The organism is Microbacterium sp. HM-570, from assembly GCF_054165885.1.
This window is the reverse complement of record NZ_CM135111.1, coordinates 57672-173014: the sequence shown is the minus strand read 5'-3', so window position 1 is coordinate 173014 and position 115343 is coordinate 57672. Positions and strand designations below refer to the sequence as shown.

Sequence of the window (115343 nt, the reverse complement as noted above, 5' to 3'; positions counted from 1 at the left end):
AAGACGTCGCCCGTGATGTCGTCTCGGTCATGGCGAGCTGCGGCATGTACGACTACTCGGGCGAGTGGCTGCTGCGCGTCGGACTCCCGGCCAAGAGCGGCGTCAGCGGGGCACTGCTCGCCATCGCGCCCTCGCAGTTCGGGGTCGCAACGTTCAGCCCGCGGCTGGATCGGCATGGCAACAGCGTCCGAGGCATCCAGATCCTCGAACGGATGTCGGGCGAGTTCGGGATGCATGTCTTCGAGCCGCACGAGGCGATCGCGGCGCCCGGCATCCGCGTCGACCGGAGCGAAGGACGCGTCGTCGTGCACCTCGGCGGTGAGCTCGCTTTCAGCGGCGCGGAACGGATGATCGGGGTGCTGAGCGATCTCGCCGACAGCGCGATGACCGACGACACGATCCTGGTCGATGGCAGTGAACTCGCGCGCGCTCACCCCGCCGCGCTGGAGCTATTGCGTCGCCAGCTCGAGGTGCACGGCGGGCGCCTGCACTTCCTCGACTGAGGCTGCCCTCGGTGCCGGTGCCCGTCGCCCGCTGCCCGTTGGATTCCGCTCGCCTGGCAGTAGATGTCGCGCGCATCCGCCGGAACCCTCATCTACTGCCAGGCGAGCGGCCCTGGGAGCGCATGCGAGGGCGTGCGAGGGCGTGCCGTGGGGCGAGGCGAGGGCGTGCGAGGGCGTGCCGCGGGGCGAGGCGAGCGGAACGAGGTCAGGCGTTGCGCTCGAAGAGGGCGATGAACATACCGTCGGTGCCGTGCCGGTGGGGCCAGAGCTGAACGTGCAGGGTGTCCTCGGAAGCCTCGGGCAGGTCGATCGGTGCGCGCGAGACGTCTCTCACCACCGCGCGGGCGTCGATCTGTGTGATCTCACCCTCCCAGCGCCGTGCGCCCTCGCGGGTCACCCCGACTGTCTCGGCGAGGTGGGGCGAACACGTCACGTAGGCGAGGATGCCGCCCGGACGGAGTGCTCGAACACCCGCATCGAAGAGTTCACCCTGCAGCGTCGTGAGCTGAGGGACGTCTTCGGGTCCCTTCCGCCAACGCGCCTCCGGTCGGCGCCGCAGCGCGCCCAGGCCCGTGCAGGGGGCGTCGACCAGAACCCGGTCGTACCCGCCGGCGTCCCGATCGACGCGCGTGCGGCCGTCTTCCTCGCTGACCTCGACGGTCGCGGGAATGCCCTCGAGCGCGCGCCGCACGAGTCCCGCTCGCGCCGGTGAGACCTCGTTCGCGTCGACGGATGCCTCGCCCCGCGCCTCAGCGGCGAGCACCGCGGTCTTGCCGCCGGGTCCGGCGCACAGATCGAGCCACCGCTCCCCCGTGCGAATCTCTCGCGCTCGGGTCAGCGCGAGCGCCGCGAGTTGCGAACCCTCGTCCTGAACGCGGAGGCGTCCGCCAGAACCGATGACGAGAGGTTCGGGGTCGCCGCTCCCGGCGCGGAAGCCCAGCGGCGAGTACAGCGTGCGTACGGCGTCTTGCGGCACGTCGGCCAGACCCGTCAGTGCTGCCATGGTGACGGACGGCGAAGCGTTGTCGGCCGCGAGGAGCGCCTCGAGTTCGTCTCCGCGGCCTTCGGCGGCGAGGGCGCGACGGAAGGCGCGGACAATCCAGGTCGGATGCGCGTGTTCGAGCGAAAGGCGTTCGTCGGTGTTGCGCGCCGTGGCCAGCACGCGTTCGCGCCAGGTTCCGGGATCTTCACGGGCGATGGAACGCAGCACGCCGTTGGCGAAGCCCGTCGCGCCGCTACCGCCGTAGACCCGCACGAGTTCGACGCCCTCGTGCACGGCCGCGTGTGAGGCGACGCGCGTCGAGAGCAGCTGGTGCACCGTCATCCGGAGCGCATCGAGCACGGGGGCATCGATCGCGGCGACCTTGCGCCGAGACGCGAGCTCGATGACGGCGTCGTAGTAGCCGCGGCGGCGGAGCGTCCCGTAGGTCAACTCGGTGGCAAGGCCCGCGTCGGCGGGACCGAGGCCCGCACGACCGATTCCGACGGGCAGAAGTAGGTTGGCGTAGGCATCCGACTCCGAGACGGCACTCAGGACTTCGTACGCGACGCGGCGCGCGGGTTGGATCGTCATTCGCCCGCTCTCAGTTCGGGGGTGCGCAGGCCGCGCCACCAGTCGCCTGCGGTCATTGCCGGTCGTCCCGCCGGCTGCACGCGATCGATGTGAATCGCGTCCGTGCCGGTGCCGATCAGGATGTCTCGGCCCGCGGCCGCGATTTCGCCCGGTCGCAACGCGATGTGCGCATCGTCGGAACGTGCCGTGAGCACCTTCAGACGCTGGCCGTTCACCGTCGTGAAAGCGCCCGGCTCGGGGGTCGTGCCATGGATGCGCCCGAGGACGCGCTCGGCGGGCTCGTCCCAGCGAATCCGGCCATCATCCAGCGTGAGTTTGGGAGCGAACGTAGGCTCGCCCACCTGCGGTGCGGCCGTCATCCGTCCGCTTTCGATGCCGGCGACGACGTCGCGCAGGAGCTCGGCACCGAGCCCAGCGAGGTCAACCAAGACCTCGCCGGCCGTCGCATCCCGCGGCACACGGTAGCTGCGCTCGGCGAACACATCCCCCGCGTCGAGTTCGGCCACGAGCTGGAAGACACTCGCACCGGTGAGTTCATCCCCCGCGATGAGAGCGTGTTGCACGGGTGCCGCACCACGCCAGCGCGGCAGCAGCGAGAAGTGCAGGTTGATCCAGCCGAACGTGGGCGCGGTGAGAAGCGGCTCGCACACCAGGCCGCCGTACGCGACGATGACGCCCAGCTCGGGTTCGAGCGCGGTGATCGCGTCCGTTGCCGCGTCGTCGAGGCGTGCCGCGCGGATAACCCGCAGACCGTGCTTTTCGGCGGCCACGGCCACGGGCGAGGGCGTCAGCACGCGCTTCCGCCCGAGCGGAGCATCGGGTCGGGTGACGACGCCGACGATATCGTGCCCCTCCGCCGCAAGCACCCCGAGCGAGGGAACCGCGGGTTCGGGCGTCCCGGCAAAGACCAGCCGCATGACGCCTCCTAGAGCTCCGGGTCGGCCAGATCGACCCGCACTCTGAGTGTATTCCGCGGCGCAGTGCTGCTTGATCCACTCTTGCGCGGTCCGCGTCGACCGCGCAGGGCGGCTGCGACGACCGCTGCCCGCAAACTGGTGGCTACGACCGCGCCGTGCGCGTAGTCGAAGCGCACCAGCACGCGAGCGGCTGGGCCGGGCCGCGTCGCCAGCGGGTCGGCCGGTATCTCGACAGGGCCGATGATGGCATCCGGACCGAGGGCGACCGCCGCGCGCAGTTCGGCCACGGCATGCTCGACGGCGTCGAAGTCGCCCTCGACGGATGCGACCCGGTATGTCGGCGGCATACGCAGCGGAGTCCGGTCCTCGAGTTCCGCCCGTGCATACGCCGCTTGGGTCCACGTCGCGAGAGCGCGCCCGACCGCGCCCGCCACCCCGACCAGATGGACGGGCGCACCGGGGGTAGCCAGTGCCGCCGCATCCGACCACCATCGCAGGCATGCCTCTCCGATGCGCAACGCATCGGACATCAGCATCCGGTCGCCGTCGAGCAACACGACGGCGCGGTACCCGCCCGCGGCGAACGGCTCGGCGCCACGGGTCGCGATGACCAGCGCCGGACGATCGTCGACCTCCATGACGGGGTGCGAGCCGTCCGAGATGATGACGCGCGTGTCGGGGAACGCACGTCCGAGTTCGTCAGCCGTGCGGATGCTCCCCGCCGAGGCGAGGCGGAACTTCGTCTGCTCGCAGTGCGGACACTGCCATCCCGTTGCGACCCGCCCACACCACCGGCAGGTGGGGATCGCACCGCGGCGTTCGGCCTGCAGCGGGCCTCCGCAGTGCGCGCAGCGGGCCGCGCGGCGGCAGCCGTCGCAGATGAGCACCGGTGCGTACCCCGGGCGCGACACCTGCACGAGCACCGGACCGTTGGCGAGGGCCTCGCGAGCCGCCGCGAAGGCCGCCGACGGTACGCGCATCCCGGGCCGCTCGCCCTCGCGGGTCGCGCTCAGAACAACGCGCGGTGCGGTGCGGCGGGTCGCCGGGAGATCTCGTACCCAGCCGATCGAGACCAGGCGCTCGACATCCGTCGTACGGGTATGCCCGGCGAAGACCAGCGCGCCGCCGTCGAGCCCCTGCCGCACGAGTGCCGCGTCTCGGGCGTGGACATAGGGCGCGAGCGGTTCTTCGAGAAGGGGATCGCCGTCGTTCCAGATTGCGACGAGCCCGAGGTTCGCCACGGGGGCATATACAGCCGAGCGGTTTCCGATGACGATGACGGGCGCTTCCGCCAACAGTCGCAGGTACCCGCGATACCGCTCGGCGGCACTGCGAGACGAGTCGTCGCGCACGATGGCTTCGGCCGGCACCGCGTCCGCCAGAGCGCGAGCGAGTTGGTCGAGGTCCCGGTGATCGGGCGCGACGATGATCGCGCTCCGTCCGGCGGCCAGGGTGCGGGTCGCCGACGCGACGAGCAACAGAGCCCACTCGCCAACGGGTTCGCCCCCCGCCGTCTGAGTCGGACGCGGTGGCGCGTCCACAGCGACGCGACCACCGCCATCTATCGTTTCCCACAACCCCGGATAGAAGCCCAGGGTTCGCTCGGCCGCCGCCGCCCTGTGCTCTGAGATCTCGGGCACGGTGGGCTGTTCGCCCGCCACCCACGCCTTCTCGACACGGACCTGACGCTTGGGAATCACCAGGCGCAGGATGTCTGAGGCCGAACCGGCCGCTCGATCGGCCACGCGTCGGGCAAGCGTATAGAGGCGGTCGGGCAGCAGCCGCACATCCGAGACGACGGCGTCGATCTCGGACAGTGGTCGGTCCGGATCCACGGCCTCGCCACGCTCGACGACGTAGGCGTCGACGAGTCGACCGACCGTGCGCAGGGGTACGCGAACTCGCACACCGGGCACGACCGAGTCATCCATCGCCGGCGGGACCGCGTAATCGAGCAGGCGGTCAAGTTGCGGCAGCGGCGAATCCAGCAGCACGCGCGCCACCGGTCGTCCTGCCACGGTCAGAATCCGGCTGCGGCGCGCAGCTCCTCGACGCGGTCGAGGCGCTCCCACGTGAAGTCCGGCAGCTCACGTCCGAAGTGGCCGTAGGCGGCCGTCTGCGCATAAATCGGACGCAGCAGGTCGAGCTGCTCGATGATCGCTGCCGGCCGCAGGTCGAACACCTGCGTGATCGCGCGGGTGATCTCGGCGTCGTCGACGCGTCCGGTTCCGAACGACTCGACGTAGATGCCGACGGGGCGCGCCTTGCCGATCGCGTACGCGACCTGCACTTCGAGGCGGTCCGCGAGACCCGCGGCGACCACATTCTTCGCGACCCAACGCATGGCGTAGGCACCGGAGCGGTCCACCTTGGACGGGTCCTTGCCGCTGAAGGCACCGCCGCCGTGCCGCGAGGCTCCGCCGTAGGTGTCGATGATGATCTTGCGCCCCGTGAGGCCCGCGTCACCCTTCGGCCCGCCGACGAGGAAGGGACCGGCCGGGTTGATGTAGTACTTCACGTCGGGCATGTCGAGGCCCGTGCTCTCGAGCACCGGGTCGATGACCTCGGCCTGCACCAGGGCACGCAGTTCGTCCTGCGAAATGTCGGGGTGGTGCTGCGTCGAGAGCACGACCGAGTCGACCGTCTTGGGGGTCGGCCCGTCGTAGCCGAGCGTCACCTGCGTCTTGCCGTCGGGCCGCAGGAACGGCAGACGCCCCTCCCGGCGGACATCGGCAAGACGCTCCGCCATCCGGTGCGCGGTCCAACTGGCCATCGGCATGAGCTGCGGCGTCTCGGTCGTGGCGTAACCGAACATGATGCCCTGGTCGCCCGCGCCCTGCTCGTCGTGCGGATCGAGGGAGCGCTGCTCGCGCTGCTCGAACGCCTTGTTGACGCCGGCCGCGATGTCGGACGACTGCGCGCCGATCGAGACGCTCACGCCGCACGAGTCGCCATCGAAGCCGGTCTCGCTCGAGGTGTAGCCGATGCGGTTGACGACCTGCCGAACGATCGCCGGGATCTCGACATACGCCGAGGTCGAGACCTCGCCGGCGACGTGCACCAAGCCCGTCGTCACGAGGGTTTCGACCGCGACGCGACCCCGCGGATCCTCCGTCAGAATCGCGTCCAGGATGCTGTCGCTGATCTGGTCGCAGATCTTGTCGGGGTGGCCCTCGGTCACGGACTCGGAGGTGAACAGACGCAGATCGCTCATCGGTACTCCAGTCGGGTGCTCACGCACCAGTGTGCCGGTCAGTATGACGCGGCCCGCCGACATCGCTCGGCGGCGTTCGCCCGGTACGACGTATCGTCGGGCGGTCGGGGATACTCCGAGTCTTTACGCCTCGGTGCCGCGCAGGCGCAGCTTATCCTCGTTGATTTCGTGCATCGCGATGGTGAGCGGCTTGTCTTCGACGGAGGAGTCCACGAGCGGGCCCACGTTGTCGAACAGGTTGCCCTCGTGCAGGTCCGAGTAGTAGTCGTTGATCTGACGCGCGCGCTTGGCTGCGTAGATCACGAGCTGGTACTTCGAGATCGCGTCGCCGTTGGCGTCCTTCTTCTGCAGCAGCGCGTCCAAGGACGGGTCGATGATGCCTTCGCTCGTTCCAGCCATGGCGGATCCTCTCGATCGGGGCCCGGAGGCTAGCGCTTCCGGAAGCTTGTGAGCGCACGCCTGAGCGCACGCATCCGTTCATTCTACGCGAGTGGCGTGCCCGCGAGCTTCAGCGCGACCGGAGTTGCCGTTTCGAGCTGATCACGCCGGTGTCGAAACCGGCGAGGTGCAGCCCACCGTGGAAGCGCGCGTGCTCGATTTTGATGCAGCGATCCATCACGACCGACAGGCCCGCGGTCTCGGCGATCGCCGCAGCATACTCGTTCCACGAACCGAGCTGGAGCCAGAGCGCCGCCGCACCGACGTCAACCGCTTCTTGCGCGACACCCGGCAGGTCGTCGTGTCGGCGAAACACATCGACGATGTCCGGAACGACGGGCAGGTCGCCCAGCGAGGCGTACACGGGACGACCCAGGATGCTCGTCGCCCGCGGATTGACGAAATACACGTCGTAGGGCGAGCTGCCGAGCAGGTACGTGGCGACGAAGAAGCTCGCGCGCGCCGGGTTCTCCGAAGCGCCGACGATGGCGACCGACTTCGCCGTGCGCAGGATCTCGTACCGGTCCTGCGCCCCGGGTGCGGTCCACGTCCGCTCGGGTGCGTGGGGGTGCGGGACCGCGGCACCGGGGAGCGCGCAGGCGGCCCCGGCATCCGTGACGATCGGCTGCTGCGGCACTTCACAGGAAGAACTCATCGCTGCACTCCCGTCGCGGCCGTGAGTGCCTGATCGAGGTCCCACAGGATGTCTTCGGGATCCTCGAGGCCCACCGAGATGCGGATCAGATCGGCGGGCACGCCCGCGTCGATCAGCTGAGCCGCGCTCAGCTGCTGGTGCGTCGTCGATGCCGGGTGGATGACGAGGGTGCGGGCATCGCCGATGTTCGCCAGGTGCGACGCCAGGCGCAGTGCCTCGATGACGGACTCCCCCGCGGCTCGGGCAGCGACGAGACGTTCCTCATCCGTGACGAAGTCTCCGGCGGGCCGGACGCCGAAGGCGAACACCGATCCGGGACCGAGCGGCAGGTACTTCGCCGCCCGCTCGCGATGCGGGTGCTCGTCGAGCCCCGCCCACGTGACGAATGACACGCGCGGGTCGCTGTCGAGCCATTCGGCGACGATGTGCGCGTTCGCGAGGTGCGCATCGATGCGCTGCGGCAGGGTTTCGACGCCCTGTAGGAGCAGGAACGCGGAGTGCGGGCTGAGCGCCGGACCGATGTCGCGGAGCTGTTCCGAGCGGAGCTTGGTGAGGAATCCGTACTCGCCGAAGTTGTCCCACCAGCTGATGCCGCCGTACGAGGCGACGGGCTCGGTCATCTGCGGGAACTTGCCGTTGCCCCAGTCGAAGGTGCCCTTCTCGATCACCACGCCGCCGAGTGTCGTGCCGTGCCCGCCGAGGAACTTCGTGACCGAATGGATGACGATGTCCGCGCCGTGTTCGAGCGGTCGCGCGAGGTAGGGCGTGGCGAGCGTCGAATCGACGACGAGCGGAATGCCGGCCGCGTGCGCGACCTCGGCAAGTCCATCGATATCGGCGATCTCGCCCGACGGATTGCCGATCGTCTCGACGTACAGCACCTTGGTCTCGGGGCGGATGGCGGCGGCGTAGTCGGCCGGGTCGCTCGAGGGCACGAAGGTCGTCTCGACCCCGAAGCGACGAAGCGTCACGTCGAGCTGCGTGACCGTGCCGCCGTACAGCTGCCCCGATGCCACGACGTGGTCGCCCTGGCCGACGAGCGCGGCGAACGTGATGAACTCCGCGCTCATGCCGGATGCCGTGGCCACCGCGCCGATACCGCCCTCGAGCGACGCCAGCCGCTCCTCGAGCGCCGCGACCGTGGGATTGCCGATGCGCGAGTAGATGTTTCCGTACTTCTGCAGGGCGAACAGGTTCGCCGCATCCGTCGCGTCGTCGAAGACGAACGACGACGTCTGGTAGATCGGCACCGCGCGGGCGCCCGTGGAAGCGTCGGGCGTTGCACCGGCGTGCAGGGCACGCGTGCGGAATCCGAACCGGTGATCTTCGGTCATGATCTCTCTCTGATGGTGGCGGCGATGTCTGCGACAGCCCAGGGATTCTGTAGGGAAGTCGTGTCGCCGAGAGGCGCGGGCTCACGGCCGGCGCGGCGCTCGTCTTCAGCCTCCCACAGCTGGGCGAGCAGGCGGCGCAGGATCTTGCCCGACCGGGTCTTGGGCAGCTCGGGCACGACGATGAGGTGCTTGGGTTTCGCAATGGGGCCGATCTCACGTGCGACGTGAGCTCGGAGTTCGTCGATCGATATTTCGGCGGATCCGGATGCCACGACGTAGGCCGTGATGGCGTGCCCGGTGATGGCGTCCGCGACCGCGGTGACCCCGGCCTCCCCCACCGCCGGGTGCGAGACGAGGGCGGACTCGATCTCGATGGTCGACAGTCGGTGGCCCGATACGTTCAGGACGTCGTCGAGGCGCCCGAGAATCCAGACATAGCCGTCGGCGTCGACTGTCGCACCGTCGCCCGCGACGTAGTAGCCGCCGTGCTCTCCGTGGCCGGCAAACGGTGCCCAGTACGAGTCCCGGTAGCGCTGCGGGTTGCCCCAGACGGTGCGAGCCATGCCGGGCCAGGGGCGCTTGACCACGAGCGTCCCCGAACGGCCGGGTGAGACATCCCGTCCCTCGTCGTCGACGACCGCGACGTCGATACCCGGCAGCGCGACGGATGCCGAGCCCGGCTTCAGCGTCGTGACGCCGGGCAGGGGCGCGATCATCGCGGCACCGGTCTCGGACTGCCACCACGTATCGACGATCGGCAGGTCATCGCGCCCGAAATTCTCGCGAAACCACACCCACGCCGCCGGGTTGATCGCCTCGCCGACGGTACCGAGCAGGCGCAGGGTCGACAGGTCGTGGCCCCCGGGCAGGGCGTCACCGAACCAGGTCATGAACGTGCGGATGAGGGTCGGCGACGTGTAGTACACGGTGACGCCGTATCGCTCGATGATCTCGAGATGACGCTCGCGATGCGGGGCATCCGGAGTCCCCTCGTAGATCACCTGGGTCAGGCCGTTCGTAAGGGGCCCGTAGATCTCGTAGGTGTGTGCCGTGACCCAGGCGAGGTCTGCGGTGCACCAGTGCACGTCGTCGGGTTTGGCGTCGAAATGCGCCCAGTGGGCCCAGCTCGCGTGCGTCAGGTAGCCGCCGCTCGTGTGCACGAGACCCTTCGGCTTACCGGTCGTGCCCGACGTGTAGATGATGAAGAGCGGATGCTCCGCGTCGAACGGCTGCGGATCGTGCTGGTGCGAGGCGGTGTCGACGACGTCGTGCCACCACACGTCGCGACCTTCGGTCCAAGGAACGTCCTGCCCCGTGCGGCGTACGACGAGCACGTGCTCGACGTGATCGAGGCCCGCGACCGATTCGTCCGCCGCCTGCTTCACCGCGACGGCCGAACCACGACGATACTGTCCGTCACTCGTGACGAGCAGCTTGGCCCCGGTGTCCTGAACGCGGAAACGCACGGCCTCCGCCGAGAACCCGCCGAAAACGAGGGAGTGCACGGCGCCGATCCGCGCGCAGGCCAGGGTGATCACGACGGTCTCCACGAGCACGGGCAGGTAGATCACAACGCGGTCGCCGGGCCCGATGCCGAGCGCGAGCAAGGCGTTAGCCGCCTGCGACACGCGCCGCTGCAGGTCGGCATAGCTCACGGTGGTGCGGTCGCCCTGCTCGCCCTCGAAGTGCAGCGCAACCTTCTCGCCTCGGCCGGCGGCGACATGGCGGTCGACGCAATTGGCGGCGACGTTCAGGCGCCCGCCGACGAACCAGCGAGCCGCGGGCACGGAGAGTTCGCCCGATGCGTCCGGCACCGGTGGCTCCCACTCGTGCGCGGTCTGCCACGGTGTTTCCCACTCGAGCCGCGCGGCGGCGCGCTCCCAGAACGCGACCGGGTCGGCCGACGCCTCGGCGTACACATCGGCCGTCACGTTCGCCTGCGCGGCGAACTCCGCGGGTGCGGGATATTCGCGCGTCTCGATGAGCCGTGCCTCAGGCAGGCGCGCTTCCGCGAGGGTCCCGTCCGCGACGGGTGTTGTCGCGCTCACGTCAGATCCACCGGCGCAGCAGGTACTTCTGCACGAGACTCAGGATGCCGTTCGTCAGCGTTCCGAGCAGCGCGAGCAGCACGATGGCGAGCAGGATTCGGTCGACCCGGCCGGTCGACTGCGAGTCCGTGAGAAGCCAGCCAAGACCCATGGATGCTGCGATCAGTTCGGCCGCAACGAGGAACAGCCACGACTGCGCGAGTGCGAGGCGGAGCCCGGACATAATCGAGGGAACCACGGACGGCAGCTGAACGGTGCGGAAGAGGGCGAATCCGCGCAAGCTGAACGACCGCGCCATCTCGACGTCGTGAGGGTCCACCTGACGCAACGCCACGCTCACCGTCGTGAAGACGGGGAAGAACGCGCCGATGGCGATCAGGGCGACCTTGGAGTCCTCGCCAATGCCCATCCACAGCAGCAAGAGCGGCACGAGCGCGAGCGACGGGATCGCGCGAAAGGCGGCGAGTGTCGGGCTGAGCAGGACGTCGCCGGCCCGCGTCAGTCCCACGAGCGCCGCCCCTGCCAGTCCAACCACGGACCCGATGACGAACCCGAGCAGCACACGCTGCACCGAGATCGCGATATGGATCCAGAGATCGCCGCTGTCAGCGAGTTGCACCGCAGCCTGGACGACGGTGGCGGGTGGCGGCAGACGATAGACCGGGACCAAACCCGAGCTCGTGACCGACTGCCAGACCCCGAGGATCGCGAGCGGGACGAGCAGCCCACCGACGATCCGCACAACACGGCGGTCCCAGAATGAGCGCGCGCGGGCGCCTGGACGCGCCGTGGAGCCCGAACGCACCGAGGCGTTCGGGCTCGCGGTCGTGCTGGTCGTTGACGAGGTCATCAACCCTTGGTGGCCTTCTCGGCGAACGTCGCGTTGATGATGCTGTCGAGAGCCTTCTGAACGTCGGGCTCGCCGCCCTGCACCGAGCCGGACGCAACGAGAACGGGCGCGATGACCTCGAGCACGGCGAGCTGGTCGTCACCCGGCACGCCGCTCACATCGAGGTTGGAGCGTTCCTGGATCACGGTGTTCGCCACCTCGACGTCGATGCCCGCAACCTCGGCAAGAAGCGCCGCCGTCTCTTCGGGGTTCGCGAGCGCCCAGGCGCGGGCCTCTTCATACGCGTCGACGACGACCTGCGCGACGTCGGCGTGCTCGGTGATGAACTCCTCGGTGGCGTTGAGGAAGCCGTACGAGTTGAAGTCGACATTGCGATAGATCAATTTGTCGCCCGCCTCGACCTCGGCGGCGGCCATGATGGGGTCGAGGCCCGCCCAGGCGTCCACCGACCCGCCATCGAGAGCCGCGCGACCATCGGCGTGCTGCAGGTTCTGCACCTCGATGTCGTCGACCGTCAGACCCTCGGTCTCGAGCGCCTGCAACAGGAAGAAGTACGGGTCGGTGCCCGCGGTCGCGGCCACCGACTTGCCCTTCAGGTCCGCGACCGAGGTGATGTCACTTTCCGGCCCGACGACGATCGCCGACCACTCGGGCTGCGAGTAAATGTCGATGACCTGAATAGGCGATCCGTTGGCGCGCGCCAGCAACGCGGCGGAGCCGGCGGTCGATCCGACGTCGATCGAACCCGCGCGCAAGAACTCGTTCGCCGTATTCGACCCGGCGGACTGCACCCAATCGACGGTGACGCTCTCGCCCAGCGCCTCTTCGAGCAGACCCTGGTCCTTGATGATCAGGCTGAGCGGGTTGTAGGTGGCGAAGTCGATCGACAGCGTGTCGGTCGACCATTCCTGCGCCTCACCGGAAGCGCCCGTGTCGGATGCGGCGGCATTCTCGCCCGCGACGCAGCCCGCGGCGAGCATCATCATCGCGCCGGCCACGAGAATCGCGGGAACGGTGCGGCGGATGGTGGTACTCATCGGATCTCCTCGGAGGGGTTGTTGTGGTGATGGGTGTCGACGCCGAGTCCGTTCAGGAGCTCGGCGCGCAACTCGGTGAGCGCACGGTCAGCGCGGTCGCGGGGGCGGTCGCCCGGAACGACGATCGTGCGGGCGATGGATCCGACGGAAGCATCGGAGTCCGCGGCCGTGTCGAGCGAGCGCAGCAGCAGGACGCGGTCGGCCAGGAACAGCGCCTCTTCAACGTCATGGGTGACGAGGATGACCGTCGTCGGCTGCGCGGCGTGGATATCGAGCAGCAGGTCCTGCATGCGCAGGCGCGTGAGTGCGTCGAGTGCTCCGAACGGCTCATCCAGGAGCAGAACCTCGGGGTTGCGTGCCAGTGCGCGAGCGAGCGATGCGCGCTGCGCCATGCCGCCGGAGACCTCGCGCGGCTTCTGATCGGCGGCCTGCGACAACCCGACGAGCTCGAGCAGCTGCCGTACCGGCTCGCCGCCCTCGCGCTTAGTTCCGCCTCGAGGCCCGCGCGGCAGCCCGAGCTGGACGTTCTGGGCGAGGGTACGCCAGGCCAGCAGGCGAGGTTCTTGGAAAGCGACCGCGGTCCGAGCATCCGTGTCGGTCACGGGGGCGCCACCGACGCGGATCGAACCGCTCGTGGGGGCGTCCAGTCCTCCGAGCATCCGCAACAGGGTGGACTTGCCGCATCCGGACGGACCGACGATGGCCACGATCTCGCCGTGTCGAACGTCGAGGTCTACGCCACGGAGAACCGCTCGCGGCCCACGCGCCGTCGGGAACGTACGCGAAACACCTTCGAGCAGCACGCCCTCCGTCCGCGAGGCGGTTTCGGGAAGGCGTGCGTCAGCGAAGTCGAGAACGGTTGCGGGCACGTCATCATCGTGGACGACCGTGCAACAAAGAGCACATCGGGTCGTAACTTTCCGAAATCGAAAGCGAATGCGTGCTATACCGCGGCCCGGTCACTGAGCCTGTCGAAGTGACTCGTCGTGCCCCGCACCCTGGCTGCTCCCTTCGACAAGCTCAGGGAGCGTCGGTCGACGTGACCACCGCTCAACTCTGGGCGAGGGCCGCGACCTCGTCGGCCGCCGCCGCGACGTTCTCGTTGACCACGAGGTAGTCGAACTCGGGCTGCGCGGCCAACTCGCGCTTCGCCGTCTTCAGGCGACGGGCACGCTCTTCGGAGTTCTCCGTGCCACGACCCACCAGGCGGTTGACCAGCTCGTCCCAGCTGGGGGGCAAGAGGAATACCAACATGGCGTCGGGCATGCTGCGCCTCACCTGACGCGCGCCCTGCAGGTCGATCTCGAGCAACACGGTGCGACCGTCATTGAGAGCACGCTCGATCGGCTCGCGGGGCGTGCCGTACCGGTACTGGTTGTGCACGGTCGCGTGCTCGAGAAGCTCGTCGGCCTCGACCATCCGGTCGAACTCGGCGTCGTCCACGAAGAAGTAATGCGTGCCATCCTCTTCGCCGGGACGCGGCGGACGTGTCGTCGCCGACACCGAGAGCAGGATGTCGGGGTGATGTTCCTGGATATGCGCGGCGACCGTGCCCTTGCCCACTGCCGTCGGGCCTGCCAGGACAATGAGCCGGCTGCGTCCGGGACGCGGCACGGGTTCGGGAAGTCGCTCATCGAGGAAGGCGCTGAGGTCCTTGCGCTGGCGGGTACCCAGTCCCCCGAGTCGCTTGACCGGCGAGATGCTCAGCTGCGCCAGGATGCGATCGCGTTTCCCTTCACCGATAGCGGGGATCGACGTCAGAAAGTCGGGTGCACGCATGGCCGCCGCAGCGGACTCCGGTGCAGCCCATGCCCGTCGAAGCAGCTCTTGGGGTGTGATGACGCGGGTCGTGACGTCGCGTTTGAGCGCCGCGCGTTCGCGCCGTGCCGCGATGGCGCGTCGGGATGCAGCGGCGCGGTCCACCTCGGGTGGGGTGCCTCCGCGTCGTTCAACGACCCGTTGTTCCTCCGGGCGTCGCTCGTCCCCTGCCGGCGCGTCAGTCACCGATGATCTCCTCCGTGCGTCGTCTGTCATCCATCGCCCGCGCCAAATCGGTGCGTACCGGTCCCGCAGCAAGGATGCTGCGGCTCTCGGCCACGATCACCACGGGTGCGAGGCGTCCGAAGATCGTCTCACGATCCTCCGACCGTGCGCCCTGATGTCCGAAGCCGGGCGCCAGGATCGGCGCGACCGGCTCGAGATCAACGGGAACTCCCCGCTCGGCGAGGTTCACGGTCGCACCGATCACCAGACCGATGCTTCCCCACGAACCCACCTGCGTCGTGACGGCATTGAAGGCCGCCACCTCCGCCGCGATCGCGCCGGCCACGGTCCGAGAAGGCTCCGCGGTGTCGTCGGCCTCCGGCATCATCCGAGCGCTCTGCAGACCGGATGCCTCGGGGTTGCTCGTCGCCGCCAGCACGAACGCGCCCTTGCCGTGCGCGACGGCGTAGCGCAGCGTGTCCTCGAGGGAGCCGCCGCCCAGGTACGGGCTGAGGGTCACGGCGTCGGCCTCGAGCGGCGAGCCGGGGGTCAGCCAGGCGCGGGCGTACGCGTCCATGGTCGATCCGATGTCGCCGCGCTTGGCGTCTGCGATTACCAGCAGGCCCGCTGCGCGGGCCGCCGCGAGCACGTCCTCGAGCGCCGCGAACCCGGCCGAGCCGAACCGCTCGAAGAACGACACCTGAGGCTTGACGATCCCGCAGTGCCCCTCGGCGGCTTCGACGACACGCAGCCCGAACGTCCGTACGCCGTCGGCCGAGACATCCAGCCCCCAGTCCGCGAGCAGCTGCTCGTGCGGATCGATACCGACGCACAGGCGTCCGTGCTCGCCGAACGCCGCGCGCACGCGATCGCCGAACGCCGGGCCTGCGCTCACCCGCGTGCCGCCCGGTCCGCCGCGTACTCCTGCAGGCTCCTGACGTCGAAGCCCTGACGCACGGCGTCCATGGCGCTCACCGCGGCACCCAGAACGGCGATCGTCGTGAAGAGGGCCTTGTCGGCCGCCACGGCCGCGGCGCGGATCTCGTAGCCGTCGGCGCGGGCGGACCGTCCGCTCGGCGTGTTCACGATGATGTCGATCTCGCCGCCATTGATCAGGTCGACGATGTTGCGCGCGCCGGAGGCTTGCGTCTCGCTGTACTTGTTCACGATGCGGACGTTGATGCCGTTACGGGCCAGGATCTCGGCCGTGCCCTCGGTCGCGACGAGCGAGAAGCCGAGCTCCTGCAGCCGGTGCGCGGGCAGGATGACCGCACGTTTGTCGGAGTCGGCGACCGAGATGAAGACGGTGCCCGACAGCGGCATCCCGCCGTACGCGGCCGCCTGGCTCTTGGCGAACGCGGTCGGGAAGTCCTTGTCGATGCCCATGACCTCGCCGGTCGAACGCATCTCGGGCCCGAGCACGGAATCGACCGTCTGCCCGTCCTTCGTGCGGAACCGCTTGAAGGGCAGCACGGCCTCCTTGACCGAAACTGGGGAGTCGAGCGGCACGCGCGAACCATCGATCGGGGGCAGCATCCCCTCGGACTTCAACTCGTCGATCGTCGTCCCGGTCATGATGCGCGCGGCGGCCTTCGCAAGCGGGATGCCCAGGGCCTTCGAAACGAAAGGTACGGTCCGGCTCGCGCGCGGGTTCGCTTCGATGACGTAGAGGATGCCGGCGCTGATCGCGAACTGCACGTTCAGAAGGCCGCGCACCCCGACGCCCTCGGCGATTGCGAGCGTCGCGGTGCGCACTCGGTCGATTTCGGATCGGCCGAGAGAGATCGGCGGCAGGGTGCACGCCGAGTCACCGGAGTGGATACCGGCCTCTTCGATGTGCTCCATGACGCCGCCGATGTACAGCTCGGTGCCGTCGTAAAGGGCGTCGACATCGATCTCGACCGCGTCGTCCAGGAAGCGGTCGACCAGCAGCGGCATGCCGGGGCCGATGATGACCTCTCCCGCGGTCCGCACGAAGTAGTCGTACAGGCTCGGGGTGTCGTAAACGATCTCCATGCCGCGACCGCCGAGCACGAAGCTCGGACGGACGAGAACGGGATATCCGATGTCTTCCGCGACCGCGACAGCACCCTCGGCATCCGTCGCCGTGCCGTGGCGGGGCGCCACGAGGCCTGCGGTGTCGAGGATCTCGCTGAACAGCTGGCGCTCTTCGGCGAGGTCGATGGCCGCGGGGCTCGTGCCGAGGATGCGGTAGCCGGCCTCTTCGATGCCCTTCGCGAGTCCGAGTGGCGTCTGCCCGCCGAGCTGGCACACGACGCCGAAGATCTCACCCGACGCGGCTTCGGCGTACAGCACCTCGAGCACATCCTCGAGCGTGAGCGGCTCGAAGTAGAGGCGGTCCGACGTGTCGTAGTCGGTCGAGACCGTCTCCGGGTTGCAGTTGACCATGATCGTCTCGTAGCCCGCGTCCGACAGTGCGAACGACGCGTGCACGCAGGAGTAGTCGAACTCGACGCCCTGACCGATGCGGTTGGGGCCCGATCCGATGATCACGATCTTCTGGCGGTCGGACGGCGTGACCTCGGTCTCGAAGTCGTAGCTCGAGTAGTGGTAGGGCGTCAGCGCCGGGAACTCCCCGGCGCAGGTGTCGACCGTCTTGTAGACCGGGCGGATCGAGAGGGCGTGACGGATGCCGCGAACCTCGACCTCGGGAATGCCACGCAACTGACCGATCTGGACGTCGGAGAATCCGTGGTCCTTCGCGAGCAGAAGCGTTTCCGCGTCCAGCTCCGCGGCGTCGCGGACGAAGTCGGCGACCTCGTTGATGAGGACGATCTGGTCGAGGAACCACGGGTCGATGCCCGTCGCCTCGAACATCTCGGGGACGCTGGCGCCGGCGCGCAGCGCCTGCTGGACGACGACGATCCGACCATCCGTCGGCGTCTTCGACACCTCGACGAGCTCGTCCTTCGTCCGCGGTTCGTCGCCCCAGTGGAAGCTCGACCCGCGCTTCTCGAGCGAACGCAGCGCCTTCTGCAGGGCTGTCGCGTAGTTGCGGCCGATCGCCATCGCCTCGCCGACCGACTTCATGGTGGTTGTCAGCGTGGTGTCGGCCGCGGGGAACTTCTCGAAGTTGAAGCGCGGGACCTTCACGACGACGTAGTCGAGCGTCGGCTCGAAGCTCGCGGGCGTGACCTTGGTGATGTCGTTCGGGATCTCATCCAGCCGGTACCCGAGAGCGAGCTTCGCGGCGATCTTCGCGATCGGGAAGCCCGTCGCCTTCGATGCCAGCGCCGACGAGCGCGAGACACGCGGGTTCATCTCGATGACGATGATGCGGCCGTTCGAGGGATCGACCGCGAACTGGATGTTGCAGCCACCGGTGTCGACGCCGACCGCGCGAATGATGTCGATGCCGATGTCGCGCATCTTCTGGTACTCGCGGTCGGTCAGCGTGAGTGCCGGCGCGACCGTGATCGAGTCGCCTGTGTGCACGCCGACCGGGTCGACGTTCTCGATCGAGCAGACGACGACCGTGTTGTCGGCGGTGTCACGCATGAGCTCGAGCTCGTATTCCTTCCACCCGAGGATCGACTCCTCGAGCAGCACCTCGGTCGTCGGCGAGTCGCGGAGGCCGGCGCCGGCGATACGACGCAGGTCGCGCTCGTCGTAGGCGAAACCTGAACCGAGTCCGCCCATCGTGAAGCTCGGCCGCACGACCAGCGGGTATCCGAGCTCCGCTGCGCCCGCGAGCACCTCGTCCATGGTGTGGCAGATGCGGCTGTCGGCGACATCGGCGCCGGAGTCCAACACCAGCTGTTTGAAGATCTGGCGATCCTCGCCCTTGTTGATCGCCTCGAGATTCGCACCGATCAACTCGACGTCGTACTTCTCGAGGATGCCGTGCTTGTCGAGCTCGATCGCGGCGTTCAGGGCCGTCTGTCCACCAAGTGTGGGCAGGATCGCATCCGGCCGTTCCTTCGCGATGATCGTCTCGATGACCTGCCAGGTGATCGGTTCGATGTAGGTCGCGTCGGCGAAGTCGGGATCGGTCATGATCGTCGCGGGGTTGGAGTTGACGAGGATGACGCGGACGCCCTCCTCGCGCAGCACACGGCAGGCTTGGGTGCCCGAGTAGTCGAATTCGCAGGCCTGGCCGATCACGATCGGGCCGGACCCGATGACCAGGACGCTCTTGATGTCGTCGCGCTTAGGCATCAGTTGTTGTCCTTGCTCTGCTCCGCGAGCACCATGTCGCGGAACCTGTCGAAGAGGTAGTTGGAGTCGTGCGGGCCCGCGGCAGCCTCGGGGTGGTACTGCACGCTGAAGGCCGGGATGTCCAGGGCACGCAGACCCTCGACCACCTGATCGTTCAGCCCGATGTGGCTGACCTCGACACGCCCGTACCCCTGAGGGCTGTCGAAGACGCTGTCAACCGGCGCCTCGACCGCGAAGCCGTGGTTCTGCGAGGTGATCTCGACGCGGCCCGTTGACTTGTCGAGCACCGGCTGGTTGATGCCGCGGTGGCCGAACGGCAGCTTGTACGTGCCGAGTCCGAGGGCCCGCCCGAGCAGCTGGTTGCCGAAACAGATTCCGAAGAACGGCGTGCGGTCATCGAGCACGGCGCGGAGCAGTTCGACGTGCTGATCTGATGCTGCGGGGTCGCCGGGGCCGTTGGAGTAGAACACCGCGACCGGGTCGAGGGCGCGGAGCTCATCGATCGTGACGTGCTGGGGCAGCACGTGGACGTCGAACCCGCGGGCGGCGAGGTTGTGGATCGTCGCGCTCTTGACACCAAGGTCGAGCACCGCGAGGTTTCCGATGCGCTCCGCTGTGGCGGGGTAGACCTCGACGGCCGTCACCGAAACCTCGGCGGAGAGGTTTCGACCCGACATCGCGGGAGCCTCGCGCACGATGCGCAGCTGCTCGTCGGCGTCGAGCGCCGCCTCCGCGCCAGAGAAGATCCCGCCGCGCATGCTGCCGGCGGAGCGGATGTGGCGGGTCACCGAGCGCGTGTCGATTCCGCTGATGCCGACGATGCCGTCGTTCACAAGAGCGTCGTCGAGCGACTCATCCGCTCGCCAGTTCGAGACGACACGCGAGGGGTCCCGCACGATGTAGCCCGACACCCAGATGCGGCGGGATTCGGGATCTTCGTCGTTCATGCCGGTGTTCCCGATGTGCGGCGCCGTCTGCAAGACGATCTGCCCGGCGTATGAGGGGTCGGTGAGCGTCTCCTGGTAGCCGGTCATGCCGGTGGCGAAGACGACTTCGCCGAGGGTCGTGCCGCGGGCGCCATAGGCCCGTCCGGCGTGGCGGGTGCCGTCTTCGAGAACGAGAACGGCGGGGTCTTTCGTGAGATGCGAGATCATTCGGCTTTCCCTGTCGGGGTGGGCTGGGGAAGGATGCGGGTGACCGCGGCGAGCAACTCACCGGAGGTGTTGCCGGGCGCGTCACCCGTCATTCGGACATAAGAGTCGGCGATCGTTTCGGTATCGACCCGCCAGGCGAGGCGGACGAGCCCGTCGCGCTCGACGACCCGGTCGATGGTCCAGGTCGCGCGATCGACACCGACGATTCGGGATGCCGCGACAAAAACGGGAGCCTCGCCCGTGATCGCGAGCAGAACGCCCGCCGACGAGACCTCGATCCCGACGCGTCCCCGGTATCGGAGGTGGCGGATTGCCAGGCGATCCAGCGGCTTCTCGTGGCGCGTCGTGGCGACATAGAAGCCGGAGAAGGATGCCTCGGCGACGAAATGCTCGGGCACGTCTGTCGGCGCGACGAGACCGCGGTCGCGTCGGACCCGGCGCGACCAGCCCCACGCGATGCCCGCGAGCACCAGAACGCCGAAGCCGATGATGATGGCCATTGCTGCGCCGAGGGTCATGCGCGAACCTCCTGTGCGAGATCGGCGACGAGCTTTCCGTCGGCGAATGTGGGGCGACCGCGGTGGATCGTCCAGAGCACCCGCCCCGGCAACGGCTGGCCGAGGTAGGGCGAGTTCGAGCTCAGACCGTGCAGATCGGATGCACCGAACACTTCGCGCACGTTGGGGTCGTACAGCGTCAGCTCGGCAGGCTGTCCGGCCGCGAGTGGCGTGCCGTGCGCGGCGAGCATCCCGATGCGTGCGGGGGCGTAGGACAAGACCCGGGCGACGTCGGCCCAGCCGAGCAGCCCGGTTTCGACCATCGACGCGTGCACGACCCGCAAAGCGCTCTCGAGGCCCACCATGCCGTTCGCGGCGGCTGCCCACTCGCAGCTCTTGTTCTCGGCGGGGTGCGGGGCGTGGTCGGTCGCGACGATGTCGATCGTGCCGTCCGCGAGGCCCTCGCGCACCGCGAGCACGTCCTCTTCGCGGCGGAGCGGCGGATTGACCTTGTACCGGGCGTCGTAGCCGCGGACGAGCTCATCCGTCAGCAGCAGGTGATGCGGCGTGACCTCGGCCGTGACGTTGATGCCCCGCTTCTTCGCCCAGCGGATGATGTCGACCGACCCCGCGGTGGAGAGGTGGCAGACGTGCAGGCGAGAACCGACGTGTTCGGCCAGGAGAACGTCGCGCGCGATGATCGATTCCTCGGCAACGGCGGGCCATCCGGTCAGCCCGAGCTCGGCAGAGACCCTCCCCTCGTTCATCTGGGCGCCCTCGGTGAGGCGAGGGTCCTGCGCGTGCTGCGCGATCACTCCCCCGAATGCCTTGACGTATTCGAGGGCGCGCCGCATGATCAGCGGGTCCCACACGCAGAAGCCGTCGTCGCTGAAGACGCGGACGCGGGCGCGAGAGTCTGCCATGGCGCCGAGCTCGGCGAGTCGCTCACCCTTCTGCCCCACGGTGACGGCGCCGATCGGCTGCACCGTCGCGTAGCCCGCTGCCTCGCCGAGCGCGAGTTCCTGCTCGACGACGCCGGCGGTGTCGGCCACGGGCGACGTGTTCGGCATCGCGAATACGGCCGTGAAGCCACCCGAAGCCGCGGCACGCGTTCCCGTGAGGATCGTTTCGGATGCCTCGTATCCGGGTTCACGCAGGTGTGTGTGGAGGTCGACGAGGCCCGGCAAAGCAACCAGCCCGTCCGCGTCGATCCGTGTCGCGCCCGCGCGGCTCAGCCCGGTGCCGACCTCGGCGATGCGACCGTCTTCGACGATCAGGTCGACGGCGGATCCGCCCTCGATGTGGGCACCGGCGATGAGGAGAACTTCGCTCATCTCTCCTCCTCGTTTGTCACGCCGGCAGACATGATGCCGGCTTTCGTGCCGCCGTTCGTTATCTGCTCGTCCAGGCCGGGACGCTCGCCCGCGAGCAGCAGGTACAGCACCGCCATCCGCACGGACACACCGTTCGACACCTGCTCGAGAACGGTCGAGCGGGGCGAATCGGCGGCGGCCGCCGAGATTTCGAGACCGCGATTCATGGGTCCGGGATGCATCACCATCGTATCGGCGGGCAGGGACGCCAGGCGCCGCGGGTCGAGACCCCAGCGTCGGGAATACTCCCGCTCAGTGGGAAAAAATGCCGCACCCATCCGCTCGAGCTGAATCCGCAACATCATGAGTGCGTCGGGACCCTCGGCAATCGCCTCGTCGAGGTCGTACACGATGCGGGCGGGCCAGGCAGAGACATCCTGCGGCACGAGTGTCGGCGGGGCGACAAGTGTGACGTCGGCGCCGAGCCTCGAGAGCAGCCACACGTTCGAGCGGGCGACCCGCGAGTGCAGGACGTCCCCTACGATCGTGACCTTCACACCAGCGAGATCACGCCCGCGGCTGTCGGCGCCGAAGGTGCGCTTGCGAATCGTGAAGGCGTCGAGAAGAGCCTGCGTGGGGTGCTCGTGCGTGCCGTCGCCGGCGTTGACGACGCCCGCGGTGATCCAGCCGCTCGAGGCGAGCGTGCGCGGAGCCCCGGATGCACCGTGCCGGATGACGACCGCGTCGGCGCCCATCGCCTGCAGGGTCTGGGCCGTGTCCTGCAGGCTCTCGCCCTTCGACACGCTCGAACCCTTCGCGGCGAAGTTGATGACGTCGGCGCTCAGACGCTTGGCGGCCGCCTCGAACGAGATGCGCGTGCGGGTCGAGTCCTCGAAGAAGAGGTTGACGATCGTCTTACCGCGGAGCGTCGGCAGCTTCTTGATCTCGCGGCGCTGCGTGTCGGCCATGTCCTCGGCGACGTCGAGGATCTCGAGAGCCAACGCGCGATCGAGTGTCTGGGTGTCGAGCAGGTGCCTCATGATCCGACCGTCACCTCTTCGATGCCGTCGGTTTCGGCCAGACGCACGTTGACGCGTTCCTCCCGCGAGCTCGGCAGGTTCTTGCCGACGAAGTCGGGCCGGATCGGCAGCTCGCGGTGGCCGCGATCGATCAGGGTCGCGAGGCGAACCGCGGCGGGCCGTCCGATGTCCTGCAGCGCGTCGAGGGCGGCCCGGATGCTCCGGCCCGAGAACAGCACATCGTCCACCAGCACCACGGTCTTGCCGTCTACCCCGCCGGCGGGGATCGACGTGGGCTGCGGCGTGCGCGTGGGATTGCGGGCGAGGTCGTCGCGGTACATCGTGACGTCCAGCGCACCGACCGGGACGGTCGTGCCGCTGAACTCCGAGACCAGGGTCCCGATGCGATGAGCGAGGGTCACACCGCGTGTGGGGATCCCCAGAAGCATCAACCCATCGGCACCCTTGTTGGACTCGAGGATCTCGTGAGAAATCCGGGTCAGGGCTCGTGCGATGTCGGCCTCGTGCAGCACGGTTCTCGTGCTCATGTGCCGCTCCCTTCTCCGCCTCACAGGACGGTGTTAAAGGTTGCTGTGCTCTCTCACCTTACCGGACCCTGTACATCCGTTTGTCCCTCGCGCCCGTCCCAGGACACCGAAACACCCCTGGTGTGCCGAGACACCCCCCGCCACAGGGTTTTTCGCTGCGGCAGGGGTGTTTCGCTGTCTTTGGGTGCTGGCGGGATCAGACGGTGGCGGGGTCAGACGGTGGCGGGATCAGACAGTGGCGGGATCAGACGGTGGCGGGATCAGACAGTGGCGGGATCAGACAGTGGCGGGAGCGGATGCGTCCGCGTCGATCGGGTCCGTCGCGTCGGGGGTCGCGTGCGCCCGGATCGGGTGACCCTGCGACGTCAGGCACCTGCCCGACGTGAGATCCCACTTCCAGTCGTGCAGACTGCAGGTCAGCACGCCGTCCTCGATCTTGCCCGTCTTGGTCAGGTCGGCCCGCAGGTGCGGGCAGCGGCGCTGCACAACCCAGTCGCCGAGCTGGACGTCCTCGGTCTGGTCGGACTGCTCGGCGTACCAGTTCTCCACGTACTCGATGCGATCACGCGAGAGGCACTTGAGGAACGTGGTCAGGAACTCGTTGAACTTGCCGCTGCGTCCCACCTCGAACTGCATGGACAGGAAGATCGAGTTCGACCAATCGATTTCATGGTCGCGAATATTGGTCGACACGAGGTCGGCGGGGATCGTGTACCAGTAGATGCACTCCTCGCCCGCGTATTCGCGGACCTTCGCCTTCGGGAAGTCCACCACCATGTCGAGGTCGCCGATGCGGAAGCGGACATTGCCGCCGACACCGTCGCGGATCGTGCGGGCGCGGCGCAGCAGCGGCTCCCACCACCCCTTGATCTCGGCGAGCATCTCGTCGGGCGGCAGAACCGGGGCACGGGATGCCTCCTCCGCGCGCACCTCGTCTTGCCGCGAGTCTCGCTGCTCGGCAAGGTAAGCCCACTTGTCGCCGAAGATGTGCTCGATCTCGGCTTCGCTGTAGAGCGTCTGGGTGACCTCGAGTTCGCCGTTGTTCAGATCGACCTGGGTGCCCGGGACGAACAGGTACCCCTTCTGCTCGGGGCGCACCTCGGCCATGTGCTCGAGAAACTGGCGCTGATCCGTGAAGATCGAGTCGTTCTGCTCGCCGAGACCGTTGTAACGGAACAGCTCTTCCCGCAAGAACATCGGCGGACCCGCCATCGGGAACACGTGCTCCGCGTCGACCTTCTCGATGTAGTACATGGCGCGCTTGTTCTGCGCGTCGCGCTTGAGCTGCGCGAAGTGCACTTTCGAGTCCTGAGGCAGGTCGTAGACCATCGGCCACCAAATCGCACCCGACACCTGCGTGAAGTAGGCCTCGGGCTTCGAAAACGACAGCAGCTTGTCGAGGTCGAGCGGGTGAGAGTCGTTCTGGTTCAGGACGCTGGCGGTGCCATCATCCACGCTCAACGATGAATCGCCGATGGGCCCGTCGCTCGGGGCACGCAAAGGGGTCACCATGACCTTCAGTTCGCCGAACTTCAGCGTCTCGCCGTTCGGGGTGTAGACGATGTTGTCGTAGCCGAGCGCCCGCAGGTCGTTTTCGAGATCGTCGGTCGGATAGTCCGGCAGCAGCACGGTGATGTCTTTGCGGACGTAGCGCTCGAGCATCCGCGGGTCGAAGTGATCCCGATGCCGGTGCGAGATGTACAGGAAGTCCGCGGCACCGAAACGCTCCCAGTCGAGCGCCCGATTGTCGGGGAACGGGAACCACGACCCGAAGAAGCTCGGGCCGATCACCGGGTCGCAGAGGATGGATCCCCCGAGCGTTTCGATGAACATTCCCGCGTGGCCGAGGCCCGTGATGCGCATGTCTGCCCTTCCCTCTCCAACAGCCCTCGAGTCTACGCGCGGGCTCCTATGACCCGGGTGAACAGCGCCGTGAGAAACGAGGGCCGTGAGAAAGAACGGCCCGCTCACCCGTCCAGAAGCGAGCGGATGTCGTCTGCCGTGAGGTCCTGCGCGAACAGAGCGTCGTCGTCGACAACCGCCTCGAAGAGGCGAGCCTTGCGTCTTTGCAGAGCGAGCACCTTCTCCTCGATGGAGTCCGCCGCGATCAGCCGGTAGACGATCACGTGCCGATCCTGGCCGATCCGATGGACACGATCCACCGCCTGCGCTTCGGCCGCCGGATTCCACCACGGGTCGAGGACGAACACGTAATCCGCCTCCGTGAGGGTGAGCCCGAAGCCCCCGGCCTTCAGGCTGATGAGGAACGCGGGAGCATCGCCCTTCCGGAAGCCGTCGACCACCTCGCTGCGGTTGCGTGTCGATCCATCCAGATAGGCGTGGGCGATTCCGGCCGCGTCCAGGCGCTCCGCCGCGAGTCGCAGGAACGAGGTGAACTGGCTGAAAACGAGCGCCCGGTGGCCTTCCGCGGCGACCTCGACGAGGCGATCGAGAAGCGCATCCAGCTTGCTCGCCGGGATGTGCGCGTTCTGCGGGCTGATGAGCGCGGGTGACAGGCTGAGCATCCGCAACAGTGTGAGAGAGCGGAACACGATGAATCGGTTCCGGTCCAGATCCTGCAGGAGCCCCATGACCTTCTGCCGTTCCCGCTGCAGGGTGAGGTCGTAGAGCTCGCGATGCTCAGGGTCGAGCGCGACGCGTAGCTCGAGTTCCTGCTTCTCGGGCAGTTCGGGTGCGACGAGCGCTTTGGTGCGACGGAGGAGCAGTGGACGGATGCGGCGACGCAGCCGCGCGAGACGCGCCGCGCGAAACGGGCCACCTTCGGCGTTCTCCGGCACCTTGCCCTGCTCGATGGGCTTCACATACGTCTCGCTGAACCGCGGAGCCGACGGGAACAGGCCCGGTGCCGTCAGCGAAAGCAGAGACCAGAGGTCGGTCAGGCCGTTCTCGAGCGGCGTTCCCGTCGCCGCGAAGACCGCATCCGATCGCAACGCTCCCACCGCTCGGTGAAGTTGTGTGCGCGGGTTCTTCACGAACTGCGCCTCGTCGAGGATGACGACCGACCAGTCGACACGCTCGAACTCTTCGCGGTCCAGCCGGACGAGCGCGTACGAGGTCACGACGATATCGGCATCCGTCGTCGCCTCGTCGAGTGACGAACCGCGCTTGGTGCTGGTTTCCTCGATCAACCGCACCCGCAGGCCGGGGGTGAACCGCGCCGCCTCGGCCGACCATGCCCCGACCACCGACGTGGGTGCCACGACCAGAAGCGGTCGCCTCTCGCCCTGCTCGCGGACGTGGGCGGCCAAGGCTAAGAGCTGCACGGTCTTGCCGAGTCCCATGTCGTCGCCGAGGATCCCGCCGAGGCGATTGCGCCAGAGGAACGCCAGCCACTCGAATCCGGCCTGCTGGTACGACCGCAGCGTCGCCTCGAGTCCGATCGGTGGCGGCGTGTGCGGCACGGTTTCGGTTCCGCGCAGCCCCGCGGCGAGTTCTCGCCACGCGGTGGCCGGTTCGGACTGATCAGCGAGGTCTTCGAACTCGCTCCACAGGTCGGTCTGGTGCCGGTTGATGCGGGGCGCGGTCTCCCACTCCGCCAACTCTCCTGCTTCGTCGATCAGATCGCGCAGGCGCTGAAGCGCGGGATGCGCGAGCGAGAAGTACGCCCCGTCCGAGAGGAGCATCTTCTTGCGACCTCGCGCGAGAGCGCGAAACAGGGGACCGAACGGCACCGCGCGACCGTCGATCGAGACGAGCACACCGAGCTCGAACCAGTCGGGATCATCGGTCTCGAGTGTGCTCACGCTGATCGCCGGCTCGCCGGTCAGCTCGGTGTAGACACGCCGGGGAGCATTGCCCTCCACCCGAACCCGCGCGAGAGCGCCCCAACCGGGCAGGATGCGCGTGGCGAAATCGGCAGCATCCGTGTCGCTCAGTCGCCCCGTGGGTGCAAACGGCGCATCGGATGTCTCTTGCCACACGGCCTCGAGGCCCGTGCCGATCTCGGCTTCCGCCGCCGGGTCCCGATCGGGGTGCGCTCCCGACTCGTAGGGCAGTCGGGTGAGGCCCGGATAGGACCATTCGACGCGGTACTCCACATCGTCGTCGCCGAAGGTCGCCGTGACGACCGCCGTCGGCTGCGGCGGAGCGGGAAGTGTGATGCCTCGCGCAGCGGTGACGCGAGCGCGGCGCACGAGCCGGGGTAGGCCGTCGGCGAGAAACTCCTCGCGTTCTTCCGCGGGAATCAGAAGCCCGTCGTCGTGCGCGAGGAGGGAGCGGACGGCGCCGGGAAGCTTGCAGGGAGCGAGCACGATCGGAAGGGGGTCGCGGTCAAGCGTGGCGACATAGACCCCGATGTGACCGATGGGCCGGATGACCGCGTCGACGATCGGCACACCGTCGACCGCGACGTGCGCCCGCAGACGAAGCGCCTCACCGGCATCCGTCACGTCGATCGCGGCGGTCGCCTCGTAGGCCAACACGACGTTCTGCTGCTCGCTCGTCGCGATGAGTGGGATCCCGGCGGCGCGCGCCGACCGCAGGTGCGGCCACAGCAGGCTGGATTCGACCGCGTCGAGGTTCAGCCACTCCCCCGGGTCGGCGAAGGGTCCTACGGTTCGCACACCCAGCAGCAGAGTCGTGAGGTCGGAAAACCATCGGGCGTGGGCGGGGTCGAAGCCGAAACCGGGCCGTCGCACCGAGTCCCACGAGACTTGACCCTTGATCCACGCGCCGGTGCTCTCGCTCCGCATGAGGGGGCGGACGCCGAGCGTCAGATCGTCGCGACGCCCCATGAGTGCCCGCGGATGAACCGTCTCAATTCGGCGCGGAGCCCAGTCATCCGGTCGGTACGGCGTGCGCTGGCGCAACTCGACGCCCAACGCGAGGGGAATGCCCGCCTCCCCGTCCGCCGTCTCGATGAGACTGCGCCACGAGGAATCCACGTGTCCATCCTCGCAGCCGTCTGCCACACACGTTTCGTCTCGCTTCGCTCGCTCAACGAGCGAGAGGTGCCCCGGTCATTGAGCGAGGCCCGCAGGGCCGAGACGAAATGACGTATCGCGTCAGGCGGAGCGGGAGACGCGAGCGAGCACACCGTGCACGAACGAGCCGGAGTCGTCGGTCGAGAACTCCTTCGCCAGCTCCACGGCTTCGTCGATCACGACGGCGGTAGGCACCTCGTCGTTGTGCAGCAACTCCCACACGCCCATGCGCAAGAGGGCCCGGTCGACCGCGGGCATCCGATCGATCTTCCAGTCCTTGCTGTGCGTCGCGATCAGCTCGTCGATCTCTTCGTGGTGATCGATCACACCGTCGACGATCTCGCGCGCATAGAGCCAGGATGCCTCGCGGGCCGGCTCGCTCGCGGCGCGCTGGGCTTCGGCCGCCAGAATCACACCGGGTTCATCGCCACGCACATCCGCCTGAAACAGGATGTCGAGGGCGCGCTTGCGCGCCTTACTCCGAGCACTCACCCGGTCAGCTCACGCGGCCGAGGTAGTCACCCGTGCGGGTGTCGACCTTGACCTTGGTGCCCTGCTCGAGGAACAGGGGCACCTGGATCTCGTAGCCGGTCTCGACCGTGGCGGACTTGGTGCCGGCCGACGAGCGATCGCCCTGCAGGCCGGGCTCGGTGTACGTGATCTCGAGGATGACGGATGCGGGCAGCTCGACGTAAAGCGGGTTGCCGTTGTTGAGCGCGATCTGCACCTGCTGGTTCTCGAGCAGGAAGTTCTTCGCGTCGCCGACCGTTGCGGCCGCGACCGTGAGCTGGTCGTAGTCGGCCGTGTCCATGAAGACGAAGTTGTCGCCGTCGTTGTACAGGTACGTGAAGTCGCGGCGATCGACGTTCTCGATCTCGATCTTCGCGCCCGCGTTGTACGTGCGGTCGACGGTCTTGCCCGAGACGACGTTCTTCAGCTTGGTGCGGACGAATGCGCCGCCCTTGCCCGGCTTGACGTGCTGGAACTCGATGACGTTCCACAGCTGTCCGTCGATGCTGAGGACGACGCCGTTCTTGATGTCTGCGGTGGATGCCATGTTCGAAGAATTCCGTTCGTGTGTGGGGCGCGGCTCGTGCTCGCGAAGCGAAGAATGAGCGGTCGCTCTGCCTATCGAAGCGAGCCGACGTTCGATTCTACGGGATGAGGGCGCTCAGCCGTCCGCCGCGCCCGTGATCACGGGGATCAGCAGGCGCACGGCCTTCGCGTATCCTTCAACGCCCTCACCGATCACGTGAACCACGGCGACGTCGCGGACGTACGAGTGGTGGCGGAACTCCTCACGCTCGTACACGTTCGAGACGTGCACCTCGGCGACGGGCAGCGAAACACCGGAGAGCGCGTCCCGCAGCACCACCGACGTGTGTGTGAGCCCACCGGGGTTGATCACGATGCCGGCGCAGTCTGCGCGCGCCGCATGAATCGCGTCGATCAAAACGCCCTCGTGGTTGCTCTGGACGGCGCGGACTTCGAGACCGTGCGCCGCGGCGGCGTCGGACGTGATGCGCTCGACATCGGCGAGCGTCGAGCTGCCGTAGATCTCCGGCTCTCGCGTGCCGAGCAGGTTCAGGTTCGGTCCGTTGACGAGCAGGATGCGGCGGGGCACGGTCATGCTCACCAAACTAGCGGGCTGGTCGCTTCGACAGGCTCAGTGACCGACGGGTGGCTCAGCGACCAACCGGTGCGCACAGCGACCGGGTCAGGATCCCGCGACCTCTTGATACGCGGCGAACAGGAGCGAGTCATCCGGCGCCTGCAGCACCGTGGGACGTGCGATGTCGTCCAACACGATGAATCGCAACAGGCCGCCGCGGGTCTTCTTGTCGCGCTGCATCGATGCGAGCAGCGTGGGCCATGCGCCGGCGCGGTAGGTGGTGGGAAGCCCGAGGAGTTCCAGGATGTCGCGATGACGCGCGGCCGCCGCATCCGGCAGTCGCCCCGCGAGGCGTGACAGTTCGGCGGCGAACACCATGCCAACGGAGATCGCCGCTCCGTGGCGCCAGCGATAGCGCTCGGCGTGCTCGATCGCGTGGCCCAGGGTGTGCCCGTAGTTCAGGACCTCACGCAGCCCCGACTCGTGAAAGTCCTCGCTCACGACGCGGGCCTTCATCCCGATCGCGAGTTCGACGCATTCACGGAAGACGAGGCTCGTGACATCCGTTGCCGCGGCGGGGTCCGCCTCGATCGCGTCGAGGATCTGCGGGTGCGAGATGAAACCGGCCTTGACGACCTCGGCGAATCCGGCGACGGCCTCATTCTTCGGCAGCGACTCGAGCAGGTCCAGGTCGCAGATCACGGCTCTCGGCGCCCAGAAAGCCCCGACGAGGTTCTTGCCCTCGGCCGTGTTGATCCCGGTCTTGCCGCCGACGGCCGCGTCGACCATCCCCAGCACGGTGGTCGGCACCTGCACCAGGTCGACGCCGCGCAACCAGGTGGCCGCGACGAAGCCCGCCAGGTCGGTGACGGCTCCGCCGCCGAAGCCGACGACCGCATCGGTGCGGGTGAAGTCGGCCTGGCCCATGATCTGCCAGCAGAACGCGGCGACCTCGATTCGCTTACCCTGCTCGGCGTCCGGAATCTCCGCCAGCAGTACCTCGCGCGCGCCCTCGTCCATCAGCCGCTCACGCATCTCGGCCGCGCGTGCGCCCAGCGTCGGCGGGTGCACGACCAGCACTTTGCGCACGGTCGGGGCAAGCGCGGCGCCGACGCGATCCAGGATGCCTCGACCCACCGTGATGTCATAGCCGGGCTCACCCGTGACGGTGATGGTGGTGACGTCGTTCATTCGTCTGCTTTCAGCCAGTCCAGAACGGCCGTCGCGACATTCGCGATCGGACCGCAGGATGTATCGAAGGTCACGTCCGCGACCTCCTCGTAGAGTGATCGCCGCTCGGCGAAAATGCGCTCCCAGGCGCCCACGGGGTCGTCGCCCGCCACCAAGGGCCGGTTGGCGTCACGGATGCGCGAGGCCACCGTTCCGGGTGAGACCGTCAGGTAGATCACGCGGTGTGTTGCGAGGGCAGACCGCGTGGTCGGGTCCAAGACCGCTCCCCCGCCGAGCGAGACGACGCCGCCGGTGGCCAGCGCATCCGCGACGGCCATGCGCTCGAGTTCACGGAAGTGCGCCTCACCGTGTTCGGCGAAGATGTCCGGGATCGGACCGTGGTCGACCACGATCACGCGGTCGGTGTCGACGAGCGGAAGCTGCAGCGCGCGGGCGACCCGGCGACCGATGCTCGTCTTGCCCGCACCCATCGGGCCGATGAAGACGATGGCCCCGGAGTCAGCCGAAGAGTTCATGCTCGACGAGGGCCGCCTCGGACGCGGGCGTCGTGCGCAGCGTCTCGGGGATAGCAGCGAGATAGCTGTCGAGGTTGCGGCGCGTCTCGCCGACACTATCGCCGCCGAACTTCTCGAGTGCGGCGTCGGCAAGCACGATGGCGACCATCGCCTCTGCCACCACCCCTGCAGCAGGGACGGCACAGACGTCCGAACGCTGGTGGTGAGCGGAAGCCGTGTCGCCCGTCGCGACGTCGACGGTGCGAAGCGCGTGGGGCACGGTCGCGATGGGCTTCATGCCGGCGCTGACGCGCAGCACGGTGCCGGTCGACATGCCGCCCTCGGTTCCGCCCGCCCGATCGGTCGAGCGCGAGATGCCGTCGGTTGTGGCGAACAACTCGTCGTGGGCGGCCGAGCCTCGGCGCGTCGTGGTGAGGAAGCCGTCGCCGACCTCGACTCCCTTGATCGCCTGGATGCTCATGAGCGCCTGGGCGAGCTTGCCATCGAGGCGTCGATCCCAGTGCACGTGCGACCCGAGTCCCGGCGGCAGACCGTAGGCGAGCACCTCGACGATCCCGCCCAGCGTGTCGCCGTCCTTACGCGCCGCGTCCACCTCGGCGACCATGCGCGTCGAGGTCTCGGCGTCGAAGCAACGCAGGTCGTCGGCGTCCAGCGCGTCGACGTCGTCCGGCGTCGGCAGCGCGGCACCGTCCGGAACATGCACGGTACCGATCGAGAGGGTGTGGCTGACCAGACGGATGCCGAGCTCGGCCAGGAATGCGCGCGCGACCGCGCCGAGGGCGACGCGGGCTGCCGTCTCACGGGCACTTGCGCGCTCGAGGATCGGACGTGCCTCGTCGAAGTCGTACTTCTGCATGCCGACGAGATCGGCGTGGCCCGGTCGCGGACGCGTGAGGGCCGCGCTTCGTCCACGAGACTTCTCGGTCAGTTCGACCGGTTCGGCGCTCATGACCTCGACCCACTTGGGCCACTCGGTGTTGCCGACGCGTAGCGCGATCGGGCTGCCCAGGCTCAGTCCGTGTCGCACACCGGCCGAGATCGTGAGCTCGTCCTGCTCGAACTTCATGCGCGAGCCACGGCCGTAGCCGAGCTTGCGGCGTTGCAGGTCGGCCTGGATCGCGTCCGACGAGATGGGCACGCCGGAGGGCAGACCCTCCATGATGGCGATCAGTTCGGGGCCGTGCGATTCGCCGGCGGTGAGGACGCGGAGCATCCTCCTAGTCTCCCATGAGCGCGGAGCGCATCGCGGCGAACACCGCGTGCTCGTCCGGCAGCGGGGCCTCGACATCGCCCGAGACGAAGAAACGCACCTGCAAAAGCGCCTGGTGCAGCAACATGGGAAGCCCCGACATCACGCGAGCCCCGCCCGTCGACCACGCGTCGGCCAGAGCCGATGGCCAGGGGCTGTAGGCGACATCGAGCAGTGAGCCACCCGCATCCGCCACCGACGCGACGAGTTCGGGAGCGAGCACCGTGCCCCCGGGCAGTGTGCTGATGGTGACGTCGGCGGTGTCCGGCGGGGTCGTCCCGAGCGGGTACGGATGCACGTCAACACCGATGCGATACCCGAGGCTGACGAGCGGCGCGATCGAGACGAGCCTGCGGGCGCAGACATCCACACGTCGCGTGCCGAGCTCGCCGAGCGCGACGATCGCGGAGGATGCGGTGGCCCCGGCGCCGATCAGGCGTGCGACATCCGGCGCCGAAACGCCGAGCTCACGTAAAGCACCCACCAGCCCCCCGACGTCCGTGTTGACGCCGTGTGGTCCGGCATCGGGGCTCAGCCGCAGAGTGTTGACGGCACCGGTGAGTTCGGCGCGACGGTCGCGACGGGCCGCGGCCGCGAAGGCTCGCTCTTTGAGGGGCATCGTCAGCGACAGGCCCCGCCACTCCGGCCCGAGGTCCGCCAGGGCGTCGTCGAGCCCCTCCGCGTCGACCTCGCGTCGGGTATAGCTCCAGGGCAGACCCAGCACGGCGTATGCGGCGGTGTGCAACTCGGGCGAGAGGCTGTGCGCGACGGGGCTGCCCCACACGGCGAGAGCCGCGGGTCCCGAGACATCCGTCACATCAACAACCCGAGTCGGGATTATCGGCACACCAGTTCTGCCACTGCGAAACGGCTCTCTGGTGCTCCGCATAGGTGTCGGTGAAGACGGTCTCACCGGTCTCGAGATTGACCGTCACGAAATAGAGCCATGTGCCCTCGGCCGGACGCATCGCCGCGTCGATCGCGACATCCCCCGGATTGGCGATCGGACCGATCGGCAGGCCAGGCACCTTGTAGGTATTCCAGGGGTTGTCGTCCTCCAGGGCCTCGGCCGACGAGCTGACCGTGCCGTCGCGCATTTCGCCGTAGCCGTACTGAGCCGTCGAGTCCATCTGGAGGTAGCCGTTGGTCTCTTGGTTCTCGGGCTGCATGCGGTTGACGATCACGCGCGACACCTTGTAGAAGTCATCGCTCTCCCGCGCCTCGCGCTGGATGATCGACGCGATCGTGAGGATCCTTTCGCGGTCATCGACGGGCACGCCGGCCGCGTCGAGCGACGTCACCGTGCGGTCGACCATCGTCTGGATCACCTGAGCCGCCGTCACACCCGGATCGAACTCGTACAGAGCGGGGAACAGCCAGCCCTCGAGGCTCGACGCCGAGACGCCGTATGCGGCAGGGTCGGCGACCGCGGCCTGGAAGTCTTCGATCGGCAGCCCGATACCCTCGGCGAGCCGCGGCAATGTCTGTTCCACGGTCAATCCCTCGCGCAGGAGGGCCGAGTTCTCGAGCTTGTTCTCGGGGTTCTCCAGCGCCGCGAGCGCCGCTGCAGACGTCATCTTCTGTTGCAGCTGATAGACGCCCGGATAAAAGACGGGCACGGCATCGAGTTCGAGCAACCACGAGTAAAACGCGCCGGGGGTTTTCGTCACGCCGGCGTTGAAGAGGCTCTGCGAGATCGTCTGTCCCCCGTCGCCCGAGGCGATCGTGACAAGGGCCTCGCCCTCCGCGATGCCGTCTTCGTAGTCGCGCGGCTCTTCCCAGCCCATGAGGGCGCGGATGGGCCCCTCGTAGTTGCTCCACGCCCACGCGACCCCGAGACCGATGCCCCCGAACAACAGGACGACGACACCGAGCGCGATCCACCCGCCGATGCGGCGGTTGCGACGCTTTTCCTTCTTGGACGGGACGATACGTTTCTCCTCGGCGAACAGTTCGTCGAGCGTCGGGGTCGACGTCGCGCGGCCCTCGGGCGAGACATCCTCGAGCGTGGGCGTCGCAGAACGACGCAGTTGCGGCTGCGACCCCGACACGGCGCCCGTGGCGACTCGGCCCGGCATACCTTCCGCCGAGCTCGGGGCACGGGGGGTTGCACGTGGTTCGGGCGCGGGCTCGGCCGGAGTGGAGGCCGTCGCCGATGTGGACGGCGCAGGTTCTGGCGCCGGAACATCCGCTTCCCGACTGGCAGAAGACGCGATCGTGGGGCTCTCACCCGTTGCGCGCTGGCGCAACTCACGGCGCGAAAGCGGAATCTGACGCGCCGCGGCGTCCTCGGCTGAGGACGCCGGCAAGGGCGGCTGAGCGGCGGACGGGGCTACGTCTTCGGATGCCGGGATGGGCGGCTCGTCGACCGCGCGCCTACGCGGATCGGGCAGGCGCCCGAACAGGTCGGCGAGCCGGTCATCGCCGGAATTCTCGTCGGGACGCTTGTCGTCGGACATCAACTACTCCTCGGGCAGGACGGGTTGGCCGGCCGGAAGCCCCGTCCGCTTCTCGACATCGAGAGCTTGCTGCAGGAGCACGACCGCGGCGACCTGGTCCACAATGCTACGGGAACCCCGCTGGGAGCGGCCGGAACGTCGCAGAGCATCGTTCGCTGTCACAGTCGTCAGCCGTTCGTCGAGCATCCGAACGGGCAGAGCGGATGCTTCGGCCACAGCCCCGGCGAACGAGCGAGCATCCGCGGTCGACGCCGTCTCGCGGCCCGCGAGGCTGATCGGCAGCCCCACCACGATCTCGACCGCGTCGAGCTCTCGGGCAATCTCGATCACCCGGGCGATCGGGTCGCCGCTCGCGCGCGGAATCGTCTCGACCGGAGTCGCGAGCAGACCGTCGCGATCGCAACGTGCAACACCGACACGAGCCATGCCGACATCGATGCCGAGTCGCACGCCCGGTCGGAAGCCGCTCACGCGGTGAGTGCCTCGAGAGCGGAGCGGACCGCGGCAAGACCCGCCGGAATGGCCGAGGGGTCCGTGCCGCCGCCCTGGGCGACATCGTCTCGTCCACCGCCGCCCCCGCCGAGAGCGGCCGCGGCACCCTTCGCCAGCGCGCCCGCCTTGGCTCCCGCGGTTCGTGCGGCTTCGTTCGTGGCGACGATCACGACGGCACGACCGTCGACACTGCCGCCGAGCGCGACAACCGCGGGCTCCGTGCCCAGGCGATCACGCACGGCCGTCACCAGTTGACGCAGGTCATCCTGTGACGCGACGGCGCCGACGGACTCAGCCACCAGAGCCGTACCCGAGACCGCCGAAGCTGTCTGCGCGAGAGCCGGAACGCGATCCCGGAGGGCGCGGGTCTCGAAAGCCGCGACCTTCTTCTCGGCCGCTTTCAGGCTTGCGGTCAGCTCGGCGATGCGGGCGGGCAACTGGTCGCGCGGGGTCTTGAGTGTCGAGGTCAGCTGCGAGACGATCGCGCGCTCGGCCGCGAGTTCACGGAAGGCGTCGAGGCCGACGAGGGCCTCCACGCGACGATTGGATGCTCCGACCGACTGTTCGCCGACGAGGTTGATGAGCCCGATCTGTGCGCTCGTGGTCACGTGAGTGCCACCACACAGCTCGCGGGACCAGGGCCCCCCGATGTCGACCATGCGCACGACGTCGCCGTACTTCTCGCCGAAGAGCGCCTGAGCTCCAGCCGCCTTGGCCTCGTCGAGCGACAGCACGCGGGTTGTCACCTCGAGGTTGTCGCGCACCGCATTGTTGGCGATCTCTTCGATCTCGGACTTGGTCGCATCCGAGAGCGACTGCCCCCACGCGAAGTCGAAGCGGAGGTATCCGGCGCGGTTGAGTGATCCGGTCTGCGTCGCCGACGAGCCGAGGGTGTCGCGCAGGGCCGCGTGGATCAGGTGCGTCGCGGAGTGCGCCTGCTGCGCCGCGCGCCGGTTGAGGGCGTCCACGACGGTCGTCGCGGGCTGGCCGACGCCGACCTCGCCCGTCGTCACCTCGACCGTGTGGCTGATGAGACCGGGCACGGGGCGTTGCACGTCGAGAACCTCGAGCTCGTATCCGGGGCCGACGATCACGCCCTTGTCGGCGACTTGTCCACCCGACTCGGCGTAGAGAGCGGTCTCGGCGAGGAAGATCTCCGCGATCTGGCCCGCGCTGGCGCGATCGGCGGGCATACCGTCGACCAGCAGCCCGAGCACGCGAGACTCCGTCTCGAGATCCGTGTAGCCCGTGAACGCGGTCTCTCCGAGCGCGCGCATCTCGCGATAGATGCTGGTGTCGGCGAGCTGACGCTTGCGCGACTTCGCGTCTGCCTTGGCACGGGTGCGCTGCTCGAGCATGAGCGTGTCGAAGGCTTCGCGATCGACCGACAGACCCGCTTCCTGGGCGATCTCGAGAGTGAGGTCGATCGGGAAGCCGTAGGTGTCGTGCAGCAGGAAAGCCTGGGATCCGGAGATCGTCGTGCCCCCGGCATCCTTCATCTGAACGACCGAGTCGTCGAGCAGACTCGATCCGGCCGCCAGGGTCCGCAAGAACGTCGCCTCTTCGGCGAGGGCGTACTGCTCGATCCGCGGGTAGTCGGTCGCGACGATCGGGTACGACTCCTTCATGGCGTCGCGAGAAGCGGCGAACAGCTCCCCGAAGGTCGGGCCGTCCACCCCGAGCAGCCGCATGGAACGGATCGCGCGACGCATGAGACGGCGGAGGATGTACCCGCGGCCCTCGTTCGAGGGTGTGACGCCGTCCGAGAGCAGCATGAGCGATGAGCGGACGTGATCGGCCACGACACGGAAGCGGATGTCGTCCTGATGATCCGCCCCGTAGGTGCGGCCCGAGAGCGCGACGGCCCGGTCGAGGACGGGACGCACCTGGTCCGTCTCGTACATGTTGTCGACACCCTGCTTGATGAACGCGACGCGCTCGAGGCCCATGCCGGTGTCGATGTTCTTGTTCGGCAGTTCGCCGACGATGTCGAAGACGTACTTCGACTGCACGTTGGTGATCTCGTACTGCATGAACACGAGGTTCCAGATCTCGACGTAGCGGTCGTCGTCCGTGGCCGGCCCGCCGTCGATCCCGTAGGCGGGACCGCGGTCGAAGAAGATCTCGGAACACGGACCGGCGGGGCCCGGCAGACCCGTCGACCAGTAGTTGGTGTCCTTACCGAGACGCTGGATGCGCTCCTCCGGCAGGTCGGTCAGCGAGCGCCAGAGGTCGTGGGCCTCGTCGTCTTCTTCGTAGACCGTGACCCACAGGTCCTTCGGGTCAAAGCCCAGGCCACCATCCGCGTCGGGGGTCGTGAGAAGCTCCCAGGCGAAGCGGATGGCGCCTTCCTTGAAGTAGTCGCCGAACGACCAGTTGCCGAGCATCTGGAAAAAGGTGCCGTGCCGCGGAGTGTGCCCGACCTCTTCGATATCGAGCGTGCGGATGCACTTCTGTACGTCCGCGGCGCGCTTGTACGGCGCCGGGACGTCACCGCTCAGGTACGGGATGAACGGCACCATGCCCGCGACAGTGAACAACAGGGCCGGGTCATCGGTGACGAGCGAGGCGCTCGGGACGATCACGTGACCGTTCTTCTCGAAATAGTCGAGGTAACGCTGAGCGATCTCGGCGGTCTTCATGAGCGGGATTCCTCGCAGGGGTCAGCGCGTGAGTAACCGGCCGCCCGGCGAGGGCGGCCGCACAACGGGATGGGATCAGTCCTTGGCCGACTCGGCGGCGTCGGTCACGGCGTCGGAGACGGTCTCGGCAGCATCCGAAACGGCGTCCGACGCGGCGGCCTTCGCGGAAGACGCAGCGTCCGAGGCGGAGGAGGCGACATTGGATGCGACATCCTGCGCCCCGCTGACGAACTCGTCCAGCTTCGCCTCTTGACCCCGGTACGCCTCGCCGATGCGTTCCGTGAACTCGCCGATGCGAGCGTCGACCTCGGCGAGGAGCTCGTGGCCGGTCGGATTCTTGTTGATCACGTGCGCGGCGGCGAAACCGCCGACGATACCGATCAGGAACCAGAGCAGGCTCTTCATGTCACCACTTCCTCGCACTCGTGAGCCGCACGCGCAGCATCCGTCCATCGTAGTGGTCGACGACGAAGGGCGCCCGGATCCTTGCGGATCGGACGCCCTTCGATGGATCGCACTGCTTAGCGCGCCGCGTAACCGTGCCTTCTGCCGCCTACGGCGGTGTACTACGCGGTGCTTAGCGCGCCGCGTAGTACTCGACCACGAGCTGAACCTCGCACGTGACGGGCACCTCGGCCCGCTTCGGGCGCCGAACCAGGCGGGCCTGGAGGGTCGACAGGTCGACCTCGAGGTAACCGGGAACCGGGGGCAGAACGTCGGCGTGACCACCGGCGGCGGCGACCTGGAACGGCTCGGTGCCCTCGCTCTTGGGCTTGACGTGGATCATCTGACCCGGCTTCACGCGGAAGGACGGGCGGTCGACGAGCTGGCCGTCGACGAGGATGTGACGGTGCACGACGAGCTGACGGGCTTGCGCCGTGGTGCGGGCGAAGCCCGAACGCACGACGAGCGCGTCGAGACGCTGCTCGAGCAGCTCGACCAGGTTCTCACCGGTCAGGCCGGACTGGCGGCGCGCCTCGTTGAACGTGTTGCGCATCTGCGCCTCGCGGATGCCGTACTGGGCGCGAAGACGCTGCTTCTCGCGAAGGCGAACGGCGTAGTCGCTGTCCTGCTTGCGCTTGGAGCGGCCGTGCTCGCCCGGTGCGTAGGGGCGCTTCTCGAGGAACTTGGCGGCCTTCGGGGTGAGGGCGATGCCGAGCGCGCGCGAGAGACGGGTTTTGCTGCGGGTCCGTGACTTAGTGGACACGTTTACCTTTCGAGACGTACGAACGTGGAGTACCTCGGCTCGCGCGCAGCGGACCGAGGGAAGTGAAGAGGGGTGTGCCAGGGGCGTCCGGCTACAGGACGACACCCGTCGTTTCTTCTCGCGCAGCCGCACGCTCGACAGAAACTAGGCCAGGGAAGATCCTAGCACGTCAGTCTTCTGACCCCAGGATGCGGCGGATCTTGTCGAGGCGCGTCCGGATGTCGCGTTCCGCACCCCGCGGCGTCGGCTCGTAGTAGCGGACCCCGCGCAGGGGGTCGGGCAGGTACTGCTGCCGGGCCACGCCCACCTCGGTGTCGTGCGGATAGATGTATCCCTTGCCGTGACCGAGCCTTTTCGCCCCCGCGTAGTGCGCGTCGCGCAGGTGCAGAGGCACGGGGCCGGCACGTCCGCCGCGAACATCGGCGATGGCCTTGTCGATCGCCACGTAGGCAGCGTTGGACTTCGCCGCGGTGGCGAGATACGCGGTCGCCTCGGCGAGCGGGATGCGCCCCTCGGGCATCCCGATGAACTGCACCGCGTCCGCCGCCGCCACCGCCATCGGCAGCGCCTGGGGGTCGGCGAGACCGATATCCTCCGCGGCGGAGATGATCAGGCGGCGCGCGATGAACCGCGGGTCCTCCCCCGCTTCGATCATCCGAGCGAGGTAGTGCAGCGACGCATCCACATCCGACCCGCGGATCGATTTGATGAAGGCGCTGATCACGTCATAGTGCTCGTCGCCCTGGCGGTCGTAGCGCAGCAGGGCACGGTCGACGGCCTGTGCCACGACATCGTCCGTTATGACGGGAAGTTCGTCGTCTTCTTCGTTCTCCCCATCGACATCGAGCTCGTCGTCCGCCCGCACTTCGCGGGCCGCGCCGACCATCGACGCCGCGGCCTCGAGCGCGGTCAGTGCACGTCGCGCATCGCCGGACGACAACCTGATCAGCGCGGCACGGGCAGATGAGTCGATCGTCACGCCACCGGCCAAGCCCCGAGCATCTGTCACGGCACGATCCAGGAGCTGGCCGAGCTCTTCGTCCGACAGCGGGCGAAGAGTGAGCAGAAGCGACCGAGAGAGCAGGGGCGACACGACCGAGAACGACGGGTTCTCCGTGGTCGCGGCGATCAGGACGACCCAGCCGTTCTCGACGCCGGGCAACAGCGCATCTTGCTGCGCCTTGGTGAAGCGGTGGATCTCATCCAGGAACAGGATGGTCGAGGCTCCGTACAGATCGCGCTGCGTGAGCGCCTCTTGCATGACCTCGCGGACATCCTTCACACCGGCCGTCACGGCCGACAGCTCAACGAAGCGACGACCCGACGAACGAGCGATCGCCTGCGCGAGCGTCGTCTTGCCGGTGCCCGGCGGGCCCCACAGGATCACCGAGACGGCACCGGTCGACGCCCGATTCGGGTCGGCCAGGGCGACGAGAGGCGAACCCGGCCGCAGCAGGTGCTCCTGACCCGCGATCTCGTCGAGGGATGACGGACGCATGCGGACGGCCAGGGGTGTCGACCCCTGGAACAACGCCTGCGTACCCGTCACCGTCCCAGGCTAGTCGGGGCCGCCTACACACCGGCTCACTCGTCATCCCCCACGACAATCGGCCCATCGCCGGGCGCCAGCACCGGTGCGCGCAATCTCATCCTCGAACGGTCGCGACTCGCCGTTGGGTCGCGCGACATGCGGCGAGTCGCGACCGTTCGCGGGGGTTCCGGGCGCGGGTTTGGTCCGGCTCGGGGCGGCTGCGTAGAGTTCAGGCGATCGATCTCAGGAGCAGACGAATGGCAAAGCCCGACAAAGACCGCGCCGAGCGCGAGCGAGCACGCGTGTATCAGGCACGCCTGCAGCTGCGCGAGTCACAGTTGCGACGCCGGCGGCGCGACACGATCGTGGCTTCGGTGGTCGGCGGCATCGTCATCCTCTCCGCCATCGGCGGTCAGTTCGCCTACTACGGTGCGGGTCCCGGCGCCCCGGTCCCCGCGGTCTCGCCCTCCCCGTCGTCGTCGCCATTACCGAGCATCTCGTCTGATCCGGTACCTGGGCCAACCACGACCCCCTGAGCCTCACGGAGCGTCGTACTAGGCTGGGGGAGTTTCCGCCCCCCACAGCAAGAGGTGCACCGTGTCCCCCGAGCCTGCTTCCGCCCCTGACCTGGCGTGGGGCCGCGTCGACGACGACGGCACCGTCTCCGTCCGCGAGGTCTCCGCCGTAGACGGCACCGACACCTGGCGCGTCGTCGGTCAGTACCCCGATGGAACCCCCGACGAGGCGCTCGCCTACTTCGCGCGCAAATTCAGCGACCTGGCCGACAAGGTCCGCCTGCTCGAGCAGCGCCAGCGTGGCGGCGGAGCGTCGGCATCCGATCTGACCACCGCCGCCAAGCACCTGCGCGCCGAGATCGACGGCGCTTCGGCGGTCGGCAATCTCGCGAATCTCATGGGTCGCGTCGAGGCGATCCTCGAGACGCTGAGCGCCGCCACCGCTACCGAAGCCGCCGCCGCGAAGGAGGCGGTCAACGCCGCCGTCGTCGAGCGCACCGAGCTGGTCGTGAAGGCCGAGGCCCTTGCCGCGCGCGATCCCGAATCCGTGCAGTGGAAGCAGGCGACGCAGGAGCTGAACGACCTCTTCGAGGCCTGGCAGGCGCACCAGCAGAACGGGCCGCGACTGCCCAAGCGCGAATCGCAGGAGCTGTGGAAGCGATTCCGCGACGCCCGCGGCACGGTCGAGAAGCACCGGCGGGAGTTCTTCGCGGAGCTGGACGAGACCCACAAGGGCGCTCGCGATCGCAAAGCGCGCCTGGTCGAGCGCGCCGAGGCCCTTCTCCCCCAGGGTGAGGACGGCATTCCGCGGTACCGCGCTCTGCTGGATGAGTGGAAGGCCGCCGGCCGTGCCGGCAAGAAGGTCGATGACTCCCTCTGGGCGAAGTTCAAGGCCGCGGGTGACGCGCTGTACGCCACGCGCGCCGAAAAAGAGGCCGAAGAGATCGCCGAGTCGGAGCCCAAGATCGAGGCCAAACAGGCGCTCCTCGTCGAGGCAGCCGCGGTCGCCGATGAGCGCAACCTGACGGCGGCCCGATCGCTGCTCGCGTCGATTCAGAGGCGCTGGGACGAGATCGGACGCGTATCGCCGCGTGAGCGCGACCGTTCTCTGGACGATGCGATGCGCAAGATCGAGCAAGCGCTCAAGGCGCGCGAAGAGGTCGATTGGAAGCGCAATAACCCCGAGACGAAGGCCCGTGCCGGCGACATGGCACGTCAGCTCGCCGACGCGATCGACAAGCTCGAGGCCGACCTCGCGGCCGCGACAGCGAAGGGCGATGCCTCGGCCGTGAAGCGAATCACCGCCGACCTCGACACGCGCCGCGCATGGCTCAAGGTCGTCGACGGGTAGAACCGGGTAGAACTCGGTAGAGCTTGTCCACAGATGTGCCCGCGTCACGCGTGAGCACTCGGGGCGTGCGATTCAATCGATCGCATGCCCTGGCCACTGATCTACCTTCCCGGTGAGCGGCTTTCGGTAGCCGAGCTCTCGGCAGCACGCCTTGACGGGGACGTCGTCGAGATCGGCGAGGGGTACATGCCCGCGGACGCTGTCGAAAGCACCGCGACCCGAGCGGCATCGCTCCGATCGATTTGCGGAACCCGCCTCGTGGTCGGTTCGTGGAGTGCCGCGTGGATATACGGCGCGCTGCATGAACCACCATCGCGGCACAGCGTCATGCGAGGCTCTGCGCATCGGGTCGGAAATCTCATCGACCGCCGCGCGATCTTTCACGACATCGGCATCGACGATCAGGACGTGTCGGATGTCGGGGGTGTGCTCGTCACGTCACCGCTGCGTACGCTGATCGACGTCGCCCGACGCATCCGCGATCCCGAAAATCGCGAGCGGGCTAACTCCGTCGTCGGCGCAATGATCGGCGCGGGGCTGGTCGATCCCCGGGAAGCCATCTCGCGAATCGACTCCGCAACGCGGCTTCCAGGTTCCCACGCCGCCCGACGCGAGCTCGAACGTCACCTCGATAAGGCGCTCGATGGGCCGCTCGATCCGGAGGCAACCCGGCTCGTCGTCAGCCTGTCGTGACGCGGTACACGTCGTAGACGGCGTCGATCCGGCGCACGGCGTTCAGCACACGGTCGAGATGCACGATGTCGCCCATCTCGAAAACGAACTTGCTGAGCGCGAGTCGCTCGTGCGTGGTCGCGACCGTCGCCGACAGGATGTTGACATGGTGCTCGGTCAGCACGCGCGTCACATCTGAGAGCAGGCCCGAGCGATCCAGCGCCTCGACCTGGATCTGCACCAGGAAGATGCCCTTGGTCGTCGGCGCCCATGAGACCTCGATCATGCGGTCGGGATCCGCGGTCAACGCGTCGACGTTGGGGCAGTCGGTGCGGTGCACCGAGACCCCGCTGCCCCGTGTGACGAAGCCGATGATGTCGTCCCCGGGCACCGGCGTGCAGCACTTGGCCAGTTTGACGAGGATGTCGGCAGCACCGCGCACGAGCACGCCCGTGTCGTTTGACCGCGGCGTGCGAGGCCGACCGAGGTGCGGCAGTTCGACGGGACCGGTCGAGGTGTCTTCCTCGGTCGCGACGAGGGCCGTGACCTTCTCGATAACGGACTGCGTCGAGACGTGCCCCTCGCCGACCGCCGCATACAGCGCCGAGACATCCTCATAACGCAGCTGGTGCGCGACTTCGCCGAACGAGCCCTGGTTCATCAGGCGCTGGAGGGGCAGGTTCTGTCGTCGCATCGCGCGTGCGATGGCTTCCTTGCCCTGCTCGACCGCTTCTTCGCGGCGCTCCTTCGTGAACCATCCACGGATCTTGTTGCGGGCGCGGGTGCTCTTGACGAAGCTCAGCCAGTCCTGGCTGGGCCCGGCATCGGGGTTCTTCGAGGTGAAGACCTCGACGACATCGCCGGACGACAGGGAAGAATCGAGGGGCACGAGGCGCCCGTTCACCTTGGCACCCATGGTGCGGTGACCGACCTCGGTGTGCACGGCGTAGGCGAAGTCGACCGGGGTCGCTTCGGCCGGCAGCCCGATGACGCGCCCCTTCGGCGTGAAGACGTAGACCTCTTTTGCGCCGATCTCGTAGCGCAGCGAGTCGAGGAACTCGCCCGGATCGGCGGTCTCGGCCTGCCAGTCCGAGATGTGCGCCAGCCACGCCATATCGGCGTCCTGGGCCTTCGGGTCGGGCTTACCGCCGTTGACCCGCTCCTTGTACTTCCAGTGCGCCGCAACACCGTATTCGGCCTGCTGGTGCATCTCGTTCGTGCGGATCTGGATCTCGACCGTGCGCCCACCTGGACCGATCACGGTCGTGTGGAGCGACTGGTACAGATTGAATTTCGGGGTCGCGATGTAATCCTTGAACCGCCCCGGGATAGGCGTCCAACGGGCGTGGATGGCACCGAGCACGGCGTAGCAATCCCGCACCGTCGAGACGAGGACGCGGATGCCGATCAGGTCGTAGATGTCGTCGAACTCGCGTCCACGCACGACCATCTTCTGGTAGACCGAATAGAGCTGCTTGGGACGTCCCGCGACACGTCCGCGGATCCGCAGTTCTCGCAGGTCTTCCTCGACCGAGCCGATGACGTTGTCGACGTATTCTTCGCGCTGCGGTGTGCGCTGTTTGACGAGGCTCTCGATCTCGGCGTAGAGCTTCGGATGAAGCACCGCGAACGACAGGTCCTCGAGCTCGGCCTTGATCGCCTGGATACCGAGGCGATTCGCGAGAGGGGCGTAGATCTCGAGGGTCTCGGTGGCCTTCTTCTGCGCCTTCGCGGGCGGCACGAAACCCCAGGTGCGCGCATTGTGGAGACGGTCGGCGAGCTTGATGACGAGCACCCGGATGTCCTTGGACATCGCGACGATCATCTTGCGGACGGTCTCGGCCTGAGCCGCGTCGCCGTACTTGACCTTGTCGAGTTTCGTGACTCCGTCGACGAGCATCGAGACCTCGTCACCGAAGTCGGCCGAGAGCTGATCGAGGCTGTACGCGGTGTCTTCGACGGTGTCGTGCAGGAGTGCGGCCGCGATCGCCTTCGGCCCGAGACCGAGCTCGGCGAGGATCTGCGAAACCGCGACGGGATGCGTGATGTAGGGCTCGCCGCTCTGGCGTAGCTGACCCTGATGCGCGCGCTCGGCAACGACGTAGGCGCGCTCGATCAGGGCGAAGTCACCCTTGGGGTGATTGGCGCGCACGGTGCGAATGAGGTGCTCGACCCCGCCGCGCCGCGTCGAACGCGAGAAGATGCGGGGAACCAGCCGGCGAAGGCTCGAAGCTTGGGGTGCCGGGGGCAGCGTTTCGGTCATGCTGCGCCCTTCCCCGCCTCGATAACGCGGTGTGGCACCACCCCGCCGGATCGGACCATCCTACGCCCGCCCGCGGGACTGACCGGCGGCACGCACGTTCCGCTCAGCTGTCCACCGCGGCGAGATCTCGGGCTGCGCGGACGCGGTCGTCGCGCTCACGCAACTGCGGCTCCCCCTCGCGGAACAGTGAGTACAAAGGTGCGGCGACGAACAGCGTCGAGTAGGCCGCGACGATGATGCCGACCGTGATCGCAAGCGAGATGTCACTCAGCGTGTCGGCGCCGAGCCACAGAGCACCGATGAAGAGGATCGCCGCGACGGGCAGTACCGCGACGACGGAGGTGTTGATCGAGCGCACGAGCGTCTGGTTGACGGCCAGGTTGACGGACTCGCCGAAGGTACGGCCGGTGGTGAGTCCGTCCTCGGTCGTGTTCTCTCGAATCTTGTCGAAGACAACCGTCGTGTCATAGAGCGAATAGCCCAGAATCGTGAGGAATCCGATCACCGCGGCGGGAGAAATCTCGAATCCCGCGAAAGCGTAGACACCGACCGTGATCACGAGCACGTCGACCAGACCGAGAATCGCTGCCGCCGACATTTTCCACGTTCGGAAGTAGATCGCGAGGATCAGGAAGGTCAGTGCGAGGAAGATCGCCAATCCCCAGAGTGACTGTCGCGTGACATCCTGGCCCCAGGTCGGGCCGATGAACGAGGTCGTGACCTCTTCGGCCGGCACCTCGTAGGCCGTCGCGAGGGCGGCGCTGACAGCGAGCGTGTCGTCCGCGCTCATCTGGTCGGTCTGGACCCGGATGGCGGTGCCACCGATCGTCGTGACCTTGGTGGTCGCGTCCGGCACGACCGTGCGCACGGCATCGGTCGCGACGAGCTGGTCTGGCTGCTCGAGCCCCGAAACGGTGAACTGCGACCCACCGGTGAACTCGATGGAGAACTGCGGCGGCTTGGCCAGCAGACCCACCGCGGAACCGATGATCAGCACGATGGCGACGATGAACCACAGCCGACGCCGCGGGACGAAAGGTACGGACAGCTTGCCCGTGTAGAGGTCGTTGCCGAATTGGCTCATGGAGCGCATCAGTCGTTTCCTCCGGGGTTCTTCGGTGCGGGTTTCGTCGAGCTGGCGATCTCTGCCTGCTTGCGTTCCGCGATCGTCTGGCGGCGCTCCGCCTCACCGCGCGACCGAGCGAGCCGTTTCGCCTTGGTGCCCTCGATTGCGACGGGTGCCCGGAATTCTGAGCGGCTGTGGTAAACCGCCCCGAGCGCCGTCGGATCGAGGCCGGAAAGCGGATGTCCCTGGCCGAAGAACCGCGTCCGGGCGAGCAGCTGCATGACCGGGTGCGTGAAGATCACGAAGATCAGGATGTCGATCAACGTCGTGAGCCCGAGCGTGAAAGCAAAACCCTTCACCGTGGCATCCGCCAGGATGTAGAGCACGACGGCGGCCAGGATGTTGACCGATTTGGAGATGTAGATCGTGCGCTTGGCTCGCGCCCAACCGTCCTCGACGGCTCCGGTGATGCTCTTGCCGTCGCGCAACTCGTCGCGTATTCGCTCGAAGTACACGATGAACGAGTCCGCCGTGAATCCGATGGTCACGATCAATCCCGCGACACCGGCGAGCGAGAGGCGGAAGCCCATGCGCCACGACAGGATGCAGAGCATCACGTAGGTCAGCACGCCCATCACGATGAGCGAGGCGATGATGACGAAGCCGAGTGCTCGATACGAGATCAGGGAGTACAGGGCGACGAGTGCGAGGCCGATGAGACCCGCGATCAGACCGATCTGGAGTTGCTGCGAACCCAGGGTCGCCGAGATCGTGTCGGAGCTCACGACCGTGAAGCTCAGCGGCAGAGCACCGTACTTCAACTGATCAGCGAGAGCCTTCGAGCTCTCCTGGTTGAAGTTTCCGCTGATGCTCGGCCGACCGTCGAGAATCAGACCTTCCATCGACGGGGCCGAAATGACGTTGCCGTCGAGCACGAAGGCGAACTGGTTCAACGGTGGGGTGGCACCCAAGAGTCGCTGACTGACCTCACCGAAGACCGTTGTGCCCTCGGCATCGAGAGTGAGCTGCACCGTCCACTGGTTGCTGGTCGTGTCGAGCCCGAAGGTGGCATCATCGATCGCCGTGCCGTCGATCTCGACAGGGCCGAGGATGTACTTGACGCTGCCGTCCGTCTCGCACGTGATGAGCGGCTGGTCGGCCGGGGCGTTCGCCGGGTCGTTGTCTTCGTTGGCGCAGTCGTAGGCCAGGAACTCAGCTTGCAAGGCCTCTGTGACCCACGCAGGGTCGCTCGCGTTCGACGGCTCGGTGGACGGGGTGGACGGCAGCGCCGGATCCGGAGTCGGATACGGCGTGGCCTCGCCGTCTTCGCCGACGAACTCGGTGGCCGGGCTGCCCGTGAAGATCACCGGACGCAACTGAAGCTGAGCGCTCGCCTGGATCCGCTCGCGCGTCTCTTCGTCCGCGTTGCCCGGAATCTGCACGACGATGTTGCGGCCACCCTCGGTCGCCACATCCGCCTCACCGACACCAGAGGCATCCACGCGCTGGCGCATGATCGTGACAGCCTGCTCGAGCTGCTCCGTGGTCGGCGCCGCGCCGTCCTCGGTCTGCGCCGCCAAGATGATCTGGGTACCGCCTTGCAGGTCCAGCGCAAGCTCGGGCGCCCATGTGCTCTGTTGGAACACGTACACGCCGAGCGCGTTGATGCCGAAGAGGATACCGATGATCGCCAGCAGGCCGATCAGTGCCCGCCAGGCATGGCGGACAGGTGAAGAAGTCGCCACCAGGGCTCAGCTTTCTCGAAGAAAAAAGGGGGCCACGCGGGGCAGGTCAGGCCTCGGGGTTGTTCTTACGCTCGGCCGCGCGCTGATCGGACTCGGCCTGGGCTCGCAGCTCGGCCTTGTGGTCGTCGCTCAGTGACGAGATCTCGCCATCTGCAACGCCCGCGATGTACTCGGCCTCGGATGCCTCGGCATCGATGAACTCGTCCTCGCTGACGACGCCTTCATCGGGATCGACCACGCGCAGGATCGCCTGGCTGTGCACCTTGATCTCGACGCCGGGGGCGATCTCGATCAGAGCAGGCTGGTCGAGGTTTTCGGGATCGAACTCGACGATCGTGCCGTACAGGCCACCCTGCAGCAGGACCTCGGCGCCGGGGACCGTCTGACGGGCCTTCTCGGCCTGCTCGACCTTGGCCCGCTGCATCCGTCGACGCGAGTTCCAGAACATGAAGCCGAGCAAGCCGACCAGGACGACGATGAGCAGGATGTCCATGAAGAAAGGTGCCTTTCGGGGGCGCACGGCGCGATTGAGGGCATACGACAAGAGAGGCGCGTAAGCCTTCAGCGATTATAGGTCATCGAGTCTGAGCGCGCCCTGCGCCTGGGGAGCGCCCAGATGGGCGTATGCCGCGGGCGTCGCCACACGGCCCCGTGGCGTTCTGCCCAGAAAGCCGATGCGCACGAGATAGGGCTCGACGACACTCTCGACGGTCTCGGATTCTTCGCCCACCGCGATTGCGAGAGTGCTGAGCCCGACGGGCCCGCCGCCGAAGCGGAACACGAGCGCATCGAGCACGGCGCGGTCGAGGCGGTCGAGACCGATCGAGTCGACGTCGTACAACTCGAGCGCGGACCGTACCGCGGCGAGGTCGCCCTCTTCCGAGTGCACCAGCATGAAGTCCCGCACACGCCGCAACAATCGGTTGGCGATTCGCGGTGTCCCGCGCGAGCGCAGCGCGATCTCTGCCCGGGCCTCCGGGCTGAGATCGACCCCGAGCATTTTCGATGACCGCCCGATGACGCGCTCGAGGTCCGATGCCTCGTAGAACTCGAGATGCCCGGTGAAGCCGAATCGGTCCCGCAAGGGGTTCGGCAGCAGACCCGACCGCGTCGTGGCACCTACCAGCGTGAAAGGTGCAAGATCCAGCGGGATGCTCGTGGCTCCGGCACCCTTTCCGACCATGATGTCGATGCGGAAATCCTCCATCGCGAGATAGAGCATCTCTTCTGCGGACCGAGCCATCCGATGGATCTCGTCGATGAAGAGGACCTCTCCGGGCGTCAGGCTCGACAGCAGAGCGGCCAGGTCGCCGGCGTGTTGGATCGCGGGACCGCTCGAGAGACGGAGGGGCCGCTGGCTCTCGTGCGCAACGATCATCGCCAGGGTCGTCTTGCCGAGGCCCGGCGGGCCCGAAAGCAGAATGTGATCGGCCGGACGCTGCTGGATACGCGCGGCATCGAGCAAGAGCTGGAGCTGCCCGCGCACCTTCGGCTGGCCGACAAAATCGGCGAGCGACCCGGGCCGCAGGGCGCCCTCAATGGCCAATTCCGATTCTTCGGCCACCGGGTCGACCTCGCGGAACGCGTCGTCGCCCGAAGGAGAGTCAGCCACGGGTACTTCCCTGTCGTGCGGGGCCGAGCGCCGCAAGCGTCACGCGCAGGAGGGCCGACACGCTGGCACGGTCGGCGTCCGTTGCCTCTTCGGCCGCCGTCGTGACAGCTTCGGTGGCGATGCGTTCCTGCCAGCCGAGTCCGACGAGCGCCTGTGCGACCTGCGTCAATACGTCCGAACTGGGCGCGGAGAACGAGGGCGAGCGCGATGCGACCGGCGCGATCTTGCCCGAGAGCTGCAGGACGATGAGCTTGGCGGTCTTGGGTCCGATACCCGAGACCTTGCGGAAGGGGGCGTCGTCTTCCGCGTGCACGGCTTCGGCAATGCGCTCTGCGGTCAGCTGCGACAGGACACCGAGCGCGGATTTCGGTCCGACGCCTGTGACCTGCAAGAGCAGCGAGAACAGCTCGAGCTCTTCACGCGTTTCGAAGCCGAAGAGCGACAGAGAATCCTCACGGACGATCAGGCTCGTGTGCAGCGCCAGGGTCTGGCCCGCGTGAGCCGAGCGTGCGACATCGACGGGAACGGCGACACTCAGGCCCACACCGCCGACTTCGATCACAACGGAGTCCACACCGGCATGCAGCACGACACCGCGCAGTGACGAGATCATGTGGCGATCCTAGCTCGAATCATCGTAGGTATGTTCGAGCGACACGCGGCGTCCCAGCGACGGATGTGGTCGATCAACGACTAACGGGATGTGCGGACCAGACGTTCGGCGTCGGCCCACGCACGCTGAGCCGGTGTCAACGGCGTCGCCCCCCGCCCGGCGACCGCGTCGCCGGAACGCCACGCGTGGCAGAGAGCGAGAGCCAACGCATCCGCTGCGTCCGCCGGTTGTGGAAGGGCGTCCAACCGCAGCACGCGCGCAACCATGGTCTGGACCTGACGCTTGTCGGCCGAGCCGTACCCCGTGATCGCCGCCTTGACCTCGCTCGGTGTATGGGTCTCGGCGGGCAGTCCATGCTCGGCCGCCAGCAACAGCGCGACCCCACTCGCCTGAGCCGTGCCCATCACGGTCTGCACATTGTGCTGTGCAAAAACACGCTCGACCGCGACGACATCCGGGCTGTGCTCGTCGAGTACCGCACGAATACCCGCGGCGATCACCGCGAGACGCTCAGGCAGCGGCATGTCCGGCGATGATCGGATGACGCCGACGTGGACGAGCCGACCGGACCGGTCCGGCGCGACATCCACGACCCCCATGCCGCAACGCGTCAGCCCGGGGTCGATACCGAGCACGCGGAGGGATCGGGTGCGCACTCCCCCACGCTATGCGTGCGGGCCGGCCCAGACGTCCAGGCGCGCCCTACTCGTCGTTCTCGAGCTCGGCCTGAACCTCGGAGGTCAGGTCGAAGTTCGAGTAGACGTTCTGCACATCGTCACTGTCTTCGAGCGCATCGATCAAACGGAAGACCTTACGTGCAGTCTCGGCGTCGACCTCGACCTTGAGGCTCGGCACGAACTCGACGTCGGCGGACTCGTAGTCGATTCCGGCATCCTGCAGCGCCGACCGGACCTTCACGAGATCGGTCGCCTCGGTGATCACTCCGAACCCGTCACCGTGCGGCTCGATCTCCTCGGCGCCCGCGTCGAGCACCGCGAGCATCACGTCGTCTTCGCTCGCACTGTCGGAGGACACGACGATGACGCCCTTGCGATGGAAGTTGTACGCGACGCTGCCCGGATCGGCCATCGTGCCGCCGTTGCGCGTCATCGCTGTGCGCACCTCGGCCGCAGCCCGGTTCTTGTTGTCGGTCAGGCACTCGATCAGCAGAGCGACACCGTTCGGGGCGTAACCCTCGTACATGATCGTCGTGTACTCGATCGACTCACCGGTGAGACCTGCGCCACGTTTGATAGCGCGGTCGATGTTGTCGTTCGGAACAGAAGTCTTCTTCGCCTTCTGGACCGCGTCGACCAGTGTCGGGTTGCCCGACATGTCGGCGCCGCCCATCTTGGCGGCGACTTCGATGTTCTTGATGAGTTTGGCGAACGACTTGGCACGGCGCGAATCGATGATCGCCTTCTTGTGCTTGGTCGTGGCCCACTTGGAATGGCCGGACATCCCCCCAGTTTACGGTGCCGCCGCATCCCGAACCGAACTCCCTACGCGATGATCTTCTGCAACGTCCGAAGGTTGCGGTTGGTCGTGCGCGCTCGATATGACTTGCGTGCAATCGCCCTGGCGAATGTCGTGTCGGTGGAGGAGCCCGCCGCGGGTGACCAATAGATGAGTCCGGACCCTCCCGCTACCGGGTCAGTCGTTGCATCCAGGGATGCCGCGTCGGCAAGGAGCTCTTCGCGGGTGGCCCCATCGAGGCAGAAGATCGCGTACGGCTGCCGATCGGGCGTGATCTCGAACGGGAACTCATCTATCACCCGCCCGATCTCGGCAGGTGTGCGCAACAAAATCCAGGCGTCGTAGCCGAACCGCTCTTCGAGAGCTGATTCTATGCGTGCCTTGAGCTCCGTCTCGGGGTTCGCCGAGTCGAACAGGACGTTGCCGCTGGCGAGAATCGTCCGCACATTCGTGAGCCCGAGGCCGCGAAACACGTCGACGAGGTCGGCGCTGCGGATCGTGATCCCGCCCACGTTCACTCCGCGCAGCAGCGCCACCCAATCCGACATTCCGCCAGGCTATCCCGCGGGTCAGGCGTGCGCTCGGACCGAGTCCAGAAAGAGCTGGTGGAAGCGATGCTCCCCCGACACCTCGGGGTGAAAAGCCGTGCCGAGCAGGTTGTCCTGCCGAACGGCGACCACTCCACCGTCCGCGAGGGACGCGAGAGGCTCGACGCCGGGCCCGTACTGCACCACGAGCGGAGCCCGGATGAACACGGTGTGCACGGGCGGATCTCCGAGCACCGCGACATCCAGATCCGTCTCGAATGATTCGGACTGGCCGCCGAATGCATTCCGCTGCACGGTCACATCGAGTCCGCCGAACGTCTCTTGCCCGACGATCCCGTCGGTGATGCGATCCGCCAGCAGGATGAGTCCCGCGCAGGTGCCATACATCGGCATGCCATCGGCTATCGCGTCGCGGATCGGCTGCTGCATCCCGAACGCACGCGAAAGCTTGTCGATCGCGCTCGACTCGCCGCCCGGCAGGACGAGACCGTCGACCGCCGCAAGTTCTGCGGGTCTACGCACGAGCGTGACGTGTGCGCCGAGTTGCGTGAGAACGTGAGCGTGTTCGCGAACATCACCTTGGATCGCGAGCACTCCGACACGGGGTGTGCTCTGCATACGACGTCTGGCTACCAGCCGCGCTCGGCGAGGCGGTGCGGGGCCGGCAGGTCAGACACGTTGATCCCGACCATGGCTTCACCCAGCCCGCGCGAGACATCCGCGATGACCTGGGCGTCGTCGTAGAACGTCGTCGCCTTCACGATCGCTGCGGCGCGCTCGGCCGGGTTGCCCGATTTGAAGATGCCTGAGCCGACGAACACGCCGTCGGCACCGAGCTGCATCATCATGGCCGCGTCCGCGGGTGTTGCGACACCACCGGCGACGAACAGCACTACCGGAAGCTTGCCGGTCTCGGCGACCTCGGCCACGAGGTCGTAAGGCGCCTGCAGCTCCTTGGCGGCGACGTAGAGCTCGTCCTTCGTCAGCGACTTCAGGCGATTGATCTCGCCCGAGATGGTGCGGATGTGCTTGGTGGCTTCCGAGACATCCCCGGTTCCGGCCTCTCCCTTGGAGCGAATCATGGCCGCACCCTCGGTGATGCGACGGAGTGCCTCACCCAGGTTCGTCGCACCGCAGACGAAGGGCACCGTGTAGCCCCACTTGTCGATGTGGTTGACGTAGTCGGCCGGGGACAACACCTCGGATTCGTCGATGTAGTCGACGCCCAGCTGCTGCAGGACCTGCGCCTCGACGAAGTGCCCGATGCGCGCCTTCGCCATGACGGGAATCGAGACGGCGGCGATGATGCTGTCGATCATGTCGGGGTCGCTCATGCGCGAAACACCACCCTGAGCGCGAATGTCGGCCGGTACGCGCTCCAGCGCCATGACGGCGACGGCGCCCGCGTCCTCGGCGATCTTCGCCTGCTCGACGTTGACGACGTCCATGATGACGCCACCCTTGAGCATCTCGGCGAGGCCGCGCTTGACGCGTGACGAACCGGTGGTGGGAGAGGTCACGGGTGGGATCCTTTCGCTGTGCAACGGGACGGATCGGGTGCCGCCCGGTTTGGCATAGGCCAAAAGATAGCATGAGCTTGATACGGTCGAGGCTCGAACAGAGGATGCAGGTGGCACAACGGATCAGTGGCGGCTCCGCGACCGAGATCGCCGAGAGTGTGCGCGCCCTGCTCGAGCGCTCAGACCTCGCACCGGGCGACCTGCTCCCGCCCGTACGAACACTCGCCGATGAGCTCGGCGTCAATCGCAACACGGTCATGGCCGCCTACCGACAGCTCGCCGGCGCCGGCTTGATCATCACGCGCGGACGCGCGGGTACCCGCGTCGTCGAACGAGCGCCCGTCGCTCAGGAGGGGTTTGCTGAGCGCGGCTCGCTCCGCGACGTCGGCACGGGCAATCCCGATCCGCGCTTCATCCCCGATCCGTCCGCAGCGCTCTCCGCAATGGCCGGGCGTCCGATCCTGTACGGCGAACCCGTGATCGATCCCGGTCTCGCGGCATGGGCCGGGACCTGGATGCGTGGCGACCTCGGTGATCGGCCGCACCGGTTGACGGTCACGAGCGGTGCGGTCGATGCGGTGGAGCGCATCCTGGCGCAGGCGCTCACCCGCGACGATCCCGTGGCTCTCGAAGACCCGTGTTTTCTCGCGAGCATCCATACGGTGCGCCTCGGCGGGTACCGCGCCGTGCCGGTGCCGATCGATGACGAGGGGATGACGGTCGAGGGCCTTCGCGCCGCGCTCGAGCAGGGCGTGCGCGCTGTGGTCTGCACACCCCGCGCGCAGAACCCGACCGGCGCGAGCCTCAGCGCGGAGCGAGCGGAACAGCTGCGCGGGGTGCTTGCCGAGCATCCGTACGTCCTGATCATCGAGGACGATCACTTCTCCCTGCTCTCCAGCGAGCCCTTCCATTCGTTGGTCGGACCGGAGCATCAACGGTTCGCGCTCGTCCGCTCGGTGTCGAAGTTTCTCGGACCCGACATGTGCCTCGCGATCGTCGCGTCAGACCCGCACACCGCCGAGCGTCTCGCACTGCGGTTGAGTCCCGGCACGACATGGGTCAGTCATCTGCTGCAGCGTCTGGTGCTGTCGCTCGTGACGGATGAGCAAGCACGCGAGACGATCTCTGCTGCTGCGTCGCACTATGCGGAGCGGAACGCCGCATTCACGGACCGGCTCAGGGCCGTCGGCATCTCCTGCGCCCATGCGGATGGTCTCAACCTGTGGGTGCCGTTGCCGATACCGGCGGCACGCATCGCGGCGAGAATGCAGGAGCGGGGCTGGCTCGTCCGCACCGGCGACGAGTTCGTGCTGGGCGATCCCGCGGCCGCACACCACCTCCGACTCACCGTGCACGCCCTCCCGGATGCCGACGCTGAGCGACTGGCCGCCGACCTCGGCGCGGCCGTGCAGGAACTCTCCACCAACGACGGGATGGGATGATCGTCCGATGAAGGTGCTCTCCATCCAGTCCGCCGTCGCCTACGGCCACGTCGGCAATTCCGCCGCGGTGTTTCCCCTCCAACGCATCGGAGTGGAGGTGCTGCCCGTCTACACCGTGAACTTCTCCAACCACACCGGCTACGGCGCGTGGCGCGGGCCACTCATCAGCCCGGACGACGTGCGCGACGTGATCCTCGGCATCGAAGAACGCGGCGTCTTTCCGCAGATCGACGCCGTGCTGTCGGGCTACCAGGGTGGCGAGGGCATCGGCGACGTGATCCTCGACGCCGTGGCGCGCGTGAAGGCGGCGAATCCCGACGCGATCTATGCGTGCGATCCCGTGATGGGAAACGCGAAGTCCGGATGTTTCGTCGCCCCGGCGATTCCCGTCCTGCTGCGCGAGCGTGTCGTTCCGGCTGCCGATCTGGTCACACCGAACCAGTTCGAGCTGGGATTCTTGACCGGCACCGAACCGGACACGCTCGAATCGACTCTCGTCTCGGCTGACCTGGCCCGCGGAATGGGACCACGCACCGTCCTCGTGACGAGCGTCGAGCGTCCCGATCGTGAGCCCGGCACGATCGAGATGCTCGTCGTGAACGACGTCGGCGCCTGGATCGTGCAGACGCCGCTGCTCCCGATGAAGGCGAACGGCTCGGGCGATGTGACGGCCGCGCTGTTCACCGCGCACTACCTCCGCACCGGCGACGCGGCGGACGCGCTCGCGCGAACGGTGTCGAGCGTCTTCGACCTGCTGCAGCGCACGCACGAGTCGGGCGAGCGTGAGCTGCAGCTCGTGGAGTCGCAGGAGTTCTACGCGAACCCGCGCCTGCAGTTCGAGGTCACCCGCGTCCGCTGATGCGTTTCGACTCGCTGTGCTCGCTCAACGGCCGGGCCGCCGTCGCGAGGTAAGTGCCTCGATCTCACAACGCGGGCCGGGAGCGAGCGCCAGTCGGTGATCCCCGGTGAGCAACGGGCAACCGAGCATCTCGGCGAGGGCGACGTAGACGGCGTCGTACGGCGTCACGTTGCGTCTCAGATCGATCACGCGGTTTATGAGATGCCGCATCGGCATCCGTTGGAGTCCCACGATGGCAAGATCGTCGATCGCTTCAGCGAGGCGTTCGTCGTCGAGATCGCCCGCGAGCCACCTCCGGCGAAAGACCGACGCCACTTCCACATCGATGAGTTCCGGCGCGACGAGTCGGTCTTCGGCGAGGAGACGGGCGCGCGCCCGTTCCCCGTCATCCGAATCGTCGGCGAGTGCATTGGCCAGCACACTCGCATCCACGACGATCAATCTGCGCGTCCGGCCTTGAGATCCTCTACCGCCTGCTCCAGCCCGACCTTGCCGGTCGTCCGCGCGGATATTCGAGTGAAGACCGATTCCAGCGTTGGCGTTTGCGCGAGGCGCGTCAGTTCGCTCGTTAGGAACTGTTGGAGCGACTGCCCCCGTTCCGAAGCGCGAAGGGTCAGTTCGCGATGAACGGACTCGGGCAGATCTCGGATCAACACGTTGGCCATGCTTGCATTATGCATGCAACGCACTCGTTCCGGGCGAGGTGGTCGCCGCCTCCACCACGACAGTTGGATATTGCTCGGCTCCAACGTACGTAGCGAATGTCTTCATAGGGCCCGTGGCTGACCAGTACTCGTTGCCAATGAAATAGCAGCCCATGTGATGGATCCCGCGTTCAGCCGCTTTGGTGTGAAGTAACCGATCGAAGGGGTACGCATCGAGCGAATAGTCGAGCGATGTGTTCACCGACTCGAGAACGACGGCGATGTAGCGCACCAGGTCCGAGTCGACAGTGCTCAATACCTCGTCGACCCACTCGCCGGGGTTAGCCCATCGATCAGCAAACACATCGGCCACCCCGCAGAACCACCAATGGTGATCGCCGAACACCACAAACTGACGATCACCTCTTCCGATATCTTCCGGCCAGCGCAGCTGAGCGAGCGAAAGGAAGTCCCAACCCGAGTCGATGATCATCTGCACACGCTAGGGCGCGACACCCCGCCTTCGGTCCTACGAGGGTCAAGGCGTGGAAACAGGACTGCGCGGTACTCCTGTGGAGGAGTCAAACACTCCAGGCATCCGCGATCGCGCGACGAACGTCGCCCAGCAACTGCGGGAGTGCCTTGGTGCGCGCGATGATCGGGAAGAAGTTCGCATCCGTCGCCCACCGCGGCACGATGTGCTGGTGCAAGTGCCCTTCGACCCCGGCACCCGCAACGCGGCCCTGATTCATGCCGATGTTGAAGCCGTCGCACTTCGACACCTCACGCAGCACGCGCATGCCGGTCTGCGTGAGCGCGGCGATCTCGTCGACCTCTTCACGCGTCGCCTCGTCGTAAAGGCCGACGTGACGGTACGGGCACACCAGGAGGTGGCCCGAGTTGTACGGGAACAGGTTGAGGAGCACGTAGGCGGTCTTCCCGCGCGCGACGATCAAGCCCTCTTCGTCGCTCATCTGGGGCGCGGCATCGAACGGGCAATCGAGGCGCAGCGGCTCGGGCCCCGCCTGGATGTAGGCCATCCGGTGCGGGGTCCAGAGACGCTGGAACTCGTCCGGCACACCCGCGAGGTGGGATGCCGCGATCAGGTCGGACTCGTCCGCGGACGCTTCGACAGGCTCAGCGAGCGTGCTGTCGTCGCGCCCGGAGCCTGACGAAGGGCGGTGCCCGGAGCCTGACGAAGGGCGGTGCCCGGAGCCTGACGAAGGGCGGTGCCCGGAGCCTGACGAAGGGTCCGTCACGCGAGGTCCTCGGCGGTCGACAACTGCGCGTGCGATGCGATGGCCGCGGCGATCCGCTCGATGGCCTCGTCGACCGGCACACCGTTGGTCTGGGTTCCGTCGCGGAACCGGAACGAGACCGTGCCACCCGCGCGATCCGCCTCGCCGACGATCAACTGCACCGGAACCTTGGCGGTCGTGTGCGTGCGGATCTTTTTCTGCATCCGGTCGTCCGAGTTGTCGACCTCGGCGCGAACGTCGCGGTCGCGCAGGCGCGCAATCACGTCGTCGAGGTACGGCGCGTAGTCCTCGGCGACGGGGATACCAACCACCTGCACGGGCGACAGCCAGAGCGGGAACGCGCCCGCGTAGTGCTCGAGCAAAATCGCGAAGAAGCGCTCGATCGATCCGAACAGTGCCCGGTGGATCATGATCGGGCGGTGCTTCTCGCCATCGGGTCCGGTGTACTCGAGATCGAAGCGATCGGGAAGGTTCGGGTCGACCTGAACGGTCGAGAGCTGCCACGTGCGGCCGATCGCATCCTTCGTCTTCAGGTCGATCTTCGGGCCGTAGAACGCGGCCTCCCCGGGAACCTCGGTGAGCTTCAGACCACTAGCCAGCGCGACGTTACGCAGCGCGTTCGTGGAGTACTCCCAGAACTCGTCGGTGCCGATCCACTTGGACTTCTCTTCGTCGCGCATGGAGAGTTCAAGCTCGAAGTCTTCGAGGCCGAAGTCGCGCAGCATCGAGATGACGAAATCCAGCACGCGGGTCACTTCGGACTCGAGTTGCTCGGGAGTCACGAAGAGGTGCGAGTCGTCCTGCGTGAACCCGCGCACGCGGGTCAGACCGTGCAGGGCGCCGGAGAGTTCGTTCCGGTAGACCGTACCGTTCTCGGCAAGACGCATGGGCAGGTCGCGATAGCTCCGCGCACGCTCCTTGTAGATCAGGATGTGCATCGGGCAGTTCATCGGCTTGAGGTAGTAGTCGGTGCCCTGCTTCGTGACCGCGCCCTCGTCGTCGCGCTCTTCGTCCATCCGGATGGGCGGGAACATTCCCTCGCGATAGGTCACGAGGTGGTTCGACGTGAGAAACAGGTCTTCCTTGGAGATGTGCGGGGTGTAGACGTAGGTGTAACCGCCCGCGATGTGGCGACGGCGCGCGTGCTGCTCCATCTCGCCGCGGATGATGCCACCCTTCGGGTGCCATACCGACAGGCCGGAGCCGATCTCATCGGGGAACGAGAACAGGTCGAGCTCTTTGCCGAGCTTGCGGTGATCGCGCTTGGCGGCCTCGGCGAGACGCTCCTGGTAGGCGCGGAGCTCATCCTTGGTGGGCCAGGCGGTTCCGTAGATCCGCTGCAGCTGCGGGTTCTTCTCGCTCCCCCGCCAGTACGCCGCGGCGATGCGGGTGAGCTCCCACCCGTTGCCGACCATGCGGGTGCCGGGCACGTGGGGACCCCGGCAGAGGTCCTTCCAGACCGTCACGCCGTCGCGGTCGACGTTGTCGTAGATCGTCAACTCACCGGCGCCGACCTCGACGCTCGCGCCGTCGGCGGCGGTCGACGCACTCTTCAGGTCGATGAGCTCGAGCTTGAACGGTTCGGATGCCAACTCCGCCCGGGCTTCGTCATCCGTCACCACGCGACGCACGAAACGCTGGCCCTCGCGAACGATGCGCTGCATCTCTTTCGTGATGGCCTTGATCTTCTCCGGAGTGAACGGCTCGGAGACACCGAAGTCGTAGTAGAAGCCGTCCTCGATCGGCGGGCCGATGCCGAGGTTCGCCTGCGGGTCGATGCGCTGTACCGCCTGGGCGAGAACATGGGCGGACGAGTGACGCAGGATGGACAGACCGTCGGGGCTGTCGATGGTGACGGGCTCGACGGTATCCGTCTGCGTGACCTCCGTTGCCAGGTCTTTCAGCTCGCCGTTGACGCGCAGCGCCACAACGGAACGATCGGGGAACAGCGCAAAGCCGTCGGCGGGGTACGACACGTCGGATGACGGGGTGACGTCGGTCACGGGGACTCTCCAGGGTGGCTCGGATTCCAGGCTACTCAGCTTCGGACGCCGCGCGTCCCGCCCGCTCAGGCGTTCCGCGTTCGCCCGTCGCTGCGCTCAGGCAGCCATGCAGCGACGTGGGAATCCATGGGTCGATTCTACCGGGCGTCTCCGCCAACCGAACCGCGGTCCGCTCCCATCACGCGAAGCACGGGAATGCGAGCTCGATCGGATGCGTGCTCGCGCACAGCGGCGCTGACGGGAGTCTTCTCATAGACAGCGGAGCCTGCTCCGCGAGGCCGCAAGAGGGACCATGTGAAGCTCGCGATCACCGGCGCCATCCTGCTCGGGGTCGGTGCTGTGGCACTCGCGAGCGGGGTTCTTCCGCCCGCCGAAGCGTTCGAGCTCTTCGACCGCGTGTGGCCGATCCTGCTGTTCGTCGTCGCCGTGACGGTCGTTGCGGAACTGGCGTCGATTGCCGGAGTCTTCGACATCGCGGCATCCGTCCTTGCGCGCCTCGGACGGGGACGGACGTGGGTGCTCTGGATCCTCGTCGTTTTGCTCGCGGTGATCGCGACCGCATTCCTGTCCCTCGATACGACGGCCGTCTTGCTGACTCCTGTCGTCATCGCGCTCGCTCGTGCGCGTCGTCTCGATCCACTGCCGTTCGCCTTCGCGACGGTGTGGCTGGCGAATACCGCGTCGCTCGTCCTGCCGGTCTCGAATCTCACGAACCTCCTGGCCGTCCACAGGCTCGGCGACCTCGACACGATCGCCTTCCTCGCGCTTCTCGGACCTTCCGCGCTGGTGGCGATCGTCGCATCCGTCGTCCTGCTCGGTCTGTTCTTCCGCCAGGGGCTCCGTGGACGGTACGGCACCGCTCCCCTGCCCCGAGTTCACGATCATCCGCTGTTGATCACGGCGGGGATCTTCGTCGCCGTGCTGCTTCCGCTCCTCGTGTCGGGGATCGCACCCTGGATCCCGGCCGTCGCTGCGGCCGTCGTTCTCGGCGCCGTCTTCGTCTGGCGTTCGCCACGAACGATGCGGGTGGGACTCGTGCCCTGGCAGCTCGTACTGTTCGCCTCGGGCTTGTTCCTGACGGTCGGCGCTGTCGAGGCGCTTGGCTCCGGCGCTCTCTTCGCTGTGCTGACGGGCACCGGCGAGGACTTGTTCTCGCTCTGGCGGGTCGCGGGCGCCGGGATGCTCGGGGCGAATGTCATCAACAACCTGCCCGCGTATCTCGCGCTCGAGTCGACCGCCGGCTCCCCGGTGCGACTTGCCGCACTGCTGATCGGTGTCAACGCAGGCCCCTTGATCACGCCGTGGGCATCACTCGCGACCTTGCTCTGGCACCAGCGACTGCACGCGCTCGGGGTGGACGTGCCGTGGCGCCGCTACGTCCTGCTCGGCCTCGTGGGCGCGCCGATCATCGTGGGCCTCGCGGTAGTCCCGCTCGCCCTCCTCTAACCCCGCGCGGCGCTCATGCCTCGCGAACCGGTACTTCTGTCGCGAACCGGCACGTAGTCCGCTGCGGCTCGCGACAGATATGCCGGTTCGGCGTGTCCGTCGGTGCGGAAACGCAAAAACCCCCGGAAATCCGGGGGTTTCTCTGTGCGCGATACTGGGATCGAACCAGTGACCTCTTCCGTGTCAGGGAAGCGCGCTACCGCTGCGCCAATCGCGCCTGTGCAAGGCAATTCAGTTGTGAGACATTCTGGAGGTGGCGACGGGATTCGAACCCGTGTAAACGGCTTTGCAGGCCGGTGCCTAGCCGCTCGGCCACGCCACCGTGTGGTTTGACCCCACGTGCCGTGCACTCCCCCGAATTTCTTCGGGACAGAACACTGCACTCGAGCGGATGACGAGACTCGAACTCGCGACCCCAACCTTGGCAAGGTTGTGCGCTACCAACTGCGCTACATCCGCGTGGGCCCCCATCGTGCGGGGCGCCTCAATGACTTTAGCTGATCGTCGACGCGTCGACAAACCAGCGCCATGCCAAGCGTGTCGCCGCGCTATTCGCACCGCATGGGCCCCTGTGCTCACAGCTCAGCCGCGAGTGGACGACCTCGGCTCGAGCGCACGGCCCACGGGCGGTGTGGAGGTCGTGCATTCGGGATGAGGTCGCGCACCCCCACCGCGTCGGCGGGGGTGCGCGTGCCGTTGCGACCGCCGCGATCCGGTATCATCATGAACCGACCCTCATGGTCTTGGGCGATTGGCGCAGTTGGTAGCGCGCTTCCTTCACACGGAAGAGGTCGTCGGTTCGAGTCCGGCATCGCCCACAGAAGCTACCGTTACCGCGGGGGCTTTTGTCGTTCCGTGTGATCTCAGGCTCTCCCGCTCCAGCGGCTTCACTTCGCGACTATCCACCCGTATCGCGTCCGGAGCGCGCTCGCGACCTTCGCGAAACGGGCGCGGTCCAGCGCCGCCGCCTCACGACGCATGCCGAGTGCATGCACGGCGTAAACCTTGCTCAGATCGAGCCATGAGGGCCGTCCGCGTGAATCCCAGGGACCGGGCCCCATCGCCAGGTAGTCCGGGTCGCCACTGCGCGCCGTGCCCGTCAACCGAACGGCGTAGAACCAGTGCCCCGGCGCCTGGGAAAGCACCAGCACCGGTCGGTCCTTGCCGCGGCCGTCGTTCTCGACGTACGGCACCCAGGTCCAGACGATCTCACCGGTGTCGGGCGCACCGTCCGCGTCCGGCGCATACTGCAGCACCAGATTGCGTGGCGGCGCCACCGCCCGCGTCGCATAGGGACCCGCGCTTCCCGGGGTCGCGTCTGCCGCGCGCGCGCGACCCGAACCGGTCTGTGCGAGGGGACGACGGAAGAGTCGCCCCAGCGCGCCAAGGAAGCCTCTGCGCACAGTCATCCGGAAACTCTACCGACCGCGGGCACGCAGAAGCGGGGCACCGCGATTGCTCGCGATGCCCCGCTTCGTCAGAAGGGATGTGCCCGTCGACTAGTCGACGAGTGCGTAGCCCTCTTCACCGTGAACGGCGGTGTCGACACCGGCGATCTCATCCTCGTTCTTGACGCGGAAGCCGATCGTCTTCTCGATTGCGAAGCCGATGATGAAGGCGACGACGAACGAGTAGATCATCACACCGAGCGCGGCAACGACCTGCAGGATCAGCTGCTCGGCCCCACCACCGAGGAACAGGCCGGTCTCGGTCGCGAAGAAGCCGAGGTAGACAGTTCCGACAACACCACCGACGAGGTGGATGCCCACGACGTCCAGCGAGTCGTCGTAGCCGAGCTTCCACTTCAGCTCGACCGCGAGTGCACAGATGACACCTGCAACGAGACCCAGCAGGAGCGCCCAGCCCGGCGTCAGGTTGGCGCAGGCCGGCGTGATCGCGACGAGACCGGTGACAGCACCGGATGCGGCGCCAACCGACGTGGCCTTACCGTCCTTGATCTTCTCGATGATGAGCCAACCGATGATGGCCGCTGCCGTCGCACCCAGGGTGTTGACGATGATCAAACCGACCGTCGAGTCCTCGGTCCCGAGAAGCGCGAAGGTGCCCTCGGCGCCGGCGTTGAAGCCGAACCAGCCGAACCACAGGATCGCCGCGCCGAGCATGACGAGCGGCACGTTGTGCGGCTTGTGGATGCCTTTCTGGAATCCGATGCGCTTGCCGAGCACGAGCGCCAGCGCGAGAGCCGCAGCGCCCGCGTTGATGTGTACCGCGGTACCACCGGCGTAGTCGATGACGCTCGCGTCGAAGCCGAAGGTCTCACCGAGACCCATGATCCAGCCGCCACCCCAGACCCAAGCAGAGACCGGGAAGTAGACGACCGTGGCCCAGATGCCCGCGAAGATCATCCACGCGCCGAACTTGGCACGGTCGGCGATGGCACCCGAGATGAGAGCCACCGTGATGATCGCGAACGTCGCGCCGAAGGTTGCGCCGACGAGCGTGTCGCTGCCCGCCGAGCCGAGACCGAAGTCTGAGAACGGGTTGCCTGCGAACTCCCACGTGCTGCCAACCGCGCTCATGTTGAATCCGTAGAGGATCCAGAGAACGCTGACGAGGCCGAGCGCGCCGAAGCTCATCATCATCATGCTGACGACGCTCTTGGCTTTGACGAGGCCACCGTAGAAGAACGCCACACCCGGCGTCATAAAGAGCACCAGCGCCGTCGCTGTGACGGACCAGGCGAGATTGCCGCTATCCATGAAGTACCTCATCCATGTGTTGTGTAACAGGGGGTCCGAGACGCTCGGGTACAGAATGCGCCGCGGTGGCCCCAGTCTGTCGATGGATGGTTACGGCAGCGGTGGGATCGATGTTTCGAGGAGGTTACGGAGGGGCCTCCCCGGTAAACATCGCGTTTCGCAGATCTTCCAGAAAACGGTGAATAGGCCAATAGGGCCCCGTATTTACGCCGCTGTGGAGGCGATGAGGCGCGAAACGGCCCTCAGATACTTCTTTCGGTACCCGCCCGCGAGCATCTCATCTGGAAAGACCGTGTCGAGAGCGGCGCCTGTGGCGCGGATCGGCACCTGTGCGTCGTACACGCGGTCGATGAACGCCACGAACCGCAGAGCGGCCGATTGGTCGGTGAACGGGGCGACATCACGGAGGCCGACGACGTTGACGTTTTCGATCAGGCGGATATAGCGCGAGGGGTGGACGCGAGCCAGATGAGCCACCAGCGCCTCGAAATCATCGTTAGAGACCACGCCGGTGCGCGAAGCATCCGCGATCGCCGACTCGTAGGCCGCTTCGGTGAGAACTTCGGCGTGCCCGTCCAGTTTGCGCTGGCGGTAGTCGACTCCGTCGATGCGGATCGTTTGGAAGCTCGCCGCCATCGCATGGATCTCGCGCAGGAAGTCCTGCGCCGCGAAGCGCCCCTCCCCCAGGGCGTTCGGCGGGGTGTTGCTGGTCGCGGCGAGTTTGGTGCCGGATGCCACGAGCTCACCGAGTAGCCGTGTCATGACCATGGTGTCGCCCGGATCGTCGAGTTCGAACTCGTCGATGCACAGCAGGTCCGCCCCGCGGAACAGCTCGACCGTGTTCTTGTACCCCATCGCACCGACGAGCGCCGTGTACTCGATGAACGAGCCGAAATACTTCCGGCGTGCGCGCATCCCGTGATAGATCGCGGCCAGAAGGTGAGTCTTGCCGACGCCGAAGCCGCCATCGAGGTAGACGCCGGGTTTCACCTCGGGGAGCTTCTTCGCACGAGAGAAGAATCCGCCGCGCTTCGGCGCCTCGGAAAGTCCCGCGAAGGCGATCAACGTTTCTTTGGCTTCTTGCTGGGAGGGGTAGTCCGGATCGACCCGGTAGGTGTCGAATGTCGCTTCATTGAACTGCGGCGGCGGAACGAGGTGCGAGACCATCTCAGCCCCGGAAAGCGCAGGTTCACGGTCGGAAAGATGGACGATGCCCGTGGCGGTCGAAGCAGACATCCGGTCCTTGGGGTGTGTGAGAAGAGGCGTCCGCGACGGCATCTGTCACATACGGAGACGTGTCATATACGGACGTTGAGAATGCGCGCCCCCGGGAGCCGATCTAGGGTTCTTGAGGACGGATTCAACCCTATCCCCGTCATAGCGGCCGCCCGCCCCCGAGAAGCGGTGGACGCACCGAGACACAGGAGACATCAGATGGCTAGCGAGACCGACGCGTCGAACCCGAAGTTCTTGGAGTACGCGAACCCCGGACGCCTGGTGACCGGCGACTGGCTCGAGCAGCACCTCGGTCAACCCGGACTCGTCGTGGTGGAGTCGGACGAAGACGTGCTTCTCTACGAGACCGGCCACATCCCGGGCGCGGTCAAGGTCGACTGGCACACCGAACTGAACGACCCGGTCGTGCGCGACTACCTCGATGGCGCGGGCTTCGCCGAGCTGCTCAGCCGGAAGGGCATCAGCCGTGACGACACGATCGTGATCTACGGCGACAAGAACAACTGGTGGGCCGCCTACGCGCTCTGGGTGTTCTCGTTGTTCGGTCACGAAGACGTGCGCCTGCTCGACGGCGGTCGTGATCGCTGGATCGCCGAGGGACGCCCGATCACGACGGATGCCCCGGCCATCACACTCACGGACTACCCGGTCGTCGAGCGCGACGACTCGACGCTGCGCGCCTACAAGGAGGACGTCCTCACTCACCTCGGCAACCCGCTCATCGACGTGCGATCGCCGGAGGAGTACTCGGGCGAGCGCACCTCGGCGCCCGCGTATCCCGAGGAGGGCGCGCTGCGGGCCGGCCACATCCCGTCGGCGCAGAGCGTGCCGTGGGCGAAGGCCGTCGCCGAGGACGGCACGTTCAAGACGCGCGCCGAACTCGACGATGTCTACCTCGCCGGTGCCGGGCTGACCCCCGGCGACTCGGTCGTCGCCTACTGCCGCATCGGCGAGCGTTCGAGCCACACCTGGTTCGTTCTCAAGCACCTGCTGGGATTCGAGGACGTACGCAACTACGACGGTTCGTGGACCGAGTGGGGCAGCGCGGTGCGCGTGCCGATCGTGACGGGCGCCGAGCCCGGAGAGGTTCCCGCGCGCTCCTGATCGGCTGTCTCCGACACACGCGTGGCAGACTTTCGGGATGGGCGATGACAACCTTCCCGACACCCTCGCCGAGATCCGCGAGGACTTTCTCGGACTTCCCGAATCCGAGCGACTGCAGTTGCTGCTGGAGTTCTCGAACGAGTTGCCCGCGGTGCCGGAGAAGTACGAGGGACATCCCGAGCTTGCCGAGCGCGTCGCGGAGTGCCAGTCGCCGGTCTACATCATTCTCGACGTCGACGACACCGGACGTGTCGCGATGCATGCGACAGCGCCACGCGAGGCCCCGACGACGCGCGGCTTCGCCAGCATCCTCGTGCAGGGCATCACAGGCCTCACGCCCGAAGAGATGCTGGCCATCCCCGACGACTTCCCGCAGAGCATCGGGCTCACGCGGGCGGTCTCGCCGCTGCGCATCGCCGGGATGACGGGCATGCTGATCCGCGCGAAACGCCAGGTACGCGCCCGACTCGCGGCATGAGCACGCCCGTGCTGGTGACCGAGCTGCTTCCCGGCACTCTCACGGAAGCGGATGTCTCGACCGCCGACGGGCGCGCGTGGTTGGAGAACATCTACGCGCCCGCCGCAGGCAACCGCGTACGTCTGAACATGATCACGAACCTCACGGGCTCTGCCGTGGGGTCGGACGGGACCAGCGAAACCCTCACGAGCCAAGTGGATCGCTCGATCCTCGGCATCATCCGGGCGGCGGCGGACGTCGTGGTGGTCGGCGCATCGACCGTCCGGGCCGAAGGGTACCTCGCACCTCGCTCGGCCGCGCTGGCGATCGTCACCGCGACAGGTCGCCTCGACGGACATCGCCTGGATGGCGAGGGCGGTCGCACGGGACGCATCCTGCTGGTGTGCCCGGAGGCGCGTGCATCTGCCGTCGCGGCAGAACGAGACGCCCAGAGAATTGATGCCGAGATCGTGCCCGTGTCCGGCGGCGACGACCTCGATCCGCGAGCCATTCTCGACGCCCTGAGCGCCCACGATCTCGATCGTGCGGTCTGCGAAGGCGGGCCCACACTCGCCTCACGATTCGTCGAGGCAGGCGTGATCGACGAGCTCTGCGTGACGGTGACGCCCGTCGTCGGGCCCGCACCGAGCCCGTTCATCCGTGTCAATGAAAGCCCCCAGACATCCGTCGCGGGGATGCTTGTGGACGAAGCCGGTTTCAGCTACCTGCGCCTGCGGCGGCCTTGAGGTCCAACGCCTCGACCCAATCGGTGATGGCACGTGACCACCGCTCTTGGTCGTAATTCCAGAGCTTGGTATGCCGGGCCGTGTTGAACACCTCGAGCGTGACGAGGTCGGGCCTGGCGAGGGCGAGCGCATGGGAGCCGCCCGAGGGAACGAACCCATCCTCGTCGCTGTGGAGGACGAGGATCGGATGCTTCAGCTCATCCGCTCTGCTGACGATGTCGAGCCGATCCAGCGGGATGCGCTCTCCCGGTCCCCGGACGGGTGCTCCCCAGTCGGACGAGAGCGCGCCGAGGGCGAACGAGATGACGGGCTTGGGAACGTGCAAGAGGCCGGCCTGGTAGCGCAAGACCTCTGACCAGTCGATAGCGGGCGACTCGAGGATGAGCCCCACGATCTTCTCGCGATGAGCGGAATTGAGATCGAGTTGGAGCGCGATCTGGCCCCCCATCGACCAGCCCATCAGGATGATCTCTCGTGCGCCCCGACGGATGGCGAACGAAACCGCCGCGTCGACGTCCCGCCATTCCGTCGCGCCGAGCGTGTAGGTGCCCTGCTTGCTGCGCGGCGCTTCGCCATCGTTGCGATAGGACACCGCGAGGGACGTGTAGCCGAGTTCGTGGAAAACGGGAACCGCGCGCAGCGCCTCGGACCGTGCAGAACCGCGTCCGTGGATCTGCACGACCCAGCGGCCCGTGTCTTCGGCGGCGGGGAAGAGCCAGGCAGGACAGGGCCCGATCGCGGTTCCGACGACCTCGTTCGTGAACGGGATCTGGAGTTGTTCGGGACGATCGAAGTACCAGCCGCTGAAGGCGGCGTCGGCGTCGAGTCGCGCTTCGCCGTCGATATGCGTGAGGAGTTTGCGGGTGACGGCTGTGTCCGTCTCCGCCAGCACGGTGCCGAGCTTGAGGTAGCTCTCGGTTCCGGAGGTGAAGAGGCCGTACCTGCCCGGCAACGACGTGTCGGGGTTGCGCGACAGGGTGATCGTCTGCGCAGCCGTGTCGAGCGCGAGGATGCGGGTGTCCGCCAGCCGTGCGGCGGGAGTCACCACTCGACGAGCCAGCCGAGCGGCGACGAAAGTCGAGGCGACGCCCAGCGTGACGAGAGATCCCGTCAGGATCGCGGACACGATCCGGAGGGCCACGGCTATGCGTCCGTTCGCGCGCGCGGCGCGCCTGGGGGTGATCATCGAGGCCCCACTCTAGTCTGTCGACGTGATCGCCGATCCCCCTGACTCCGGCGTCCCGCCGCTATCGCCACTCTTCGAACGCGCTGTGGCGGACGTGCGCGGAACGCTGTTCCGTGACGACCTGACGGTGCGCGAGATACCGGCGCCGCAGGGTCTCGCGCCCGAGGCGATCGCCTTATCCGGAGATGTGCGTCAGCAGGATCACGCCGCTGACTCCCCGTACGGCACGGGCAGGCTGATCCTGCTGCACGATCCTGCTGAACCCGCCGCGTGGGTCGGCCCACTCCGGATCGTGTGTTTCGCACAGGCCCCCCTCGAGACCGATATCGGCATAGACCCGATGTTGGCGGATGTGACGTGGTCGTGGCTGGTCGATGCACTCGACTCTCGCGACGCACGTTACGCTGCGGCATCCGGCACCGCCACGAAGATCCTGTCCAAGGGCTTCGGCGGGTTGGAAGACGAGGGCGACGGGGCTCAGATCGAGTTGCGCGCGTCGTGGTCACCCGAACCCGGGGACCTCACCGCACACATCGAGGCGTGGGCTGAGCTACTCTGCATGCTTGCGGGCCTACCTCCGGGCTCGGAGAACATCGAACTCCTCGCGGCACACAGATTCGCCGCGAACGACAGGGCGGCACGTGACTGAACCGGTGAGTGAAAGCACCCCCACACCCTCCGTTCATCGCGTGATCGATACTCCCGAGGATCTCGCCGACGCATCCGCGATGCTCGCGCAGGGCCATGGTCCCGTGGCCGTCGATGTCGAACGGGCATCGGGGTTCCGATACTCGCAGCGCGCCTACCTGATCCAGGTTTACCGGCGGGATGGCGGGCTGCACCTGATCGATCCGCCCGCCGTCGGCGATCTCTCACCTTTGCAGGACGCGATCGGTTCCGAGGAATGGGTGCTGCACGCCGCCAGCCAAGACCTCCCGTCTCTCCGCGAGGCAGAGCTGGTACCGCCTCGCATCTTCGACACCGAGCTGGCATCGCGTCTGCTCGGGCGTGAACGTGTCGGACTCGGCGCGGTCGTCGAGGATGTGCTCGGCATCACCCTCGCGAAGGCGCACTCGGCGGCCGACTGGTCGACACGGCCGCTCCCGGAGTCGTGGCTGGAGTACGCGGCCCTCGATGTGCTGCACCTGATCGATGTTCGCGACGCGCTCGTGGCGGAGCTCGCTGAGCAGGGCAAGACGCAGATCGCGGAAGAAGAGTTCCAGGCCGTCCTCGATCGTCCCGCGCGACCGCCCCGCGAAGACCCGTGGCGCCGCCTCAGCGGGCTGCACACCGTGCGCGGTCGGCGCTCGCTCGCCGTGGCCCGCGAACTCTGGCAGGCACGAGAAGAGTACGCGCAAGAGGTCGACACCTCCCCCGGACGCCTCCTTCCTGATCGCTCGATCGTGGCCGCCGTCATCGCCGATCCGCCCAGCAAACAGGCGCTGGCGGCGCTGAAGGAGTTCAACGGTCGCGCGAGCCGCAATCAGCTGGATCGTTGGTGGGCGGCCTTCGAACGGGGCCGGGCCGAGTCGGTCCTTCCTGTGGAGCGGGTGCCCGGCGAGGGGCCTCCTCCCCCGCGTGCGTGGGCCGATCGGAACCCCGACGCCGACGCTCGCCTGAAGGCCGCCCGTCCCGCGGTCGAGGCGATCGCGACCGACCTCGGGATGCCCGTCGAGAACCTGCTGACGCCCGATTTGCTGCGCCGTGTCGCCTGGACACCTCCGGAGCCCGCCGATGCCGAGAGCATCGGTTCGGCGCTCCGGGCGTTGGGAGCACGCGCGTGGCAAGTTGAAGAGACTGCACAGGCGATCGCCGAAGCCTTTGTTGCTGCGGCACAACCGCCCACGGAGCCTGCGGAAGACGCTTCGTAGATTCGGACCAACCGATTCGGGTCGCCTCGCGCACCTTCGTAGGCTGAAGAAAACCCCAAATCTGGAGGCAGTGTGGCCGTGAACTCGGACGTCTATTTCGTCGATGGTGTGCGTACCCCGTTCGGGCGCGCCGGCGAAAAGGGCATGTACTGGAATACCCGTGCCGACGACCTCATCGTGAAGGCGATGATCGGTTTGATGGAGCGCAACCCCGACGTACCGGGTGAGCGCATCGACGACGTGGCTATCGCCGCCACCACCCAGCAGGGCGACCAGGGCCTCACGCTCGGTCGTTCCGCAGCGATCCTTGCGGGTCTGCCGCAGTCCGTACCCGGGTTCGCGATCGACCGGATGTGTGCGGGTGCGATGACGAGCGTCACGACACTCGCCGGCGGCATCGGCATGGGCATGTACGACCTCGCGATAGCCGGTGGCGTCGAACACATGGGGCGTCACCCCCTCGGCATCGGAGCCGACCCGAATCCGCGATTCCTCACCGAGAAGCTCGTCTCGGCCGACGCCCTCAACATGGGTGTGACCGCCGAGCGCATCCACGACCGCTTCCCGCACCTCACCAAGGAGCGCGCGGACCGCTTCGGGATGCTGAGTCAGCACAAGGTACAGGCGGCATACGACGCCGGCGTCATTCAGCCCGACCTCGTTCCCGTCGCCATCAAGGACGCGGACGGAGCATGGGGACTCGCCAGCGAGGATGAGGGACGTCGTCCTCAGACCACGATGGAGGGCCTCGCCGCCCTCAAGACCCCCTTCCGTTCCCACGGCCGCGTCACGGCCGGGACGTCGTCACCCCTGACGGATGGCGCGACCGTGAGCCTGCTCGCAGGCGGCGCGGCCGCGAAGGAGCTCGGCCTCGAGCCCAAGATGAAGCTCGTATCGTTCGCTTTCGCGGGCGTGCAGCCCGAGATCATGGGCATCGGACCGGTTCCCTCGACCGAGAAGGCGCTCAAGAAGGCCGGACTGACGATCGACGACATCGGCTTGTTCGAGTTGAATGAGGCCTTCGCCATCCAGGTCCTGTCGCTCCTCGATCACTTCGGAGTTGCCGACGACGACCCGCGCGTGAACCCCTGGGGTGGCGCGATTGCGGTCGGGCACCCGCTCGCCGCATCCGGTGTCCGCCTCATGATCCAGCTCGCCGCGCAGTTCAAGACGCGTCCCGATGTCCGCTACGGCCTGACCGCCATGTGCGTGGGGCTCGGACAGGGTGGGTCCGTCATCTGGGAGAACCCCTTCTACGACGGCAAGAAGCGGAAGTGATCGGAATGACCAACTACGACTCGATCGATTTCTCCCCCCTCGAGGCGCTCAGCGCCGACGAGGTCGTCACGCGCTCCATCGTCCGCGACGTGCGCCTGGCCAGCGGCAAGGTGCTCGCCCTGATCACGCTCGACAACGGCCGCGATCACACCCGACCCAACACCCTGGGACCCGCTACTCTTGCCGCGCTCGACGAGACCCTCTCGGGTCTCGCGAAGCGTGCGGCAGACGGTGAGATCCAGGCCGTCGGCATCACCGGCAAGTCCTACATCCTGGCCGCCGGCGCAGACCTGTCCGAGGTCTCGAAGCTCCCGTCGCGTGAGATCGCCCTGCTGATCGCTCAGCGGGGGCACCAGACCCTCGGACGCCTGTCCGAGCTCGGGGTGCCGAGCTTCGCATTCGTCAACGGGCTCGCGCTCGGCGGCGGACTCGAGATCGCGCTCAACTCGACGTATCGGACCGTGGATGCCTCGGCCGCAGCGATCGCGCTGCCCGAGGTGTTCCTCGGCCTGATTCCCGGATGGGGTGGCGCGTACCTGCTCCCGAACCTGATCGGTATCGAGAACGCCCTCGAGGTCGTCATCTCCAACCCGCTCAAGCAGAACCGCATGCTCAAGCCGCAGCAGGCGTTCGATCTCGGGATCATGGATGCGATCTTCCCGGCATCCAGCTACCTCGAAAGCTCCCTCCGCTGGGCCGACGGCGTGCTGTCGGGCTCGGTCAAGGTCTCGCGCAAGAACGAGCCGGGCAAGATGGAGCGGCTCACGAAGTGGCCGATCGCCATCAAGATGGCGCGCAACATGCTCGAGAGCCGCATCGGCACCGTGCCCCGCTCGCCCTACGTCGCCCTCGACCTGCTCGACAAGGCGAAGTCCGGCACCAAGGCGGAGGGGTTCGCGCGCGAAGACGAGGCTCTGGCCGACCTGATCGCGGGCGACCAGTTCGCGGCGTCGATGTACGCGTTCGATCTCGTGCAGAAGCGCGCGAAGCGTCCCGTCGGGGCACCGGACAAGGCGCTCGCAAAGCCCGTCACCAAGGTCGGCATCATCGGTGCCGGTCTGATGGCGAGCCAGTTCGCTCTGCTCTTCGTCCGCAAGCTCCAGGTTCCGGTCCTGATCACCGACCTCGACCAGTCTCGCGTCGATAAGGGCGTGGCGCACATCCATGACGAGATCGGCAAGCTCGAGGCGAAGGGCCGGCTGGACGGCGACGCAGCGAACAAGCTGCGGAGCCTGGTGCGCGGCACGACCGACAAGTCCGAGTACGCCGACTGTGACTTCGTGATCGAGGCCGTCTTCGAAGAGGTCGGCGTCAAGCAGCAGGTGTTCGCCGAGATCGAGGCCGTCGTCGCCGACGACGCGATCCTCGCGACCAACACCTCGTCGCTGTCGGTCGCCGAGATCGGGTCGAAGCTGCAGCATCCGGAGCGGTTGGTCGGGTTCCACTTCTTCAACCCGGTCGCTGTCATGCCGCTCATCGAGATCGTCCGGATCGACGCGACGGCGGATGCTGCGCTCTCGACCGCTTTCGTCGTCGCGAAGGGCCTCGGCAAGAACGCGGTGCTCACCGCGGACGCGCCCGGCTTCGTCGTCAACCGGCTTCTCGCGAAGGTCATGGGCGAGGCCGCACGCGCCGTGTACGAGGGAACGCCCCTGCTCACGGTCGAGAAGGCCTTCGCGCCGCTCGGTCTGCCGATGTCGCCCTTCCAGCTGATCGACCTGGTCGGATGGAAGGTCGCTGCCCACGTACAGGACACGATGGCCGCGGCTTTCCCGGAGCGCTACTTCGCGTCCGAGAACTTCCATCAGCTCGCGGAGCTGCCCGAGGTCGTGGAGAAGGACAAGAACGGCAAGGTCACGGGATGGACGAAGGCCGCGCAGAAGGTGCTCGTGACGGCATCCTCTCCGGTCTCCGAGGACGAGATCCTGAACCGGGTGCAGACGGGCCTCGCGCAGGAGATGAAGATCATGCTCGATGAGGGCGTCGTGCCCGAGGTCGAAGACATCGACCTGTGTCTGATCCTGGGTGCCGCCTGGCCCTTCATCGACGGTGGAGCCTCGCCCTACCTGGATCGGGTCGGGGCCTCCGAGAACGCGTTCGGTGCGACATTCCACGAGCCGCCCATCCGCGGCATCGAATCGCAATGATCCTCGGTCGTTGAGCGAGCGCAGCGAGACGAAACGCGCCCCCTCAGCGCGTTTCGTCTCGTCGCTGCGCTCCTCGCTCAACGACCGTGGGTCGTGACCCCGTCAGGCGCCGCGTGTATCGTCGCGCTCGCGCAGGCGCACGTCGCTGAGCCACACAGGTTGGTCGTCAGGCTGCCGTGCCACGGGGATCCGCGTGCCGAGCACCTGGGAGACGACATCCTGAGCGATCTTCGGCGCGGTGAGCCCGGCATCGGCCAGGATCTGAGAGCGGGATGCATGGTCGATGAACTCATCCGGCAGGCCGAGCTCGTCGACGGCGGTGTCTACTCCGGCCTCGCGCAGCACCTGTCGGATCCGGGTGCCGATACCGCCGACGCGGATGCCGTCCTCGATCGTGATGACGAGGCGGTGCCGTGCGGCGAACTCTACGACGGACGGGGCCACGGGGACGACCCAGCGAGGATCGATCACGGTCGCACCGATGCCCTGAGCCGCCAAACGTGCCGCGACGTCCATCGCGATGTGGGCCATGGGACCGATACCCACGAGCAGAACGTCTTCGCTCCCGCCGCGCGCGAGGACGTCCGTCCCATCGGCCAGCCTCTCGAGCGCCGGGAGGTCCGCTCCGACCTCGCCCTTGGGAAAGCGCACGACCGTGGGGGCATCGTCGACCGCAACAGCCTCGTCGAGCGTCTCGCGCAACCGTGCGGCGTCGCGCGGGGCCGCGATGCGGATGTGCGGCACGAGCTGCAGCATCGCCAGATCCCAGATGCCATGATGACTCGGCCCATCGGGGCCCGTCACCCCGGCTCGGTCGAGGACGAAAGTCACTCCGGCCCGGTGCAGGCCGACATCCATCATCACCTGATCGAACGCGCGGTTCATGAACGTCGCGTAGATCGCGACGACCGGGTGCAGCCCGCCGTAGGCGAGCCCAGCGGCGGAGGCGACCGCGTGCTGCTCGGCGATGCCGACGTCGTAGACACGGTCGGGATACTTCTGGGCGAAGGGCAGCATACCGACCGGGCGGAGCATCGCCGCCGTCATCGCGATGACGTCTTCGCGCTCGTCGCCGATCTTTACCAGTTGGTCGGAGAAGACATCCGTCCACGCCGTCGGGGCTTCCCCACCGAGAGTCACACCCGTCAGCGGGTCGATGCGACCCACCGCGTGGAACTGGTCCGCCTCGTCGTTGCGAGCCGGCTCGAAGCCCTGCCCCTTCTCGGTGATCGCGTGAACGATGACGGGCGCGCCGTATTCCTTCGCGAGACGCAGAGTCTCGATGAGAGTATCGAGGTCGTGGCCGTCGACCGGGCCGAGGTATTTGATGTCGAGGTTCGAATACAGCGCCGCGTTGTTGGCGAACCGCGAGAGGAATCCGTGCGCGCCGCCGCGGAGGCCGCGATACATCGCGCGACCCGCGGGCCCGAGACGGGAGAAGAACGACCCGGACGAGCGGTACAGCGTCTGGTACGCCTCGTTGGTGCGAACGCGATTCAGGTATCGCGCCATGCCGCCGATCGTCGGTGCGTACGAGCGTCCGTTGTCGTTGACGATGATCACCAGATTGCGATCGTTGTCGTCCGAGATGTTGTTGAGCGCCTCCCACGTCATTCCGCCCGTCAGGGCACCGTCGCCGACGACGGCGACGACGTGACGATCGCGACGACCCGTGCGAGTCAGTGCCCGCGAGACGCCGTCTGCCCAGCTGAGCGAGCTCGAAGCGTGGGATGACTCGACGACATCGTGCTCACTCTCGGAGCGCTGCGGATAGCCGGCGAGGCCGCCGCGGGTGCGGAGCCCGTCGAAATCCTGGCGGCCCGTGAGCAGCTTGTGCACGTAGGACTGGTGACCCGTGTCGAAGATGATCGGGTCATTCGGCGAATCGAAGACGCGGTGCAGCGCAACGGTGAGCTCGACGACCCCGAGGTTCGGGCCGAGGTGACCGCCCGTCCGGGACACGTTCTCGATGAGGAACGTTCGAATCTCGGCCGAGAGTTCGGTGAGCTGTTCGACCGTGAGCGCGTCGAGATCACGCGGACTCGAAATCGTCTCCAACAGACCCATGCCACTCCCTTCGCGGGCGTGCACGGCCCTCTCGAAAGTCTAGCTCGGTGCCCGGCGAGCGGACGGGACGCGGCCCGCCGCTCGCCGGATGCGCCGGTCAGACCAGCGAACGCAGCACGTACTGAAGGATGCCGCCGTTGCGGTAGTAGTCAGCCTCAGCGGGCGTGTCGATGCGGACGACGGCCTCGAACTCGACGGTAGCTTTGCCCTCCGCCGAGAATTCGCTCGGAGTTGCCGTGACCGTGACCGTCTTGGGCGTGACGCCCTCGTTCAGCTTCTCAAGACCGGTGATCGAGACGATCTCGGTGCCATCGAGACCCAGCGACTCCCAGCTCTCGCCCGCGGGGAACTGCAGCGGCACGACGCCCATGCCGATCAGGTTCGAGCGGTGGATGCGCTCGAAGCTCTCGGTGATGACGGCCTTGACACCCAGCAGGCTCGTGCCCTTTGCCGCCCAGTCACGCGACGAGCCCGACCCGTACTCCTTGCCGCCGAAAATCACCAGGGGCGTGCCCTGAGCGGTGTAGTTCTCGCTGGCGTCGTAGATGAACGACTGCGGCCCGCCGGGCAGCGTGAAGTCACGGGTGTATCCACCCTCGACGACCGCACCGTCGTTGACCGCGCTGACGAGCGCGTTCTTGAGACGGATGTTCGCGAACGTGCCGCGGATCATGACTTCGTGGTTGCCACGACGCGAGCCGTACGAGTTGAAGTCCTTCTGGCGCACACCGTGCTGCTCGAGGTACTTCGCCGCCGGCGTTCCGATCTTGATGTTTCCGGCCGGGCTGATGTGGTCGGTGGTGACCGAGTCGCCGAGGGTCGCCATGACGCGAGCACCCTGGATGTCGCTGACCGGGGTCAGCTCCATCGTCATACCGTCGAAGTACGGCGCCTTGCGAACGTACGTCGAGTCCTCATCCCATTCGAAGACGGGACCGGTGGGCGTCGGCAGGTTCTTCCAGCGCTCGTCGCCTTCGAAGACGGTGGCGTACTGGGTGATGAACTGCTCGCGCGAGATCGACTTGTCGATGACGTCCTGCACCTCGTCCGGCGCGGGCCAGATGTCCTTCAGGAAGACGTCCTGGCCCGTCGAGTCCTTGCCGAGGGCATCGGTCTCGAAGTCGAAGTTCATCGAACCGGCGAGGGCGTACGCCACGACGAGCGGGGGCGACGCGAGGTAGTTCATCTTCACGTCGGGGCTGATGCGTCCCTCGAAGTTGCGGTTGCCGGAGAGTACGGCGGTGACAGCCAGATCGTGGTCGTTGATCGCGGCCGAGACCTCTTCGATGAGCGGACCCGAGTTACCGATACAGATCGTGCAGCCGTATCCGACCGTGTAGAAGCCGAGCGCCTCGAGAGACTTGTCGAGACCGGACTTCTCGTAGTAGTCGGTCACAACCTTCGACCCGGGGCCGAGCGTGGTCTTGACCCACGGCTTGCTCTTCAGCCCCTTCTCAACGGCCTTCTGCGCGAGGAGCCCCGCGGCGATCATGACCGACGGGTTCGAGGTGTTCGTGCACGACGTGATCGCCGCGAGCGTGACAGCACCGTTGTCGATCTCGTAGGGCGAGCCCTCGGCGGGCGTGACGCGAACGGGATTGGACGCGGCGTGCCGTCCCCCGCTGGAGATGTAGACATCGTGCGTCTCGACCTCTTCTTCGCCGGGCGCTCCGCCCGGGTCGGAGGCCGGGAACGACCCCTGCGACTCGAGGTCGACGATCGACTCGGATGTCGTCGCCGTCGCGTAGTTCAGGATGTCCTTCGCGAACTGTGCCTTCGACTCCGAGAGCAGGATGCGGTCCTGCGGGCGCTTGGGTCCGGCGATCGAGGGGACGACCGTCGACAGGTCGAGTTCCATGTACTCGCTGAACGCGGGCTCACGGGACGCGTCGTGCCAGAGCGTCTGCTCCTTTGCGTAGGCCTCGACCAGCGCGACCGCCTGCTCGTCGCGCCCGGTGAGACGCAGATACTCGATCGTGACGTCGTCGATCGGGAACATTGCCGCGGTGGAACCGAACTCCGGGCTCATGTTTCCGATGGTGGCGCGGTTGGCGAGGGGCACCGAGCCGACTCCGTCGCCGTAGAACTCGACGAACTTGCCGACGACACCGTGCCCCCGCAGCATGTCGGTGATCGTGAGGACGACGTCGGTGGCCGTCACGCCGGCCGGGATCTCGCCGGTGAGCTTGAAGCCGACGACTCGCGGGATCAGCATCGAGACGGGCTGGCCGAGCATTGCAGCCTCGGCCTCGATGCCGCCGACGCCCCAGCCGAGCACGCCCAGGCCGTTCACCATGGTGGTGTGCGAATCCGTACCGACACAGGTGTCGGGGTAGGCACGCAACACGCCATCGACCGTGCGGTCGTAGATGACCTTGGCGAGGTGCTCGATGTTGACCTGGTGGACGATTCCCGTTCCGGGAGGGACGACCTTGAAGTCATGGAAAGCGGTCTGGCCCCAACGGAGGAACTGGTATCGCTCACCGTTGCGCTCGTACTCGATCTCGACGTTCCGCTCGAGGGCATTCTCGGAGCCGAAGAGGTCGGCGATGACCGAGTGGTCGATGACCATCTCGGCGGGCGAGAGCGGGTTGATCTTGTCGGGATTTCCGCCGAGCGTCGTGACGGCCTCACGCATCGTGGCGAGGTCGACGATGCAGGGCACACCCGTGAAGTCCTGCATCACGACGCGCGCGGGCGTGAACTGGATCTCCGTGTCGGGCTCGGCCGCGGCGTCCCACGAGCCGAGCGCCTCGATCTGCGCACGCGTGACGTTCGCACCATCCTCGGTGCGGAGCAGATTCTCGAGCAGCACCTTCAGGCTGAACGGGAGCTTGTCGTAACCCTCGACGGCATCGAGCCGGAAGATCTCGTAGTCGGTTCCCCCGACCGTCAGAGTGCTCTGCGCTCCGAAGCTGTTGACCGATGCCACGATGCCGTCTCCTTCAGGTAGCTGACCACTCACCGGCCCCATCTTCCCGGGGCGTTCCGGGCGAGGCTAGCAAGGCGACCCTAACCAGTGTGCGCCGCTCTGCGGCACGGGGGAAGGGGGTCGGTTTATCTTGATGTCGAGATAAATCCTACCACCGAGCATCAGTCACTCAGGGATATCGGCGTCCGCTTTGTCGGACGGAGGATACAAAGCCCGTACGACCAGATAGGACACCGCCAGCAGTGGTGCGAACAGCGGAATGCCCATCACGAGCTTGAGCGTGCCGAGCGCCGCGACGTTGTCGGCGAGATACAGCGGGAACTGCACGAGCAGGCGCGCGGCAAAGAGCGCGGCCCACGCGATGGCGAGCCAGAAGAACGCACGGCGCTTCCGCCGATCGCGCCGCCACGCGGTGCCCTCCCCCATCAGGAAGCCCACCGCGAGGCCGATGAGCGACCATCCGACGAGAGCCGAGATCAGAAATGCCGCGCCGTAGAGCGCATTCGTGATGAAGCCCGGGATGAAGTTGTTGCTCGCCTCGCCGGTGAAGACGGCGAATGCTGCCGCAACGACGACGGCGAGCAGCCCGCTCACGGCCGACGTGACCGGCTGGCGGGCGATGAGCCGCGCGATCGTGAAAACCGCGGCGATGCCGACCGAGAGCCCGAGCGACCAGGCCAGGTTTCCCTCACCCGTCGAGGCATCCATCGTCAGCGTGTAGACGGCGATGAAGACGACACCGGGCACTACGGCCTCGGCCATGCCCCGCCATCCACCCATCGCATGCCACACGACGTGACCGGTGGAGCGCTCTGCGTTCGGATCGAGACCGGCGCGGCGCGCCGCACCCGCGAGGGCTGAACCCAGTGCCTCGGACGCCGATGGCGGTGTCAGCGCGGGATCCGACTCCCCGTCCCGAACGGGATCCCGTGGTGCCGACTGCTGGTCGGTCACGCCGAACCCGGGGTCGCGGGCATCTTCAGCGGGATGAACTCACGCGGGGGCATGGGTGTTCCGCCACGGACGACGACGATGGACCGGAAGAGGTCCTCGATCTGGGCCGCTGCCTCGATATCGGATGCGCCGACTCCGCCGATCACGCCGCGTAAGAACCACCGCGGCCCATCCACACCGACGAACCGCGCCAGGCGCTTGCCCGAAGTTCCCTCCGCGCCGGCGATGACGGGCACCTCGGCGAGTAGTTCGGGTCCGAGCGGACCCTCCCGCTCCTCCACGCGACCGCCCTGCTGGCGAACCTGCTCGCGGATCTGAGCGCGCGTCTCGTGCCACAGCCCTCCCGTGCGGGGCGCCGCAAACGGCTGCACCTGCAACGTGGAGCCGGCGTAGTCCAGCCCCACAGCGACGATGCGCTTGGACTGTTCCTCGATCTCGAGGCGCAGGTTGAGCCCCTCGCGCGGCAGCACCTTGATTCCACCCAGGTCGATATAGGGACGAACGGGATTCGCTTCGGATTCGTCGAAGGGTCCTCCGGTCGCTCGGTCGGCGGGTGCGGACTTGCCCGCCGGGTCTACGGTCGTGCCGTCGTCGCTCATGCGCCGACCTCCTGTGATTGAGGGGCCTGGTAGCCGGTGGAACCGAACCCGCCTTCGCCGCGCACACTCTCGGGGAGTGTCTCGACCGGGATGAAGTTCGCCCGACTCACGGGCATGACGATCAGTTGTGCGATGCGATCACCCACGGCGATGTCGTAGGGCTCAGAAGCATCCGTGTTCAACAGAGTCACCTTGATCTCGCCGCGGTACCCGGCATCGACCGTGCCCGGTGAATTGACGATTGTGATGCCGTGCTTGGTGGCCAGCCCGCTGCGCGGCACCACGAAAGCGACGTAACCGTCGGGCAGCGCGATCGAGACGCCCGTTCCCACCAGGGCACGCTGGCCAGGGGCCAACCGCAGCGACTCAGCAGAGACCAGATCGGCGCCAGCGTCACCGGGGTGAGCGTAGTTCGGAGGTTCTGGAGCGATAATGAGAACGTCCACGTAATCGGTCACTCATCGAGGGTAATGCAGAAGCAACGTACGGAGTATCGCGAGCGGCTCACGCCCTCGCTCTGGATTTTGGTGTCCGCCGCGGTCGTCGGTCCGATGGCCGCGCTCGTGCTCGCACCGCTCGACTCGACTCTTGCGCTCGTCGTCGGCGCCATCGTGGGGGCACTGATCATTGCCGCTCTCGTCGTCCTGTCGCCCGTCATCGACATTCGCGAGGGGATGCTTCGCGCCGGACGGGCGCGCATCGGCGTCGAATGGCTCGGGTCGCCGGCGCCGTTCTCGGGCGACGAGGCGCGCAACGCTCGCGGGCCGGGGCTCGACCGCGATTCGTGGCTCGTGATCCGGGGCGGGATCGACGGACTGGTGGTCGTCCCTCTCGAAGATCCAGACGACCCTGTTGTCTCGTGGGTCATCTCGACCCGCACCCCCGACCGCCTCACGGCGGCGATCAACCGGGCGCGTGCTTACGAGCAGTCGCGGCAGATGAGTCCGACCGAGTCTTCGTGATCGACCTGTGAACGGTGCTTCACCAGGAAGCAGCTCACGCACGTGAACTCGTCCTCCTGGGGAGGCAGCACGACGACATCCAACTCGAGGTCGGAGAGGTCGGCGCCGGGCAATTCGAAGCCCGAGGGGTTGTCTGCGTCCTCGACGTCGACGGCACCGGAAAGCTTGTCGGGAACGCGCTCCTTCAGGGCCTCGATCGACTCGCTGTCGTCGTCGGTCTTGCGGGGAGCGTCGTAGTCCGTAGCCATGGGGTTTAGGTCACTTCTTTCATTGCGTGCAGTGGAGCGGTGCCGAACAGGCGGCGCTAGTTTGCATGACCGCAGGGCATTTAGCAAATGCTGCGTTCCGACATCCGCTCGGAGGCAAACGGGCGGCGCGCGCTGGATATTCCCGTGACCACCCCTCACGCGTGTAACGATGGCGGAACCGGAAACGCGGAAGAAGGCGTGTCGCATGAAAGAGCTCAAGGTCATCCGCACCGAGGATGAGCGACTGATCGTAGCGACGGACTCGGGCGAAACATTCGCCCTGGTGATCGATGATGTCCTACGCGCTGAGGTTCGTCGCGCCCATTCGGCGCCGGAATCGGGCGCTGCACGACCCAGCCCGCGCGAGATTCAGGCGCAGATTCGTTCGGGTTTGTCGGCGCAAGAGGTCGCGCAGGTCCTGGGCGCTCGACTCGAAGATGTCATTCGTTACGAAGGCCCCGTCCTCGCGGAACGCGAGCACATCGTCGGTCTCGCTCTTGCCGTGCCCGTTCTGCTCGGCGCGGTCGATGACGCCGACGCACAGCCCACGTTCGGCGCCGCGATGCGGGCGAAGCTCGCCGACGTCGCGGCCGCGCGTGAGCGCTGGTCGAGTTGGAAAGATCCCTCCGGATGGATCGTCAAGCTGCAGTTCCAGGTCGGGGACATCGAGCACGACGCCCGCTGGAGCTTCGACCCGCGGCGGAGCGCGCTTTCGCCGCTCAATGCCGACGCGCAACAGCTCTCGCGCCAGGGATCACTGCCCGAGGGGCTGATCCCTCGGCTGCGCGCGCTCGACTCCGCGCCCTCGATCAAGGACAACACGCGCTTCGACAGTGGAGCATTCGGTCCGCGCCGCGATCTCGATCCGTCCACTGCCCCCACGGCCTCAGAAGCCGCCGTCAATCGCGCTACGGAAACTTCGAGCACGAGTGCCGAGACCGCTGACCTGCTCGAGGCGCTCCGCCGTCGGCGCGGGCAACGCGAGAGCGCCCCGGGGATGAGCGAAGAGAACGTGGCGCCCGCTGCTCCCGTCGCCCTCTTCGACGCACTCGAGCCCGGTTACGACGAGGAAGCGCCCACCGCCGAACCGCGCGAAGACACCGTCGTCGCCGACGCGCAGGGTCGCCGACGAGGCCGCAACGCGATGCCGTCGTGGGACGAGATCGTTTTCGGCGCACGCGGCGACGGAGATCAGTAGCCGCGACGGGCCAGCGAAAACCTTCGACAGGCCAGCCAGACCGCGCCACGGGTCCGTCAGTTCGGGGCGTACGCACCGAGCCGGATAAGCGGGACGATGCGTTCCGCTGACGTCAGCGAACCGTGCTGCCCGATCATTCGCTGTGACGCCTTGTCCGTGAGTCGGTCGTCGTAGTACGCCACCCGTCCGCGCGCCGCGATGAGCACGTCGCCGATCCGATCGCGCACCTCGGCGTCGACACGACCGAAGAGGCCGGTGGTGATGGTCTCATCCCGGGCCAGCACCCACGCACGCCCGGATTCTGAGGCGCGCCATCGTTCGAGCACCGATTCGGCCTGGCCGGGTTCGGCGTACACATGCAGCATCCGCGGCTCTCCCGCAATGGCGGCGACGCCGTCGACCAGGTCGTCGCCCTCTCGCAGCAAGACATGGCCGGTGCGGGGCACATCGACCATGCCGTGGTCGGCCGTGACCAGCACGCCGACGTCGGCGGGCAGGGCGGATGCGAGCGAGCGGACCGCGCCATCGGCCTCCTCAAGCGCCGCGAGCCACTCGTCGGACTCCCACCCGTACCGGTGTCCCGCAGAATCGAGCTCGGGTGCGTAGGCGTATACGAGGCGCCCCTGGGCGGCCGTGGCGTGTTCGAGGGCGATCGCGAGTCTGTCCGCGAACGATGCGGCCGAGTCGAATGTCGAGCCGCGGAAAGCCGCTCGCGTAAATCCCGAGTGACGGTACTCCTCGCGGCTGACGACGAAGCCCTCGACACCGACGGATGCCGCGGTCTCGAACAGCGTCGGACGCCGCTGCCACACGGCCGGGTCGAGCCCGTCGGACTCCCAGCCCGTCAGTTGGTTGGCGAGCACACCCGTCTCGGGCACGCGGACGCGGTACCCGACGATTCCGTGCGAACCCGGATCGGTGCCGGTCATGAGGCTGGTCAGCGCGGCTGCGGTGGTCGTGGGGAAAACGGAGCGCGCGACATCCTTCTTGCGCATCACCGATGTCAAAAATCGCGCGTGTCCCGCGCGCGCCGCCAGGTTCGCTGCTCCGAGACCATCGATCACGACGAGGATCGCGCTGCGTGCGGACGGCAGCGTCGCAGTCCCGGACGAGGACGTGAGCGAGGCGACGGCATCCGGCACCAGAGCGGTGAGGCTCCGGGCGTGAGCGGGCTCCGCCGGTAGCATGAGAGACATCGGGGCCAGTCTCGCACACGTGCCATCGGCCCTCGTTCTCGCCCGAAGGACCCCATGCCCGCACCTGTTTCCGAGCCCCCTGCCGAGCGCATCGAAGATGTCGACGTCTCCAGCGAGATGCAGGGGTCTTTCCTCGAGTACGCCTATTCGGTGATCTACTCGCGGGCGCTGCCCGACGCGCGCGACGGGATGAAGCCTGTCCAGCGCCGCATCGTGTACCAGATGTCTGAGATGGGCCTGCGGCCGGACCGCGGCCATGTGAAGAGCGCCCGCGTCGTCGGCGAGGTGATGGGAAAGCTCCACCCTCACGGCGACGCGCCGATCTACGACGCCCTCGTGCGTCTCGCCCAACCGTTCTCGCAGCGGGTGCCCATGGTCGACGGGCACGGAAACTTCGGCTCGCTCGATGACGGGCCCGCGGCGTCCCGGTATACCGAAGCCCGCCTCGCACCCGCGGCGCTCGCGATGGCCGAAGGACTCGACGAAGACGTCGTCGACTTCATCCCGAACTACGACAACCAGTTCCAGCAGCCCGAGGTGCTGCCCGCGGCATACCCGAACCTGCTGGTCAACGGCGCGAGCGGTATCGCGGTCGGCATGGCGACGAACATGGCACCCCACAACCTCATCGAGGTCGTCGGCGCCGCCATCCACCTGCTCGAGAACCCCGATGCGACCCTCGAAGACCTGATGGCGTACGTGCCCGGGCCGGACCTGCCATCCGGCGGGGTCATCGTCGGGCTCGAGGGCATTCGTGACGCGTACGAAACCGGCCGCGGATCTTTCAAGACCCGCGCCCGCAGCTCCATCGAGAGCCTGGGCCCCCGCAAGACGGGCATCGTCGTCACCGAGTTGCCGTACCTGGTCGGCCCCGAGCGCGTGATCGAGAAGATCAAGGATGCCGTCCAGTCCAAGAAGCTCCAGGGCATCAGCGACGTCAACGACCTGACCGACCGCACGCACGGCACACGCCTCGTGATCGGCATCAAGACCGGATTCGACCCCCAGGCCGTGCTCGAACAGCTGTACCGCCTGACGCCGCTCGAAGACTCCTTCAGCATCAACAACGTCGCCCTTGTCGAGGGCCAACCGCGCACGCTCGGCCTGCGCGAACTCTTGCGTGTGTACGTCGACCACCGCCTCTCGGTCGTCACCCGCCGCAGCCGGTACCGACTCGATCGTCGCCGTGAGCGGCTTCACCTCGTCGAGGGGCTGTTGATCGCGATCCTCGACATCGACGAGGTCATCCAGGTCATCCGCGCATCCGATGATGGCGAGCAGGCGCGCACCCGACTGATGGAGGTGTTCGATCTCAGTCAGCTGCAGGCCGAGTACATCCTCGAACTGCGCCTGCGCCGCTTGACGAAGTTTTCGCGCATCGAACTCGAGGCCGAGCGCGACCAGCTGCTCGCCGAGATCGCGCAGCTGGAAGAGCTGCTCGGCAGCGACGCGCTGCTGCGCAAGCAGGTCGCCACCGAACTCGACGCGGTCGCTGACAAGCTCGGTACTCCGCGACGGACGCTGCTGACGAACGCTGCGCCCGCGGTCGCGCGTCCGTCGCGCAATGCACCGATCCTCGAGATCGTGGATGCGCCGACGATCGTCGTCGTGTCGACGACCGGCCGCGCCGTGCGCGTCGATCTGTCGGAGGGCACCGAGATCGTCTCGCCGACCCGACGCAGCAAGCACGACGCGCTGCTGACCGAGGTGCGCACGACCGTACGGGGCGAACTCGGGGCGATCACGAACCGCGGGCGTCTGCTGCGATTCAGCCCAGTCGACCTGCCGTCGGTGCCGCCAGCCTCCGTCCAGCTCGCCGCGGGGGTCGCCCTGCGCGACTACCTCGGTCTCACCGACAAGGCCGAACGGGTCGTGATGCTCACGCGCCTCGACACGGACACACCCCTCGCAATCGGCACCCGCCAGGGCGTCGTGAAGCGCATCGTCCCGTCCACCCTGCCGCCGAAGCCCGAGCTCGAGATCATCGCGCTCAAGCCGGGCGATGGCGTTGTCGGTGTTGCATCGGCGCCCGACGAATCCGAGCTCGTCTTCGTGTCGGACGATGCGCGCCTGCTCCGTTTCGCGGCGTCGTCGGTACGTCCGCAGGGCGCCTCGGCGGGTGGCATGGCAGGCATGAATATCGGATCGGCCAACGCGATCTTCTTCGGCGCTATCGGAGAGGCGGCGGCAGTTGTCGTCACCGTCTCGGGCACGGCGGAGGCACTTCCCGGGACAGACGCGGGTCGTGCCAAAGTGTCCGAGTTTGCGGAGTTCCCCGCGAAGGGTCGCGCGACCGGCGGTGTCCGTGCACACGCCTTCTTGAAGGGCGAGGACGAGCTGACGCTCGCGTGGGTGGGTGCCGCTCCCCCGCGCGCCGTCGGGACGGATGGCTCGGCGCGCACGCTCCCGGAGACCGGGGCAAAGCGGGACGCCTCGGGGCAGCCGCTCGACGCCGCTATCGGCTCCGTGGGCCGCGCCCTCTAGCCCCGCGCGCTACGTCTCCCAGACGGACCCGCTCCCCTGGCAGTAGATGTCGTTGTGGACCGTGACAAGCGACAACAAGTGCCAGGGGAACCGTCCTCGAAACGGGCCTGAGGTACGACGGCTCGCACGCGGGAGCTAGGCGTCGATGCGGTCGCGCTCGAGATGCGCGGACGAGTCGATGATGAACTCACGCCGCGGGGCGACCTCGTTGCCCATCAGCAGCTCGAAGGTGCGACCCGCAGCCTCGGCGGCCTCGGCATCCTCGATCCGGACGCGCCGGAGCAGCCGTCCCCCGCGGTCCATCGTCGTGGTCGCGAGCTGGTCGGCGTCCATCTCGCCCAGCCCCTTGTAGCGCTGGATGGGCTCCTGCCACGTACGACCGGCCTTCGAGAGCTTGGCGAGCAGCGTATTCAGCTCTGTCTCGCTGTAGGTGTAGATCATCTCGTTCGGCTTGGTCCCGGGATGCTTCACGATCACGCGGTGCAGGGGCGGGACAGCCGCGAACACGCGCCCGTCCTCGATGAGGGGCCGCATGTACCGGAAAAACAGCGTGAGCAGCAGCGTCCGGATATGCGCGCCGTCGACATCGGCGTCGCTCATCAGGATGACCTTGCCGTAGCGCGCCTGCGACAGATCGAACGAGCGCCCCGACCCGGCCCCGATCACCTGGATGATCGAGGCGCACTCCGCGTTGCTCAGCATGTCGCTGATCGACGCCTTTTGCACGTTGAGGATCTTGCCGCGAATGGGCAGCAGCGCCTGGAACTCGCTGTTGCGTGCGAGCTTGGCGGTGCCGAGCGCCGAGTCGCCCTCGACGATGAAGAGCTCCGATTGGGCGACATCGTTCGAGCGGCAGTCCACGAGCTTGGCCGGCAGCGACGACGACTCGAGGGCGTTCTTACGCCGCTGCGTCTCTTTGTGAGCGCGGGCGGACAGGCGCGCCTTCATCTCGGACACGACCTTGTCGAGCAGCATCGAGGTCTGCGCCTTGTCGTCGCGCTTCGTCGACGAGAACAGCGCACCCAGTTCCTTGCGGACGACCTGCGCGACGATCTGACGGACGGCCGGCGTGCCGAGGATCTCCTTCGTCTGGCCCTCGAACTGCGGTTCGGGCAGGCTCACCGTCAGCACGGCGGTCATGCCCGCGAGAGCATCGTCCTTGTCGAGCTTGTCGTTGCCGACCTTCAGACGCCGGGCGTTCGCCTCGACCTGTTGACGCATGACCTTCAGGATCTCCTGCTCGAAGCCCTGCTGATGCGTACCGCCCTTGGGCGTCGAGATGATGTTGACGAACGAGCGGGTCACGGTCTCGTAGCCCGTCCCCCAGCGCAGAGCGATGTCGACGAAGCAGGTGCGCTCGATCTCGGTCGCGACCATGGCGCCGGTCGCCTGAAGTACGGGCACCGTCTCGGTGAAGGTCCCGGTGCCGGTCAGTCGCCAGGTGTCCGTGATCGGAGCATCCGGGGCGAGGAACTCGACGAACTCGGAGATTCCGCCGTCGAAGCGGTACGAGACATCCGTCGGCTCGACACCGGCACGCTCGTCGCGCACCGCGATCTCGAGACCCGGAACCAGGAATGCGGTCTGACGGGCCCGCGTCGCGAGTTCGTCGACCTGGAATGCCGCGTCGGGCGTGAAGATCTGCTTGTCGGCCCAGTAGCGGACGCGGGTGCCGGTGACGCCGCGGGGAGCCTTGCCGACGACGCGCAATTCGCTGCGCTCGTCGAACGGTGTGAACGGCGCAGACGGGCTGGGCTCGCCCTTGTCTGCGAACAGACCGGGCTCACCCCGGTGGAAGGACATCGCCCAGGTCTTGCCGCCACGATCGACCTCGACATCCAGACGCTCCGACAGCGCGTTGACGACGGATGCGCCGACACCGTGCAGACCACCGGATGCCGCATACGAGCCGCCACCGAACTTGCCGCCGGCGTGCAGCTTGGTGAAGACGACCTCAACACCCGACAGACCGGTGCGGGGCTCGACATCGACAGGGATGCCGCGTCCCTTGTCTCGCACCTCGACGCTGCCGTCACCGTGCAACACGACATCGATCTTCGATCCATTGCCGCCGAGGGTCTCATCGACCGCGTTGTCGATGATCTCCCACAGGCAGTGCATGAGCCCGGGCGACCCGTTCGAGCCGATGTACATGCCGGGCCGTTTGCGCACGGCTTCGAGCCCTTCGAGGACTTGAAGATGATGCGCAGAATACTCGGACGTCACAATCTGACAGCGTACAAGCGGCCACACCGCCTTCGCCGCCGACACACGGCACCGATCCCGGGCCCGTGGGCCACCGTACGCGGTCAGCGAAATGTCATCGAATCGGGCCCTCACCGTAACAAACCCATGGTTGTATGAAGACCTTGCACGACGCACTTTGCAAGACATTGGCGATCACGAGGAGGCACTGCGATGAACACGCTCATGACACCCACCGAAGAAGCCACGATCGCCTACCGCCTGACGGCCGCGGACCGCTGCGACTCCTGCGGAGCGCAGGCGTACATCGCCGCCGAGGTCAACGGTAGTGAGCTTCTGTTCTGCGCCCACCACGGTCGCAAGTACGAAGACAAGCTCCGCAGCATCGCGACCTCATGGCACGACGAGACGGCTCGTCTGGTCGAGGCCTAAACAAACTTTCTGACGCTCAGGCCGATAGGCCGAGCGCCCGACGGACGATCACGTTCGCTTTGGCGGCGTGGTCGTCCGCTGTCGTTAACCGCTCGTCCGGAGTCTCGTTCGCGAACGACAGGCCCGCGTGGGCGGCCGCGATCGTGAGCAGGTGGTCGGCGAAGGCCGGATTCCGTGCGAGGACAGGACCGCGGATGCCTGTCCCGTAGGCGGTGCCCCGCACGGCGCCCTCGGCCCGCGCGGCACCGCTCTGGACCGCTGCGACGTTACCGGTTCCCGAGGCGACCGTACCGAGGAACCGCTCCCCCCCGCCCAGCACGTAGTCACGCAGGTGGTACTCGTAACCGGTGAGCGCGCCCCATTCGCTGTCGACCGAGATCCGGCCCACGTGCCGCTCGGACGCGACGCTCCGTCCGGCGAAGATACCGATGCCCGACAGCGGGTCCGCTCCGTCGAGCTCGAGCGAGTGCGACAGCATCTCCCAGCCCAGTCCGACTGCCAGCAGGACGGTTCCGGAGTCGACCCACGCGATCAGCTCGCCCGCTATCTCGCGCAGCCCAGCCAGAACTTCGGGGGCGTCAGCGTCGAAGCCCGCCCCGATAGTGACCGCGTCGGGACGCAGACCCGCGGCATCCTGGGCGCTCGCGATCGTCGCGACCTGTGCCTCGATTCCCCGCCATCCAGCACGCACCCGAAGGACGTCGGCGTTCTCGGCATCGCCGTGGATGTTGAGTCGCTCGGGAAAGAGGGATGCGATCGAGAGGACGGCACTCATCGGATTCCCGCCTTCTTGACCTCTTCGGAGGTCAGTCCGTAGTGGCCGCGGATCTTGCGCATGCTGCGCGAGGTGAAGACCACGGTCTTGACCCCGGTCGTCGGAGCGGGCAATGCCAGGAAGGCCTCGAACCCGCGGATGAGATCGACATCGACCGCGTCGAAAGGCACGCCGTCGTAGGCCAGTCGGTTCGCCATGGCATCCGCCTTCGGACCGGCGACGATATCGACGCGGCCGAGCGCGTGCGTTCGCACGGTCCACAACCACGAGGTGTCTTCTTCCTCGTCGCCGATTCCGACGAAAACGCGTTCGAGTCCTGGCCGCAACGCGTCGATGTTGAGCTGGAAGCTCGCGGTGTTCTGGACCAGGACGCACTCGATCTGCTGGCCGGCAATCTCAACCGTCTCGCCGCGCCCGAAGACGGGGTCGAGTGTCGAGAGCGTGGAAGCAGCGAGGGAAGCATTGAACGCGTCGCCGACCACGGCTCGCGCCGTCTCGAACGCGGCCGCAGCATCGACGGCGAAGTGCACCCCCCGCGCCGGAAGAGTGACGTCTTCGCGGGATCCGCCGATATCGATCTCGGCGTCACGGCCCGATACGGACTCGACGCGTGTGCCGAGTCCCTCGCCGAGACGCTCTGTCGTCGTGCGCACCGAGCCAAGTCCCTGCGGATGCGCCGCCATCACTTCCGCAGAGACACCGAAGCGCCGGATGGTTACGCCCGGCGCTTCCTCGGAGAGCGACGCTGCCACGGTCGAGAGCGATGCGTCGTCCGCGTTCAAAACGACGGCCGATCGGGCCCGCAGCGCGATGGCCGTGAGCAGACGGGTGACCCGGTCGGATGACTCGAAACGAGCGATGTCGTCGAGGTTGATGTTGGTCAGGGTGACCACGCGGGCCTCGAAGCTCGACGACATGAGCGCGCCGAACGCCTCGTCCATCTCGAGCACGGCGATCTCGGCGTCCACACGACCCCGCCAGTCACCCTGATCGAGCACCGCCGAAGTGATGCCCTGCGGCAGGTTCGCGGTCGACGAGTTCGTGAAGACCCGCATCCCGTGCGCGCGCAGAAGAGCAGCGACCATCTTCGTGGTGGTCGACTTGCCTGCTGTCCCGCTCACGACGACGAGCCCCTCGGAGAACGACGCCAGCACGCGCGGCAGAAGGGCCGGAGCGATCCTGTTCGTCACGAGCCCGGGGGCACCGCTGCCCTTGCCCCCGCGAACGCGCAGCAACCACTGCACGGCCCGCCCTGCGGCGATGCCGATCGCGCTGCGCACGGCCTACTCCAGGTAGTCCCGCAGCGACTGCGACCGCGACGGGTGCCGCAGCTTCGCCATCGTCTTGGACTCGATCTGACGGATCCGCTCACGCGTCACGCCGAACGTGTCACCGATCTGGTCGAGCGTCTTCGGCATGCCATCGCCCAGGCCGAAGCGCATGCGGATCACGCCCGCTTCGCGCTCACTGAGCGAGTCCAGGAGCGACTCGAGCTGACGCTGCAGCATCGTGAAGCCCACGGCATCCGCCGGCACGACAGCCTCGGTGTCCTCGATGAGGTCACCGAATTCGCTATCGCCGTCCTCACCGAGGGGCGTGTGCAGCGAGATCGGTTCGCGACCGTACTTCTGAACCTCGATGACCTTCTCGGGGGTCATGTCGAGTTCGCGGCTGAGCTCTTCGGGTGTGGGTTCGCGGCCCAGGTCCTGCAGCATCTGGCGCTGCACGCGAGCGAGCTTGTTGATGACCTCGAGCATGTGCACCGGGATGCGGATCGTACGCGCTTGGTCGGCCATGGCACGCGTGATCGCCTGACGGATCCACCAGGTTGCGTACGTCGAGAACTTGAAGCCCTTGGTGTAGTCGAACTTCTCGACCGCGCGGATGAGACCGAGGTTGCCCTCCTGGATCAGGTCCAGGAACTGCATGCCACGGCCGGTGTAGCGCTTGGCGAGCGAGACGACGAGGCGCAGATTCGCTCCGAGCAGGTGCGACTTGGCGCGCTGGCCGTCCTTCGCCACCCAGGTCAGGTCGCGACCGAGCTGCGAACGCTTTTCGGTGTCGCTCAGCGCCGAGAGCTTCTCTTCGGCGAACAGACCGGCCTCGATACGCATCGCGAGCTCGACCTCTTCGGCCGCGTTCAGCAGCGGAACCTTACCGATCTGCTTCAGGTAGTCCTTGACGGGGTCTGCCGTGGCACCGGTGATCTGAGCCGAGTAGACCGGGACATCGTCCTCATCGCTCGATGAGATGACGATCGCGCCGGTGGGCAGGGGCTCGGTGAAGACCGGCTTCTTCTTGTTGCCGTCTTCGTCTTCGTCGTCGTCGGAAGAATCGTCGGAAGAATCGGATGCATCGACCTTGGCGGCCGGCGTCGCGACTGCCTCGTCGTCGTCGGTGACATCCGCCTCTGCGTCGATCTCTTCGTCGGGCTCGATTTCTTCGTCGACGGCGTCTTCGTCGACGGCCTTCGATGCCTTCGCCTTGCTCTTCGCCGGGGCGGCCTTACCGGCGGCCGGCTTTGCTGCAGCCTTCGCCGGAGCCTTGGCGGCAGCCGCCTTGGCTGCGGGAGCCTTGCGGGGACGCGGAGCAGCCTTGACCGCCGTGGTCTCCGTCTCATCGACGAGGTCCTTCGTGGAGGTGCGAGAAGGGGTCACAATTCGCCTTTCACCGACGCATCACGTCTGAGACATCTGATGCACTCGGTCGTTTGCGGGCACGAGTAAGACCCTTGTCAAGTCCTGAGCGAATCGCTCAAGGTTGACAACGGGTCCGATTGTCCATTATGGCACATCGCACGCGAGGTGCGAGCCACCCTATGGCACTCTCATATCAACGCGGGAGCGCGCCCATGAATTCCCGGCCACACCGAACCGGTCCCGCGCATTGCGAGTCGAGAGATCAGGACAGTCCGGTGTGTTTATCGTCGTCGCCCGCCGGACGCGAAGCGAGGTACCGCTCGAGCTCGGCTGCGAGCTCGTCCGCGCTCGGCAGATCGAATTCCCCGAGCGACGACGAACGCAGCGGAGAGCCCGCCATGTACTGGTCATAGCGAGACTCGAGGTTCTCGAGCATCGTCGCCAGCTCGTCGTTCGCGGCGATCTGCTCGTCGACCTTGGCGAGAAAACCCAGGTTCTCCTCACGCAGATCTTCCGTCGGCAATGCGATGCCGCTTCCGAGCGTGATGCTCTCGAGCGCCGCGATGGCGGCCGCGGGAAACTCCGCATCGGCCAAGTAGTGCGGCACGAGCATGACGAAGCTCGACGTATTCACGCCCTGCTCGACGAAACGCATCTCGAGCAGGTGCCCCACGGTTGCCGGAACCTGCGTGTGCGGCTGCCAGACAGAATGAGCCGAGATCAGGTCAGCCCTGTTGCCGCTGACCGTCGTGCCGATCGGGCGCGTATGCGGCACGGGCATGGCGATCGCGTGGACCCAGGTGACGGACTCGACGCCGAGAGACGTGACGAGTTCGACAACGCCGTGGGTGAACGCATCCCACGCGAAGTCCGGCTCGTAGCCGGTCAACGTCAAGAAGGGCTGGCCGATGAGGTCGTGGGCAAGCGCCAGTTCGAGGCGCGGCGGCACGTAGTCCGTGAGGTGGTCCTGGTCGAAGGAGATCACGGGGCGACGTGCACGGTAGTCCAGCAGAGCGTCGTTCGAGAACGTCGCGACGGGCACGTTGTCGACACCGTCGCGCAGCACGTCGATCGACTGAGCGACGGCGCTCCCGGCGTCCGTGAAGCCGGTCATCGCTATGACCAGCGGCAGGCCGCGGGGCACCTCGGGCGCGTCAGGGGACGTCGCGTAGAGAGGACCGAACGGGGGCATGCCTCCACTCTACGAGCCACCGAAGGGTCGGGCCGCGCTGAGCGGTCGCGCTCACAGCGAACACCGCGACGCCCCGCGCGAGTCACCGGCGCCGCTCCAGACGCCGACCTAGGATGGTCCATATGCCGACGCCGCAGATCTCGTATTTCCCTGCCTCAGCGACAGACATCGACGCGGACGTCTCGCTCCTCTTGCTTCCACCGCTCGTGGACGATGGCCCCGATCTCTCCCCCTGGCCAGGCCTTGCCGATGCGCTGCGCGCGATCGAGTTCTCGGGAGCTCCTGGCTCCTTCGCCCGTGTGCCGCTCGCAGACAGTGCGCGTGGCGCGGTGGCCGTTGCGGGTGTCGGTTCGGCGGTGCAGCCCGGTGCGTACCGGGATGCCGCGGGCGCGGGCATCCGCGCTCTCGGTCAGATCGAATCCGTCGCCGTGCTCTCCCCCGGCGCACCCGATGGCACCTGGCGCGCCATCGCCGAGGGCGCGGGCCTCGGCGGATACACCTTCGCGACCTATAAGAAGAACGGCGGAAAGCGTCGCGCGGCCCGTGTGATCGTGGTCTCGACCGAAGAGGTGTCGGACGACGACGTGCGCGCCGCGCAGGTGGTCGTCGACGCGGTGGCCCTCGTCAAAGAACTCGTCGCGATTCCGGCCGACCGACTCGGCCCGGCCGATCTCGCCGAACGTGCGGTGGCAGAGGTCGCCCACCTCCCCGTGGAAGTCACGGTGCTCGATGAGGAAGCGCTCGAGGCCGAAGGATTCGGCGCCATCCTCGGTGTGGGCATCGGCTCTGACCGTCCGCCGCGCTTCGTCCGCATGGACTACGCACCCGCCGAGTCCTCCCGCCACGTCGCTGTCGTCGGCAAGGGAATCACCTTCGACACCGGCGGCCTCTCCCTGAAACCTGCGGGCTCGATGGTCGGGATGAAGTACGACATGTGCGGTGCTGCTGTCGCGCTGTCGGTCGTGCGCGCCGCTGCCGAGTTGGCGCTGCCCGTGCGGGTCACGAGCTATCTCTGCATCGCGGACAACATGCCCTCGGGACGCGCGACGCGCCCCGGCGACGTCCTGACCGCACTTGATGGAACGACGATCGAAGTTCTGAATACGGATGCCGAGGGTCGCCTGGTTCTCGCCGATGGCCTCGTCGCGGCATCCCGTGAGCGCCCGGACGTGATCATCGATGTCGCGACCCTCACCGGCGCGATCAGCGTTGCCCTCGGCACCCGCTACGCCGGGGTGATGGGCGATGACGCACCCGTCGCCGAGTACCTCGCGGCGGCCGAGCGAGCGGGCGAGCTCGCCTGGCAGCTGCCCTTGCCCGCATACATGCGCGATGACCTCGACTCCTCCATCGCCGACCTCGTGAACGCCAAGATCGGTGACCCCGCGGGCGGCTCGCTCTTCGCCGGGCTGTTCCTGCAGCACTTCATCGGACGCGTGTCGGAGGAAGAGAATGCACCGACCATCCCCTGGGTTCACCTGGACATCGCGGGAGTCGGCATGAACAAGGGCGGTCCCTACGGGTCGACCGACAAGGGCCCCACCGGAGCCAGCGTTCGTTCCCTGATCGAATTCGTTTCGGGAGGTGCCCGGTAATGGCGGAGCACGTCTTCGACCTGGTCGTTCTCGGCGGCGGGAGCGGCGGCTACTCCGCGGCGATCCGTGCCTCAGAACTGGGCGCAAAGGTCGCGATCGTCGAACGCGACAAGCTCGGTGGCACGTGCCTGCACCGCGGCTGCATCCCCACCAAGGCGCTTCTGCACGCCGCCGAAGTCGCCGATGCCGTGCGGTCCGCGAGCGAGATCGGCGTGGACGCAACCCTGACGGGCATCGACGCGAATGGCCTCCGCACCTACCGGGAAAAAATCGTCGCCAAGAAGTTTGCGGGGCTCAAGGGCTTGATCTCGGCCCGCGGCATCACCGTGATCGACGGCGAGGGCTATCTCCAAGAAGACCGGGGGGTGCGGGTCGGCGCCGACGTGTACCGGGGCAAGAACGTGCTCCTCGCGACGGGTTCCTTCTCGAAGATCATCCCGGGCCTCGAGGCCGGCGGCCGGATTCTGACGAGCGAGCACGCGCTCGAGCTGCCCGAGATCCCGCGACGTGTCGTGATCCTCGGCGGCGGCGTCATCGGCGTCGAATTCGCAAGCCTCTGGCGCTCCTTCGGTGTCGAGGTCACGATCGTCGAAGCTCTCCCCCGGCTCGTGCCGCAGGAAGACGAGGCCATGAGCAAGGGTCTCGAGCGGGCGTTCCGCAAGCGCGGGATCGGGATGCATATCGGCTCACGGTTCGCTTCGGCGACGCAAAGCGACGATGCCGTGGTCGTTCAGCTCGAGGACGGGACTCAGCTCGACGCGGACTATCTGCTCGTGGCGATCGGTCGCGGACCGAGTACCGCAGGCCTCGGTCTCGAAGAGGCGGGTGTCGCGCTCGAGGGCGGATTCGTCGTCGTGAACGACGACCTGCAGACATCCGTGCCCGGTGTGTGGGCGGTGGGCGACATCGTGCGCGGCCTGCAGCTGGCGCACCGCAGTTTCGCGCAGGGGATCTTCGTGGCCGAGCGGATGGCGGGACTACCCGCGACCGCAGTGCCCGAGCGGCAGGTCCCGCGCATCACGTACAGCGACCCCGAGGTCGCCTCCGTCGGTTCGACTCTCGCAGAGGCGGTCGCCGATCTGGGGAGCGAGAAGGTCACCTCGTTCGACTACAACCTTGCGGGCAACGCGCGCAGTGAGATCATCGGCACGGGGGGTCTCGTTCGCGTGGTGCGCGCCGTCGACGGTCCGGTGATCGGCGTTCACCTGATCGGCGCGCGTGTCGGTGAGTTGATCGCCGAGGCACAGCTGATCGTCGGCTGGGAAGCGCACCCGGACGATATCGCCCCGTACTTGCATGCCCACCCGACCCAGAGCGAGGCGCTCGGCGAAGCTTTCCTCGCTCTCGCGGGCCGACCCTTGCACGCGCTTTAGCAATGCCCGTCCTCGGCTTCACTAAGCTAGACATCGACAGTTTCGTCCCTAAGGAGACATCGTCATGAGCACATCCGTCGTCCTCCCCGCTCTCGGCGAGAGCGTAACCGAGGGTACGGTCACCCGCTGGCTGAAGCAGGTGGGAGACGAGGTCAAGGCCGATGAGGGCTTGCTCGAAATCTCGACCGACAAGGTTGACACCGAGATCCCCTCCCCCGTGAGCGGAATTCTCGAAGAGATTCTGGTGCAGGAGGACGAGACCGTCGAGGTCGGCGGTCTGCTGGCCAAGATCGGCGACGGCAGCGGCCAGCCCTCGGGCGACGCAGCGCCTGAGGCATCCGCTCCCGCTGAGGCGCAGCCCCCGGCCGAAGATCGGGTCGCTGAGGCACCCGCAGAGCCCGAGCTCGTTGCTGACGCCGAACCGGCCGGCAACGCCGCGGCCGAACCCGCCGCGGTCGGTGCGTCGAGTGGTTCGAGCACGTCCGTTGTTCTGCCCGAACTCGGCGAATCCGTCACCGAGGGCACCGTCACGCGCTGGCTCAAGAATGTCGGCGACGAGGTGGCCGTCGATGAGCCGCTGCTTGAGATTTCGACCGACAAGGTCGACACCGAGATCCCGTCGCCCGTTGCCGGGGTTCTGCAGGAGATCGTCGCGGCCGAGGACGAGACCATCGCGGTCGGCGCGGTCCTCGCCAAGATCGGCAGCGGCGCACCCGCCGCCTCCGAGCAGGCACCGGCTCCGGCCGCAGAGCCCGTCACCGAGCCTGAAGCGCCTTCCACGGAGAAGCCCGTCGAGGCGGATGTCCCGGCATCCGAGACTTCCGAGCAGGCGCCCGCACCCGAGCCCGCTCCGGCTGCCGCCGCTCCGGCTGCCGCAACGCCGGCTCCGGCCGCATCCGCTCCGGCACCTTCGGCTCCCGCGCCGAGTGCGCCGGCAGCGCCGGCCGCATCATCGGACTCGTCCGATGAGCGCACGTATGTCACGCCTCTGGTGCGCCGTCTCGCTCAGCAGCAGGGCGTGGATCTCTCGACCGTGACCGGCACGGGTGTCGGAGGGCGCATCCGCAAGGAGGATGTCCTCAAGGCTGCTGAATCGGCTAGCGCGGCACCCGCAGCACCCGCCGCAGAGAAGGCCCCCGCTCTCGAGGTCTCGCCCTTGCGTGGCACGACGCAGAAGATGTCCCGTCTGCGGAAGGTCCTTGCCGAGCGTGCCGTCGCGTCGATGCAGGCCACGGCCCAGCTCACGACGGTCGTCGAGGTCGACGTCACGAAGCTCGCGGGTTTCCGTGACAGCGTGAAGGTCGACTTCCAGAAGAAGACGTCGGACAAGCTGTCGTTCCTGCCCTTCTTCGCTCTGGCTGCTGCCGAAGCGCTGCAGGCGTTCCCGATCGTCAACGCCACGGTCGACGGTGACACGATCGTGTACCCGGCGTCCGAGAACCTCTCGATCGCGGTCGACACCGAGCGGGGCCTGCTAACGCCGGTCCTGCGTGATGCGGCCTCGAAGAACCTCGCCGAGATCGCCCACGAGATCGCCGATCTTGCTGCCCGCACGCGCGACAACAAGCTGAAGCCGGACGAGCTCGGAGGCGGCACGTTCACGCTGACCAACACCGGTTCGCGTGGTGCCCTCTTCGATACCCCCGTCGTGTTCCTGCCCCAGTCGGCGATTCTCGGCACGGGAATCGTCGTCAAGCGCCCCGGAGTGGTCAAGGTCGATGGTGTCGAAGCGATCGGCGTTCGCTCGGTCGTTTACCTCGCCCTGTCGTACGACCACCGGATCATCGACGGTGCGGATGCCGCCCGGTTCCTCGGTGCCGTCAAGGCACGCCTAGAGGCAGCGGAGTTCGCGGCGGACCTCGGTATTTAATCGAGCCTGACTTCGAGTAGGCGATCGCTGAAACGCCCCGGCAGAAATGTCGGGGCGTTTCGCATTCACGGCGCCTCGACATCCCGCACATCACGGATCACCCAGGACTCGCCGGTTCGCACGAGCACCACGAGTTGAGAGCCGACTTCGCCACTCATGCCACTCATGCCACTGTCATCCATGCCGCTGACGCTCAGGATCGCGACTCCCCCGAGGTCGTCCAGAAGCTCGATCCGTCGCTCCGCGGCGGGCAGGTCAACCGCACCCGGCGGCATATCCGGGGCGGCAGATTCCTCGAAGAGCTTCGCCGCACACGCGGCATCTGCGCAGGTCGCGAGAGATTCCAGCGCGGTTTGCAGCGCGGCCGCGGGGTCGCTCTGCCCGGCCCCATCCGCGCTCTCCGGCTCCGCGTCGCCCTGTGGCGCGCCCGTGGTCGTGTCACCGGGTCCTGCCATCCCAGTCGACGGAGCGGGCGATTCGGATGCAGCGGGACGCGCGTTGGCGGCAGGAGTGGAGCCCGTCGGCCAGGCCAGGCCGCCGACGACGATCACGCCCGCAATACCCACCGCCACCAGCCAGGGCCGGGCAACCCTGCGGCGCGTGTTCCCTGCACGCCGGCGCACCGAATCCATCGCGTCCGAGACCATGTCCCCGATGCCGGAGTCGACATGCCTGCGGACGAGTCGGGCCAGGAGCGAATCGCGCCGTTCCGGCTCAACGACTTCGACGGCGCCCGCCCGCCGCGCATCCGCCGCTCGTCGTGGGGTCAGCGGCGTGAGGACGAGGGGTTCGGGGGAAGCGATCGCAAACAGGTGCGCTTCGGCCTCCGCCGCGTCTCGGCCATCCCGCAGCATCCTGGCGATTTCGCGTAGGCGCCACGAGCCGTCGACACTCGATATCTCAGACAGGCGATCGACGAGTGAGCCCGCCGCTTCACCGATGGGGTCCGCAGCGCCATCCGCTGCACAGACGAAAGTCGGGGTGCCGTCCTGCGTCAACCACCAGTCCCCTCGGGGCGTCTCGCCACGCGCCGTGCCGCACCCACGAATGAGGCTCACGGCGATAGTGATGACCTCACCCGCCCCCAAGTCAGCGCCGCCCTCCTCGCGCCGCGCAAGAAACGTGTCGACCCGCTCGATGCACCAGGGCAGCACCGCCTCGTGACCTGACGATGTTCGTAAGACGTCCTGAACCCCGAGCACATGGTCCCCCCGGGACCGCCATCCCGGCCAACCACGCAGATCCGCCGTGTCGACCAGCTGGACGACCGTCTCGTCCACCCGCGCCAGCCACCCGGCGAAAGGAGCTTCGGGCTGGGTGACGCGCCGCATCCGGACGACGGCACCCGCCAACGGATCATCGATCAGCGGCGGTTCGGTCATGCTCCTACGCTGGCCCGGCGGAAGACACTGAGGCCACCCCTTCCTCCGATCAGTGGTGACTGGACGCAGAGACCGGGCTGTGGAGGACGCGCGACGTGCAAGACAGCGAATCATCGCGCGGAACACCGGGCTCTCGGGAAGTAGGCTGGAAGGTATGGCAGCACGCAGCGCGGCACCCGAGAAGCGTCCCGGGTTCTTCTCCCAGATCAAGAGTCTCTACATCTTCACACGACGGTCGTTCGGCTTCCTTCCGTGGTTGCTCACGGGCATCTTCTTCGTGACGACGGGGCTCGGCATCGTGGTCGCGTTCCTGATCCAGCCGGAGTGGTGGAACATCCTGCTCTGGGGCATCACCGGCTTCCTCGCGGGCATCCTCGCGTCGCTGATGACCATGACGCGCTTGTCCACGCGCGCCATGTACGACCAGATCGACGGCATGCCGGGTGCCGTAGGTCACGTCATCACCACGTTCCTCGGGCGCAGCTGGACCGCGTCCGAGACCCCCGTGGGCGTCAACCCGAAGACTCAGGATGCGGTCTACCGCGCAATCGGCCGCGGCGGTGTCGTGGTCATCGGCGAGGGCTCGCAAGGCCGCCTCCAGCGACTTGTGAACGAAGAGCGTTCGAAGGTGAACCGCGTCGCCAACGGCGTGCCGGTGCACGTCATCTATATCGGCCACGGCGCGGGCGAGGTTCCGATCAAGGATCTTGCCAAGACGATCAAGTCATTCCCGCGCAAGCTCGACAAGGCGACCATGGTCGCCGTCATGAAGCGCGTGGACTCGGTCTCGCAGTCCCTCGCATCGCTACCGATCCCGAAGGGGATCGACCCCACGAAGGTTCGCGCGCCGCGTCCCCGCTGACCCTGCTCGCACCGTCCGGGTCGGTGTGAAGGTCCGGAACCTAGCGCCGGACGAGGATCGTTCCGACAGCCTTGTCGTGCAGGCCACGCTGATCCGCGTCCCAGATCACCGCGGGGATCACGACGATCAGCAGCAGCGTGCGGATGATCGGGCGCCAGAGCCCCACCCATCCGCCGCCGACCATCTGCAGCCGCAGGCCGAAGATTCGGTGACCGGGGCTGGCCTGCAGCGTTGGCAGGAACAAGATCTGGATCGCGCCGAAGATCGCCAGGATCGCCAACGCGTCAAAAGCGAAGAATCCTGAAATCAGATACGCCGCGCCGTAGTCGATCACGAGGGCCCCGATACGGCGTCCGACGCGGGCGACAGAACCCGCGCCATCCCGCGGCAAACCGAGGCGTTGACCGGGATAGGCGTCGGGTGCATTCGATGTCACCGGACCAGCGTATCCAGCCGCGCGTAACATGCCGGAAACAATAGCGTCATTGTCGGGCAATGCCCCGACGATAGCTTTCAGGGAGGCCCGCATCGCGGGCGGCAGTTCCCGAATGCCCTACCTCTGGAGCCAGAATGTTCAAAGACTCATCCGAGGTGTTGAAGTTCATCAAGGACGAGGACGTCAAGTTCCTCGACATCCGGTTCACGGATCTTCCTGGTGTTCAGCAGCACTTCAACATCCCCGCTTCCACGGTCGACGAGGAGTTCTTCACCGTCGGCCAGCTGTTCGACGGCTCCTCGATCCGAGGTTTCGCGAACATCCACGAGTCGGACATGCAGCTGATTCCGGATGTGTCGACGGCGTACCTCGACCAGTTCCGCGAGGCGAAGACTCTCATCATGATCTTCGACATCTACAACCCGCGCACCGGCGAGATATACCACAAGGACCCGCGTCAGGTTGCTAAGAAGGCTGAGAAGTACCTCGCCTCGACCGGCATCGCCGACACCGCGTTCTTCGCCCCCGAGGCCGAGTTCTACATCTTCGACGACGTTCGCTACGAAGTGAAGCAGAACTCCAGCTTCTACAGCGTCGACTCCGAGGAGGGCGCCTGGAACACGGGCCGCGCCGAAGAGGGCGGCAACCTCGCCAACAAGACCCCGTACAAGGGTGGCTACTTCCCGGTCAGCCCCGTCGACAAGACGGCCGACCTGCGAGACGACATCACGCTCAAGCTGATCGAGGCCGGTTTCGTCCTCGAGCGCTCGCACCACGAGGTCGGCACCGGTGGACAGCAGGAGATCAACTACCGCTTCGACACCATGGTGCACTCGGCGGACGACATCCTGAAGTTCAAGTACATCGTCAAGAACACCTCCGAGCAGTGGGGCAAGGTCGCGACCTTCATGCCCAAGCCGCTCTTCGGTGACAACGGTTCCGGCATGCACACGCACCAGTCGCTGTGGCTCGACGGCAAGCCCCTCTTCTACGACGAGAACGGCTACGGCGGTCTGTCCGACATCGCCCGTTGGTACATCGGTGGCCTGCTGGCGCACGCGCCCGCCGTGCTCGCCTTCACCAACCCGACGATCAACTCGTACAAGCGTCTGGTCAAGGGCTACGAGGCCCCGGTCAACCTGGTCTACTCGGCCGGTAACCGCTCGGCGGCCATCCGTATCCCGATCACGGGATCGAACCCCAAGGCCAAGCGCATCGAGTTCCGCGCACCGGATGCCTCGGGCAACCCGTATCTCGCCTTCGCGGCGCAGATGATGGCCGGCCTCGACGGCATCAAGAACCGCATCGAGCCCCACGAGCCCGTTGACAAGGACCTGTACGAGCTTCCCCCCGAGGAGGCGAAGAACATCCCGCAGGTTCCGAACTCGCTGCTCGACTCGCTCGAGGCGCTTCGTGCCGACCAGGACTTCCTGCTCGCGGGTGGCGTGTTCACGCCCGAGCTGATCGAGACCTGGATCGAGTACAAGATCGAGAACGAGATCAAGCCGATCGCGGCACGCCCGCACCCGTTCGAGTACGAGCTGTACTTCGGGGTCTGATTCCGGGAGGCCCTCAGAGCCACACTTCCGGTTCTTGAGACCAGCAATTTACTGAGCCCCAGGCGGCAGTTGCCGTCTGGGGCTCAGTCTATCCCTGGACGCTTACGGACGGCTACGGGCAGTAAACGGACAGGTTTTCGGACAGAGCGCAGGGCCGCTCTTACAGTGCCGTTGGCGATCCCGATGCGTCCGGGTCAGAGTCGCGTCGCGGTGAGAACGGGAAGGTCGTCGCCCGCCGCGTAAGCCGCCGACTCGCGCTCGACGAGTCGGCGGTCGCGCCGCTCGGCGAGGCGAGCCCGGATCAGGACGACGAGCGTGATCGGCCCGTTGACGAGGAACTTCAGCGTGTTCCAGATGAAGAGCAGCACGAGCAGGTTCAGCCACCCCGGCCCGCCGTCGGCGATCCAGATGGTCAAGAGCCACGCGCCGAGCAAGTACGGCACGGCGATGAGCATGGCGGGCACGCCCCACTTCAGGCCGCGTCGGGTGCGCAGCGCGTCGAGCAGGATGTTCGTTGGCATGTACGTCCGCAGGAACAGCCGAACTCTGATGCCGAGATTCCAGAGCAGTCGGAACATGATGTCCGCCTCCTGAGAGGTGCGTAGCTCCGCCGAGGAGGTAGATCATGTGGTGAGCGTCCCGAGGGGACCGTCGCAAGCGACCTAGAAATCGTGGCTACTACCTCGACACCTAGGGTACGCCCGACCTCGGACGCACGGATGTTTCCGCGCCAAATCACCCTGCGAGGAGCACAACGACCTGGACGAGCAGCGGCCGAACCTCATCAGCCCGGAACCCGTCAGCTGAGGGTGTCGACCCAATCGTTCATCGACGTGCTCACGACGTTGCCAGTGTGGACCGTTCCGAGACCGTTCACGTATCGAGAAGTCAGCAGCGCCTTGTTGTGGTCGTTGAGATTCTGCTCGAAGACACCGCCCACGAAGATCGGGTCGGACCACCCTCTGCCTGCTTCGTGTGCCAGGTGAGCGGCGCGGTTGACGACCTCACCCATGTAGACGACATCGTTGATTCCACTTCCGCTGAATCCCGCCTTGATCATGAGCACTCGGCCGTAGTCAACGCCGATGCCGATCTTCAGGGGGTCGATTCCCTTTTTCGCATAGTGGTGGTTGAGGAGCTTGATGAGTGTGTTCGCCTGAGAAGCAATGCCAAATACATCGTCGATGTGCGTCTTCTGCGTGGTCTTATACACAGCCCAAACGCAGTCTCCAACGATGTTCACTTCCCTGACGTACAGATCGGAGTTCAGCACCGCCACCATCTCAGAGATGAAAGCGCGGTATATCTTTGCGAGAATCGGACGCTTGTGCTTGGCGGTGAGCCCAGAAGAGTCTCGGATGTCGATGAAGACCGCCGAGCACATTCCATAGAACCCGTTCGTGAACGTGAGCTTGTCCCGGTCGGGCAGCCCGTCGACCTCCTCGAAGCTTCCTGCGGGCTGATCCAGGATCGCCTTGATCCGATCGGCACTGCTCGTGTAGCTGTACGCCTTGTAGTTGCCGTCCATGTTCCCCGTCCTCAGATGCTTTCAATCCCGACGATGATTGCGACCGCCGCGACGCACGTGCCAGCCGCTAGGGCCGACCGGATCGCCCATTTCACGTACTTTGCTTTGAGCGTCGCGATCTTTGCGTTCGCGTGGACCTGATCAGCGAGATCCCGGACGAGTTCGCGCGGATCCGCTGTCAGCGTGCCTAGCACCTCCGTGTAGCCGGGACGGTCGCCTCTGAAATGTCGGGCGATGCTTGCGAAGAAGACCCGATTCATTGCTTCAGGGGCGGCGTCCTTGTCGTTGACGCGCGGCGTCAGAGTCCAGCCGCACAGCGCCGCGGCCAGCACCAGCAGCACACACGCGGCGACGACAACCACATCGAAGATGGGAGAGCGCTGCGTGAACGCCCTGACGAGGTTGAACAGCATCGTGCCGAGAACACCAACGAAAGCGAGAGTCACCCCCGCCTTGGCGTCGGAGTGACGAATCCACTCGTTTACAAGGCTCAGCAGTTTCCACGCGTGGTCAGGATTGGGGTCGGGCGCAGCCGGTCTCTTGGCACGGCGGAAGGTAAGTAGAGGCACGCTTCGAACGTACTCGGGGGCCCGGACATCACGGGCGATTCAGTGCGTAGGCGTGGCCACCAAGGCACCTACGTGGAGAACACGGGACGACGTGCATCCGTGCCGCTACATACCCAAGCGGGGCGTAGAGAACTCTGGCACATACGATCCCGGCTCCGGTTCGGCCGCGCGTGCCGCGGTCTGCTGTGCGCGGTGGATCGCGGCGCGTGCTCGCGCGGCGTCTGTGCGCTGCCGCACGTCGTCGCCGATGACTCCGCGCGTGCTGGCCTCGGTGATGCCGTAGGTATCGCGGTAGGCAGCGACGGTGCGCGCCTCGCGTCGCCACAGAGCCGCGAGCTGCGGATCTGCGGGCTCTGTGCCGAGTTCCACGACCCATGCCGCGGACGCGCCGACCGCTTCGGCGACGAGTGCGTCTGCGCGCTGCTCGATGAGTGCGGCGCGTTCGCGCAGCGCGGTGCGCATGTCCTCGTCCATTGTGCCGAGAGCCGGGGTGATGAGTCCGGCGATGGGAGTGGTGGGCTGGCGCACGCGCCCGGCACCGTTCGTTCGGGTCAGGGCTCGGATCACGCGTTCGTGGAGCACCGCGGCCGCGTCGTCCGCGTCGTCGAGCGGGCGTGAGGCGACGAGCGCGCCCAGCAGGCGATCCGCGTCGTACCCGTCCGCTTCGGCGCGACGCAGCTCGGCACCGAGCGCGCCGAACGCGGTCGATCCAATGGCCGCGTCCGCTTCGGCCTCGGTGAGTCGGGTGGCGCGCACGAGGGCTTCCCACCTCGGCTGTTGTGCGGCGGCGGCGATGGTCTCGTACTCGGCGGCGAAGTGCGCGATCGAGCCCCAGGTGTCCTGCTCGGCCGTGATCATCTGGCGGGCGGAGAGTTCCGCGCCGACGTGCTGGAGCACCCCGGCGAGCACCTTGCGCGCCGCGACCGCGGTGGTGTCCTGGGTCGGCGGGTGGATGTGGTCGTCGTCGGGGCGGTTGATCGAGACGTAGGCGGTGTTGCGGAGTCGGCCGCGGGTCATGGCGACGTAGAAGTTCTCACGCGTCGCGCCGGGCTCGACAAGGGTATGCCCGGTCTCGACCGTGACCCCTTGCGCCCGGTACGCGGTGACGGCGTAGCCGAGTTCGATGTGCTCGGCGACGTATTCGACCGGGAGGCGCACGCTCGCGCCCCAGCGCCGTCCGGCGGGTCGCACCCGCAACGACCCGTCGCTGAAGATGGCGGTGATCGTCCACCGGCTGCCGTTGCGCACCCATCCGCGCCCGGCGCGCAGCGCGCGGTCGTTGCGGCGGGTGATGATCGCGTCCCCGACGGATGCCTCGGTATGGTCATGCAGCCGCACCTCGGCGCGCGCGTCGACTTGCCCGGCGAGGATGAGGTCGGCGCGGGCGCGCTGGTTCAGCGTGGTGACCATCGTGCTCGACTCGGCGATGAGGATGCTCGCCAGCCCGGCTGCCTGGTCGCGCTGCCATGCGGCGTAGGCGGCGTCGGCCATGCGCTCGGCTTCGCCCGCGCGGATGCGGCCGTGCGCTTGATAGGTGTCGATGGCTTCGACACGACCGTTGCGCAGGTCGAGCGTGGCGTCCTTCTCCCAAGCCGCGGCGATGCGGCGCACGTCGGTCAGCTCGGGCACGTCCTCACGGTCGGCGACGAGCATCCCGAACGCTCCCCCGGCATCGACGGACTGGAGCTGGGCGGGGTCGCCCACGAGCAGCACCTTCGCCCCGGCGTCGGCTGCGATGCGAACGAGCCGGTCGAGGGCAAGCGTCCCGGCGAGCGATGCCTCGTCCACGATCACGAGCTGCCCGGCGGCGAATCCCATGCCGTGGTCGCGGTAGGTCTGCCACCACTTCGCGGTGTTCTCCGTCGGGATGCCCAAGTCACCGGCCAGCACCTCGGCCGCGACCGCGGACGGTGCCAGGCCGACGACCGAGCCGTGCCCGTGCTCGGCCTCCCACGCGCGGCGCAACGCGCACAGCGCGGTGGTCTTGCCCGCCCCCGCGGGGCCGACGAGCAGGTCGAGCATTCGGCCCGACGACGCAATCGCGGTGAGCGCGACCCCTTGGTCGTCGCCGAGCGCGCGGCCCCGCTGGGGTTGCAGCGCGTGCGCGATGGTTGTATCCGCCAGGCGCGGCGCAACCTGCTCGCGGGAGCGTGCAAGTAGCCGGTCCTCGGCAGCGAGCACCGCGGCACCGCTGTAGCGGGCGGCGTTGCGCGGGCGGAACACGCTCGTCCCGTCCGTGCGCTGGAACGCAACGGGACTGGAGGCCAGCTCGGGCGGGGTGAGCCGGATGGATGCCTGCTCCGCGGCGTCAACGATCATCCCCGTGATCGCCTCACGATCCTCTGTGGCGGTGAACCGCCAGCCCATCGCCTGCCGCGCGGCCTCGGCGTAGAGATTCCAGTGGCTCCACGTCGTGCGCTTCTCCGCGACCGCTGCGACCACCGCCAGGCCGAGCCGGGCGATCTGCTCCAGCGGCACACCCTCCGCGCGCAGCAGCTCGACTGGCTCGACCTGGACGGCTTCCCGCGCCCATGCGCTCGCGTCTCGGCCGAGCAGTCGGCTCGCACGGGTGCGCCACTCCTGGGCGAGGTCGGCCAGCGGGCGGACTTCCTTGTCGGGCCGGGTCGCCAGCGTCGCCTGCTGCCGAAGCCGAATGATCGTCTCCCGCGACGGCGCGTGCCCGTGCGCGGCCTCGTACTCGGCGATCAGGCGATCCTTCTCGATGTCGATGTGCCGCGACCGGGACGAGAACTCCGCAACCAGGTCCTCCGGCACCGTGGCGACCGCCCACACCGGATTGCGGTCGGCTCCCCGCTCGCGCCGCTGCCAGCCCACGCCGAGCGCGCGAGTCAGGTGGTCGGCGAAGACCGCGGTGTGCAGCTCGCTCAGCGCCACCGTCGCCGCGTGCAGAGGCCGGCCATCCAGCGACCGCCACTTGCCGTCGAAGATCGTGCGCACCTTGTTGCTCACCACAACATGCGTGTGCAACTGCGGATCGCCCGCCCGCGAGTCGAAGTGGTCGAACGCGGTTGCGATGAGTCCGGTCACCTCGACCTGCGCAACAGCGCCGTCACGGGAGCTTGCACCGGAGCGCGTCGCTGCAAGCTCGCGCTCCATGAACGCAACCACCTCCGCAACCGCCGCATGGTGCGCCTCCGCGATCCGCGCCTGGGTCGCCGCATCCGCAACCCCCCACAGCACCGACGCGGACTTCGGCAGCGAGAAGGTGAAGTCGTACCCGGCGACCGCCCGCCGCGAGGTGCGCGCCGACTCCTCCGCCTCGATCACCACAACGGCCTCGGCCCGCTCATCCGCGCCCAACGCCGGATCGAGCCGCAAGATGCGCGCCGCGATCCGATCCTCGATGCTCGGGAACACCGGAGACGCCTTCCCCAGCGGATCGCCCGTCACCGGGTCGCGCCCCATCCCCAGCAGAAGTTGGAGCTGCGCCTCCGAGACCGGCGCTCCTTCGTGAATCTCACCCTCCCCGAGCGCCGCGAGCCCGCCGCCCATCCAGCGGCCCGGCGGCGTGCCCTGCTTGGCGTAGTACCGGGTCAGCGGCGTCGACAGCGCCCGCTCCCCGTCAGCCGACGCCACCGAGCGCAGCAGGTACTTGTAGCCGTCCCCCGCGCCCATGACCCGCATCGAAACCGACACCCGGCACCGCCTCTCTCGTCAGAGAGGTGAGCCGCCGAGCCCGCCGTCAGGCCGGGTCGGCCTCGATGTGCAAGACGTGTAAGAGTCTCGAAGTGAGGCCACGGGGATGCCGTAGACGTCGGCCAGATCGTCAGTCGAGACCTGAAAGAGGGTCACCGCGAATCGCGCTTTGAGCGCGGCAGGGTCAACGGTGTCGGACACCGCGGCTAGCGTTGATGGTTAGGGATCGAGCATCAGCAGATGAGCGTCTGCAATGGCGTAGAGGAGGTCATGAGCAGGTCATGAAGGGACACCATCGGCGCCGGCCGTCATCACGGATCAGCGCCGATGCACCGCAGGGGGTGCGCGCCTGATGACTACGCAGATCGAAGTTGAAGCAACCGAGCCGACCGAACTGATCGATCCGCGGGCGCAACTTGCTGAATGGGGGAACTCCAATGACGAGTGGGCACGCCTGCTTGTCGCCGAAGTAATCGCTACTGGACGACCGGTCGGAACCTCCGTGGTCGAGAAGGCCTACCTGCTGTTCCGGCAGGAGAAGGCGCTCGATAAGCGGGATCTTCCGGCCGTTCCACTGCTCGATATCGAGGCTCGCCAGGACGAGTTGGCACCGCCCCTGTCGCTGACGCGGCTCTCCGAGGTGCGCGGTGTCAACGCACTGGTGGCAGGCGCAGTGATCGAGCCTCACGAGGGTCTGACGATCCTTTACGGGGAGAACGGCACCGGCAAGACGGGCTACTCGCGCATCTTCAAGGCTCTGGCCAACAGTCGCACGGCCGACACGATCCTGGGCAACATCGATGCCGACACTTCGGAGGCACAGTCCGCCAAGCTCGAGTTCAAGCTGGGTGAAGACGCCCAGGCTCTGACCTGGACGGGCGAGCTGGGTGTTTCACCGTTCACGCGCGTGTCGATCTTCGATAGCCCTGCCGTGCGTACCCACGTCGATGAAGACCTCGATTACGTCTACACCCCGGCCTCGCTGGCGCTGTTCAATGACGTCACGACTGCAATTCAGGCAGTGACCGCGCAGATCGATGCGGCTATCGCCGAGCTTGGTTCGAGTGGATCGGGACTGCTCTCTAGGTTCCAACGCGGATCGACGATCTATCCACTGATCGAGACCCTCGGCGCGTCAACCGATCTCGCCGATCTCAAGGCCAAGGCTAAGAGCGGAGACGACGTTGACCAACAGCTTGATGCCCTGAACCAAGGCGTTGCGGCCCTACGCGCCAACACGATGGGCGCCCAGATCGCTGGTCTCAAGAGCGAGCAACGAGTTCTGTCGGAGGCCGTGACCACGGCCGAAGCCCTGCTCGGCTTCGAGCAGATCAAGTACAACGAGGCACTGGCAACGCGCGCGCAGCTCACGACCGACTACCAGACGTTCCGTCGCGAGCTCTTCGCGGCTGCGGATCTGCCCGCTGAACCCGACGACACTTGGAACGACTTCATCGAGGCGGGCGAGACGTACCGCCAGCATCTCGTCGAGATTGAGGCGCACGATGCAGACCGCTGTCTCTACTGCCGCCAGCCTCTGCTCGATCCGGCGCGTGATCTGCTCACCCGCTACTCGGCATACCTTGAGGACAAGATCTCGGCGGACATCCGCGCCACCGACACCACGCTCGATGGCTACAAGCGGCAGGCTGTCGCGCTCCAAGGCAACGAGATGGCGTCGTTCATCCAGCAGTACAAGGACGTCGATCCAAGCGAGCGCCCGACCTACTTCGCTCAGGTTGAAGCGATCGAAGGGGCACGAAACACCTCCGCCACGGCAGCCGCAGCAGGCCAGCCGGTCAGCATCCAGATCACCGATCTCGTGGCCAAGCCCCGGGCCGAGGTCGGCACTGCGCTGACCACCGTGGGCAACAGCATCTCGGAGCTGGAGATCCTGCAGAAGGGCCGAACCGAGGCACTGGCTGAGAAGCAGGCAGAGCTGCTCGAACTCAAGGATGCCGTCGAGTTGGGCAAGTCCTGGTCGCTGATCGAGACGCAGGTCAAGAGCGCTAAGGAGGCCGATCGCCTCAAGACGCTCAAGCGTCCGCTGCCGGGCCTCGGCCGATCCGTGACCGCGCTCGCCAAGACCGCCAGCGACCAGTTGATCAATCAGAGCTTCGATGCGTTGTTCCTCGAGGAGTGCGAAGCGCTCCGCGCGCCATCGCTCAAAGTCCAGTTCGTCGGGCGAGAGGGTAAGGCGCAGCGCCGCAAGGTACTGAGCGGCAAGCACAAGCCCTCCAAGGTGCTCTCCGAGGGCGAGCAGAAGGTGTTGGCGCTCGCAGACTTCCTCGCCGAGGCACGCCTCGCGGGCATCACAGCGCCGGTCATCTTCGATGATCCGGTGTCAAGCCTCGATCACCGCCGCATCAAGGAAGTTGCCCAGCGCATCGCTCGACTGGCTGACGGCAACCAGGTCATCGTCTTCACTCACGACATCCTGTTCGCCACAACGCTTCTCGCACTGTTCGAGAAGTCCAAGCGGTGCGCCTATTTCCAGATCACTGACGAGAGCGGCAAGGGCAACGTGTCCCGTGCCACCGGACCACGCATCGACTCCTTGAACGCGATCAAGGGACGGATCAACAGCACCATCCAGGCCGCCAAGCAGTTGGACGGCGAAGCCCGGGGTGCGCTGGTCCACACCGGCTACAGCCACGTTCGTTCCTGGTGCGAGGTCTTCACGGAGGACGAGCTGCTCAAGGGCGTGACGCGGCGCTATCAGGCGAACGTTCAGATGACCACGCTCATCAACATCAACGTCGACAAGCTCGGCGAGATCATCCCCAAGGTCAGCGAAGTGTTCGAGCAGGCCTGCCGGTACATCGACGGTCATTCACAGGCTCTCATCACTCAGGGCGTCAGCCCGACTCTTGCTGGGCTCGAACAGCACTGGGCCGAGCTCCAGGAGCTGAAGAAGCTGAACGAAGGCAAGTCGAGATGATCCTGCTAGATCGCGTTGACCGGGCGACCCAACCCCCTCCACCAGGCTCGGAAGCGGTCCCGATCACGCCTTCGAGCCCGAGGGCTTGTTGTCGGCGCGCGCGTCGATGACGACGATGGACTTCTCGCCGCGGAGATCCAGCTCCTTCAGGACGGCATAGACCTTCGCCACGTCCGCCTCTGTGTAGCAGATGATCATCTTGACCGAGGTGCGCGTGCCGTTCGCCTTCTCGTAGACCTCGACCTGGTTCTGGAGGTTCCGCTTCAGTTGGCTGTTGCTGGCGAGCTTGATCTCGATCAGCGACTTGTCGACGGCCCCTTTGCTCAGTTTGAAGTCCACGGGACCGCGGCCGTTGTTGACCTCGCGGTTCACGTCGAACTCGCTGCCGAAGAAGATGAGGCCGAAGAAGAGCTGGACCTCCTTCTCCGTGGCGAGGGGGCGTTCCTTGCCGGGCTTGTTGAGGAGCCGGTAGCCGTCCTGGTTCTCGACGTACTGCTTGAAGCCGTTGGCGCGGGCAAGCGCCTCGTCGTAGCTGGTGACCGGCGTCAGGTACAGCGAGGTATTGGCGCGGATGTCTTCGACGACCGTCTGCACCATCTGCACGAGGATCTCGAAGACCTCCTGCCGCCGTCTTGCGCTGAGGCCGACTGCCTGCTCCCCCGTGTCTTCCTTCTGGCGGATGTAGTAGTCGATGACCTCGGGAAACTGGAGGATCGCCGCAGCCGCCAGGTCCGAGTACTCCTTCTTCGTGGGATTGTCGCTCAGCTTCTTGAAGAGGTAGTTGTTGACCTGCGCGCGAAGCTGGTCGTCTTCAATGGCGCCGGGGATGCTGCTGAACTCGCGCACAAGGTCGGAGCGACTGATCCAGGTATCGTCCTTGGTGAGCATGTCGGCCGGGGTGAGTAGAACGTAGTCTCCCCGGAGCGCGGGCAGTTCGTACTGGCTCGATTCCCAGGTCTCGGTCTCGTAGTTGAAGACCGCGCGGGCGACCGAGAATGTGCCGCGCCGGTCGGCCGACAGATGCGCCAGCGCAAACGCCTGGGTGTACTCCAGCAGATAGCCCTTGATGAGGTTCGTGGTGAAGTCGCTGATGTTATCGCGCCCGACGCCCTCTTTGATGAGCGCGAGCTTCTCCAAGTGGGCACCCTTGGTGATCGACTCCGACCCGAACCCCTTCAGGATCGAGCCGAGGGAGCTGTGGAGCGCGCGGGCGAAGTCCTTGCCGAGTCCGCTCCCCGAGTTGCCGAGGACGGTGAACCCGAGCCAGTTCTGCTTCACCTCCTGGAACATGTACCAGGACTTGATCAGCCCCGGATCGAGATCGGGGGCGGCCCGGTCACGGAGGAATATGAGGTAGCGGATCATTCCGTCGTGTAGATCGCGGTACTCCTGCTTCCTGCTGTTGAAGAGCAGGAAGGGGTCGACGAAGAGAGGCAAATCGGAGGCGAGGCTCACATCGAACGCGCCGTAGTCCTCCAGCACCTTCGGCGATACCCCGAAGTGCTGAGAGAAATACAGCTCGATGACCATCCGGCCTACGCTCCCACAAGCTGCAGCAGGTCGTCGTAACTGCGGACGACGTCGTACTTGATGCCGGGGGTGCCCGCGACCTCGTTGAGCTTCTTGAAGAGCTTCTTGGCGCAATCGATCTTCGCCTTCTCTGCGGGGCGGAGCTCGAGCGAGGAGAGCGAGCCCTTCGTCTCGGCGACGAAATAGACGTGCTTGACCGCGCCTTGTTTGAAGGCGATCGCCCAGTCAGGGTTGTAATCATCGAGCGGGGTCGGGATCTTGAAGCCGCGCGGGAGCTTCGTATAGACGACGACCTCCTCGCTTACGTCGAGGGCCGCACCGAATGCGCGCTCGACCTCGGAGTCATCAATGACGTACTCGTAGACGTTCCGGTTCGGCGTGTGCACCGCCTTCGCAAGATCTTGCCCTGTCTGCGCCTCCGTGAAGAGGGACAGGTCGTAGCGGTCGTCGAGGATGTCGTACTCGATGTCGGCCACGACCGTGGCGATCTTCTGTTCGTTGATCAGGCGAGAAGCCTCCGTGATGAACTGCTCCGGGTTCTGGCGGAACATCTCGAAGGTCGACGGCTTGATGCCAGACAGGATCGCGGCGCAGCTTCGCCGTGTGAGGTGCGTCTTCTCCGAGATCTCGCCGAGCAGGTCATACGGGACGGTCGAGTTCGCGCTCAGCGACGACTCCTCGGTCTTCGTCCGCGAGACCTTGAAACTCTCCCCGGTCGACAAATGCTCGACCTCGATCGCGTCACGCTGGATGCCCTGGACGACGACGTACTGCAGGCGCGCGACATGCAGTGAGGTATCCAGGACACGGACACAGTTGTCGATCAGCTGCTGCGAGTCGAAGTTGACCTGGTAGACGGCGCGCCGGTTGATCCGGTCCCATAGGTCGAGGAACTCGCGCTTGGAGAAGTTCGTCTCGTTCCTCGGGATCGACTTCGTCTTTCGACCGTCGTCGACCTTAGGCGCCTGCACGTTGAGTGAGTCGATCAGCTCGGCGACCTGGTAGAAGTACGGCTGGAGCGCCTCGGGTAGGGGCGGGATCTCCGGGAGGCTTGCCCTCCCGATCCACTTCTCCGCGAGCTGGTCGTCGAGGTCGACGAAGTCATGCTTCTGCAGCCACCGCTGGAGCTGCTTCGACTCCTCCTCGGAGATCTTGTGCTCAGTTCCAGCTGCGCCATCGCGGAGCACCGCGCCGACGAAGAATTCCGGCTCCGCCCTTCGCGGCCTCGCACTGAGCAGACCGAGGGTCTCCTTCTGGAATCCTGCGACGAAATCGA

General features: G+C 66.9%; 98 protein-coding genes and 4 tRNA genes (2 of these 102 cut by a window edge). 25 read left to right on the top strand and 77 right to left on the bottom strand.

What is annotated here, in order from left to right:
- On the top strand, positions 1–503 hold the end of the coding sequence (glsA, locus tag ACT9TC_RS00785) for a glutaminase A (RefSeq protein WP_458041590.1). It extends 670 nt beyond the left edge of the window; the window shows 503 of its 1173 coding nt (coding positions 671–1173); its start codon lies off the left edge, out of view; it ends in the stop codon at positions 501–503.
- Positions 504–708: 205 nt separating this feature from the next.
- On the opposite strand, the gene ACT9TC_RS00780 is transcribed toward glsA, so the two are convergent.
- From ACT9TC_RS00780 to ACT9TC_RS00615, 34 genes are all read right to left on the bottom strand, one after another.
- On the bottom strand, positions 709–2076 hold the full coding sequence (locus tag ACT9TC_RS00780; protein WP_458041589.1) for an RsmB/NOP family class I SAM-dependent RNA methyltransferase: 1368 nt from the start codon (positions 2074–2076) through the stop codon (positions 709–711).
- Complete coding sequence (gene fmt, locus ACT9TC_RS00775; protein ID WP_458041588.1) at positions 2073–2993, bottom strand: methionyl-tRNA formyltransferase; 921 nt, start codon at positions 2991–2993, stop codon at positions 2073–2075. The genes ACT9TC_RS00780 and fmt overlap by 4 nt, the downstream gene beginning before the upstream one ends.
- An 8-nt stretch (positions 2994–3001) precedes the next feature.
- Positions 3002–5011 (bottom strand): primosomal protein N' family DNA-binding protein, encoded by a 2010-nt coding sequence (locus ACT9TC_RS00770; RefSeq protein WP_458041587.1) that lies wholly within the window; start codon positions 5009–5011, stop codon positions 3002–3004.
- A 2-nt stretch (positions 5012–5013) separates the two neighbouring features.
- On the bottom strand, positions 5014–6207 hold the full coding sequence (gene metK, locus ACT9TC_RS00765; protein ID WP_458041586.1) for a methionine adenosyltransferase: 1194 nt from the start codon (positions 6205–6207) through the stop codon (positions 5014–5016).
- Positions 6208–6330: 123 nt separating this feature from the next.
- Positions 6331–6606: a DNA-directed RNA polymerase subunit omega gene (rpoZ, locus tag ACT9TC_RS00760; protein WP_100810743.1), complete on the bottom strand. Its 276-nt coding sequence runs from the start codon at positions 6604–6606 to the stop codon at positions 6331–6333.
- Positions 6607–6715: 109 nt separating this feature from the next.
- Complete coding sequence (locus ACT9TC_RS00755; protein WP_458041585.1) at positions 6716–7300, bottom strand: CoA-binding protein; 585 nt, start codon at positions 7298–7300, stop codon at positions 6716–6718.
- Positions 7297–8634, bottom strand: coding sequence for an O-acetylhomoserine aminocarboxypropyltransferase/cysteine synthase family protein (locus ACT9TC_RS00750; RefSeq protein ID WP_458041584.1), 1338 nt, complete (start codon positions 8632–8634; stop codon positions 7297–7299). The genes ACT9TC_RS00755 and ACT9TC_RS00750 overlap by 4 nt, the downstream gene beginning before the upstream one ends.
- Positions 8631–10682: an acetate--CoA ligase gene (acs, locus tag ACT9TC_RS00745; protein WP_458041583.1), complete on the bottom strand. Its 2052-nt coding sequence runs from the start codon at positions 10680–10682 to the stop codon at positions 8631–8633. The genes ACT9TC_RS00750 and acs overlap by 4 nt, the downstream gene beginning before the upstream one ends.
- A gap of 1 nt (position 10683) precedes the next feature.
- Positions 10684–11532 carry an ABC transporter permease gene (locus ACT9TC_RS00740; protein WP_458041582.1) on the bottom strand — a complete coding sequence of 283 codons (849 nt, stop codon included), beginning with the start codon at positions 11530–11532 and terminating at the stop codon, positions 10684–10686.
- A complete protein-coding gene (locus tag ACT9TC_RS00735; protein WP_458041581.1) occupies positions 11532–12569 on the bottom strand; it encodes an aliphatic sulfonate ABC transporter substrate-binding protein in 1038 nt (345 codons plus the stop codon). Before ACT9TC_RS00735 ends, ACT9TC_RS00740 begins: the two co-directional genes overlap by 1 nt.
- Entirely contained in the window at positions 12566–13438 is an 873-nt protein-coding gene (locus ACT9TC_RS00730) for an ABC transporter ATP-binding protein (protein WP_458041580.1), read from the bottom strand. The genes ACT9TC_RS00735 and ACT9TC_RS00730 overlap by 4 nt, the downstream gene beginning before the upstream one ends.
- Before the next feature lie 181 nt (positions 13439–13619).
- The gene (gene gmk / locus ACT9TC_RS00725; RefSeq protein ID WP_458042972.1) at positions 13620–14492 is read right to left on the bottom strand and encodes a guanylate kinase; all 873 of its coding nucleotides are present in this window, start codon (positions 14490–14492) and stop codon (positions 13620–13622) included.
- A gap of 73 nt (positions 14493–14565) precedes the next feature.
- Positions 14566–15447 carry an orotidine-5'-phosphate decarboxylase gene (gene pyrF, locus ACT9TC_RS00720; RefSeq protein ID WP_458041579.1) on the bottom strand — a complete coding sequence of 294 codons (882 nt, stop codon included), beginning with the start codon at positions 15445–15447 and terminating at the stop codon, positions 14566–14568.
- Complete coding sequence (gene carB / locus ACT9TC_RS00715; RefSeq protein ID WP_458041578.1) at positions 15444–18731, bottom strand: carbamoyl-phosphate synthase large subunit; 3288 nt, start codon at positions 18729–18731, stop codon at positions 15444–15446. Before carB ends, pyrF begins: the two co-directional genes overlap by 4 nt.
- Positions 18731–19885 (bottom strand): glutamine-hydrolyzing carbamoyl-phosphate synthase small subunit, encoded by a 1155-nt coding sequence (gene carA, locus ACT9TC_RS00710; RefSeq protein WP_458041577.1) that lies wholly within the window; start codon positions 19883–19885, stop codon positions 18731–18733. Before carA ends, carB begins: the two co-directional genes overlap by 1 nt.
- Positions 19882–20403: a PH-like domain-containing protein gene (locus ACT9TC_RS00705; protein ID WP_458041576.1), complete on the bottom strand. Its 522-nt coding sequence runs from the start codon at positions 20401–20403 to the stop codon at positions 19882–19884. The genes carA and ACT9TC_RS00705 overlap by 4 nt, the downstream gene beginning before the upstream one ends.
- Entirely contained in the window at positions 20400–21716 is a 1317-nt protein-coding gene (locus ACT9TC_RS00700) for a dihydroorotase (protein ID WP_458041575.1), read from the bottom strand. Before ACT9TC_RS00700 ends, ACT9TC_RS00705 begins: the two co-directional genes overlap by 4 nt.
- Entirely contained in the window at positions 21713–22735 is a 1023-nt protein-coding gene (locus tag ACT9TC_RS00695; protein WP_304686702.1) for an aspartate carbamoyltransferase catalytic subunit, read from the bottom strand. The genes ACT9TC_RS00700 and ACT9TC_RS00695 overlap by 4 nt, the downstream gene beginning before the upstream one ends.
- Positions 22732–23262 carry a bifunctional pyr operon transcriptional regulator/uracil phosphoribosyltransferase PyrR gene (pyrR, locus tag ACT9TC_RS00690; protein WP_458041574.1) on the bottom strand — a complete coding sequence of 177 codons (531 nt, stop codon included), beginning with the start codon at positions 23260–23262 and terminating at the stop codon, positions 22732–22734. The genes ACT9TC_RS00695 and pyrR overlap by 4 nt, the downstream gene beginning before the upstream one ends.
- 276 nt (positions 23263–23538) lie before the next feature.
- Positions 23539–25125 carry a Rieske 2Fe-2S domain-containing protein gene (locus ACT9TC_RS00685; RefSeq protein WP_458041573.1) on the bottom strand — a complete coding sequence of 529 codons (1587 nt, stop codon included), beginning with the start codon at positions 25123–25125 and terminating at the stop codon, positions 23539–23541.
- A gap of 104 nt (positions 25126–25229) precedes the next feature.
- Positions 25230–28166 (bottom strand): DEAD/DEAH box helicase, encoded by a 2937-nt coding sequence (locus tag ACT9TC_RS00680; RefSeq protein ID WP_458041572.1) that lies wholly within the window; start codon positions 28164–28166, stop codon positions 25230–25232.
- A 120-nt stretch (positions 28167–28286) separates the two neighbouring features.
- The gene (gene nusB, locus ACT9TC_RS00675; protein ID WP_458041571.1) at positions 28287–28697 is read right to left on the bottom strand and encodes a transcription antitermination factor NusB; all 411 of its coding nucleotides are present in this window, start codon (positions 28695–28697) and stop codon (positions 28287–28289) included.
- A 4-nt stretch (positions 28698–28701) separates the two neighbouring features.
- Positions 28702–29262 (bottom strand): elongation factor P, encoded by a 561-nt coding sequence (efp, locus tag ACT9TC_RS00670; protein ID WP_458041570.1) that lies wholly within the window; start codon positions 29260–29262, stop codon positions 28702–28704.
- A gap of 114 nt (positions 29263–29376) precedes the next feature.
- A complete protein-coding gene (gene aroQ / locus ACT9TC_RS00665) occupies positions 29377–29835 on the bottom strand; it encodes a type II 3-dehydroquinate dehydratase (RefSeq protein WP_458041569.1) in 459 nt (152 codons plus the stop codon).
- Between the two features lie 87 nt (positions 29836–29922).
- Positions 29923–31008 (bottom strand): 3-dehydroquinate synthase, encoded by a 1086-nt coding sequence (gene aroB, locus ACT9TC_RS00660; protein ID WP_458041568.1) that lies wholly within the window; start codon positions 31006–31008, stop codon positions 29923–29925.
- Complete coding sequence (locus ACT9TC_RS00655) at positions 31005–31523, bottom strand: shikimate kinase (RefSeq protein ID WP_458041567.1); 519 nt, start codon at positions 31521–31523, stop codon at positions 31005–31007. Before ACT9TC_RS00655 ends, aroB begins: the two co-directional genes overlap by 4 nt.
- Positions 31507–32736, bottom strand: coding sequence for a chorismate synthase (gene aroC / locus ACT9TC_RS00650; RefSeq protein WP_458041566.1), 1230 nt, complete (start codon positions 32734–32736; stop codon positions 31507–31509). Before aroC ends, ACT9TC_RS00655 begins: the two co-directional genes overlap by 17 nt.
- 4 nt (positions 32737–32740) lie before the next feature.
- Positions 32741–33589 (bottom strand): shikimate dehydrogenase family protein, encoded by an 849-nt coding sequence (locus tag ACT9TC_RS00645; protein ID WP_458041565.1) that lies wholly within the window; start codon positions 33587–33589, stop codon positions 32741–32743.
- Between the two features lies 1 nt (position 33590).
- The gene (mltG, locus tag ACT9TC_RS00640) at positions 33591–35231 is read right to left on the bottom strand and encodes an endolytic transglycosylase MltG (protein WP_458041564.1); all 1641 of its coding nucleotides are present in this window, start codon (positions 35229–35231) and stop codon (positions 33591–33593) included.
- Positions 35232–35234: 3 nt separating this feature from the next.
- Positions 35235–35702: a Holliday junction resolvase RuvX gene (ruvX, locus tag ACT9TC_RS00635; protein WP_458041563.1), complete on the bottom strand. Its 468-nt coding sequence runs from the start codon at positions 35700–35702 to the stop codon at positions 35235–35237.
- A complete protein-coding gene (alaS, locus tag ACT9TC_RS00630) occupies positions 35699–38365 on the bottom strand; it encodes an alanine--tRNA ligase (RefSeq protein ID WP_458041562.1) in 2667 nt (888 codons plus the stop codon). Before alaS ends, ruvX begins: the two co-directional genes overlap by 4 nt.
- Positions 38366–38440: 75 nt before the next feature.
- Positions 38441–38770, bottom strand: coding sequence for an ATPase (locus tag ACT9TC_RS00625; protein ID WP_458041561.1), 330 nt, complete (start codon positions 38768–38770; stop codon positions 38441–38443).
- Positions 38771–38942: 172 nt separating this feature from the next.
- Positions 38943–39572, bottom strand: coding sequence for a 30S ribosomal protein S4 (rpsD, locus tag ACT9TC_RS00620; protein ID WP_036296063.1), 630 nt, complete (start codon positions 39570–39572; stop codon positions 38943–38945).
- A gap of 169 nt (positions 39573–39741) precedes the next feature.
- Positions 39742–41121, bottom strand: coding sequence for a replication-associated recombination protein A (locus ACT9TC_RS00615; protein ID WP_458041560.1), 1380 nt, complete (start codon positions 41119–41121; stop codon positions 39742–39744).
- 239 nt (positions 41122–41360) lie between these two features.
- Here ACT9TC_RS00615 and ACT9TC_RS00610 point away from each other — a divergent pair, with 239 nt between their 5' ends.
- The 3 genes from ACT9TC_RS00610 (at position 41361) to ACT9TC_RS00600 (ending at position 43662) form a co-directional block, all read left to right on the top strand.
- Positions 41361–41639, top strand: a complete 279-nt coding sequence (locus tag ACT9TC_RS00610; protein ID WP_458041559.1) for a dioxygenase — start codon at positions 41361–41363, stop codon at positions 41637–41639.
- Positions 41640–41700: 61 nt separating this feature from the next.
- Complete coding sequence (locus tag ACT9TC_RS00605) at positions 41701–42969, top strand: DUF349 domain-containing protein (RefSeq protein ID WP_458041558.1); 1269 nt, start codon at positions 41701–41703, stop codon at positions 42967–42969.
- 84 nt (positions 42970–43053) lie between these two features.
- Complete coding sequence (locus tag ACT9TC_RS00600) at positions 43054–43662, top strand: type IV toxin-antitoxin system AbiEi family antitoxin (protein ID WP_458041557.1); 609 nt, start codon at positions 43054–43056, stop codon at positions 43660–43662.
- On the opposite strand, the gene ACT9TC_RS00595 is transcribed toward ACT9TC_RS00600, so the two are convergent.
- The 11 genes from ACT9TC_RS00595 to pdxS form a co-directional block, all read right to left on the bottom strand.
- On the bottom strand, positions 43649–45904 hold the full coding sequence (locus ACT9TC_RS00595; protein ID WP_458041556.1) for a RelA/SpoT family protein: 2256 nt from the start codon (positions 45902–45904) through the stop codon (positions 43649–43651). The genes ACT9TC_RS00600 and ACT9TC_RS00595 overlap by 14 nt on opposite strands.
- Positions 45905–46007: 103 nt before the next feature.
- A complete protein-coding gene (secF, locus tag ACT9TC_RS00590; RefSeq protein WP_458041555.1) occupies positions 46008–46997 on the bottom strand; it encodes a protein translocase subunit SecF in 990 nt (329 codons plus the stop codon).
- Positions 46997–48715: a protein translocase subunit SecD gene (gene secD, locus ACT9TC_RS00585; protein ID WP_458041554.1), complete on the bottom strand. Its 1719-nt coding sequence runs from the start codon at positions 48713–48715 to the stop codon at positions 46997–46999. Before secD ends, secF begins: the two co-directional genes overlap by 1 nt.
- A 46-nt stretch (positions 48716–48761) precedes the next feature.
- Positions 48762–49235, bottom strand: coding sequence for a preprotein translocase subunit YajC (locus ACT9TC_RS00580; RefSeq protein WP_458041553.1), 474 nt, complete (start codon positions 49233–49235; stop codon positions 48762–48764).
- A 48-nt stretch (positions 49236–49283) separates the two neighbouring features.
- Entirely contained in the window at positions 49284–50327 is a 1044-nt protein-coding gene (ruvB, locus tag ACT9TC_RS00575) for a Holliday junction branch migration DNA helicase RuvB (protein WP_458041552.1), read from the bottom strand.
- Positions 50320–50940 (bottom strand): Holliday junction branch migration protein RuvA, encoded by a 621-nt coding sequence (ruvA, locus tag ACT9TC_RS00570; RefSeq protein WP_458041551.1) that lies wholly within the window; start codon positions 50938–50940, stop codon positions 50320–50322. Before ruvA ends, ruvB begins: the two co-directional genes overlap by 8 nt.
- 80 nt (positions 50941–51020) lie before the next feature.
- On the bottom strand, positions 51021–51596 hold the full coding sequence (ruvC, locus tag ACT9TC_RS00565; RefSeq protein ID WP_458041550.1) for a crossover junction endodeoxyribonuclease RuvC: 576 nt from the start codon (positions 51594–51596) through the stop codon (positions 51021–51023).
- Positions 51597–51642: 46 nt separating this feature from the next.
- The gene (locus ACT9TC_RS00560) at positions 51643–52401 is read right to left on the bottom strand and encodes a YebC/PmpR family DNA-binding transcriptional regulator (protein ID WP_458041549.1); all 759 of its coding nucleotides are present in this window, start codon (positions 52399–52401) and stop codon (positions 51643–51645) included.
- A 41-nt stretch (positions 52402–52442) separates the two neighbouring features.
- Positions 52443–52964: a DUF1697 domain-containing protein gene (locus ACT9TC_RS00555; RefSeq protein ID WP_458041548.1), complete on the bottom strand. Its 522-nt coding sequence runs from the start codon at positions 52962–52964 to the stop codon at positions 52443–52445.
- Positions 52965–52985: 21 nt separating this feature from the next.
- On the bottom strand, positions 52986–53582 hold the full coding sequence (gene pdxT / locus ACT9TC_RS00550) for a pyridoxal 5'-phosphate synthase glutaminase subunit PdxT (RefSeq protein ID WP_458041547.1): 597 nt from the start codon (positions 53580–53582) through the stop codon (positions 52986–52988).
- 11 nt (positions 53583–53593) lie between these two features.
- On the bottom strand, positions 53594–54484 hold the full coding sequence (gene pdxS / locus ACT9TC_RS00545; protein WP_458041546.1) for a pyridoxal 5'-phosphate synthase lyase subunit PdxS: 891 nt from the start codon (positions 54482–54484) through the stop codon (positions 53594–53596).
- Positions 54485–54588: 104 nt separating this feature from the next.
- Between pdxS and ACT9TC_RS00540 the strand changes: the two genes are divergently transcribed.
- Both ACT9TC_RS00540 and pdxY read left to right on the top strand, forming a co-directional pair.
- Complete coding sequence (locus tag ACT9TC_RS00540) at positions 54589–55926, top strand: aminotransferase class I/II-fold pyridoxal phosphate-dependent enzyme (RefSeq protein ID WP_458041545.1); 1338 nt, start codon at positions 54589–54591, stop codon at positions 55924–55926.
- 7 nt (positions 55927–55933) lie between these two features.
- Positions 55934–56785, top strand: coding sequence for a pyridoxal kinase PdxY (gene pdxY, locus ACT9TC_RS00535; protein ID WP_458041544.1), 852 nt, complete (start codon positions 55934–55936; stop codon positions 56783–56785).
- Positions 56786–56809: 24 nt separating this feature from the next.
- On the opposite strand, the gene ACT9TC_RS00530 is transcribed toward pdxY, so the two are convergent.
- The 5 genes from ACT9TC_RS00530 to thrS all read right to left on the bottom strand — a co-directional run bounded on the left by ACT9TC_RS00530 (position 56810) and on the right by thrS (position 60691).
- On the bottom strand, positions 56810–57217 hold the full coding sequence (locus tag ACT9TC_RS00530) for a type II toxin-antitoxin system VapC family toxin (RefSeq protein ID WP_458041543.1): 408 nt from the start codon (positions 57215–57217) through the stop codon (positions 56810–56812).
- A 5-nt stretch (positions 57218–57222) separates the two neighbouring features.
- Positions 57223–57450, bottom strand: coding sequence for a FitA-like ribbon-helix-helix domain-containing protein (locus tag ACT9TC_RS00525; protein WP_458041542.1), 228 nt, complete (start codon positions 57448–57450; stop codon positions 57223–57225).
- Positions 57451–57457: 7 nt separating this feature from the next.
- Entirely contained in the window at positions 57458–57922 is a 465-nt protein-coding gene (locus tag ACT9TC_RS00520) for a hypothetical protein (protein WP_458041541.1), read from the bottom strand.
- Positions 57923–58010: 88 nt separating this feature from the next.
- Positions 58011–58535 carry an HIT family protein gene (locus ACT9TC_RS00515; RefSeq protein ID WP_458042971.1) on the bottom strand — a complete coding sequence of 175 codons (525 nt, stop codon included), beginning with the start codon at positions 58533–58535 and terminating at the stop codon, positions 58011–58013.
- Positions 58536–58684: 149 nt separating this feature from the next.
- Entirely contained in the window at positions 58685–60691 is a 2007-nt protein-coding gene (gene thrS / locus ACT9TC_RS00510) for a threonine--tRNA ligase (protein ID WP_458041540.1), read from the bottom strand.
- Positions 60692–60985: 294 nt separating this feature from the next.
- Between thrS and ACT9TC_RS00505 the strand changes: the two genes are divergently transcribed.
- Positions 60986–62137 (top strand): SLC13 family permease, encoded by a 1152-nt coding sequence (locus ACT9TC_RS00505; RefSeq protein WP_458041539.1) that lies wholly within the window; start codon positions 60986–60988, stop codon positions 62135–62137.
- Between the two features lie 145 nt (positions 62138–62282).
- On the opposite strand, the gene ACT9TC_RS00500 is transcribed toward ACT9TC_RS00505, so the two are convergent.
- The 3 genes from ACT9TC_RS00500 to ACT9TC_RS00490 all read right to left on the bottom strand — a co-directional run bounded on the left by ACT9TC_RS00500 (position 62283) and on the right by ACT9TC_RS00490 (position 62596).
- Positions 62283–62354: transfer RNA gene (locus ACT9TC_RS00500), tRNA-Val, on the bottom strand.
- A gap of 31 nt (positions 62355–62385) precedes the next feature.
- A tRNA-Cys gene (locus tag ACT9TC_RS00495) sits at positions 62386–62459 on the bottom strand.
- 64 nt (positions 62460–62523) lie between these two features.
- Positions 62524–62596: transfer RNA gene (locus tag ACT9TC_RS00490), tRNA-Gly, on the bottom strand.
- Positions 62597–62882: 286 nt separating this feature from the next.
- Between ACT9TC_RS00490 and ACT9TC_RS00485 the strand changes: the two genes are divergently transcribed.
- Positions 62883–62955 (top strand) — tRNA-Val (locus ACT9TC_RS00485).
- A 69-nt stretch (positions 62956–63024) separates the two neighbouring features.
- Here ACT9TC_RS00485 and ACT9TC_RS00480 read toward each other — a convergent pair.
- The 3 genes from ACT9TC_RS00480 to zapE form a co-directional block, all read right to left on the bottom strand.
- The gene (locus ACT9TC_RS00480; RefSeq protein ID WP_458041538.1) at positions 63025–63546 is read right to left on the bottom strand and encodes a type II toxin-antitoxin system PemK/MazF family toxin; all 522 of its coding nucleotides are present in this window, start codon (positions 63544–63546) and stop codon (positions 63025–63027) included.
- A 90-nt stretch (positions 63547–63636) separates the two neighbouring features.
- Positions 63637–64857 (bottom strand): ammonium transporter, encoded by a 1221-nt coding sequence (locus tag ACT9TC_RS00475; RefSeq protein ID WP_458041537.1) that lies wholly within the window; start codon positions 64855–64857, stop codon positions 63637–63639.
- A 204-nt stretch (positions 64858–65061) separates the two neighbouring features.
- A complete protein-coding gene (gene zapE, locus ACT9TC_RS00470) occupies positions 65062–66093 on the bottom strand; it encodes a cell division protein ZapE (protein ID WP_458041536.1) in 1032 nt (343 codons plus the stop codon).
- Positions 66094–66291: 198 nt separating this feature from the next.
- Between zapE and ACT9TC_RS00465 the strand changes: the two genes are divergently transcribed.
- The 3 genes from ACT9TC_RS00465 to ACT9TC_RS00455 are packed head-to-tail and all read left to right on the top strand — an operon-like array spanning position 66292 to position 68400.
- Complete coding sequence (locus tag ACT9TC_RS00465; protein ID WP_458041535.1) at positions 66292–67197, top strand: sulfurtransferase; 906 nt, start codon at positions 66292–66294, stop codon at positions 67195–67197.
- A gap of 37 nt (positions 67198–67234) precedes the next feature.
- Positions 67235–67675, top strand: coding sequence for a SufE family protein (locus ACT9TC_RS00460; protein ID WP_458041534.1), 441 nt, complete (start codon positions 67235–67237; stop codon positions 67673–67675).
- Positions 67672–68400: a dihydrofolate reductase family protein gene (locus ACT9TC_RS00455; protein ID WP_458041533.1), complete on the top strand. Its 729-nt coding sequence runs from the start codon at positions 67672–67674 to the stop codon at positions 68398–68400. Before ACT9TC_RS00460 ends, ACT9TC_RS00455 begins: the two co-directional genes overlap by 4 nt.
- Here the strand turns inward: ACT9TC_RS00455 and ACT9TC_RS00450 are convergent.
- Positions 68372–69586, bottom strand: a complete 1215-nt coding sequence (locus ACT9TC_RS00450) for an alpha/beta hydrolase family protein (protein ID WP_458041532.1) — start codon at positions 69584–69586, stop codon at positions 68372–68374. The genes ACT9TC_RS00455 and ACT9TC_RS00450 overlap by 29 nt on opposite strands.
- A 25-nt stretch (positions 69587–69611) precedes the next feature.
- Here ACT9TC_RS00450 and ACT9TC_RS00445 point away from each other — a divergent pair, with 25 nt between their 5' ends.
- From ACT9TC_RS00445 to ACT9TC_RS00430, 4 genes are all read left to right on the top strand, one after another.
- Positions 69612–70235 carry a DUF3000 domain-containing protein gene (locus ACT9TC_RS00445; protein WP_458041531.1) on the top strand — a complete coding sequence of 208 codons (624 nt, stop codon included), beginning with the start codon at positions 69612–69614 and terminating at the stop codon, positions 70233–70235.
- A gap of 40 nt (positions 70236–70275) precedes the next feature.
- Entirely contained in the window at positions 70276–71457 is a 1182-nt protein-coding gene (locus ACT9TC_RS00440; protein WP_458042970.1) for a ribonuclease D, read from the top strand.
- A 72-nt stretch (positions 71458–71529) separates the two neighbouring features.
- Positions 71530–72735, top strand: a complete 1206-nt coding sequence (locus tag ACT9TC_RS00435; protein WP_458041530.1) for a thiolase family protein — start codon at positions 71530–71532, stop codon at positions 72733–72735.
- Between the two features lie 5 nt (positions 72736–72740).
- Positions 72741–74882: a 3-hydroxyacyl-CoA dehydrogenase NAD-binding domain-containing protein gene (locus tag ACT9TC_RS00430; RefSeq protein ID WP_458042969.1), complete on the top strand. Its 2142-nt coding sequence runs from the start codon at positions 72741–72743 to the stop codon at positions 74880–74882.
- 102 nt (positions 74883–74984) lie between these two features.
- Here ACT9TC_RS00430 and dxs read toward each other — a convergent pair whose 3' ends face one another.
- From dxs to dut, 5 genes are all read right to left on the bottom strand, one after another.
- Positions 74985–76949: a 1-deoxy-D-xylulose-5-phosphate synthase gene (gene dxs / locus ACT9TC_RS00425; protein ID WP_458041529.1), complete on the bottom strand. Its 1965-nt coding sequence runs from the start codon at positions 76947–76949 to the stop codon at positions 74985–74987.
- Between the two features lie 97 nt (positions 76950–77046).
- A complete protein-coding gene (locus ACT9TC_RS00420; protein WP_458041528.1) occupies positions 77047–79881 on the bottom strand; it encodes an aconitate hydratase in 2835 nt (944 codons plus the stop codon).
- Between the two features lie 165 nt (positions 79882–80046).
- Positions 80047–80835, bottom strand: a complete 789-nt coding sequence (locus ACT9TC_RS00415) for a DUF3159 domain-containing protein (RefSeq protein WP_458041527.1) — start codon at positions 80833–80835, stop codon at positions 80047–80049.
- On the bottom strand, positions 80832–81434 hold the full coding sequence (locus tag ACT9TC_RS00410) for a DUF3710 domain-containing protein (RefSeq protein ID WP_458041526.1): 603 nt from the start codon (positions 81432–81434) through the stop codon (positions 80832–80834). Before ACT9TC_RS00410 ends, ACT9TC_RS00415 begins: the two co-directional genes overlap by 4 nt.
- Positions 81431–81892, bottom strand: coding sequence for a dUTP diphosphatase (gene dut, locus ACT9TC_RS00405; RefSeq protein ID WP_458041525.1), 462 nt, complete (start codon positions 81890–81892; stop codon positions 81431–81433). The genes ACT9TC_RS00410 and dut overlap by 4 nt, the downstream gene beginning before the upstream one ends.
- A 12-nt stretch (positions 81893–81904) precedes the next feature.
- Here dut and ACT9TC_RS00400 point away from each other — a divergent pair, with 12 nt between their 5' ends.
- Positions 81905–82396: a DUF3093 domain-containing protein gene (locus tag ACT9TC_RS00400; RefSeq protein ID WP_458041524.1), complete on the top strand. Its 492-nt coding sequence runs from the start codon at positions 81905–81907 to the stop codon at positions 82394–82396.
- Here ACT9TC_RS00400 and ACT9TC_RS00395 read toward each other — a convergent pair.
- Positions 82354–82644 (bottom strand): DUF4193 domain-containing protein, encoded by a 291-nt coding sequence (locus ACT9TC_RS00395; RefSeq protein ID WP_458041523.1) that lies wholly within the window; start codon positions 82642–82644, stop codon positions 82354–82356. The two genes, ACT9TC_RS00400 and ACT9TC_RS00395, sit on opposite strands and share 43 nt — an antisense overlap.
- Before the next feature lie 205 nt (positions 82645–82849).
- Between ACT9TC_RS00395 and sepH the strand changes: the two genes are divergently transcribed.
- Positions 82850–83842 (top strand): septation protein SepH, encoded by a 993-nt coding sequence (sepH, locus tag ACT9TC_RS00390; RefSeq protein ID WP_458041522.1) that lies wholly within the window; start codon positions 82850–82852, stop codon positions 83840–83842.
- A gap of 56 nt (positions 83843–83898) precedes the next feature.
- On the opposite strand, the gene ACT9TC_RS00385 is transcribed toward sepH, so the two are convergent.
- Complete coding sequence (locus ACT9TC_RS00385) at positions 83899–85038, bottom strand: alkaline phosphatase family protein (RefSeq protein ID WP_458041521.1); 1140 nt, start codon at positions 85036–85038, stop codon at positions 83899–83901.
- 54 nt (positions 85039–85092) lie between these two features.
- Here ACT9TC_RS00385 and ACT9TC_RS00380 point away from each other — a divergent pair, with 54 nt between their 5' ends.
- Positions 85093–87522 carry a DNA gyrase/topoisomerase IV subunit A gene (locus ACT9TC_RS00380; RefSeq protein ID WP_458041520.1) on the top strand — a complete coding sequence of 810 codons (2430 nt, stop codon included), beginning with the start codon at positions 85093–85095 and terminating at the stop codon, positions 87520–87522.
- Positions 87523–87657: 135 nt separating this feature from the next.
- On the opposite strand, the gene ACT9TC_RS00375 is transcribed toward ACT9TC_RS00380, so the two are convergent.
- Positions 87658–89748, bottom strand: a complete 2091-nt coding sequence (locus ACT9TC_RS00375) for a DNA gyrase/topoisomerase IV subunit B (protein ID WP_458041519.1) — start codon at positions 89746–89748, stop codon at positions 87658–87660.
- A 192-nt stretch (positions 89749–89940) separates the two neighbouring features.
- On the opposite strand from ACT9TC_RS00375, the gene ACT9TC_RS00370 reads away from it, so the two are divergent.
- Entirely contained in the window at positions 89941–90159 is a 219-nt protein-coding gene (locus ACT9TC_RS00370; protein ID WP_198517653.1) for a DUF7455 domain-containing protein, read from the top strand.
- A 16-nt stretch (positions 90160–90175) separates the two neighbouring features.
- Here the strand turns inward: ACT9TC_RS00370 and ACT9TC_RS00365 are convergent, their stop codons facing one another.
- The 4 genes from ACT9TC_RS00365 to ACT9TC_RS00350 all read right to left on the bottom strand — a co-directional run bounded on the left by ACT9TC_RS00365 (position 90176) and on the right by ACT9TC_RS00350 (position 94765).
- Complete coding sequence (locus tag ACT9TC_RS00365) at positions 90176–90934, bottom strand: hypothetical protein (protein ID WP_458041518.1); 759 nt, start codon at positions 90932–90934, stop codon at positions 90176–90178.
- A complete protein-coding gene (locus ACT9TC_RS00360) occupies positions 90931–92214 on the bottom strand; it encodes a MurT ligase domain-containing protein (RefSeq protein WP_458041517.1) in 1284 nt (427 codons plus the stop codon). The genes ACT9TC_RS00365 and ACT9TC_RS00360 overlap by 4 nt, the downstream gene beginning before the upstream one ends.
- Positions 92215–92217: 3 nt before the next feature.
- Positions 92218–93594 carry an RNA polymerase sigma factor gene (locus ACT9TC_RS00355; RefSeq protein WP_458042968.1) on the bottom strand — a complete coding sequence of 459 codons (1377 nt, stop codon included), beginning with the start codon at positions 93592–93594 and terminating at the stop codon, positions 92218–92220.
- Positions 93595–93835: 241 nt separating this feature from the next.
- Complete coding sequence (locus ACT9TC_RS00350; protein ID WP_458041516.1) at positions 93836–94765, bottom strand: proteasome assembly chaperone family protein; 930 nt, start codon at positions 94763–94765, stop codon at positions 93836–93838.
- A gap of 122 nt (positions 94766–94887) precedes the next feature.
- Here ACT9TC_RS00350 and ACT9TC_RS00345 point away from each other — a divergent pair, with 122 nt between their 5' ends.
- The 3 genes from ACT9TC_RS00345 (at position 94888) to sucB (ending at position 99603) form a co-directional block, all read left to right on the top strand.
- Positions 94888–96360 carry a leucyl aminopeptidase gene (locus ACT9TC_RS00345; protein ID WP_458041515.1) on the top strand — a complete coding sequence of 491 codons (1473 nt, stop codon included), beginning with the start codon at positions 94888–94890 and terminating at the stop codon, positions 96358–96360.
- The gene (lpdA, locus tag ACT9TC_RS00340; protein ID WP_458041514.1) at positions 96360–97733 is read left to right on the top strand and encodes a dihydrolipoyl dehydrogenase; all 1374 of its coding nucleotides are present in this window, start codon (positions 96360–96362) and stop codon (positions 97731–97733) included. The genes ACT9TC_RS00345 and lpdA overlap by 1 nt, the downstream gene beginning before the upstream one ends.
- Positions 97734–97797: 64 nt before the next feature.
- Complete coding sequence (gene sucB / locus ACT9TC_RS00335) at positions 97798–99603, top strand: 2-oxoglutarate dehydrogenase, E2 component, dihydrolipoamide succinyltransferase (protein WP_458041513.1); 1806 nt, start codon at positions 97798–97800, stop codon at positions 99601–99603.
- A 65-nt stretch (positions 99604–99668) separates the two neighbouring features.
- On the opposite strand, the gene ACT9TC_RS00330 is transcribed toward sucB, so the two are convergent.
- Entirely contained in the window at positions 99669–100985 is a 1317-nt protein-coding gene (locus ACT9TC_RS00330; RefSeq protein ID WP_458041512.1) for a hypothetical protein, read from the bottom strand.
- 154 nt (positions 100986–101139) lie between these two features.
- Between ACT9TC_RS00330 and ACT9TC_RS00325 the strand changes: the two genes are divergently transcribed.
- On the top strand, positions 101140–101847 hold the full coding sequence (locus tag ACT9TC_RS00325; protein ID WP_458041511.1) for a DUF4191 domain-containing protein: 708 nt from the start codon (positions 101140–101142) through the stop codon (positions 101845–101847).
- A gap of 40 nt (positions 101848–101887) precedes the next feature.
- Here the strand turns inward: ACT9TC_RS00325 and ACT9TC_RS00320 are convergent, their stop codons facing one another.
- Positions 101888–102283 (bottom strand): RDD family protein, encoded by a 396-nt coding sequence (locus ACT9TC_RS00320; protein WP_458041510.1) that lies wholly within the window; start codon positions 102281–102283, stop codon positions 101888–101890.
- Between the two features lie 134 nt (positions 102284–102417).
- On the opposite strand from ACT9TC_RS00320, the gene glnA reads away from it, so the two are divergent.
- Entirely contained in the window at positions 102418–103842 is a 1425-nt protein-coding gene (gene glnA, locus ACT9TC_RS00315) for a type I glutamate--ammonia ligase (RefSeq protein ID WP_458041509.1), read from the top strand.
- Positions 103843–104036: 194 nt separating this feature from the next.
- Here the strand turns inward: glnA and ACT9TC_RS00310 are convergent, their stop codons facing one another.
- The 4 genes from ACT9TC_RS00310 to mobF form a co-directional block, all read right to left on the bottom strand.
- Positions 104037–104420, bottom strand: coding sequence for a sulfate permease (locus tag ACT9TC_RS00310; protein ID WP_458041508.1), 384 nt, complete (start codon positions 104418–104420; stop codon positions 104037–104039).
- Positions 104421–104641: 221 nt separating this feature from the next.
- On the bottom strand, positions 104642–105370 hold the full coding sequence (locus tag ACT9TC_RS00305; RefSeq protein WP_458041507.1) for an adenylate/guanylate cyclase domain-containing protein: 729 nt from the start codon (positions 105368–105370) through the stop codon (positions 104642–104644).
- Positions 105371–105381: 11 nt separating this feature from the next.
- Positions 105382–105783: a Pycsar system effector family protein gene (locus ACT9TC_RS00300; protein ID WP_458041506.1), complete on the bottom strand. Its 402-nt coding sequence runs from the start codon at positions 105781–105783 to the stop codon at positions 105382–105384.
- Between the two features lie 261 nt (positions 105784–106044).
- Entirely contained in the window at positions 106045–109584 is a 3540-nt protein-coding gene (gene mobF / locus ACT9TC_RS00295; RefSeq protein ID WP_458042967.1) for a MobF family relaxase, read from the bottom strand.
- A 364-nt stretch (positions 109585–109948) separates the two neighbouring features.
- Here mobF and ACT9TC_RS00290 point away from each other — a divergent pair, with 364 nt between their 5' ends.
- A complete protein-coding gene (locus ACT9TC_RS00290) occupies positions 109949–112537 on the top strand; it encodes an AAA family ATPase (protein WP_458041505.1) in 2589 nt (862 codons plus the stop codon).
- Positions 112538–112600: 63 nt separating this feature from the next.
- Here ACT9TC_RS00290 and ACT9TC_RS00285 read toward each other — a convergent pair whose 3' ends face one another.
- Positions 112601–114067 (bottom strand): hypothetical protein, encoded by a 1467-nt coding sequence (locus ACT9TC_RS00285; protein ID WP_458041504.1) that lies wholly within the window; start codon positions 114065–114067, stop codon positions 112601–112603.
- Between the two features lie 5 nt (positions 114068–114072).
- Positions 114073–115343, bottom strand: partial view of a restriction endonuclease gene (locus tag ACT9TC_RS00280; protein ID WP_458041503.1) — the final stretch only. The gene runs 1903 nt beyond the window's last position; 1271 of the gene's 3174 nt are visible here — the last part of the coding sequence; its start codon lies off the right edge, out of view; its stop codon occupies positions 114073–114075.

Excerpts from the sequence above, each read along its gene's own strand:
- ACT9TC_RS00780 (WP_458041589.1), bottom strand. The coding sequence starts at position 2,076 with ATGACGATCCAACCCGCGCGCCGCGTCGCGTACGAAGTCCTGAGTGCC.
- fmt (WP_458041588.1), bottom strand. The coding sequence starts at position 2,993 with ATGCGGCTGGTCTTTGCCGGGACGCCCGAACCCGCGGTTCCCTCGCTC.
- metK (WP_458041586.1), bottom strand. The coding sequence starts at position 6,207 with ATGAGCGATCTGCGTCTGTTCACCTCCGAGTCCGTGACCGAGGGCCAC.
- rpoZ (WP_100810743.1), bottom strand. The coding sequence starts at position 6,606 with ATGGCTGGAACGAGCGAAGGCATCATCGACCCGTCCTTGGACGCGCTG.
- ACT9TC_RS00755 (WP_458041585.1), bottom strand. The coding sequence starts at position 7,300 with ATGAGTTCTTCCTGTGAAGTGCCGCAGCAGCCGATCGTCACGGATGCC.
- ACT9TC_RS00750 (WP_458041584.1), bottom strand. The coding sequence starts at position 8,634 with ATGACCGAAGATCACCGGTTCGGATTCCGCACGCGTGCCCTGCACGCC.
- ACT9TC_RS00740 (WP_458041582.1), bottom strand. The coding sequence starts at position 11,532 with ATGACCTCGTCAACGACCAGCACGACCGCGAGCCCGAACGCCTCGGTG.
- ACT9TC_RS00735 (WP_458041581.1), bottom strand. The coding sequence starts at position 12,569 with ATGAGTACCACCATCCGCCGCACCGTTCCCGCGATTCTCGTGGCCGGC.
- carB (WP_458041578.1), bottom strand. The coding sequence starts at position 18,731 with ATGCCTAAGCGCGACGACATCAAGAGCGTCCTGGTCATCGGGTCCGGC.
- carA (WP_458041577.1), bottom strand. The coding sequence starts at position 19,885 with ATGATCTCGCATCTCACGAAAGACCCCGCCGTTCTCGTTCTCGAAGAC.
- ACT9TC_RS00705 (WP_458041576.1), bottom strand. The coding sequence starts at position 20,403 with ATGACCCTCGGCGCAGCAATGGCCATCATCATCGGCTTCGGCGTTCTG.
- ACT9TC_RS00700 (WP_458041575.1), bottom strand. The coding sequence starts at position 21,716 with ATGAGCGAAGTTCTCCTCATCGCCGGTGCCCACATCGAGGGCGGATCC.
- ACT9TC_RS00695 (WP_304686702.1), bottom strand. The coding sequence starts at position 22,735 with ATGAGGCACCTGCTCGACACCCAGACACTCGATCGCGCGTTGGCTCTC.
- pyrR (WP_458041574.1), bottom strand. The coding sequence starts at position 23,262 with ATGAGCACGAGAACCGTGCTGCACGAGGCCGACATCGCACGAGCCCTG.
- ACT9TC_RS00685 (WP_458041573.1), bottom strand. The coding sequence starts at position 25,125 with ATGCGCATCACGGGCCTCGGCCACGCGGGAATGTTCATCGAAACGCTC.
- efp (WP_458041570.1), bottom strand. The coding sequence starts at position 29,262 with ATGGCATCCACCGCAGACATCAAGAACGGCGTCGTCCTCAGCATCGAC.
- aroQ (WP_458041569.1), bottom strand. The coding sequence starts at position 29,835 with ATGACCGTGCCCCGCCGCATCCTGCTCGTCAACGGACCGAACCTGAAC.
- aroB (WP_458041568.1), bottom strand. The coding sequence starts at position 31,008 with ATGAACGACGTCACCACCATCACCGTCACGGGTGAGCCCGGCTATGAC.
- ACT9TC_RS00655 (WP_458041567.1), bottom strand. The coding sequence starts at position 31,523 with ATGAACTCTTCGGCTGACTCCGGGGCCATCGTCTTCATCGGCCCGATG.
- aroC (WP_458041566.1), bottom strand. The coding sequence starts at position 32,736 with ATGCTCCGCGTCCTCACCGCCGGCGAATCGCACGGCCCCGAACTGATC.
- mltG (WP_458041564.1), bottom strand. The coding sequence starts at position 35,231 with ATGTCCGACGACAAGCGTCCCGACGAGAATTCCGGCGATGACCGGCTC.
- alaS (WP_458041562.1), bottom strand. The coding sequence starts at position 38,365 with ATGAAGACCGCCGAGATCGCTCAGCGTTACCTCGACTATTTCGAGAAG.
- ACT9TC_RS00625 (WP_458041561.1), bottom strand. The coding sequence starts at position 38,770 with ATGAAGAGCCTGCTCTGGTTCCTGATCGGTATCGTCGGCGGTTTCGCC.
- ACT9TC_RS00610 (WP_458041559.1), top strand. The coding sequence starts at position 41,361 with ATGGCAAAGCCCGACAAAGACCGCGCCGAGCGCGAGCGAGCACGCGTG.
- ACT9TC_RS00600 (WP_458041557.1), top strand. The coding sequence starts at position 43,054 with ATGCCCTGGCCACTGATCTACCTTCCCGGTGAGCGGCTTTCGGTAGCC.
- ACT9TC_RS00595 (WP_458041556.1), bottom strand. The coding sequence starts at position 45,904 with ATGACCGAAACGCTGCCCCCGGCACCCCAAGCTTCGAGCCTTCGCCGG.
- secF (WP_458041555.1), bottom strand. The coding sequence starts at position 46,997 with ATGCGCTCCATGAGCCAATTCGGCAACGACCTCTACACGGGCAAGCTG.
- ruvA (WP_458041551.1), bottom strand. The coding sequence starts at position 50,940 with ATGATCTCGTCACTGCGCGGTGTCGTGCTGCATGCCGGTGTGGACTCC.
- ACT9TC_RS00560 (WP_458041549.1), bottom strand. The coding sequence starts at position 52,401 with ATGTCCGGCCATTCCAAGTGGGCCACGACCAAGCACAAGAAGGCGATC.
- ACT9TC_RS00555 (WP_458041548.1), bottom strand. The coding sequence starts at position 52,964 with ATGTCGGATTGGGTGGCGCTGCTGCGCGGAGTGAACGTGGGCGGGATC.
- pdxT (WP_458041547.1), bottom strand. The coding sequence starts at position 53,582 with ATGCAGAGCACACCCCGTGTCGGAGTGCTCGCGATCCAAGGTGATGTT.
- ACT9TC_RS00540 (WP_458041545.1), top strand. The coding sequence starts at position 54,589 with ATGCAGGTGGCACAACGGATCAGTGGCGGCTCCGCGACCGAGATCGCC.
- pdxY (WP_458041544.1), top strand. The coding sequence starts at position 55,934 with ATGAAGGTGCTCTCCATCCAGTCCGCCGTCGCCTACGGCCACGTCGGC.
- ACT9TC_RS00525 (WP_458041542.1), bottom strand. The coding sequence starts at position 57,450 with ATGGCCAACGTGTTGATCCGAGATCTGCCCGAGTCCGTTCATCGCGAA.
- ACT9TC_RS00520 (WP_458041541.1), bottom strand. The coding sequence starts at position 57,922 with ATGATCATCGACTCGGGTTGGGACTTCCTTTCGCTCGCTCAGCTGCGC.
- ACT9TC_RS00480 (WP_458041538.1), bottom strand. The coding sequence starts at position 63,546 with ATGACTGTGCGCAGAGGCTTCCTTGGCGCGCTGGGGCGACTCTTCCGT.
- ACT9TC_RS00475 (WP_458041537.1), bottom strand. The coding sequence starts at position 64,857 with ATGGATAGCGGCAATCTCGCCTGGTCCGTCACAGCGACGGCGCTGGTG.
- zapE (WP_458041536.1), bottom strand. The coding sequence starts at position 66,093 with ATGTCTGCTTCGACCGCCACGGGCATCGTCCATCTTTCCGACCGTGAA.
- ACT9TC_RS00465 (WP_458041535.1), top strand. The coding sequence starts at position 66,292 with ATGGCTAGCGAGACCGACGCGTCGAACCCGAAGTTCTTGGAGTACGCG.
- ACT9TC_RS00460 (WP_458041534.1), top strand. The coding sequence starts at position 67,235 with ATGGGCGATGACAACCTTCCCGACACCCTCGCCGAGATCCGCGAGGAC.
- ACT9TC_RS00455 (WP_458041533.1), top strand. The coding sequence starts at position 67,672 with ATGAGCACGCCCGTGCTGGTGACCGAGCTGCTTCCCGGCACTCTCACG.
- ACT9TC_RS00450 (WP_458041532.1), bottom strand. The coding sequence starts at position 69,586 with ATGATCACCCCCAGGCGCGCCGCGCGCGCGAACGGACGCATAGCCGTG.
- ACT9TC_RS00430 (WP_458042969.1), top strand. The coding sequence starts at position 72,741 with ATGACCAACTACGACTCGATCGATTTCTCCCCCCTCGAGGCGCTCAGC.
- dxs (WP_458041529.1), bottom strand. The coding sequence starts at position 76,949 with ATGGGTCTGTTGGAGACGATTTCGAGTCCGCGTGATCTCGACGCGCTC.
- ACT9TC_RS00410 (WP_458041526.1), bottom strand. The coding sequence starts at position 81,434 with ATGAGCGACGACGGCACGACCGTAGACCCGGCGGGCAAGTCCGCACCC.
- ACT9TC_RS00400 (WP_458041524.1), top strand. The coding sequence starts at position 81,905 with ATGCAGAAGCAACGTACGGAGTATCGCGAGCGGCTCACGCCCTCGCTC.
- ACT9TC_RS00395 (WP_458041523.1), bottom strand. The coding sequence starts at position 82,644 with ATGGCTACGGACTACGACGCTCCCCGCAAGACCGACGACGACAGCGAG.
- sepH (WP_458041522.1), top strand. The coding sequence starts at position 82,850 with ATGAAAGAGCTCAAGGTCATCCGCACCGAGGATGAGCGACTGATCGTA.
- ACT9TC_RS00385 (WP_458041521.1), bottom strand. The coding sequence starts at position 85,038 with ATGTCTCTCATGCTACCGGCGGAGCCCGCTCACGCCCGGAGCCTCACC.
- ACT9TC_RS00380 (WP_458041520.1), top strand. The coding sequence starts at position 85,093 with ATGCCCGCACCTGTTTCCGAGCCCCCTGCCGAGCGCATCGAAGATGTC.
- ACT9TC_RS00370 (WP_198517653.1), top strand. The coding sequence starts at position 89,941 with ATGAACACGCTCATGACACCCACCGAAGAAGCCACGATCGCCTACCGC.
- ACT9TC_RS00365 (WP_458041518.1), bottom strand. The coding sequence starts at position 90,934 with ATGAGTGCCGTCCTCTCGATCGCATCCCTCTTTCCCGAGCGACTCAAC.
- ACT9TC_RS00350 (WP_458041516.1), bottom strand. The coding sequence starts at position 94,765 with ATGCCCCCGTTCGGTCCTCTCTACGCGACGTCCCCTGACGCGCCCGAG.
- ACT9TC_RS00345 (WP_458041515.1), top strand. The coding sequence starts at position 94,888 with ATGCCGACGCCGCAGATCTCGTATTTCCCTGCCTCAGCGACAGACATC.
- lpdA (WP_458041514.1), top strand. The coding sequence starts at position 96,360 with ATGGCGGAGCACGTCTTCGACCTGGTCGTTCTCGGCGGCGGGAGCGGC.
- sucB (WP_458041513.1), top strand. The coding sequence starts at position 97,798 with ATGAGCACATCCGTCGTCCTCCCCGCTCTCGGCGAGAGCGTAACCGAG.
- ACT9TC_RS00330 (WP_458041512.1), bottom strand. The coding sequence starts at position 100,985 with ATGACCGAACCGCCGCTGATCGATGATCCGTTGGCGGGTGCCGTCGTC.
- ACT9TC_RS00325 (WP_458041511.1), top strand. The coding sequence starts at position 101,140 with ATGGCAGCACGCAGCGCGGCACCCGAGAAGCGTCCCGGGTTCTTCTCC.
- glnA (WP_458041509.1), top strand. The coding sequence starts at position 102,418 with ATGTTCAAAGACTCATCCGAGGTGTTGAAGTTCATCAAGGACGAGGAC.
- ACT9TC_RS00310 (WP_458041508.1), bottom strand. The coding sequence starts at position 104,420 with ATGTTCCGACTGCTCTGGAATCTCGGCATCAGAGTTCGGCTGTTCCTG.
- ACT9TC_RS00305 (WP_458041507.1), bottom strand. The coding sequence starts at position 105,370 with ATGGACGGCAACTACAAGGCGTACAGCTACACGAGCAGTGCCGATCGG.
- ACT9TC_RS00300 (WP_458041506.1), bottom strand. The coding sequence starts at position 105,783 with ATGCTGTTCAACCTCGTCAGGGCGTTCACGCAGCGCTCTCCCATCTTC.
- mobF (WP_458042967.1), bottom strand. The coding sequence starts at position 109,584 with ATGCGGGTCATGGGCGCGGGGGACGGCTACAAGTACCTGCTGCGCTCG.
- ACT9TC_RS00290 (WP_458041505.1), top strand. The coding sequence starts at position 109,949 with ATGACTACGCAGATCGAAGTTGAAGCAACCGAGCCGACCGAACTGATC.
- ACT9TC_RS00285 (WP_458041504.1), bottom strand. The coding sequence starts at position 114,067 with ATGGTCATCGAGCTGTATTTCTCTCAGCACTTCGGGGTATCGCCGAAG.